Here is a 113233-nt window from a genome sequence, read left to right on the forward strand (position 1 = left end):
TCAAAAGCTACTTCGAGCACCGCTCGCCCGCACCGATCCGCTCACTGCAAGCCATCGACATCGCGAACCAGCAGCGCACCGCCGACCTGTTCTTCGCCAACGGCCTGATCCCGAAAAAAGTCGATGTGCAGCAGATTGTGCTCAAGGCCCCATAGCGTCTTGATCGACGCTAGCGGTATGAAACGCTTTCTCTAAAACCAAGCCGTTCAACTGTAGGAGCGGGCTTGCTCGCGAATGCGGTGTATCAGTCGAAACATTCGGTGGCTGACACTCCGCTTTCGCGAGCAAGCCCGCTCCCACCTGTCTATTTGCATTTCAGATCATAGATTCTCGGCAACCAACGCAGCAGCCTCGACGCTAGCGGTGTGAAACGCTTTCTCTAAAACAACGCCGTTCAACTGTGGGAGCGGGCTTGCTCGCGATAGCGGTGTATCAGTCGAAACATTCGTTGGCTGACACTCCGCCTTCGCGAGCAAGCCCGCTCCCACCTGTTTATTTGCATTTCAGATCATAGATTCTCGGCAACCAACGCAGCAGCCTCAAAGCTAGCGGTATGAAACGCTTTCTCTAAAACAACGCCGTTCAACTGTGGGAGCGGGCTTGCTCGCGAATGCGGTGTATCAGTCGAAACATTCGGTGGCTGACACTCCGCTTTCGCGAGCAAGCCCGCTCCCACCTGTCTATTTGCATTTCAGATCATAGATTCTCGGCAACCAACGCAGCAGCCTCGACGCTAGCGGTATGAAACGCTTTCTCTAAAACAACGCCGTTCAACTGTGGGAGCGGGCTTGCTCGCGAATGCGGTGTATCAGTCGAAGCATTCGGTGGCTGACACTCCGCTTTCGCGAGCAAGCCCGCTCCCACCTGTTTATTTGCATTTCAGATCATGGATTCTCGGCAGCCAACGCAGCAGCCTCGACGCTAGCGGTATGAAACGCTTTCTCTAAAACACCGCCGTTCAACTGTGGGAGCGGGCTTGCTCGCGAATGCGGTGTATCAGTCGAAGCATTCGGTGGCTGACACTCCGCTTTCGCGAGCAAGCCCGCTCCCACCTGTTTATTTGCATTTCAGATCATGGATTCTCGGCAGCCAACGCAGCAGCCTCAAAGCTAGCGGTATGAAACGCTTTCTCTAAAACACCGCCGTTCAACTGTGGGAGCGGGCTTGCCCGCGATAGCGGTGTATCAGTCGAAACATTCGGTGGCTGACACTCCGCTTTCGCGAGCAAGCCCGCTCCCACCTGTTTATTTGTATTTCAGATCATGGATTCTCGGCAGCCAACGCAGCAGCCTCGACGCTAGAGGTGTGAAACGCTTTCTCTAAAACAACGCCGTTCAACTGTGGGAGCGGGCTTGCTCGCGATAGCGGTGTATCAGTCGAAACATTCGTTGGCTGACACTCCGCCTTCGCGAGCAAGCCCGCTCCCACCTGTTTATTTGCATTTCAGATCATGGATTCTCGGCAGCCAACGCAGCAGCCTCGACGCTAGCGGTATGAAACGCTTTCTCTAAAACAAAGCCGTTCAACTGTGGGAGCGGGCTTGCTCGCGAATGCGGTGTATCAGTCGAAACATTCGGTGGCTGACACTCCGCTTTCGCGAGCAAGCCCGCTCCCACTTGTTTATTTGCATTTCAGATCATGGATTCTCGGCAGCCAACGCAGCAGCCTCGACGCTAGCGGTATGAAACGCTTTCTCTAAAACAACGCCGTTCAACTGTGGGAGCGGGCTTGCTCGCGACTGCGGTGTATCAGTCGAAACATTCGGTGGCTGACACTCCGCTTTCGCGAGCAAGCCCGCTCCCACATTTTTAATTGCATTTCAGGCCATCAGGCTTCGGCGGCCAGGGCCGCGATAACTGTTTGCCGCTCGCCAATCCGCTGCTGAAACGCCGCCAACGCCGGCCACTGTTGCAGGTCAATAGCGTGCAACCCCGCCCAGCGCAGCACCACGAACAAATACGCGTCCGCCACCGAATACTGCGACCCCAACAGGTAGTCCTGGCGCTCCAGCGTTTGCACCAGAATCGCAAAACGCTTGTGCACCTTGGCCACGAACATCGCCCGCAGGTCGCCCTGAATCGCGTCGTTAAAGAAAATCGCCAGCCCGCCATGAACCTCGCTGGCGATAAAGTTCAGCCACTCCTGCAAGCGCACGCGTTCCCAGCTGCCATTGGCCGGGGCCAGGTGCGCGGCGGGTTTCAGGTCGGCCAGGTACTGCAGGATCGCACTGGCTTCTGTCAGCACTTCGCCATTGTCCAGTTGCAGCGCCGCCACATAGCCCTTGGGGTTGATCTGCAGGAAATCGTCGCCGTCGGCCGTGGTTTTGGCCTGGTTATCGACCCGCACCAGCTCGAACGGCAACGCCAATTCGCGCAACACGATATGCGGGGCGAGAGAACAGGCATTGGGGGAAAAGTACAGTTTCATGCAGGGTGGCTCCTGATCGGGTGTGGTTGATTTGCGCCAGTCTCGCCGGCGTGGCACCTTGCGTAAAATTAAACCTTCAGACGCCACCCATAAGGACAGCTACTGCCATGATGAACCTGATGCACTGGCGTTTGCTGGTGGCGGTGGCCGACCACGGCAGCATCACGGCCGCCGCCGAAAGGGTCGGCATGACCCAGTCCGCTGCCAGCCAAGCCATGGCCTCCATGGAGGCAGCCTTGGGTGCGCAACTGTTCACACGTGAACCGCGCAAGACCCTGCCTACCGCCCTGGGAGGCCGGGTGATCGAGCACGCGCGGGTGATGATGGGTGCATTGCAGGCCATTCGCACCACCGTGGATGAGTCTCGACCATTGCTGAGTGGGAGCCTTCGCATTGCCAGTTTTCCGATGGTGCTGGCGACCTTTCTGACGCCGTTGCTGCAACGTTTTCGTCAGTTGCACCCAGGTATCGAGATCACCACTCTGGATGTCACCGACAGCGAAGTGCACGCCTTGCTCGATGCCGAGCTGATCGACCTGGGCGTGGTGCTCAACCCCGAGCCTGCGCGCAACGCCACGGTGTTGGGGCGTGACTTTTGGATGGCGGTGCTGCCGACCCACCATCCCATCGCGCAGCGCCCGGCCGATGCCACGGTGTCGCTTGAGGCATTGCTCCAGCAACCCTTCGTGCTGGCTACCGGTGGCTGCACCGCCAATGCCCGCAGCCTGGGCGCATTGGCGGGGCTGACCCTGCGCGATATCCGCGTGGAAGTGCGCGAATGGAGCAGTGCCTACAGCCTGGTGCGCGAAGGCGTCGGCGTCACGCTGGTGCCTCAGATGGCGTTGCCACCCCAGCTCAATGGCCTGCGTGTGATGCCGTTGAGCGTCCCATTGCACCGCGAATTTGCCTTGGTCGGTTCACCCACCCGTTCACCCTCGATGGCCGTCAGTGCGTTGTTAAAAATGCTGGCTGATTAGTGGCCTTGCATAGCGCCACGCCCTGTCTATGCTGATCCAAGACCGTTGATGACGTTTGGCATATACAGCGTTTCGGATGGTTATTTGCCCATGAAGGTTAGCCAGCACTGTCCAACACATGAATGGAATGCGCCTTTCAGGCGCCGGGAATCAAGGGTGATCTGATCATGTTCAACCGCCATCACAAATCCGACCTGCAAGAAATCCAACGTTTTTCCTGTGCGCTCACCGAAGCCAACGCCAAGCTCGCCGCCATCAGCCGTTCCATGGCGATGATCGAATTCGACCGCAACGGCGTGATCCTCGACGCCAATGAGAACTTCTGCAAAACCATGGGCTACAACGTCGAGGAGATTCGCGGCCAACATCACCGCATCTTTTGCGAAGAGGCCTACACCCACACCGAGCCCTACGCCAAGTTGTGGCGCGACCTGGCGCGGGGCGAAGCCTTGAGCGGCACCTTTATGCGCCTGAATAAGCACGGCGAGGAGGTGTGGCTCGAAGCCAGCTACATGCCGGTGCTGGGCAGCGACAATCAGGTGCAGAGCGTGATCAAAGTCGCCGCGGACATTTCCGCACGGGTTCACCATGAACACGAGAACCAGAGCCTGATCGACGCCATCAGCCGCTCCATGGCGGTGATCGAATTTACCCCTCAAGGCCAGATCATCAATGCCAACGATAACTTCCTGCGTGCGGTGCAGTATTCGCGCGAAGAAATCATCGGCCAGCACCACAGCCTGTTCTGCCAGCGCAGTGAAGTGGATTCCCCGGCTTACAAGGCTTTTTGGGCCTCGCTCAACCGTGGCGAATATCACTCCCATCGTTTTGAGCGGAAAAACAAATACGGCAAAACCCTGTTTCTGGAAGCCTCTTACAACCCGATCTTCGACGCCAACGGGCGCCTGTATAAAGTGGTGAAGTTCGCCAGCGACATCACCGATCAGGTCACCACCCTGCGCACCGCCGCCGATTCGGCCCACGCCACTTCGGTGCAAAACGACGCCTGCGCACGCAAGGGCTCGGAGGTGGTGCAGCAAACCGTGCAGATCATCGAAGCGATTTCCAGCGACCTGAATCAGGCGGCCCAAAGCATCGACGCGGTCAACAAACAGTCAGACATCATCGGCGCCATCGTGCAGACCATCCGTGGCATTGCCGAACAAACCAATATGCTCGCGCTCAACGCGGCGATTGAGGCGGCGCGGGCGGGCGAACATGGGCGTGGATTTGCGGTGGTGGCCGACGAAGTGCGCGGCCTCGCAGCGCGCACCAGCCAGGCAACCGTGGAGATTGTCGATGTGGTGCGCAAAAACCACGACCTGTCGCTGAGCGCAGTGTCGAGCATGCAGTCGAGCCTGAGCCGCACCGGGCTGGGGGTGGAACTGGCGAATGAGGCGGGGCAGGTGATCCTGGAGATTCAGGAAGGGTCACGGCATGTGGTGGATGCGATCAGTCAGTTCAACTCGACCCTGCAATTGCAGTAGATACGTTACCGCCGTGCTAACCCAACCTCTGTGGGCGCTGGCGTGCCTGCGATCGCATCAACTCGGTGTACCTGATACACCCGGGTTTCTGCATCTCGGGCCAGCCAGCGCCCACCTGTGATCAGCGGTGTCTGTTAAATCGCCGCCAGGGTTTCTTTAACCGCCTGCGCCGGGTCAGTGGCTTTCGCCGCTACTTGCTGATCTTGCTGCTGCTTCACGCGATCAGCCACTTGCTTGGCAATCGCGTCCTGTTTTTCCTGCGGCATTGCCTGCACTTGTGCTTCGGTCAAACCCTGCTCCTTGAGCAATTGCTCACGGATGCGTTCCGCCGGGGATTTGCTCATGTAGTCGGTGAAATCCGCACGCGCGGTGCTGGTGGTCGAGCCCGTCGCCGGTACGTCGGTTGCCGCCGTAGGTGCTGCCGTCGTGGCTTGCAACTGCACACGGGTCTTGGCGAAGGCTTCGTCGATTCGGTCGTTGGCCTTGTTCAGGTCCTGCTGCGCGGCCGGCACGGTGACGCTTTGCTGAGCCGCTTGCACGGCACCGCTGTACAGCGTGCTGGCAGCGGCGTTGGCGGGGTCCATGTCGGTGCGCTTGAGCTTTTCGACGGTCGACACGGCTTGGGCGTTATTGTTAACCAGCATGATCGGTCACCTGCGTAAATGTGTTCGGTGCGACAGCTGGAGCAAATAGCATGCCGAGTGCCAAATCCGCGCTTTTACGGGGGCTGGCGCGGCCGTCGCGGCAAGCGTTGTCCTGCCGGCGGCCAAGCGTTGCCGTCAGTGGGCGATATTCTCCAGCGCCAGGTTACGCGTACGCGGCCCGAACCAACTGATGGTGATCATCACGATCAACATGCTGCTGGCAATAAACGCCAAGACGCCCGGCGTGCCCAGATGCTCAAGAATGAACCCGATCAACAGGCTGCTGAACACCGTCGACAAGCGGCTGAACGAATAGCAGAACCCCACCGCCCGTGCGCGGATATTGGTCGGGAACAATTCGCTCTGGTAGGAGTGGTAACTGAAGCTCAGCCAGGCATTGCAGAATGTGATCATCACCCCGCAGATCACCAGCCCCACCGCGGTGGTTTGCAGGGCGAACAGGCTGCCGAAGATCATCGCGCCCATCGCCGAACCGACGATTTGCCATTTGTTTTCAAAACGATTGGCCACCTTCACAAACAGCAGCGGTCCCAGCGGGTAGGCGAGGGTGATGATAAAGGCGTACATCAAACTATGGGTCACGCTCACGCCCTGACCCGACAACAACGCCGGCAACCAATTGCCGAAGCCGAAAAAGCCGATGGCCTGGAACACATGGAACACGATCAGCATCAGTGCCCGGCGGCGGTAGGGCGGTTGCCAGATATCCGCAAAACGCCCGCTGCCGTGCACGCTGACCGCTTCGGGTACGGGCTCATCCAGCGGTTTGCCGTGATCGCGTTGGCAGCGTGCTTCGAGGCTGTCCATGATCTGCCCGGCTTCGTCAAAGCGGCCCTTTTGCGCCAGCCAACGGGGTGATTCCGGCAGGCGCTTGCGCAGTTGCCAGATAAATAACGCAAACACGGCACTGCTCAGCACCACCCAGCGCCAGCCGGACACCCCGAACGGCGCCTGGGGCACCAGCCACCACGACATCAACGCCACCGCCGGCACCGACAGAAACTGAATGAAAAACGCGAACGCAAACGCCGAGCTGCGCATGCGCTTGGGCACCAGTTCCGAGAGGTAAGCGTCGATGGTCACCAGCTCGATGCCCAGGCCGATGCCCACCAGAAAACGCATGCAGATGATGCCCAGCGCGGAGGTTTGAATACCCATCAGCACGGTCGCCACGGTGTACCCGATCAGCGCGAAGGTAAAAATCGCCCGGCGCCCGAAGCGGTCGGCGATGGGGCTGAGCAGGCTGGCGCCAAGGAACAGGCCCAGAAAGGTCGCCGAGGCAAACGCCGCCTGGTCGGAGAAGCCAAACACACCTTCGCTGCCGGTGTGGAAAATTCCGTCGCTGATCAAGCCGGGGCTGATGTAGGCGGTCTGGAACAGGTCATACAGCTCGAAAAAGCCGCCGATTGACAACAAGGCCACCAGGCGCCAAAGAGTGGCGACGGCGGGTAGGCGGTCGATGCGCGCGCTGATATGGGCGGCACGGATCGGGTCGATGCCTTCCGTGGCTGAGGCGGTGAGTGTCGACATGGGCAGATTCCAGGGGCAGTGAGCTGGAATCTTAGCGGGCTAACGGAAATCGGCGCTTGTGAAGTTGCGTGCGGCAGGCCACACATTCGCCGATTTATTGCGCCTGGGTGTCAGCTTTCACGCTTTTATGGCGCAGAGGCTCAATAGGTGATGGGGATCTTGAAGGTCTCAAAGGCGTCATCCAGCGGTTGATAGCCCAGCACCCGCGTGGTTTCGCTCAAGTCCAGGCGCTTGAAGCGGTTATTGGAAATACCGTGGGCGATCAGGTGCTTCACCCCTTCAGCGTCCACCGAGCGTTGCAGCAGTTGCACGGCATCACGCGGGCTGAGCCAGGCGCTGAGGTCGCGGGCATTATTGAGCTCGTGGGTTTCGGTGAACTCGAAGGCGCCGATGCGCAGCGCAATCGTGGAGAGCGGAGTTTTCGCCGCGTAATAGCCGCACAGTGCCTCGCCGTAGCATTTGCTCACGCCGTAGAGGTTGGCGGGCATCACCGGCATGCCTGGGGTGATTTGGCGGTCCACCGGGTAGCCTTCGATGGTCTGCGCGCTGCTGGCGAATACCAGGCGCTTGACACCCGCCGCCACGGCCGCTTCGAACAGGTAGGTGGTGGCGAGGATATTGTTCGGCAGCAACGCGTCGAACGACGCGCTGGCGTGGGGGATGCCCGACAGGTGCACGATCACGTCGATGCCATCCAGCAGGGCCGCGAGGCGGGTTTTATCGCTGAGGTCGGCGTGCACGAAGCGGTGTTCACCGACATCGAAATCCGGTGCGAGGCGGTCGGTGAGGGTGAAGCGGTAGCGCTCCTTCGAGGCTTCGAAAAAGGTCTTGCCGATTCTTCCGCAGGCGCCGGTCAGCAGTACGTTGAGTCCGTTCACGGTGAGTCCTTGTGTTAGTTGTGGCCGTCGAGGGCAAAGGTCTTGAAGCCTTGGCGCCCGCTGAGGCGCTGGTAGTACGCTGCAATCGCGGGGTAGGGCGGGCGTTCCATGGGCGTGTTCTGCCAGCGGTGCACCGAGAGGCCGATGAGGATATCGGCGAGGGTAAATTCATCCCCGACGACATAAGCACCGGTGTTGGCCAACTGCTGTTCCAGCAGGCCCATCTTGTCGTTCCACACCTGCACGGCGGCGGCAATCTGCGTGGCGTCCAGGCCGTCCGGGTTGTTGCGCACCAGCGCGGTGAAGGCATCGCCCCAGGCGCGGTTGAGTTCGCTGGCTTGCCAGTCCACCCATTGCTCGACCCGCGCGCGTGGCGCGGGTTCGGCGGGCAGCAGGTCTGTGCGTTGGTAAAGGCCGATGAGGTAGCGGCAGATGGTGTTGGACTCCCACAACACGCCGTGGTCGTCGATCAGCACCGGCACTTGGGCGTTGGGGTTCAGGGCGAGGAATTCGGCGGACTGGGTGGGCTTGAAGCCAATGCCCCAGTCTTCGCGCACGTAGTCGATGCCCAGTTCCTGGCAGGTCCAGAGCACTTTACGCACGTTGATGGAGGACGTGCGGCCGAGAATTTTCAGTGAGTGTGCCATGGTGCTTCCCTGACGATGGTGAATGGCCAATCTAGCAGGGGGCGTAGATGACAGCGAGGGTCTTAAGCGGGCACGGTCAAAATGTGGGAGCTGGGTTGCTCGCGAATGCGGTGGGTCAGTTAGCCTATTTGTAGCTGATACAACGCCTTCGCGAGCAAGCCCGCTCCCACATTTTTGACCGAGCAGGGCTTTAGGTTCGCGGTGTGTGCTGGTCCATGGCTGTGCCGACCATCAAGACGGATAGCTCGCTCAGTTGGTGAATGGCGAGGGCGAGATCGCGGTGTTTGCCGGTGAGGTCGTCGGACAGGTCGAGCAACAAGGTGCTGACGGAGCACACGGTTTCGTAGCTGTTGATCAACAGGGTTTCGGTTGGGGTGTCAGGCGTAATGGTGAAAAGAGTGATTGGCGGTTTTTCAGTTTCTTTGATCATTTAAGCGTCCTGGAATAGGCCGCCGCCGTATCGCTACTAAACGAAGGGTGGCAGCTGTACGCAGGTTAGTAGACCGGTGGACACTCAAAGCCGGCGCACCCGAAGGTGCCCTACGCACAGCCGCCATCAAACTCAGATGAGGCTCATGCACTAAGAGTGTCCAACAGTCGGGCTACTAAACCCGATCACCGAGAAATTCAGTGACCGGCGAACCTTAGAACTCCATACCCAAGCGCACAAGCCGGCGGATTCTGACGTAAGCGTAGGCAGCTGGGCAAGGCGCTTACTGCAATGTCAGCCGCGTCCTACAGGCCTCTTACAGGTCAAGCGGGCACGGTAAAAATGTGGGAGCTGGGTTGGCTGTGATAGCCATAGGTCTCTACGCAACGCTTTGGGTTGTTCTGAGGCGTTTCGGTGGATTGGGTACATATCCGTTGCTGCGGTAACGGCGGCTATGGGTTCCGCTCTTACAGCGGGTCACTTTTGGCAAACGCCCCAAAAGTAACCAAAAGGTCTTTGCCCCACCACTCGGTGCCTCGCTTAGGCTCGGCATGCCCTCACTCCGGCTTGAATCCGTGGGCCGCCGCAATGGGCCATCCTTGGCCCAGTGCGGCTAACCCGGCGTCCTGCCGGGTTACCCACGGATTCAAGCCTGCGTTCGGCCAGCGTGGTTAACGGGGCCTGTCAGATCAAGATCAAAAGCAGAGCACGGCGGCCTAGTAGCCGGCCTGAGTGGTAGAAGCAAAAGCAGGGCAAAAGCACAGCAACAGCACTTTTACCGGATGAAATGAGATCCAAATGTGGGAGCGGGCTTGCTCGCGAAAGCGGTGGGTCAGTTACAAATAAGCCGACTGAGCCACCGCCTTCGCGAGCAAGCCCGCTCCCACAATGTTGACCGAGTTCAGTTGCCAGCACCGCAGTGCTCTGCTTTTCTGTGGGAGCTGGCTTGCCTGCGATGCAGACACCTCGGTACATCAGGCAAACCCAGTCGCAGACCCCATGCCAGCTCCCAGATTGACCCAATACAGTCCGAAGAGCAGCCCACCCTCTGCCTGATGTACCCAGTTCCAAATGTGGGAGCGGGCTTGCTCGCGAATGCGGTGTGCCAGTCACCCACTCCATCAACTGACACACCACTTCGCTTGTGCTTTTGATCTAACCACTCAGGCCGCCGTGCTTTGCTTTTGACTGTGATCTGTTTTTGATTTTGATCTTAGGCGCCCCGTTAACCACGCTTGCCGAACGCAGGCTTTGGAGCGTGGGTAACCCGGCAGGACGCCGGGTTAGCCGCGATGGGCCAAGGATGGCCCATGGCGGCGGCCCACGGTCCAAAGCCTTCGTTCTGGCACACCGAGCCTAGGCGAGGTGCCGAGTGGTGGGGTGTACGGGACAACCACAGCACTCAACCCGTAAAAAATGTGTAGATACCAATGGCCACCGCAGGCAATCCAGCTCCCACTGTTTGATTGTATTCGGCCGTTAGAAAGTCAGCTGCTCTCGCGCACCTGCAACTCAAACCCCATGTCCACCACCGGCTTGGCAATTTTGTTGCCCGCCATGATCGTCAACAAATGCTCCGCCGCGCGCCGCCCAATCGCTTCACGCGGTGTGCTGATGCTGCTCAAGCGCGGCACCATGAAGGATGACGCCGGCAAATCGTTAAAGCCCAGCACCGCCACGCGCTCCGGTACTTTGATGCCGTGGCGCATGGCTTCCAGCAGCGCGCCTTGGGCCAGGTCGTCGTTGCCAAAGAAAATCGCATCCACGTCCGGGTGCGCCGCCAGCAGTTGCAAAAACAGCTCGCCACCCAGGCCGACGGAGGAGGGGCGTGGCGTCAGCAGTTCCAGCGCCGGGTCGTACAGGCCAGCCTGTTGCAGGGCGCGGCGGAAGCCTTCACCGCGCAGTAACGTGCGTTGGTCCAGCTGCGCGCCGATATAGGCCAGGCGCTTGCGCCCTCGGGACAGCAAATGCGCCGCTGCCGTTTCGCCAGCACTCAGTTGCGAAAACCCCACGCAGTTCACGCCGGCGTTAGGGTCCAGGTCCATCATGTACACACACGGCACATTGCTGGCCTCGACCATCCGTCGCGCGCTTTCGGTGCGGTCAAAGCCGGTCAGCAGCAAACCCCGTGGCTGGTAGGCCATGTAGTTGCGCAGCAGGTTTTCTTCTTCATCGCGCGAATAGTGCGAGTTGCCGATCAGCACTTCGAAGCCCTTGGGCCGCAGCACTTGGTGGATGGCTTCGAGGGTTTCGATAAACAGCAGGTTCGACAACGACGGCACCAGCACCACCACCGAGTGGCTTTGCGCTGACGCCAGGGCGCGGGCAGCCGGGTTGACCACGTAGTTGAGTTCGGCGGCGGCCAGTTGCACTTTTTCCACCAGTTCGGTGGCCACCGTGCTGATGCCGCGCAGGGCTCGGGAGGCGGTAATCGGGCTGACGCCAGCCAGGCGCGCCACTTCATTGAGGGTCGGGCGACCGGTTGTGCGGGTATTTTTATCGTTCTTGGAGGTCATCAGGCGGTTGCCAAACAAAAATCGAGGCACTAAGGTAGCGCTGTCTCCAAACGGCTGCAAATGCTTGAACATTGGGTTGCCTGATCCGCTCTGTTCTTGTGTAGGTCGTTTGGCGAGGATGCACGCGTCACTCCATAAAAAAAGACAAGTCGGCGCGGGAAAAGCCTGTTTTTGCACTAGCCTTACAGCGTGCGAAGGTAGCGCTATCTGCGTCCTGAGGTGTTTCATGAGTCAACCTGTTACCGCCCTGGTCATCATGGGTGTTTCCGGCTGTGGCAAGTCCAGCGTCAGCGAAGCCTTGTGCCACCTGAACGGCGCCACCGCCATTGAAGGCGACAGCTTTCACCCTGCCGCGAACATCGAAAAGATGAGCGCTGGCCACCCCCTCAACGACGACGACCGCGCCGGCTGGCTCGACATCCTCTGCGATGAACTGCGCCGCGCACTGAAGGCCGGCGAACACCCCGTGCTCACCTGTTCAGCCCTCAAGAAAAAATACCGCGACCACCTGCGCGAAGCCGCGCCGGGCCTGGGCTTTGTATTTCTGGAGCTGACCCGTGAAGTCGCCGCCGACCGCGTGTCCCATCGCCCCGGCCATTTCATGCCGGCAAGCCTCATCGACAGCCAGTTCGCCACCCTTGAATCGCCCGTGGGCGAGCCGCTGACCCTGGCGCTCAACGCCAGCGAAGACAGCATCCAGGACCTGGCCGAGCAAACCAATGCCTGGTGGCTGCAACACGGCTTTGAACCAACTCACTGATTTTTTGCCGGAAAGGTAGCGCTATCCCCGGCGAGAAATTCAATACCCGCTTTAATAACAACAACAAACAGGAGAGACCCCCCATGTTTGGCATGTCCCAAGAGTCCTACCTGCTGCTAGACGCAGTGGTCACTATCATCGGGCTGATCTTTTTGATCACCAAGTTCAAGGTGCACCCGTTCATTGCACTGATCATCGCGGCCGGCTTCCTCGGCCTGACCTCGGGCATGCCCGTGGACAAGATCATCAAGGCCTTCCAGGACGGCTTCGGCGGTGTGCTTGGCTTTGTCGGCATCATCCTCGCGCTGGGCACGATGCTCGGCAAAATGATGGCTGAATCCGGCGGCGCCGATCAGATTGCACAAACCTTGATCCGCGCCTTCGGCAAAGAGAAAGTCCAGTGGGCGATGATGTTCGCCGCGTTCCTGGTGGGCATCCCGCTGTTCTTCGAGATCGGCTTTGTGCTGCTGATCCCGCTGGTGTTTATCGTCGCGCGCCGCACGGGCGTGTCGTTGATCAAAATCGGCATCCCGTTGCTCGCCGGCCTGTCGGCAGTGCACGGCCTGGTGCCACCGCACCCGGGCCCGCTGCTGGCCATCGGCGTGTTCGGCGCGGACATCGGCAAGACCATCCTGTACGGCCTGATCGTTGCCCTGCCGACCGCCATCATTGCCGGTCCGATCTTCGGCACGTTTATCGCCAAGTACATCCCGGGCAACCCGTCCCAGGAACTGGTCGACCAACTGGCCCGCGAGCCTGCGTCCAAAGACTTGCCGAGCTTCAGCATCACCTTGATCACCGTGCTGCTGCCGGTGTTCCTGATGCTGCTCAAAACCTTCGCTGACGTCGCACTGCCGGACGGCCACGCGATCCGTAACTGGATGGACATGATCGGTCACCCGATCACCGCGTTGCTGCTGGCGCTGCTGCTGTCGCTGTACACCTTTGGCCATCGCCAGGGCATTCATTCCAAGCAAATCCTCAAGTTGCTCGACGCCAGCCTGGCACCGACGGCGGCGATCATCCTGATCATTGGTGCCGGCGGTGGTTTCAAGCAAATGCTGGTCACCAGCGGCGTGGGTGATGTGATTGGCCATATGGCCGTGAATGCGCAGATCAACCCGATCCTGCTGGCGTGGCTGGTGGCGGCGGTGATTCGGGTGGCCACCGGTTCTGCGACCGTGGCGACCATTACCGGTGCGGGGATTGTGGTGCCGGTGGTGGGCATGATTCCAGGCGTGAACCGTGAGCTGCTGGTGTTGGCGACGGGGGCGGGGTCGTTGGTGTTGTCTCACGTCAACGATGCAGGGTTCTGGCTGGTGAAGCAGTACTTCAACATGACCGTGGCCGAGACCTTCAAGACCTGGACGGCGATGGAAACCATCCTGTCGGTGGTGGCGCTGATCTTTATCATGTTGCTGTCGTTGGTGGTGTAAGCAACACCACACGACATGGGTGAAAACCCAATCCAAATGTGGGAGGGGGCTTGCTCCCGATTGCTGAGTGTCAGTCACTGCATCTGGTGACTGACCCACTGCTATCGGGAGCCAGCCCCCTCCCACATTTTTTTAGCGTATGTCTACTGCTGGCTCGGGTCAGGCTTTAGTCACCAGGCCATCCGCCCGGAACATCCCGCGAATACCGCGCACCGCCTGGCGAATCCGGTCCTGGTTCTCGATCAGCGCAAAGCGCACATGGTCGTCGCCGTACTCACCAAATCCGATCCCCGGCGACACACACACCTTCGCCTCCAGCAGCAGTTTCTTGGCAAATTCCAGCGAGCCCATGGCGGCATATGCCTCGGGAATCTTCGCCCAGACGTACATCGACGCCTTCGGATTCTCGACCATCCAGCCCAGCTCATGCAGGCCTTTGACCAGCACATTACGGCGCTGGCGGTACTGCTCGGCGATGTCTTTCACGCACTGCTGATCGCCTTCCAGCGCCGCAATCGCCGCCACTTGCAGCGGGGTAAAGGTGCCGTAGTCGTGGTAGCTCTTGATCCGCGCCAGGGCGTTGACCAGCTCCGGGTTGCCGACCATGAAACCAATGCGCCAGCCGGCCATGTTGTAGCTCTTGGACAGGGTGAAAAACTCCACGGCAATGTCCTTGGCGCCGGGCACTTGCATGATCGACGGGGCTTTCCAGCCGTCGTAGACGATGTCGGCGTAGGCCAGGTCATGCACCACCAGCACGTCGTACTGCTTGGCGAGGGCGATGACCCGTTCGAAGAAATCCAGCTCCACGCACTGCGCGGTGGGGTTGGACGGGAAGCCCAGAATCATCATCTTCGGTTTGGGGATCGAGCCACGAATCGCTCGCTCCAGCTCGGCGAAGAAGTCCACGCCGGGCACCAGCGGCACCGAACGCACCTGGGCGCCGGCAATCACGGCACCGTAGATGTGAATCGGGTAGCTCGGGTTGGGCACCAGCACGGTATCGCCCTGGTCCAGGGTGGCCAGCATCAAATGCGCGAGGCCTTCCTTGGAGCCAATGGTGACGATGGCTTCGGTTTCCGGGTCGATGTCCACCGCATAGCGGTCTTTGTACCAGCGCGAAATCGCCCGACGCAGACGCGGAATGCCTTTGGAGGTGGAGTAGCCGTGGGTGTCTTCACGCTGGGCGACGGTGACCATTTTCTCCACGATGTGTGGTGGAGTGGCGCCGTCAGGGTTACCCATGCTCAAGTCGATGATGTCTTCGCCGCGCCGACGCGCAGCCATCTTCAGCTCGGCAGTGATATTAAACACGTAAGGGGGGAGTCGATCTATGCGCGCAAAGCGGCGCGGCGAACCTTGGTCTGCCATGGGTGCCTCGAGGTACGTAAGCGCCCGGAACCGTCCGAGCGACGTCGGCCACTGCGGTGGCCTGCGGGGCAGACAATACGGTCGATGATGGCCAATTGTCCAGATGCCGCTGGAAAAATTTCTGTAGGCGGCACAGCGCGGATATGCCCCTATACTCGATACGGGTTTGTTCCCTTATAAGAAGGAGACTGTTCAGATGGATCAGCAAACAACACAACCGTTGCAGCCACGTATGGAAGACGGCAAGGCCCTGGTGATCGCGGGCGTGCAAGGGCGGTATTCGAAGGCCACCGTGGGTGATATTCCCAAATTGTGGGAGTTGTTTGACACCTGCTTCAAAGAGATCAAGCGTCGTGTCGGCGGCGTGACTTATGGTGTTTGTCATAACCCCAATCACGGCGAATTCGATTACATGGCCGGGGTTGAAGTGCCGAGCAAAGACGAGGTGCCGAGTAACTTTGAGTGCATCGAAATTCCTGCGCATCACTACGCCGTGTTCCCGCACTACGGGCCGGTGCAGGCGCTGGAGCAGACGTACGAGCGGATCATGTTCGAGTGGTTGCCGCACTCGGGCTACAAGGTCGCCGGGGCGGATTTCGAGCGCTACAGCGCAGATTTTGACGCGCGCAAGGGCATCGGCAGTGTGGAGATCTGGTTGCCGGTCGAAGCCAAGTAAACCCTCGATCCTGTGGCAAGCCCGCTCGCCACAGGTGTCACGTCACTCGGCGATTACCAGCGTCAGCCTGCGCTCGTACCCGATCCGGCCCCTATAGGCCTCCCCGCTGTCCACCCATCCGGCGGCCAGGTACAAGCCCATTGCCGCCACATTGTCCGCGTCCACCGACAACTCCAACCCCTTGATCTGCGGCCATGCCTGCCTCGCCACCGCCGGCAGCGCCTGTAAACACGCTTTGCCGAACCCGCGCCCTTGCTGCTGTCGATCCACCTGCAACGCATGCAGGGTCGCGCTGTGTTCACTCGCCCAATGGGGCAGGCAAGGCGGGCGTTTAAGCAGCAGGAATGCCACCGGAAGGTCGTCGGCGAGCAGGGCGAACCCTTTGATGGCCGCAGGGTTGGGGTTAACCAGCAGGCTGTTCAGCGCGCAGTAGATATCGCCGCAGAACGCCAGTTGCTCGGGATGCACTTGCAGCGTGTCGAGTTGCTGTTTTTGCACAAGGCTCAGCGTCTCATAGGGGACGAGGCGAGTTTCCATCGGGGGGGCGTATCCGAAATCCTACAAAGAAGCGCGGATTCTAGCGGCTTTGCCGGCGGCGAAAGTATTTTTCAACGGACTGTCGATTGGCCGATGAGTCATTCGACTAAGGGTGTCCCTTGTGATTTCCCCCGCCCCAGGAGTATCGCCATGAGCACCGCCATCAACCGCCTGATCGATCAATGGAAGCAAGCCGTGCTTGCCCGGGATATCGACAAGATTGTCAGCTTTTATGCCGACGATATCGTCTCGTTCGACGCTGTTACTGCACTGCAATTCAAAGGTAAGGCTGCCTACCGTGCGCATTGGGACGAATGCATGAAGCATTGCCCCGGCCCGGGTATTTTCGAGTTTCATGAGCTGCATATTGTGGAAGCGCCTGACAGCGCGTTTGCGCACTGGCTGGCCCACTGCGGCGGCGCCGGGCCGGATGGCGTCGTGAACGCGTGCTGGATGCGCGTGACCGCCGGTTACCAGCGGATCGACGGCCAATGGCGTGTGGTGCATGAGCATTGGTCGGCCCCTTTCGATATGCACAGCGGCACCGCGCTGTTCGGGCTGGAACCCTGATCGCCGGGAACTATAGTGGATAGGCCGAAAACGGAGAGCGCCATGAAATACCTCTGCCTGATTTACAGCAACGAACAGGTGCTGCACACCTCGCCGGACAGCCCCGAAGACCCGGAATGTTTCGCCTATGCCCAGGCTATCCAGGCCAGCGGGCGGATGCTTGCCGCCGAGCCGCTGGAGTCGGTGAGCACCGCCACCACCGTGCGCAAGCGCAATGGCAAGCTGTCGATCACCGACGGACCGTTTGCCGAAACCAAGGAACAGCTCGCCGGGTTTTACCTGATCGAAGCCAAGGACTTGAATGAAGCGATCCAGGTGGCCGGTGGCATTCCGGCGGCCCGGGTCGGCAGTGTGGAAGTGCGCCCCGTGCGCGAATTGAATCTCTGAAGACAACCACCACAAGACTCAAGGAGGTTTACCCATGAACACCCAGCCGGCTGAATTTGAACTGTCCATCCGCCGTTTGATCGATGCGCCCCGCAGCAAAGTGTTTCGCGCCTGGACCACCCCCGCGCTGTTGCAGCAATGGTGGGGGCCGCACGGCATGACCACCCCCGAGTGCGAAATGAACCTGTGGGTCGGCGGCGTGTTCCGCACGCTGATGCGCGCGCCGGATGGCGCCGAATACCCGACCCAAGGCGTGTTTCTGGAGATCGAAGCGCCGAGCCGGCTGGTGTTCACCGACGCGTATGCGCCGGGGTGGGTGCCGTCGGACAAGCCCTTCATGACCGCCGAAGTCACCTTCGAAGAGGTCGACGGCAAAACCCTCTATACCGCCCGCGCCATGCACTGGAGCGAAGCCGACAAACAGGCCCACGAAGCCATGGGCTTTCATGACGGCTGGGGCCAGAGCCTGGATCGCCTGGTGACGTTGGTGACCCAAGGTATGCCCGATTGACGCCTCAGCTGGAGGCGATTTACCGCAGCGAATCACGGCGCGTGCTGGCCACGCTGATTCGCCTGCTCGGTGATTTCGACCTCGCCGAAGAAGCCTTGCACGAGGCGTTCTTCGTCGCGGTCGAGCGCTGGCAGCAAGACGGGGTGCCGAGAAATCCGCGGGCGTGGTTGGTGTCGACCGGCCGTTTCAAAGCCATCGACCGCCTGCGCCGTCAGGCGCGCTTTACCCCGTTGCTGCAGGCGCAGGCCGACGCACTGGAAGCGGCGCACTGGAGTGAGGAAGACGTGGAAGACGACCGCCTGCGCCTGATCTTCACCTGCTGCCACCCGGCACTGGCGCCCGACGCCCAGACGGCGCTGACCTTGCGTGAGATCTGTGACCTCACCACCGAGGAAATCGCCCGCGCCTTTCTCACCACGCCCACCACCATTGCCCAACGCATCGTGCGCGCCAAAGGCAAGATCCGCGAGGCGAAGATTCCCTACCAAGTCCCGTCCCTCGACGCGTTGCCCGAGCGTTTAGAGAGTGTGCTGCGCGTGGTTTACCTGGTGTTCAACGAAGGGTATTCGGCGTCCATGGGCGCCGACCTCACCCGTGAGGAACTGACGCGCGAAGCCATCCGCCTTGGCCGCTTGCTGCTGGAGTTGCTGCCCGAGCCTGAAGTCATGGGCTTGCTGGCGCTGATGCTGCTGCACGAATCCCGCCGAGCGGCGCGCACTTCGGCGGGCGGTGAGTTGGTGTTGCTGGATGAACAGGACCGCGCCTTGTGGGATGCGTCCTTGATCGCGGAAGGCTGCGCGTTGGTGGAACAAGCACTGACAACGGGGCGCTTTGGACCGTATTGCCTGCAAGCGGCGATTGCGGCGGTACACGCCGAAGCCCCGAGCGCCGGCGAGACGGATTGGCCGCAGATCGTCGGGCTTTACGATGTGTTGCTCAGGGCCGTGCCCTCTCCGGTGATCGAATTGAACCGCGCCGTGGCGTTTGCCATGTGGCAAGGGCCATTGGCCGGTTTGGAGCAGGTGGAAGGCATTTTGCGGCGCGGGGAGTTGCTGGATTACCACTTGGCGCATTCGGCACGCGGGGAGTTTTGTCGGCAACTGGGGCGAACCGAAGACGCCCGTGAAGCGTACGAAAAAGCCCTGTCACTGACCCTGCAAACCCCAGAAAAACGCTTCATAGAGCGGCGTCTGGCCGAACTCAAATCACCCAGGCAATGACGAACAACGGTGGGCGCTGGCAAGCCAGCTCCCCCATCGGTTTACGGCTGCTGGCGCGTTGCGGCCAGCACGATCTCACGAATGCACACATGCTGCGGCTGCTGATAGGCATAGGCAATGGCCGACGCCACATCATCGGCACTCAACACGGTGCCGCCCATCGCCTGTTTCCAGGCCTGATATCCGCTTTTGATCGCCTCATCGGTGGTATGGCCGAGCAACTCGGTTTCCACTGCGCCTGGGGCGATGGTGATGACGCGCACATTGCTTGGCGATAATTCTTCGCGCAGGTTTTCCGAAATCCCATGCACGGCGAACTTGGTGCCGACATAAGCGACGTGGTTCGGGAAGGTCTTGCGCCCGGCCACGGAACTCACGTTGATGATCGTGCCGCTTTTGCGCGCAACCATGCTGGCGGCTACCGCGTGGATACCGTTGAGCAGGCCCTTCACGTTGACGTCGAACATCTGCTCCCACTGCGCCGGGTCTTGCTCACTGACTGCGCCCAGCAGCATCACGCCAGCATTGTTGATGAGGGCATCGGCCGGGCCGAATTGGGCTTCGGCTTCGTTCACCGCGGCGACCAGGGCCGCGCGGTCGGTGATGTCGACGCCACGGCTCAAGGTGTTGGGCAGTGCCAGATCGTTTAGACGGTCAATGCGCCGCGCCAACAGCAACAACGGGTGACCGGCGGCCGACAACCGGCGGGCGGTGGCTTCGCCAATACCGGAACTGGCGCCGGTGATGATGATCAGTGGCTTGCTCATGAATGCACTCCTGGAATAAGAAAAGTCGATAACTGAGTCGTGCTCGCAGTATATTTACCGACGTAAAGGCTGAAAAATGCCTTATTTCTCTGTCTGCCATCGGATAAAGCTATGGATGTGCGTCACCTCAAAGCCTTTCTCGCGGTGTTCGAAGAACGCAACATCACCGCCGCCGCCCAGCGTTTGTTTATCAGCCAGCCGACCCTGTCGGTGACCATCAAGCAACTGGAAGACGAGCTTGGCGTAGCGCTGTTTGTGCGCCAGCCACGCGGCGTGGACGTCAGTGAGCAAGCGCGGGTGCTGTACCCGCAAGCGCGGCGCATGGTCGCCGACGCGGAGGCCTTGAGCCGATTGTTTCGCGGGCGTGAAAACCGTATCGCGCTGGAGTTGGGCGTGGAAGGCGATATCGCCGACAGCCAGATCGAAACGTTCCTGCGCATGGCGCACCAAGGGCTGCCGGGTTTGTTGCTGACGCTGCAGGAAGGCTGCGAAGGCGATGGGCGTTTGGCCGTGGAGGAAATGTGCTGCGAGGACGAATTGTTCCTGCCGCTCTGGGAAGAGTCCTACGTGATGGCATTACCGGCGTTGCACCCGATGGCCCTGGCCGGCACAGAACAGGCATGGGCCCCGATTGAAGACTGGATCACGTGCCCGCAGCACGACTCTCACCAACGGTTGATGGCGCTCTACGGCCGCTCGCCGCAAGCGGTGGCTGGGCATGCCGGTTCGCTGACCCAGGCGTTGCACATGGTGGCTGCTGGCGTGGGCGTGGCGATGTTGCCGCAGTCGATGGCGGCCGAGCGGGCCGGGGTGGTGATTCGCGAATGGCACCTGCCGGCGCCGACGCGTCGAGTCGGTTTGTGTTTTTCGGCGCAAGCCCTGGAGTTGCCGGCACTGCGCGACGTGCATGAATACTTCCAGAACCACCGCCCACCGCAATGCGCTGCGGCCTGACACACATCTAAAATCCAACACCCTTCCACTGTGGGAGCGGGCTTGCTCGCGAAGGCGGCCGGCCAGCCAGTACATTTGTGACTGACCCGCGACCATCGCGAGCAAGCCCGCTCCCACAGTTAGGCCTCTAGGGTGCCTGGAAGAATCATTCCAGCATCTGCCGCAACATCCAGCTCCCCGCCGGCCCCGGCGGGTGTTGCCGCGACCACAGCGCATCCACCGCCACCGACCGCGGCCAACTGCGCACATCGAGTTCAACCAGCCCGGCATTGCCGAAGCGCTCCACCAGCCAGCGCGGCAGCGCCGCCCAGCCGAAGCCCAGTTGGGCCATTTCCATCAGCATCAGAAAACTCGGCGCCGACCACACACGGCCCGCTGGCCTGGTTTCATTGGGGCTGATGATGCTCGCCAGGCGCAGTTCACGGTGTTGCTGCAAGGCGTGCTGGTCGATGTTTTGCAGGCTGGCCAAGGGATGGGCGGGGGCGACGAACAGGGCGATTTCCGTGCGCTCCGCCACGGGCGCGCGGGTCAGGTCGGGCGGGTAAACCTCTTGGGCTTCGATCAGCGCAATCTGGGCGCGGCCGCTTTGCACCAGGGCGATCAGGTCTTCGCACTCGGCGATCAGCCATTCCAGCTCCAGGTCCGGGTAGCGTTGTTCGAAGGCTTTGAGGGCGAGTTCAAAGCGTTCCGACTGGTACGTATCGGACATGGCGATACTCAACTTCGGCTCCAGGCCCTGAGCCAATTGGCTGGCCGCCAACTCCAGGCGACTGCTGGCCTCCAGCACCTGTTCGGCGCGTTGTAACAACACGTGGCCGGCCGGGGTGAGCGTCGGTTTGCGGCTGCTGCGATCAAACAACACCACATCCAGGTCAATTTCCAGGCTCGCCACCGCCGCACTGACCGTGGACTGGCTCTTGCCCAATTTGCGCGCCGCGGCCGAAAACGAACCTTGGGTGGCCGCCTGCACAAACGCCTGCAGCACTTCATTTGAGGCCATGACTATCGCCCTGATCGATGGTTATTGGTTATGAAGTATCGGTTCGCAGGGTAATGATGGCAACCCTAGTCATTCACGGAGCCGGGTTATGAACCCTACCAAATCGATTACTGAACGTGTTTGCCAGGCCCTGGGCTTTGAAGGGTTGGCCTTGTTGATCTGTACGCCGCTGCTGGTCTGGATCACCGGCAGGCCGGCCCTGGAAATGGGCGCAGTCACCTTGGGTGTCAGCGTGTTGGCGCTGACCTGGAACATCATTTTCAACAGCCTGTTCGATCGCCTCAAAGCGCGGCTGCAACTGGCCAACGGCGGCTGGACCCGGGTGCTGCATGCGCTGTTGTTTGAAGGTGGCCTGATCATCCTGGCGGTGCCGCTGATTGCCGGCGTGTTGAAGATCAGCCTGTTGGAGGCGTTCATCCTCGACATCGGCGTACTGCTGTTCTTCCTGCCGTACACCTATGTGTACCACTGGGGCTATGACGTGATTCGGGAAAAAATCGTCCAGCAACGGCTGCCTAGCCAAGCTTGAGCGACGCGACAAAATCCAGAAATGCCCGCACCTTCGCGGCGGGCAAATGCCGCGACGGGTAGTAGGCGTACAACGGAAAACGCTCGTCCGGCCAGTCGGGAAACAACTCCACCAGGCTGCCGGCCTTGAGCGCCGGCGCCAGGCCCAAATCGAGCATTTGCGCCACCGCGTGGCCGTGCTCACACACGCTGTACAACGTGCTGGCGTCGTTGACCACCAGGCGGCCATCGGTGCGTACGATGACCTGCTCGCCAGCGCGGTGGAATTCCCAGGCAAACGGACGCCCGGTTTGCGAGTCGCGAAAATCCAGACACATATGCCCGTGTTCCAGGTCTTGCGGAATGCGCGGTCGACCGAATTGTTCAAGGTAGGCCGGGGAGGCCACGGTGAGCACACGCACTTCCATCAGTTTGCGGGCGATCAGCGAGGAGGATTGCGGGATGCCGAAGCGAATGGCCAGGTCAAAGCCATCGGCGACCAGGTCACCGAGTTGGTCACGGGTGTGCAGGTCCAGTTGCAGTTGCGGATAACTGCGCATGAAGTTGCCCAACACCGGGCCCAACACCAATCGCGAGAAGTACGGGTCGATATTCACCCGCAAACGCCCACGTACGGTGAGCGCACTGTCGGCCGCCGCGTTGGCGGCGTCTTCGAGGCCGGCCAGCAAGGGCGCGATTTCCTGGTAGAAACGTCGCCCCTCATCGGTCAATTGCACCGCGCGGGTGGTGCGGTCGAACAGGCGAATCCCCAAGCGTTTTTCCAGCCGCGAAATCGCCCGGCTGACCCCCGAAGGGGTTATCTCCAGGCTATCGGCGGCGCGGGCGAAACTGCCGCTGTCGACCACAGCGGCCATCACGCCCATGCCACCGGCCAAGCCTGGATCAAAACTCATCGGTGATTGCCTGTCAGTGATCTGAAGGCATTGATGCTAGCGCAGAATGCTTACAGAAACATGCCGCCCGAGGCTTCGATGCGCTGCCCGGTGATCCAGTTGCTGCCCTCGGCCAACAGGGTCGAAATCGCCCCGCCAATATCGTCGGGCAAACCGGCTCGGCCCAGCGCGGTGTTGTTGGCGACCATTGCATTCAGCGCCGGGTTATCGCGCACGGCGCCGCCGCTGAAGTCAGTGGCAATCGCGCCGGGTGCCAGGGTGTTGACGGTGATACCGCGCGGCCCCAGCTCCTTGGCCTGGTAGCGCGACAGCACTTCCACCGCGCCTTTCATCGACGCATACGCCGCATACCCAGGCAGGCTGAAACGCGCCAGGCCGCTGGAAATATTGATGATGCGCCCGCCATCGCTGATCAGCGGCAGCAGTTTCTGGGTCAGGAAAAACGGCGCCTTGAAGTGGATAGCCACCAGGCGGTCGAACTGTTCCTCGGTGGTCTCGGCAAAGCTGGCGTGGGCGCCGATCCCGGCGTTGTTGATCAGAAAGTTGAAGTGGTCCCGTGCGAACACATCCTTGAGCACCGTGGCGATCTCGCCGACGAAGTCATTGAACGTGCCGCTCTGGCTCACATCCAGTTGCAGCATGGCGGCGCGGCCACCGAGGGCTTCGATCTGTGCCTTCACCGCTTGGGCTTCGCCCGAAGCGCTGTGGTAAGTGCCGATGATGTCGACGCCTTGTGCCGCCAAATGCAGCGCAGCGCTTTTGCCCAAGCCGCGGCTGGCGCCGGTGATCAGTGCGATTTTACGGGTCATGGTGAGTGCCTCTGAGTGTGATGGTGCGAGCCAGTGTATTTGTCCGCCCATAACGTGATAAACACAGGTAAATCGGAATCACTGGCCGGATAAGGCGAACAATCCCATGAACAAACTTGAGCTTTTGCGGACCTTCGTGCGAGTCACCGAATTGTCGAGTTTCACCCAGGCGGGCGAGAGCCTCGGCCTGCCGCGCTCCACCGTGTCCGAGCATGTGCAGGCGCTGGAAGAACTGCTCGGGGCGCGCCTGTTGCAGCGCACCACGCGCAAGGTGCAAGCGACTCAGGACGGGCGCGTGTTGTATGCGCGCAGCAAAGACCTGTTGTCACACATGGAGGAACTCGAAGGCCTGTTTCGCCAGGATGAGGCGCAATTGAGCGGGCGTATTCGCGTGGACATGCCCAACGTCATGGCGCGGGATTTGATCCTGCCGCGCCTGCCCGACTTTATGCACGCACACCCGTTGATCGAGCTGGAAATCAGCACCACCGACCGCCAGGTCGACCTGCTCGCGGAAGGTTTCGATTGTGTGTTGCGGGTGGGCGCGCAGCCGGATCAGTCGGTGGTGGCGCGCTGGTTGTGCAGCATGCCGATGATCAACTGCGTCAGTGCCAGGTACGTTCAGCGCTATGGCATGCCCGAAACCCTGGCCGACCTGGCGCATCACCAGTTGGTGCATTACGTGCGGCCATTGGGTTCACGTTCGGCGGGCTTCGAATACCTGCAGGGCAACAAAGTGCAGCGTGTTCCGATGGCGGGGCGGGTCACGGTCAACAGCACCGATGCGTACAAGGCGGCATGCCTGGGCGGCTTTGGCATTACCCAGGTGCCCGTGCTGGGCATTCGCGATTTACTCGACAGTGGCGAGCTGGTGGCCATCTTGCCGGACTACCCGGCGCCGGCGCTGGACGTGTCGTTGCTGTACGCCGGGCAGCGGCATGTGCCGCAGCGGGTGCGGGTTTTTATGGATTGGCTGGCCGCCCTGTTGCAGTCGCGGCTCTAGCGCCGTGCCGAGAGTTGTTGCGGCGCGAGGAAGGCGTCGTGGAAGTAATCCCGGAAGGCCTGCATGGCGGGGGTAAATGCCCGTTCGCGGTGCCAGGCCAGGCCGACGCTCATGGGCGCTACCGGGTCGGTCACGGTCAGGGTTTCGATGCGTTTGCCTTCCAGCGACCAGGGCCTGTGCACCAGGTCCGACAGAATCGCCACGCCGCTGCCGTTGGCAACCATGCTGCGCACGGCCTCGACCGAACTGGTGCGCAGCCGCACCTTGGGCGTTTGCCCGGCCTGTTCCCAGTAGCGCATGGCGCTGTGTTCGGCTTCATCGACGGTCAGCAGAATGTACGGTTCTTGCGCCACGTCGGCCAGGCTGACGGCGCCGCGCTCGCACAAGGGATGGTGGCTGGGCAGCCACAGCCGGCGTTCCGAATTGAACAGGATTTCGGAAACGATATCCGGGTGCGTGAGGTTGGCGGTGAGCACCACGGCCATGTCGAACTGGCCGTCGAGCAGGCCGTGTTCGATGGCCTGCCGCTCCTGTTCGAACACCTCGATGGTCACGTCCGGGTGCCAGTGTTCCATGCGCTGCAGGTGGTGGGGCAGGAAGTAGCCGAGCACGGTGTAGCTGGCGGCGACACGCAGCACGCCACTGGCGCGGTAGTCCGGCAGCGGGCTGTTCAGTGCGTCATCCACGCTGCGCACGATCACGTAGGCGCGGTTCAGAAAGTGCCGCCCGGCGTCGGTCAGGTTCATGCCCTGGGCCGAGCGCACGAACAACTGCACGCCGAGCATCGCCTCCAGCTCCTTGATCGCGGTGGTCACGGCCGACTGGGAGATGTTCAGATGAATCGCCGCCTGGGAAATCTGGCCGATTTCGGCGGTGGCGATAAAGTAGCGAACTTGGCGCAACGTCAGGGACATGGCTTTATCTGCTTTTCAGAAGATAGGTCATCTGATAATAGATCTTCCCAAGGGGTCAAGCCCCAGCCTACTTTCCTCGCATCACCTTTGGCGGAGCAATTCCCGATGCAGACAGTGGATTTCAATTCAGACATGGGCGAAGGCTTCGGCCCCTGGACCATCGGCGATGGCGTTGACGCGGAGCTGATGGCTTATATCAGCTCGGCCAACATCGCCACCGGTTTCCACGCCGGCGACCCCGGCACCATGCGCCGTACCGTCGAGCGCGCCAAGCAACTGGGTGTCGCCATCGGCGCGCATCCGGGCTTTCGCGACCTGGTCGGGTTTGGCCGCCGGCATATCAATGCACCGGCCCAGGAGCTGGTGGACGACATGCTCTACCAACTCGGCGCCCTGCGCGAAATCGCCCGCGCCCAAGGCCTCACGCTGCAACACATCAAGCCCCACGGCGCGCTCTATATGCACCTGGCCCGCGATGAAGAAGCCGCGCGGCTGCTGGTGCAAAACCTGCAAATCATTGAGCCGACACTCTTGCTGTACTGCATGCCCAACTCGGTGATCTGGCGCGTCGCCAAGGAGCTCGGGCAACCGGTGGTGCGCGAGTTTTACGCCGACCGTGAGTACGATCTCAGTGGCTCCATCGTATTTACGCGCACAGTGCGCGCGCTGGATCCTGCCACCGTTGCGGCGCGGGTCCTGCGTGCCTGTCAGACCGGGCGCGTGCGCACGGTGGAAGGCGAAGACCTGTTGATCGAATTCGATTCCATCTGCCTGCACAGCGACACCCCCGGCGCCCTCGAATTGGTCGAGGCCACCCGTGAAGCCTTGGACCAGGCGGGCATTGTCGTCAGAACGCCTCAATAAGAAGGTCCAACCTGTACTTTTTGCCTGCCTTTCTACAATGATTCCAAGAGGAACAGACATGGCTCAAACGTCCCCCATCCGCTACAGCTTCGGCGGTGATGAACACCTGTTTGCCGAGGTCAGCGACAGCATGTCCCTGGAGGCCTTTTTCAAAGGCATGGCCGTGACCCGCGCCGTGGAGCGCCTGGCGCTGGAAGGCGTGCTGGACGTGTGCCTGGCCAATGCGTCGTTCCAGATTCGCTTCGACCCTGACCGCATCGCGCCACACGTGCTGCTCGACGCCGTGCAGAGCGCTGAAGCCCAAGCGGTGGCCGAACGCACCTTGCACACGCGCATCATCGAAATCCCGGTGCTCTATAACGACCCATGGACCCATGAAACCCTGATGCGTTTTCGCGACCGGCATCAAGACCCCACGGGCACCGATCTGGAATACGCCGCGCGCATCAATGGTTTGGCTGACGTCGACGCGTTTATCGCCGCCCACAGCGGCGCGCCGTGGTTTGTGTCGATGGTCGGCTTTGTCGCGGGCCTGCCGTTCATGTTCCAGATGGTCGAGCGCGAACGGCAATTACAGGTGCCCAAGTACCTGCGCCCGCGCACCGACACGCCCAAATTGACCCTCGGCCATGGCGGCTGTTTTGGCTGCATCTACTCGGTACGCGGCGCGGGCGGTTACCAGATGTTTGGGGTGACCCCGGCACCGATCTACGACCCGGCCCAGCAGTTGGCGTACCTCAAGGAACACATGGTGTTCTTTCGGCCCGGTGACATCGTGCAGTTCAAACCCCTGGACCGCGATGCGTATGACCTGGCGGTTGCTGAGGTGGACGCAGGACGTTTCGACTTGCGCATCCGCCCGGTGGAATTTTCCCTCGACGCGTTTCTCGCCGACCCCGTCGGCTATCCGAAAACCCTGCAGGAGGCGTTGGCATGATCAAAGTCCGCAAACCCGGCCTCGCCACGTCCGTGCAGGATCTTGGCCGTGAAGGCTATTACCACTTGGGCATTCCACCGTCGGGCGCGCTGGACCAATACGCGTTGAGTGCGGCCAACCATCTGGTGGGCAATCCGAGTGGTGCGGCGGGCCTGGAGTGCACCTTGATCGGCCCCGAACTTGAGTTCCGACAGGACGCGCTGGTGGCACTCAGCGGTGCGCTCATGTCGCCGCGTCTGGACGGTGAAGTGGTGCACCAGGACACCGCGTTTCAGGTGCGTGCCGGGCAGGTGTTGCGCTTTGAATTTCCCAAGGCCGGCGCGCGGACTTACCTGGCGGTGGCAGGCGGTATTGAGGTGCCGCTGGTGCTCGGCAGTCGCTCGACGTACACCCTGGGTGCACTCGGTGGGTTCCAGGGGCGGCGCTTGCAGGAAGGCGATGAACTGCCGATCGGTGAGCCGAGCGGCGAGGGCCGTGCGGGCAATAGTTTGCCAATGGCGCTGCGGCGTTCAGTCGGTGGCGACGTGACCTTGCGCGTGGTGCCAGGCCTGTATTACGAGCGCCTGACAGACGCGGCCAAAAGCAGTTTTTTTGCCGAGCCATGGACCGTGGGTTCCGAGGCGGACCGCATCGGCTATCGCTTCAAAGGCGGCAGCGCGTTGAGCTTTCAGCCACGGGAGCAACCGTTTGGCGCGGGGTCCGACCCGTCGAATATCGTCGACAGTTGTTACCCGATTGGCTCGATCCAGGTGCCGGCGGGGCTGGAGCCGATTGTGTTGCACAGGGATGCGGTGTCGGGCGGTGGCTACGCGATGATCGGCACGGTGATCAGTGCGGACCTGGACTTGATCGGGCAGATGCAGCCGAACCAGCGGGCGGGGTTTGTGGCGGTGACGTTGGAAGAAGCGCTGGAGGCGCGGCGGGTGTACAAAAAACGCCTGAAGGCAATGGCTGGACTGTTCACCTCCTGACACACCATAAACTCTTGTGGGAGCTGGCTTGCCTGCGATAGCGGCGGGTCAGCTCCCACATTTTTAAGCGGGGTTGTGTCAGAACAGTTTGGTGAACAGCCAGTACAAACTTCCCGACAACAAGATCGCCGCCGGCAAGGTCAGTACCCAAGCCATCAGCAGGTTGCGGATGGTCTTCATCTGCAACCCGCCGCCATTTGCGACCATGGTCCCGGCCACACCCGACGACAATACGTGAGTGGTCGACACCGGTAGCCCGAACATATCCGCTGCGCCAATCGTCAGCATCGCCACCGTCTCGGCCGAGGCACCTTGCGCGTAAGTCATGTGGGTTTTGCCGATTTTTTCACCCACGGTCACCACGATGCGCTTCCAGCCCACCATGGTGCCCAGGCCGAGGGCGATGGCCACGGCGATCTTCACCCACAGCGGAATAAAGCGTGTGGAATTGTCGATCTGTTGCTTGAACAGTTGCAGCTTGCCTTGGGTATCAGCGTCGAAGTTGCCGACCTTGTCCTTGTCCATCAGGCGAATGGTTTCGCTGGTCAGGTACATGTCGTTACGCACGTTGCCTACGGCTTCGGCGGGGACTTTGGCCAGGGAGCCGTAGCCTTTTACTTCATCACCGATCTGGCCGGCGAGGGCAGCGAGGGCCGGCACCAGTTCTGGCGTGGCTTCCTTGGTACGCACGTAGGTCGAGAGGATCGGGCGCGGGTCACCCGGCAATGCTTGCGGCGCATTTTTTACCAGGGCGACCTGGGTCACTTCGGCCACCGCCGCAAACTGCAATGACTGCTCGGCGGGCATGGTGCGGTTCAGCGCATAGGCCATCGGCAGGGTGCCGACCAGGATTAGCATGATCAAGCCCATGCCTTTCTGGCCATCGTTGGAACCGTGGGCGAAGGACACACCGGTGCAGGTGACGATCAACATGCCACGAATCCACCACGGCGGCGGGATGTCGCCCTTTGGCGCTTTGTACAGCGCGCGGTTTTTCACAAAGGCGCGCAGGGCCAGCAACAGCAAGGCGGCAAAGGCGAAGCCGATCAGCGGCGACAGCAGCAGGGCATACCCGATCTTGATCGCTTGGCTCCAGTCCACGCCGCTGGTGCCGTCACGCCCGTGCATCAAGGCATTCGCCACGCCGACGCCGATGATCGAACCGATCAGCGTGTGCGACGACGAGGCCGGCAAGCCCAGCCACCAAGTGCCCAGGTTCCACAGGATGGCGGCAATCAGCAGGGCAAAGATCATTGCGAAACCGGCGGATGAGCCGACCTGCAAAATCAGCTCCACGGGCAGCAGCGCGATGATGCCGAACGCCACGGCGCCGCTGGAGAGCAACACGCCGAGGAAGTTGAAAAAGCCCGACCACACCACCGCAAATTGCGGCGGCAGCGAGTTGGTGTAGATCACCGTCGCCACCGCGTTGGCGGTGTCGTGGAAGCCGTTGACGAACTCAAAGCCCAGCGCGATCAACAGCGCTACGCCGAGCAGCAGGAATGGCGTCCAGGTGGTGACCACCGTGCCCAGTTCGTGCATGTCGTGCATCAGGCTGTAGGCTGTGAACAATAGGCCCATGGCCAGTACGGCAAAGAACACGATCACCGTCAACAGGCCGGGTTTCTTGTCCAGCCTGGGTTTGGGGTCTGCGTGTGAGGCGGTGGAGGAGGCAGTCAGGGAAGGGGTGGCCATGCCGGAGCATCCAGTGTGAGGAGGATGGCATTCATGATCATTGCAGAATGTTACAGAGATGCTGCGGTAGGTCAGTGTTTAAAGGATTGAGGCTGCCGCTGGTCTACAAAGCTCGGCAAAAATGATGTCATAGTGAGATTGATTGGGGCGCCTGTTTGCTTGGGGATGGGCATTGGTATCTGCGCAACGCTTTGGGTTGCTCTGAGGCGTTTCGGTGGATTGGGTACATATCCGTTGCTGCGGTAACGGCGGCTATGGGTTCCGCTCTTACAGCGGGTCACTTTTGGCAAACGCCCCAAAAGTAACCAAAAGGTCTTTGCCCCACCACTCGGTGCCTCGCTTAGGCTCGGCATGCCCTCACTCCGGCTTGAATCCGTGGGCCGCCGCAATGGGCCATCCTTGGCCCAGTGCGGCTAACCCGGCGTCCTGCCGGGTTACCCACGGATTCAAGCCTGCGTTCGGCCATCGTGGTTAACGGGGCCTGTCAGATCAAGATCAACAGCAGATCAAAAGCAGAGCACGGCGGCCTGACAGCCGGCCTGAGTGGTTGAAGCAAAAGCAGGGCAACAGCACAGCAACAGCACTTTACCGGATGAAATGAGTTCCAAATGTGGGAGCGGGCTTGCTCGCGAAAGCGGTGGGTCAGTCGGCTCATTTGTAACTGACCCACCGCATTCGCGAGCAAGCCCGCTCCCACAATGTTGATCGAGTTCAGCTGCCAGCACCGTAGTGCACTGCTTTTCTGTGGGAGCTGGCTTGCCTGCGATGCAGGCACCTCGATACTTCAGGCAAACCCAGCAGCAGACCCCATGCCATCTCCCAGATTGACCCAATACAGTCTGAAGACCAGCCCACCTTCTGCCTGATGTACCCAGTTCCAAATGTGGGAGCGGGCTTGCTCGCGAATGCGGTGTGCCAGTCACCCACTCCATCAACTGACACACCACTTCGCTTGCGCTTTTGATCTAACCACTCAGGTCGGCTGTCAGGCCGCCGTGCTTTGCTTTTGACTTTGATCTTGATCTTAGGCGCCCCGTTAACCACGCTGGCCGAACGCAGGCTTTGGAGCGTGGGTAACCCGGCAGGACGCCGGGTTAGCCGCGATGGGCCAAGGATGGCCCATGGCGGCGGCCCACGGTCCAAAGCCGGAGCGAGGGCACACCGAGCCTAAGCGAGGTGCCGAGTGGTGGGGCAAGAGCCCTTTGGTTACTTTGGGGCTTTTCCAAAGTGACCCGCCGTAAGGGCGGAACCCATAGCGGCCGTTACTCAAACAACCGATATGTACCCAGCGCGCCCCCGACAACCACAGCACTCAATCCGTAAAAAACACGTATATACCTATGGCTATCACAAACAAGCCAGTTCCCACCCTTGATCCCCTTTCAGGTCGAGACGCGGCTCAATAATCCTTGCGCTTGCGGAAAGCCCAGCGCCCGGCAATCAAGGTAAACGTCGCCACCAACGCCACCAAAATCCAAAAACCTTCCGGGTCAGTCGAAAGCGGCACACCCCCCACGTTCATGCCGAAAAAACCGGCAATGATATTGATCGGCAGCGCCAGCACCGTCACCACCGTGAGGGTGAACAGCGTACGGTTACTTTGTTCATTCAGGTTAGCGGCGATTTCTTCCTGCAACAGCTTGATGCGCTCACCCAACGCGGTCAGGTCGTTGATGATCAGCGCAAACTCCTCGGTGGATTTGCGCAACTCCTTCACGTCTTCCTTTTGCAGCCACTGCGGCGGGCGGTTGAGCAGGCGCAGCAGCGACCCCGGCTCCAGGGCCAGCAGGCGTTGCAGGCGCACCAGCACGCGGCGTGCGGCGCCGAGTTCGGCGCGGTTGGTGGACAGGCGCGAGGACAGCAACTGGTCTTCGATATGGTCGACGCTGAGGCTGGTCTTGCGCACGATCTGTGTCAGCACTTCGCCTTGATCGCGCAACAAATGCACCAACAATTCCAGCGGCGAACGGAAGCGTTCACCGGCCTTCACCGACGAGCGCAATTTATCCACCGAGTGCAACGGTTGCAGGCGCGCACTCACCAGCAAGCGGCTGCGTGCGCACACCCACAGCGTGGAGATATCCGAGGAGACCATGCTGCTGAAATTGAACACCACGTCGTTGACCACCGCCAGCAGGGCCGAGTCGACGTGCTCGATGCGGGTGGAGCGTGAACCTTCGTGCAGGGCTTCGAAAAACTCATCCGGCAATGCCAGGTTGGCCTTCATCCAGCGCTCGCATGCCGCGTGGGCCAGGTTCAGGTGCAGCCAGAGGAATTCTTCCGGGTCTTGCGGCGCCTGGAGTGCCGCGAGCGCAGTGGCCGAGTCAATCTGCTCACCTTTTTCACCGGGGCGAAAACGAAAACCGTAAAGCAGGCCAAACAGATCAGGGTCCTGATGGCCGTGGTCGATGCTGTGGTTCATGGAGGCTCGCAGAGAAAGCGCCTGTAGGACGTTTCACAGGTTCGCGTGGGCGAATCATTGCAAGTAAATTTGACAAAATTGTGACGGTTTGCGGTTTATTTCGTTTAGGTGACATTTTATTGGCCACCTGTCAGAAATCGTTCAAGAAGCCTCTAGAACGGCCGATTCAAGGCATAAGGACCGCTGCAAATGGGCTGTGCCTTGCTGACAGGGACGTTATGGCGTGCTTGCACCTTTTTCCTTGTTTTGAGGCATCCCCCCATGAATATTTTGCGCACTTCCTTGAGAGCACAAATTTTGTCGCTGCTCAGTGGCAGTCTGCTGGCGATTTTGTTGATCGCACTGGCCTGTTTCTACTTCCTTTCTAACGGCGTGCAAAGTTATCGCAGCCTGATCGAAGGGCCCTTGCTCACCTCTCAATTGATTGACGAAGCCAATCTGCAATTCAAGGTGCAAGTGCAGGAGTGGAAAAACGTATTGCTGCGCGGCAAGCAGCCTCAGGACCTGGAGAAATACTGGGGCCAGTTCCAGGACCGGCAACGCGATGTGCAGGGCATTCTCACACGGCTGGTCAGCCAGACTCAGAATGACCCCGGCCTGAGCCGGCGCATTGACAGCCTGCGTCAGGAACACTTGCAGTTGGGTGTGGCTTATCAGAAGGGCCGTGATGCCTACCTGGCAGCCGGTGCCGACCCGACGGCGGGCGACACGGCCGTCAAAGGTGTCGACCGCGCCACCAGTGAGCAGATGAGCGCCCTGGTCAGTGACCTGCGCGCCCAGGGTAGCCAGCAGTCCCAAGCCATCAGCGCGTATGCCGAACGCACGGTGCTGGTGGGGCTGGCAGTGATGTTGCTATCGGGTGTGGTGATCGGTCTGTTCAGCGTGTGGCTGATCAACCGCAACCTGATCCTGCCGATTCGCGGCTTGATCGACTACGTGACCCAACTGAGCCACGGTCGTTTTGCCGAACGTGTTGCCAGCCGCCGTCAGGATGAGCTGGGCCATCTGGCCGCTGCGGCCAATACGCTGCGCGACTTCCTCGCGGAAACCTTCAACCGCTTGCAACGCAGCGCCACCGACCTGGTGACTGCCAGCGGCGAGTTGAGTTCGATTGCCGGGCAGATGGCCAACGGTACCCATGAACAATTCAACCGCACCGACCAGGTGGCCACCGCCATGACCGAGATGTCGGCCACCGCCCAGGAAGTTGCACGCCATGCGGCCAGTGCCTCGCGCGCCGCCGATGAGGCGGATCATTCGGCCCGTGAAGGTGGCGAAGTGATGAAGGTCACCATCGCCACCATTGGCCAGATGCGCAATGAAATCCTCAACACCGGCACCATCATCCGTCGCCTGGAAACCGACAGTGTGCGCATTGGCAAAGTGCTGGAGGTGATCCGTGGGATCGCCGAGCAGACCAACCTGCTCGCGCTCAACGCTGCCATTGAAGCCGCGCGGGCAGGTGAAGCGGGCCGTGGGTTTGCGGTGGTGGCCGATGAAGTGCGCAGCCTGGCACAACGCACGGCGGCGTCGATCATCGAGATCAACCAGATTATCCACGCGGTGCAAACCGGCGCGGTGGATGCGGCCGAGGCGATTGTCAGTGGCCAGTCGTGCAGCGATGAGAGTGTGGAAAAAGTCTCCCAGGCCGGCGCCATGCTCAATCACATCACGCTGGCCGTGGAGGCGATCCGTGACATGAACCGCCAGATCGCCACGGCAGCCGAGGAGCAGACCTCGGTGGCTGAAGATATCTCGCGCAATATCACGCAAATCACCACCGTGGCCACGGCGAACATGGACAATGTGCAGCGCACGGAGGCGGCCAGCCAGCACCTGCGAGGCTTGTCGGCTGAGCTCAATGAAGTGACGGCGCGTCTGGGCGCCTGATCAGAGGGTCGGCAGGCTGAAGCTGAACACCGTGCCGTGCTGCTCAGAGGTCGACACGCTCAGTTCTCCACCGTGGGCCAGGGCAATCTGCTCGACGATGTATAGCCCCAGGCCCAGCCCGGCTTGGGGTGTGTGGGTGGCGGGGCGTGAGTAGGGCTGAAATAACCGGGGCAAGGCTTGCTCGCTGATCTGCCCGGTGTTTTTTACCGTCAGTTTGAAATGGTCGTGTTCGATCCGCGCGGCGACTTCCACCGGGCCGTCCTGGCTGCCGTGGTGGATGGCGTTGGCGACCAGGTTGGAGAGCAACTGTGCCAACCGATCGCGATCGCCTTTTACCCCTTGAAGGTCAGCGATGTTTGCCTGAATCACCCGCTGTGGGTGCACGCTTTGCACCTCCGAGATCACATGCAGCAGTGCCTCTTGCAGGCCGTCGCAATCGCCGATATTCAGTGGAATGCCGTTGCCCATTCGCCCGCGGGCGAAGTCCAGTACATCCTCGACCAGTTGCGAGGCGCGCCGGCCGCTGGCGAGGATGTGCGCTACGAGCGGATCGGTAGCGGGGTTGGGGTACTTGCGCAGCAGCCGTTCAGCACCCACGTTGATGGCGAACAGCGGGTTGCGCAGGTCATGCCCCAGCACGGCGATGAATTGTTCGCGCAGTTCTGCGGTGCCGCGTTCTTCCTGCAGTTGTGCCTGGGTATTTTGCAACGCTTCCTCCGCTTCAATCTGCAGGGAAAGCACACGGGCGAACGACTCCATGGTCGATTGGATCGTGCTGCTGCGCAGGGGGGCGGGGTTTGGGTCCAAGGCGCAAATCGTGCCGAAGAAGCGCCCATCGGTGCGGAACACCGGCACCGAAATGTAACTTTCAAACTGGTAGAGGCGTGGGGTGTGGTGGTCGTGGTAGAGCGGGTCTTCGCTGGCCTTGTCGATCACGACGGACACGTGGGACCCGCGAATTTCGTGGCAGAGGGTCGTGTTCAGTTCCAGTTCGCCACCGACGTCGAGGCCGAACGCCAGTTGGTCGAACACGGCGCAAGCGGTCCACGAGTCGTCAGTCACCCGGGCCACCGCCGCAAAACGCAGGCCGGTCATGTCACTGATGACTTGCAGCATCGCGGGTACGGCACTGATGCGGCCAATGGTTGCGATGTCGGCGGCTTTCTGCCCCATGCAGTGATCTCGATCCCGAAGGTGGTGAGCGTTGTGCCCAGGCCAATAAAATCGATTCTAGCGACCTTGCGCGCCGTAGGGGTAATTTCATTAACGCGAGGGATACTTTTCCGGCCTTGACTGACGAGCGCCCATAAAAAAACCGCGCCACTGTGAAAGTGGCGCGGTTTTTTTGGCGGTTGGCTCAGCTGTCTTGCTTGTTTTCCAGCACGGCACCGGTCTTGGCGTCGAGCTTCACTTCAAAGCGTTTGCCGGCGGTGTCGGTCAGGTCAACTTCGTAAACCAGTACACCGTTTTTGTGGTCCAGCTCAGTGTCGGTGATGCTGGCACCGGCGTGGGTGGCCACGGCAGCGGCGTTGAGTTTTTCAAACGGCATGACTGCGCCGGACTTGAGCAGGCCTTCAATGTGGTCCGGACGAACGTCAGCCTGGGCCAGGCCGGCGGTCAGGGTCAGGGCAGTGGCGGCGAACAGGGCGGTCAGGGTTTTCATGGTGTATGTCCTTCTGGGTGAGCTGTTTAAGTGGCGCCAGATTAACCGGCGCAACTTAACTCATCCTTAATGGCGCACTGACACCAATGGCTGACTCACTCAGTAGCCGTTGTCCTTCAGCAAATCCTGCACACTCGACGACGGCCAGCGCTTGTAGAACTTCAGCAGTTCGGCGGCGCGGTTGGTGAAGATGCCATCGACGCCGGCTTTCATCACTTTTTCAAAGTCCACCGGCTCATCGACGGTATAGACGTGCACCAGCAGGCCCTTGTCGTGGGTCAGCTTGTTCATCTCAGGCTTCACCAGGTCGGTGTAGCTCTGGTCGCCATGGTTGGTCAGCTCGGCCGATGGGCCAGTGCCGATGGCGCCGAGGCGCTTGGCTTCGTCGACCCATTTTTCGAATTCCGCCGCGTCTTTCGGTGCTTGCTTGGCGTAGTAAGCGGCTTTGGTCGGCTCGCCGGATTCAGCGAAGGTCTGCGCGGATTTCGGCTCGATGCTGCCTGGGCCCACCCATAGCAAGAGGATTTTCGGGGTGTTCGGCATTTCTTTCTGCAGCTCTTTCAAGCTGTCTTTTTCAAACGTTTGCAGCACCACACGGCCCTTGCCCTGGCCCACGCCCGTGTTGCTCTTGCCCAGCTTGGAGCCGGCGGAGCTCAACCAGCCCTTGTCCAGCAGCTTGTTTTTCAGGTCGGCTTCGATGCCCGGGAATTGCTTGGGCTCTTTGGTCTCGATGTACAGGCCGGGTTTGTGCTGCGGGTTGCCTTCGGCGATCTTGATGATTTCGTCCAGGCTCTGGATTTTCAAACCGACGAACGCAGGGCGAGCGCGGTCCGGGTAGGCGGCGTTGAACCAGCTGCCGGCGTCCAGGGTGCGCAATTCAGCCCAGGTGAACTCGTTGGCGGGGGCGTCTTTGCGCTCCGGGAATTTGCTGGCCACGTCGGTGGTGCGCTGCAGGTTGTTGTCGTGCAGGGCGAACAGCACGCCGTCCTTGCTGCGCTGCAGGTCCATTTCCAGGTAGTCGGCACCCAGGTCGCGTGCGAGCTTGTAGGAGGCGGCGGTAGATTCGGGGGCGTCGTAGGAAGCACCACGGTGGGCGATGACGGCCGGGTACGGAATGCCTTCGTTTGTCGCCAATTCAGCCGGGCTGATCGGGTCGGCAGCCTGTGCCTGGCCAAGGCCGAGCAGCAGAGCGAGCAGCAAGGCGCTCTTGGAAAACGTGACAGGCATATGCGAAGTCCTTTCGTGGAGGTAACTTTGAGAAGGCGTCCTTTTTAACAATTGATTGCGAAAGGCGCCATCACCAAACCGACATTAACGTGCGCAGTGGCCATTTTTATGGGTTTTTTTGTGGTGCATTGCAGTATTCTTGACCGAAGCTGCCCCATTAGAGGGCAGTATTTTCTGCCACGCGTGTAAACCATCTTTCCAGTCCCAGTGGGACTTTTCAGTGAGGTTTACCATGCGCATCACGTCCGAACTTATCTGCCAGGCGGCCGATCAACTCCACGGTTTTGTCGGCCTTAACCGCAAAACCGGCCAATACATCGTGCGTTTCAGCGAAGACTCGTTTGGCATGGATGTGGCCGATGACGGCATCATTCCCACCGCTGAGTTTGTCTGGTTACCCGCCGCTGACGACAGCATGACCCTGTCGCGCGAACGCCTTCAGTTGCTGCTGGACCAGAACATCGACGACCGCATCAACATCACCGAGCCATTGCGGGTGTACATGCGTCGGGTGGAAATTCCACAGATCAGCGCGTTGCGCAGTTTGGTCAGCTAAGCGAACGCTGCTCTACAGACGTTGAAGATCAAAGGTGGGAGCTGGCTTGCCTGCGAAGGCGGTGGGTCAGCCTCTACATCGGTTGGCTGACACACCGCCTTCGCAGGCAAGCCAGCTCCCACAGGGGTACATTTTCAGCGCTCAAACAGGTAGGCCCGCTCCACTTTGCACACGCGCGTATGGCATGCCGAATACCAGGTCGCACGCCCTTGTTCGCGCACGGCGCGGTGTTCAGCTTGCTGTTTCCAGGCGAGGATCGCCGCCTCGTTTTCCCAGTAGGACACGGTGATTCCCAAGCCGTCTTCGCGTGCCGACTCCACCCCCAGAAACCCCGGTTGTTCACGCGCGAGTTCCAGCATGCGGGCAGCCGCCTGGCCGTAGCCTTGATCACCTTCGGTGCGCAACGAGCTGAAAATCACCGCGTAATAAGGAACCGCCGGCGTGTTGGCAATCATCGGTATGCATCCAGACAGGCCTTGAGCAAGGCAAGCGCCAACGGAGGCGTGATGCCTTTGAGTGCTGCACGCTCCGGCTGGAACAGGGTGGCGACGAAAAACGGGTGGTTCAGCAGTTCTACGGCGCGCAAATCGCCCGCCGAGTCATGCCCGCTGGGGATCAAGTCGCCTTCGAGCAGCGCACTGGCGAAGTCCGGGTTCACGCCGTAGCGGCAGCGATAACCTTCGTGGATAGCCAGCGTACCGTAGGCCTCGGCGATTCGCGTGTACGGCACCAGGCGCACAGTGTCCGTCGCTTCGACCAGCGTGCAACTAAGCGGTGTGATCACCGCGCGGGTGGCCTGCGGGGCCAATTCGCCGTGTTCCGCATCCGCCCAGCCCAGCACGTTGCGGGCATATTCCAGCACCGCGTGTTGAAAACCACCGCAAGTACCGAGGAACGGGCGCCGTTGCTCGTGGGCGAAACGGATCGCGCGCAACGCGCCGTCGGTGTCGCGGTAGGGGCTGGCGGGCACGCACCAGAAGCCGTCAAAGCCGTGCAGTTCGCGGGTGGGTGTGATCGAGTCGGTAGCGAGCCATTCAGCGTGAACGCTCACGCCCAAGTTGTCGGCTGCGTGTTGCAGCGCCACGGGTATCGCCTGGTGTGCAATCACGTCGGGGTGGTAATCGCCGATCAGGGCGAGGTGCAGGGTGGTGGCGTTCATCGTGTACGTCCCATGGCTTGTTGTGTCCTGGGTGGCACTATAGATTGGCGTTCACGCAATCAAAATTGGCGTTTACCCAAATGCTCAATGCAGTCACGCACTATCAAGTGGATTACCCCGACCTGTCGCTGATCCTCGCCCTGGTTCGCGGCGGCACTTTGGCACGGGCGGCGGCACTGTTGCGGGTGGATGTATCCACGGTATTCCGCGCGGTGCGGCGATTGGAAGCGGCGCTGGGCCAGACCTTGTTTGAAAAAAGCCGCGCCGGCTACCTGCCCACCAGTTTGGCCAGCCATCTGGCGCAGCAGGCCGAGCGCGCGGAACAAGCCTTGGAGGCGGCGCGCATCGGCGTGGAGCAGGGCGGTGAAGTGATCAGCGGCACCGTGCGCCTGACCTGTACCGACTCGGTGCTGCAAGGCTTGCTGTTACCGGCGCTGGCGCAGTTCATGCCTGAGTACCCGGCGTTGACGCTGGAACTGAGCACCTCCAATGACTTTGCCAACCTCAGCCGTCGCGATGCTGACATCGCCCTACGCCTGACCAAGACACCGCCGGAACATCTTGTCGGCCGTTGCCTGGGCACGGTGGCCTATCAGGTGTGCGCCAGTGCAGATTTCGCCCGGCGGCATGCAGGACGCGAGCTGGCCGAGCTGGCCTGGATCGCCCCGGATGACTTTCTGCCCGACCACCCCACCGTCGCCTGGCGCCGTGAGCACTTGCCGGGTGTGCGCCCCAGTTACCGCTGCAACAGCATGTTGTCGGTCACCGAACTGGTACGCGCGGGGCTGGGGGTGGCTGCGCTGCCGGATTTTCTATTGGAGGAGGGCTTGCAGCCGCTGGGCCCCACTCTGGCGGGGCATGACACGGCGCTGTGGTTGTTGACGCGCCCGGATTGCCGGGCGCTGCGCTCGGTGGTGGCGTTGTTTGATGAGTTGGGACGGCATGTGCGCGGATTACGTCGTTAGGTTTTGCGCACAAAGTGTTCATGCATTTCGCACGTCAGGGTCTCGATACGCTCGGTGAGCTGTTTGGTCATTTCCGTTAGCCGCGTGTTCTGCTCCAGCAACTCCAGCAGTTGCTGGGTGGTCTGTTCGGCCTGGGCCTGACGTTCGGTGTTGGCGATGGCAATGGCTTCGCGGTGTTGTGCGTCGGCGTCGGACTGCGCCTTATCGCGGGCGGCCTGACGCGTCTGGGCCAGCAGGATCAATGGCGCGGCATAGGCTGCCTGCAGGCTGAAGGCCAGGTTGAGCAGGATGAACGGGTACACGTCGAACTGGGTGATGCCGGTTACGTTGAGCACGATCCACACCAGCACGATCACGGTTTGTGCGCCGAGGAACGTCGGGGTGCCAAAGAAGCGCGCGAAGGCTTCGGCCTTGAGGGCGAACGTGTCGTTACCGAAGGTCGTCGCCAGGTGGGCGTGGGCTCGGTGAAAACGCAAATGGTCGACGGGGGCCGCTTGCGGCTTTGCTGGGGGCGTGGCGTCTGGGGTCATGGCGGGCTCGAATCCTAAGCGTTAAGACCAGCACGCACTATAGACCGAGCCCCCAGCCAGGCACATGAAAGAACCGTCAGTGGTTGCCCCGCTCGTTGGCAAACACGCTCACTGCTTGTACCGCCTCGCTCGTGCCTTCGCGAATTTGCAGGATGACCGTGCCTGCCCGGTTGGCCAGGTCGACCCCCAGCGCCGCACGGTCGCGGGTGCCGTCCATGCTCTCGATGGCTTGGCGGGTTTCGTCCTGGATCATCGCGATCATGCTGGAAATTTCCGCCGTCGAGCCGCTGGTCCGTGCCGCCAATTGCCGCACTTCATCGGCCACCACAGCAAAACCACGGCCTTGCTCACCGGCGCGCGCCGCTTCGATGGCCGCGTTCAGCGCCAGCAAGTTGGTCTGGTCGGCGATCCCGCGAATGGTGTTAACGATGGCGGTGATTTGTTGCGAGCGCTCGCCCAGCTTGGCGATCAGTTGTGAGGAACCGTCAATGTCGGCAGCGATGGCGCGCATGCCGCTGGCGGTCTGCTGAATCACGTCGGCGCCTTTTTCGGCAATGTCCCGGGTGTTTATGGAGATGTGGTACGCCTGGGTAGCGCTCGCAGCGTCGGCGGCATGCTGTTGCACCCTGGCGGTGACGTCGGAGGCGAATTTCACCACTTTGCACAGGCGTCCGCTGGCGTCGTAGACCGGGTTGTAGTTGGCTTCGAGCCACACGATCTGGCCGTTTTTATCAATGCGCTCGAACTGGCCGCTGAACAGCTCGCCCTGGTTCAAGCGTTTCCAGAACTCGCTGTATGCCGAGCTGTTCGCCAACTCCGGTTTGCAGAATACCCGGTGATGCTGGCCCTGGATCTGCGACAGGGTGTAACCCATGCGCTGCAGGAAATTGTCGTTGGCCGTGAGGATGGTGCCGTCGAGGTTGAACTCGATTACCGCCATGGCGCGGTCGATGGCGCCCAGTTTGGCGTTGGCTTCGCTTTCGGCTTGCAGGCGCGGTGTGACGTCCATGGCGTACTTCACCACTTTGATCACTTGGCCGGTGTCATTGCGCACCGGGTTGTAGCTGGCTTCCAGCCACACCGACTGTCCGTTGCCAGCCACCCGTTCAAAGGTGCCGGACTGAAATTGGCCATTGCGCAATTGCGTCCACAGCTGGTTGTACTCAGCGCTGCGCGCGAAGGCCGGTGTGCAGAACATCCGGTGAGGTTGGCCCACGACCTGTTCGGCGCGAAAGCCCATGGTCTTGAGGAAGTTGTCGTTGGCCCGCAGCACGACGCCCTGCAGGTCGAATTCGATCACGGCCATGGAGCGTTCAATGGCATCCAGAAGGCTGGCTTGCTGGGCGTTGGTGTGTTGCAGGGTACTGATGGTTTTTTTATGGGCGTTGAATAGCATGTTCGAGGGCTCGGGGAAGCACGCGTCTGAGGTATCCATGGAATGTGCGCCTGACCCCGTACGGCCCTGGGCCTTACGGTTGACTTGCTCATTGTCAGCTTCCTGGTGCTGACAGAGGGGGTTGAACAACGGATTCAGAGTGATAAGCCTGCCAAGAAGTTCGCTGCGATTGCAGGACCAGGCTGAGCGAGGCGACCAATGGCGGCATTATGCTATCGCTGGGGCGTGCTGACAGAAGATTCAGACGGGATGTCGTAGGACGACTCAGGCGGAATGGGCGATGACGTAGTCGCTGACCGTCACCCGGTTACGACCGGTGTTCTTGGCCGCGTACAGCGCGCGATCCGCGGCGTTGAGCCACATGGCGGCATCGCTGTAGAGGGGCCGGAAGTCTGCCAGGCCAATACTCAGGCTCACGCGCAGCTCAGGGATCTGCGCATTGCGATAGTTACTGAATATTTCGCGTAGGTGTTCCATGACCTGCGCCGCTTCTTCCAGTGGCATTTGCGGAAGAATCACACAGAACTCATCGCCGCCGTAACGGCCGGCCAAGTCGTTTTGTCTCAGGTGCAGGCGCAATTTCTGGCTCAGTTGGCGCAATACCGCGTCACCGACAATATGGCCGTAGGTGTCATTGATCTGCTTGAAGTGATCGATATCGATCAAGGCGATTGTGGCGTGGCCGTGTTGCTGCTGGCACTTATGGAACTTGAGGTTCAGCAGGTCTTTCCACGAGCCATGGTTGAGCAGGCCGGTCAGGCTGTCGATACGGCTCTGGGCGCTGAGGGCGCGTTTGTGTTCCGACAGCTTGATCGCCAACTGGTAGCAGACCATGCCGATGGCCACGGGGTAGAGCATCAGCATCGGCAGGCAGGTGTAGACCTGGGTGAGGCTGACGCTGGGGTTGAAGTGGATTCCGAACAAGCCCCACGCCACGCCAATGCCTGCGGCGTGTGCCAGTAACCCGCGCAGAAACAGGCGCTTACCGCCAGCAGCGACGTTGTTCATGGTCATCATTGACACAATGGTCACCGTCGTCAGAGGGCTGAACTGGGTGGTGGCGGCCCAGAAACCGATGAAGAACGAGTCATACAGCAAGTTGCGCTGTTCGGCTTGATACGGAAACGGCGAGCGAACGGAGAGTTGGTAGGCCACATGAGCCCAGGCAAACCCATTGAATAGCAGGAACGCCCAGACCCAGCTCGGCATCGCCAGCGGGTAAAGAGCGCCGACGACGCTGATGCAACCAACCCCCAGGCCGATGATTCTTGGCTTGTAGATACGTCTGGCAAATGACAGCCCTTTGCCTAATCTGTTTTCCATAGTGTTCCGGGTCAGCTCTTTAGTGCAGATGCAACAGCATGCGTCAGCGGTCAGAACCGTTGATCGAATAATAATTGTGAATATTGTCAGTTATTCGAGTGGGAATAATCAGTGTCCTTCCAAGCCATTTGCGCAGCACAACCGGTGAATACGCAAAAACGGCCTGGAATGTGGCTTATGCCATCGGTTTTTTTACTGCGGGCGGGGAGCGCTGACTTCGTAACCGGCCAGGAACAGGTCGATAGCCGATTCGATCACGTTGGCCTGGCTGGCGGCATCCAGCACCGGCTGGCCCAGGGTGATTTGCGGCCAAAAGGCGAACGCTTTGAGCAGGCTTTGTATCTGGTGGGCAGCGAACGCCGGGTCGCTGCAGGACAGTCGACCATCGTCCTGTGCGGCACGTACCCATTGCGTGAAGCCTTCTTCGCGTTTGCTCAAGCGGTTGACCATGTCTTGCGCGCGTTCCGGAGAATGGATAGTGGCGGCAATCGCGACGCGGGCCAGGTCGAGGAAATTGGTGTCCGACATCATCTGCATCTTCGCCTGCAGTAACCCGCGCAATTGATCGCGCAGCGGGCGGTCGCTGGCGTAGCTCACGTCCAGTTGGGCAACGCTGCTGGCCCACAACTGGTGGAGGATCTCTGCAAACAACTCTTCCTTGCTGGGGAAGTGGTTGTACACCGTGCGTTTGGAAACGCCCGCCGTCGCCGCAATTTTGTCCATGCTGGTGACCTCGAACCCGTTCGCCCGAAACTCGGCGATGGCAGCGGCCACGATGGCTTCGCGTTTACGGTCGGTGAGGCGCAGGGGAGCAGTCATGGGCGGCGTTGGGCTCTTAGAGGAAATTACACTGGGTAGTTTACTTGCTTCGGATTTTGTTGCAATCTAGAAACTACACTGTGCAGTGTAGTTCATGAGCGGACCGTAGGAGTCACTCTGCAATGGCCACGATTTCAACCCGTCTCGACCCAGCGCCTGCGGCACGCAAGCCAGCCGATCAGGCGCAAGGAAATTTCAGCAACGACGCCCCGACTCAGCATGGCGGCTTGGGTAAAACGTTGCGTATTTTCTGGAACATGCTGTTCCATAAACCACGCAGTACACGCCCGGTGGGCAAGGTCCCCGTACAACCCTTGACGCGTGAGCAACTGTTGGCCGCGCCCGATCACAGCGTGTTCCGCCTGGGGCATTCCACCGTACTGCTGAAAATGCGCGGTAAATTCTGGGTCACCGACCCGGTGTTCGCCGAACGTGCTTCGCCCTTCAGTTGGGCGGGCCCCAAGCGCTTCCACCAGCCGCCTATCAGCCTTGAAGACTTGCCGCCGCTGGAAGCGGTGATTCTTTCCCACAATCATTACGACCATCTTGACCGCAACGCCGTGGTGCAACTGGCTGACAAAACCCGGCACTTTCTCGCGCCGTTAGGCGTGGGCGACCTTCTGGTCAAATGGGGCGTGGACGCCAGCAAAGTCCGGCAACTGGATTGGTGGGAAGGCACCGAGGTCGATGGCATTCGGTTTATCGCCTCGCCGGCCCAGCATTTTTCCGGGCGTGGCCTGTTTGATGGCAACCAGACCCTGTGGTGTTCCTGGGTAATGGTCGATGGTGCGCGGCGGATCTTTTTCAGCGGTGACACGGGTTACTTCGATGGCTTCAAAACCATCGGCGAACACTACGGCCCGTTTGACCTGACGCTGATGGAGACCGGCGCTTATAACGTCGACTGGCCCCACGTGCACATGCAGCCGGAACAGACCCTGCAAGCTCATATCGACCTCAAGGGCCGCTGGCTGCTACCGATTCACAACGGCACCTTTGATCTGGCCTTTCACGCCTGGCACGAACCGTTCGATCGCATCATGGCCCTGGCCTGGGAGCGCAACGTGTCGATTACCACGCCAGCGATGGGCCAGGCGTTCAGCTTGAACCAGCCCGAACGCGGGCATGCCTGGTGGTTGGACGTGGAAACGCACGGCGCGCAAGAGCACGCTGCGGGCTGAGACAAGGCGCGGTTAAAAAGGTCTTTTCAGGGTGTTTCAGCCCTGCGACAAACGCCAGATGAGAGTGCGATCATCCCGGGAACGTTATTCCCGGGATGCACGTTTTGATCGAAAAAGATTGTAGGACGCACTGGCAATTGGGTATGCCTTGTCATACGGGGTCATTGACCGGCGAAGAGATCAGCTCGACGGCCGTGCCCGTTCACACTCAACCCGATAAAGCGAACCAGGCGGGTATCGTCTTCGCTGCCGAGCACGCCAAGAGCGTCGCGCCCATTCCCGGCTACAACACCCTGGCGCCGCTGGTGCGTGCCGTGCGGGACCCGGCCTTATCGCTTATCGCCGTCAGTGACGTCGACCCCACTGGCCCGGTGATGGTGGAGGTGCCCCTGGTGCTGAACAACACCACCTTTACTGCTTCGCAGTTGCTGTCGGGCTGGCGCATCGGATTTGCTGATCAGTATGTGTGCGGCGATCATCGCGAACCCGTCGAACACAGTGCGGCTTTGCGCCGTGCCTTTGAGGTTCTGCGGCAGGCTGGCGCGCAATTGGTACCGGTGGACGCGCGACGTGAGGCGTACAACCTTCAATTCAGCCTGCAACGGCGGAATGAAATTGATCAACTCGTCACAGAGCATCGCCTGGATGCCTTGGTGTCTGACGACCAGAGCACCGCGTTCCACGGGGCTTGTACAAACGGGTATCCGTCGTTTTGCGAACCCTTGGAAACGGGAGCAAAACTCTGCTTTTACGGCGCCCGGTGGGCACGTGACGCGCTGCCTACGTTGCTGAGCGCCTATCGACAGACGAGTGCTTGAATGCCAAGCCCACCGGAGCAACTGTGGCGCTTGCTGGTGTGAACCCACCTCGCAGGCAGTGGCTTATGGGGATGAGCAGGCGGCTCAAATCGATGCTAAACCCAGGCGTTGAAGGGTGTGCCGGGCGTGGTACGCCTCACGGATCACACTCAATGCCATCGAGGGAAGCCATGGCCTACAGAATCCACATTCTCGGCGCAGCCGGTGCCGGGACTACAAGCTTGGGAAGGGCCCTGGCCGAACGCCTGAATGTCGCTTATTTCGACTCCGACGACTTCTACTGGCAGCAAACCTCGGAGCCTTTCACCGTCGCTCGGCTGAGAGATGAACGCACCCGTCTGCTACTGGAGCAGAGTTCCGGCCTTGAGGGCTGGGTGGTGTCCGGCTCACTGTGCGGCTGGGGCGATGCCATGATCCCGCAGTTCACGCATGTGGTATTCCTGCGCGTGGACCCGCAAATACGCCTGAACCGCTTGCGCCGGCGTGAAGTGCAACGCTACGGCGAGCGGATACTGCCGGGAGGCAGCCGCCACGAAAACAGCGTGGCTTTCCTCGCCTGGGCCGCCCGTTACGATGACGGCAACCACAGCCTACGCAGCCTGCGTCGGCATGAAAGCTGGTTGAAGCCGTTGACCTGCCCGGTGATCCGGCTGGACTCTACGCACCATTCGGTTGCGGCGCTGGTGAATCAATTGATGCCGCTGTTGAGCCCATCAGCCGCGAAATGATGCCTGGTGCGGCGGGCTCGGCCGGGGTGCGCTCAAACCTGCGTGCACTCATGCCCCACCCCGGCGCAAACCCCGGGAAAAACACCAGCCCTTCAGCTTCCAGCCGAAATGCCAATGCCAAGCGGGTTTCGTCAGCCACATCGGCCTGGCTTTCAAAGCGTTGAACCGCTTCCACCGCCAGCCCGGCCTGGCGGGCCAGGTCTTCCCGGCTCCAGCCCAGCATCGCGCGGGCCTGCACACTGTGCTTGGCGGTGAATTGATGCAGGACGATCTGTTGTTCTACGAAAGAGCTCATTGCCAGAGAGGACATGGGGTTTCTCCAGGATTCGACGGGGGAGGTCAAACTATACTGTGTTTTTGTACAGTTGTTTTGACCGCTCATCAACTGGATTTTTTATAGTGCTGCAACTATCCCTCATTCCACCCCCGGCGCCTCCCGGATGATCAGGTGGTCAAGGTTTTCGATATTCGCGCTGAACACCCCAAATGTCTGGTCGGGGTTCTTCTTGCTGGGCACCTGTTTCAGCGCCGGCGTTACGCCGTAGAAGAAGCAGTACAGCGGCCGTTCACTGTCCACCGCCGCCTTGATCTGCTCAAGGAACGCCTTGCGCTTGCGGTAGTTCTCGATGAGTTTTTTGTTCAGGTAGACGTTGACCGAGTAGGGCTTCTTGTCGAACCACACCTTCTTTTCGAAGTCGATGCGAAAGCTGCTGGTGTAGTCCTTGATCGCCTTGATCTTGCCCCAGTAGATCAGGCCCTTGTTGTCCTGCAGGTATTCGATCTTCTTGAAAAACGTCCAGTAAGTCGCGGTGTGCTCGCCGATCTTCAGCGGCATGGCCTTGAGCCTGTCTTTGTCGTCGATGTTCGACACGTAGCACTCTACCGGGTGGGCGAAGACGCTGGTTTTGTCCGGGGTTGAATCACTCGCGCCATGGGCGGAGCCGGTGCGAGTTGAAGGGGCTTTCGTGGGGTCTTGTGGGGCGCTGCCCTCGGGCCCGGCCAGTGGCGTTTTACGTTCGTATTGACGCGGCGTCAGCACCCATTCCGATGGGAAATTCTCTTCGCGCTCGTCGTCACCATCGTCGGTCGCGGTCTTGTGGGTGCTGGCATAGCGGCAGCCGTCGATATGCCGGGTGCTGGTCTTGTTCTTGAAGTGCGGCGTGCGCAAGTAATTGACGTTTTTCGCGTTGAATGTGCTCAGCGTATTGCTGGCATCAAACGCCGCGCGGCATTCATCGTTGGGGCACAGGAAACGGTCCTTGTCGGAATCGAAGTCGGCGGTTTCGTCGAAATTCAGCTCTCGTACGTCGTAGATCGACAGCTTGTCATCGAGACTCAGGCTGTAGGCCGTGTCGAATTTCATGGGGCTCGGGTCCGTGAGATGAATAGCTGGATATTACGCAAAACTTCGCCGTTAAGGAGATCAAAAGTGTGGGGGCAGGCGTGCCCGCTCCCCCATTTAACTATCAGGCGTGCTGGCTACTCGCCGCCCGCTCAAGAAGCACAAGGTGCCGCCTACGGCGGTCAGTGCGCCGAGGGCATAAAACATGCTGACGGGGGCCGCATTGATCAGCAAGTAACCGCAAATCACCGGGCTCATTGCCCCGCCAAACGCGGCCAGGTTTTGCGCGCCGTAGTAACTGCCGCGCAGGGCGTCCGGGGCGATGGTGTCGATAAACAGGAACTCCGAGGGGTAGATGATCATCTCGCCCAAGGTGAACACGAACATCGCCAGGCACCAGGTGAGCAAGCTGTGCGCCTGACTGAAGCCGATCAGCCCGGCAATGAACAGCAGGGTGCCCAGCACGATCCAGTAGCGCAGTTGCTCGCGCTTGAGGAAACGACCGATCTGGTACTGCATCAAAATCACGGTGATGGCGTTGCAGGCCAGCACTGCCGACAGAATCTTCAACGCTTCGGCCGGCTTGTAGGCCACCAGCAAAAACTGCGACAGATAAAGGGTGTAGCGCCCGTGGACAATGGTGCTCAATAAACTGCCGCTGGTGAACAGGATCAGCGTGCGGTCGCTGCGCAACGTGCGCAGGGTGGTGATAAAACTTAACGGTTTGTTGCTGTCGTCCCGTTGGGTGGGCGGGATGCCGATCATCAGGAACAGGCTGCCAAACGCAATGGCGCTGGCGATCAGGAACGGTGCCAGTTGCATGTGGCCAGCGATCACCACGCCGACCATCGGGCCGGTGGCATAGCCGACGTTGGTCAGTGTGTAGCGCAACGAAAAAACCTTGGCGCGATCCCCGACGGGCAGGTTCTCGCTGATGATCGCCTTGGAGCCGATCAGGAACAGTGCCGACGCGGCTTCGGTGATGACCAGGGTCAGGGTGGTGAGGTAGAGGTTGCTGGCAAAGGTCAGCAACAGAAAGCCGATGGAGCTGGAGAGCATGGCCAGGATCAGCAGCTTGCGCTTTTCCAGGCGGTCGATGATGTAGCCGCCGTACAGGCCGAGCAGTGTGGCGATGAACACGGCGATGCCCATCAGCAGGCCGATGTCCTGTTGATTCAGACCCAGCCGGGTGCTCAGGAGCAAGGCCAGCAAGGGGCTGGTCATGGCGCGGCTGACCACGATGGTCACTGAGCAGATCATCAGGCGGCGGATTACCAGAGAGTAGGTGGCCACGGTGGGGCGGATGTCCTTGTCATAAATGCGCAGCCGAGCCGAGCACTGTTCTAAAGCTCAATGGAGATCCCCTGTGGGAGCCGGGCTTGCCCGCGATGGCGGTGAGTCAGGCGATGTAGATGCAAGCTGATCCACTGCTATCGCAGGCAAGCCAGCTCCCACAGGAGTTTGTGGTGTTTACTGGCCGGCGTTGATGGTGATTTTCTCCACCGCACCCTGCTCCAGATCCCACTTCTTGAGGATCTTGCCGTAGGTCCCATCCTCAATCATGCCCTGCAACGCTTCACTGATCGCCGTAACCAACTCGGTGTTGCTCTTCTCAATCCCCAGCCCGGTGAACTGCTTGGAAATTGCCAGGCCCACCGGCTTGTACTTGCCCTTGTCCAGCGCCATCAAATAAGGAATTGTCTCGCTGCCCTGCATCGCCGCATCCAGGCGGTTCTGCTGCAACTGCGCGCGTGCATCCGCCGAGCCTTCAGTGCCGATCACCACGATGGCCGGCTTACCCGCCGCTTCGCAGTTTTGCTTGCTCCACGCGGCAATTTCCGACGGCCAGGTGGTACGGCGGCTGGTGCCGACTTTTTTACCGCACAGGTCAGTCAATTCCTTGAGGTCTTCACGCTTGGCCAGGGTGTACAGCTGCGGGCCGCTGGTGAAGTAGTCGATGAAAGTCACCGCCTTTTGGCGCTCGGCGGTGTCGCTCATGCCCGACAGCACAATGTCCACACGCTTGGTGGTCAGGCCGCTGAGCATCTGTTCGAAGCCGGTTTCCTGCCACTTGATCTTCACGCCCAGGCGCTCGGCCAAGGCATTGCCCAGGTCAAAGTCCAGGCCCGTGAGTTTATTGGTGGCGGTGTCCTTGAAATCCATCGGCGGGTAGTTCGGCACGATGGCCGCGCTGATCTCGCCTTTTTCCTTGATTGCTGCCGGCAATGCCGCCAATACACAGGTGGAAGCCATCAGGCCTGCGAGCAACGTTGGGATAAACAATGTTTTCATGGGGGCGTTCTCGTTAGTTTTTTAGTTAAGTGCGAACGGCAGAAATAAAGCTTTGGGTACGCGGGTTTTGTGGGCTTATTAGAATTTCTTCGGGGCTGCCGGCTTCCACAATCTGGCCGGCATCCATAAACACCATGCGGTTGGAGACTTCGCGGGCAAAGCCCAACTCATGGGTGACCACAATCATGGTCATGCCGGTGGTGGCCAAATCACGCATCACCGACAGCACTTCGCCGACCAACTCGGGGTCGAGGGCTGACGTGGGTTCGTCAAACAACATCAGCTTGGGGCGCATCGCCAACGCACGGGCAATGGCCACACGCTGTTGCTGGCCGCCGGACAATTCCACCGGGTAAGCATTGCGCTTGTCCGCCAGGCCCACGCGGGCCAGCAACTCCAGCGCATCTTCGATGGCTTCCTTGGGCGAGCGCTTGAGCACCTGCACCGGGCCTTCGATGATGTTCTGCAACACAGTCATGTGCGGGAACAAATTGAAGCGCTGGAACACCATGCCGGTGGCCAGGCGCTGACGGGCGATCTGCGATTCGTTCATCTCATGCAGCTTGTTGCCGACGACCCGGTAACCCACCAGTTCGCCGTCGACCCACAGGCCACCCTTGTCAATTTTTTCCAGCTGGTTCACACAACGCAGCAGCGTGCTTTTACCCGAGCCGGACGGGCCGATGATGCACATCACTTCGCCTTGCTCGACCTCGATATTGATGTCGCGCAGCGCGTGATACTGGTCGTAATACTTGTTCAGGTTGACGGCCTTGACGATGCTTCTCATGGGGCAAATCTCCTCAACCCAGACTTACGAACGCTTGCCGGCGCCGCGGGCAAAACGACGCTCGAGGCGGCTTTGACCAAATGAAAGAACAGTCACCACCGCCAGGTACCAGATGCCGGCCACAATCAGCAGCTCCATGACCCGCGCGTTGGCGTAGTAGATGTTTTGCGCGTTGTGCAGCAGCTCCGAGTACTGGATCACACTGGCCAGGCTGGTCATTTTCACCATGCTGATGAACTCGTTGCCTACCGGCGGAATGATCACCCGCATGGCCTGCGGCAGAATCACCCTACGCAGCGCTTGCAGGCTCGGCATGCCGATGGACTTGGCCGCTTCGTACTGGCCGGTGTCGACCGACAGCAAGCCGGCGCGCACCACTTCGGCGGTGTAGGCGCCCTGGTTGATACTCAGGCCGAGCAGGGCGGCCACGAAGGGGGTCATCAGGTCGACGGTGTCGATGCTGAACAGGCCCGGAATCGCGATCACCGGGAAAATCAGCGCCAGGTTGAACCACAGCAGCAACTGCAAAATCAGCGGCGTGCCACGAAACAGCCAGGTGTAGGTGATGGCCACATAGCGCAGGATCGGGTTGGCCGACATGCGCATGATCGCCGTGATTACCCCGATGACCACACCCAGCGCCATCGCCAGAATCGACATGACGATGGTGTTGACCAGGCCCCACACAATGGCTTCAGACGTGAGGAACTGCCCGATGTAGGACCATTCGATCTGGCCATTGGCAAATGCGCGCAACAACGCGGCCAGCGCGATCACGATCAGCGTGGCGAAAAACATCCGCCCGTAATAACGACGCGGCACGTGCTCGTACTGCGTGATATCGAACTGGTTCTCGGACAACTTGCGCTCGGCTTCCAAGCGCTCTGCCGGGGTTTGGTTCATGGTGTTACTCCAAAACTAATAACGTGCTAACTGCTGTACGTGGTCCAAATGTGGGAGCGGGCTTGCTCGCGAAAGCGCCGGCCCAAGCACCACAAATCTCCCAGCCTTAAATCCTGAACCCCTGATAACGCTCGGCCCACTGCTGCTGAGCCGCCAACGCCACCTTCAACCGCCCAATCTGCTCGCGAACCCGCTCCGGCGCCGTCCCACCCCAACCACTGCGCGCCGCAATCGCCGCCTCCAGGGTCAAGCAGTCACGCACTTCAGGCAGCAGCCGCGCGTCGACCTCTGCCAACATCGCCGGCGAGGCTTCCCACAACTCAATCTCATGCTTCTCACAGGCCTGAACCAGCGCGCCGGTAATCTCATGCGCCTCCTTGAACGGCACACCGCGCGTGGCCAACCAATCCGCCACCTCCGTCGCCAAGGTGAAGCCCATCGGCGCCTGACGCCGCAGCTCCTCGACCTGCACCTTCATGGTCGCCACCATCCCAGCCATCGCCGGCAGCACCAGCAGCAAGGTGTCGACGCTGTCCAGCACGCTGTGTTTGTCTTCACTCAAATCGCGGTTGTACGAGAGCGGCAACGACTTGAGTGTCGACATCAACCCGGTCAGGTTGCCAATCAAACGCCCCGCTTTGCCCCGCGCCAGTTCGGCAATGTCCGGGTTCTTTTTCTGCGGCATGATCGAGCTGCCGGTGGCGTAGGCGTCATCCAGCACCACCCAGCGAAACTGGCGTGAGGACCATAGGCAAAACTCCTCCGACAGCCGCGAAATATTCACCCCAAGCATGCCCGCCACAAACAGGAACTCCGCCACGTGGTCACGACTGGCGACGGCGTCGATGGAGTTTTCGCACGGCCCGGTGTAGCCCATTTCCTTGGCCGAATGTTCCGGTTGGCGCGCGATCGCCGAGCCTGCCATCGCCGCAGCGCCCAACGGCGACAACGCCGTGCGCGCATCCCAATCCACCAGGCGCTGCACATCGCGCAACATCGACTGCGCGTGCGCCAACAAGTGGTGGGCAAACACAATCGGTTGCGCCTGCTGCAAGTGAGTGAAGCCTGGGCAGATGCTGTCGACGTGCTGCTCGGCCTGCTCCACCAGCGCCTGCTGCAAACCCAACACCTCGGTGGTGATGGTGCGCGCATGGTCACGCAGGAAAAGGCGCAAGTCGTTGGCCGTTTGGTCGTTGCGCGAACGCCCGGCGCGCAGCTTGCCGCCCAAGGCGCCGAGGCGCTCGGTCAATACGCGTTCGATAAAGGTGTGGACGTCCTCGTCATCGAGGGTCGGATGCAGGCGCCCGGCGGCGAAATCCTCACCGATACGGTCCAGGGCCTCGACGGTGCGCTGGGTCTCTGACTCATCCAGCAAACCGGCGCGCTGTAACTCACGGGCATGGGCACGCGAACCGGCCAGGTCGTAGGGCGTCAGGCGGAAATAGCGCTCAGGGCAACGCGACAACGCGGCCAGTGCAGCAGACGGGCCGGTCTTGAAACGAGCGCCCCAAAGGCGGTCGGTGGGCTGAGACATGGGTGTTCCTCACGCTTGTTTTTAGAAGAGTCGGAGGCAGTCAAAAAGTAAAAGTCCTGATCGTAGTGTCAGGTTTTGCGGGGTGTTAAATCAGCCTCTGTGTGCTGTTCAATCCGCTATATTCAAGGTTGCCAAGGGCGGATGTTTATGTTCATTATCGCCGCCTGGCTATGTTCAAGGATTGGGTTGAAGCCTGTTGAATATGGCACTTGAGGTCAACGCGTATTATGGAAACCCCACTTTCCACTTCTGGAAACATACCGCCAAAACCCGGCACACGACCGCCCCTGCAACTGAGCGGGCTGGACTTCAAATTGCTCCGTGTGTTCATGGCCGTGGTCGAAGCCGGCGGCTTCAGCGCCGCGCAAAACGAGCTGAACGTGGGCCTGGCGGCCATCAGCAAACAGATCTCCGACCTCGAAATCCGCATCGGCATGCGCCTGTGTACCCGGGGCAGGGAAGGCTTTGGCCTGACCGAAGAGGGCAAGTTGGTGTACCAGGCGTCCATCGAGTTATTTACCTCGGTGGACAGTTTTCGCGACAAGCTTAGTTCGGCGCAAAACGAGCTGATTGGTGACCTTAGTGTCGGCGTAATTGATAACACCGTCTCCGACGTTAATTCGCCGCTGATTACCGCGCTGGGGACATTACATAGCCAATCGCCAAAAATTAGATTGCGCTTACATGCCTCGCAACTCGACGAAGTTGAACGCGGCGTGGTGGAAGGGCGGCTGATCGTCGGCATCGTCCCGGTGTACCAACGCCGCGAAGAATTTGACTACTTCCCGCTCTACGAAGAAAAAGCCCACGCCTACTGCGCCGTAGGACACCCGCTGTTCAACGCGAGTGACATCACCCCGCACGTGCTGCGCCAATACGAAGTGGTCAGCCACCGGTATGCCATCCATCGCGACAAGGCCAACTTCGTCACCTACGACAGCCAGTCCGCCTCGGCCTCACAGGTGGAAGCCGTCGCCATCCTGATCCTCACCGGCCGCTTCTTAGGCTTCCTGCCGGAACACTACGCCGCGCCACTGGTCAGGGAAGGGCGCCTGCGCGCACTGTGCCCGGACCAGGTTCACTTGAGCACCGCGTTCAACCTTATCCTGCGCCACAACGCGCCAAGAAGCCCGATGGTAAAAGCCTTCGCCGCAGCGCTGGGCGTCGACCTCAAAGCCGCGACATAAAGCGCATGCCAAGCGCCGATCCCCGAGCCACAGAGATCAAATGTGGGAGCTGTCGAGCCCCAGCGAGGCTGCGAAGGGATCACCTCGGTCTACCTACCGAACCCATCCATCTGCATCGCCCCCCAGCACCCCATGCTAGTGCGCTATCCATCGGGCACTGATCAAAATGTGGGAGCTCTCGAGCCCCAGCGAGGCAGCGATGGGATTGACTCGGTCCACCTGCCGACCCCATCCACCCGCATCACCGCTGCAACTTGCTCTGCTTCTTCTTCGCATGAAAATGCCGAAAATGTGCATCCTGCGCCGCCGCCAACAACTCCCGGTCGCCACGCGTATCGCCCCAGGCCCGCAGCCGATACTCGCCCAAATCCCCATACACCGCCTCAAGCCGCAGCACCTTGTTCTCACAGCGGCAGTTATTCCCCGTGAGCTTACCCGTCAACACCCCGTCGACTACCTCAAGCTCAGTGCCGATCAACTTGATCCCCAGCCGATTCGCAAACGGCTGCAACACCAACGCCGGCGACGCCGAGCATAAGGTCACCACCGCCCCGGACTTCACCTCATCTTCCACCGACTGCAAGCCCTTAGGGCGCATCAGCTTGGTCCAATAGCGCTGGCAATACGCCTCAGCCTGCTGCTGAACCCACGCCTTCTCCACCCCGGTCATAAAGGTGCGGATCAACTGCGCCTTCAACTCATCCCGGCTGATCTGCCGCAGCAAAAAGCGCAGCCCCGGCACCGCCAGCTTGACCATCCGGCCGTAGAACTCACCGGTGCCAAAGGCAAACTTGAGGAAGGGCACGAAACTGTCGTGGTGGGTGAGGGTGCCGTCGAAGTCAAAGACGGAGAGTACTTTGGCGTCGATGGGGCCGGCTTCGAGCATGTCTGGGTTCACGGGTTGGCCTCGGTCCTATCTAGTATTTTTTGAGCGTGCATCAGGTGTGACAGCAGGAGTTTACTCCCGTGCCAATCTTCCGATCTTGGCGTAAAGCGTCTCGGTGAAAGCATCCCGGTCACTCGACCGGTGACAACGCTGATGGCAATTGGGGCACAAGGCTACAGCATTGGTCGTGCGATCCGAACCCTTCTGGGCGAGGTGCTTGACGTGATGTACTTCAAGAAATGGCAGACCATCGACCTCGAAAGGCGCGTTAGAGCCGCAGCCTTCGCAAATGCCCTTGGCTTCTTTGAGTACCCAGGCGCGTACCTTTGGGTCGCGGACAAACGCATTACTAGTGATGGGTACTTGTTGTGGCTTTGCAATCCCATCCGGCACTTGATCAAAACGCTTTAGCTGCAGCTTGTTAGCACGTCGGATAAGCGTTTGCTCATCTGCCGTTTGGGCTGTTTCATCCGATTCAAATACTCGAGTGTCAGCGAGTGCCTTGCGAATGTGTTGTTCTACACCTGAGCCCACATTGTTCGCAGGCTTATAGCCCTTGATGCGATCCAGGCCCATTTGAACCAGAACCGAAGAAATATTTTGCATGCGAAACTCAATTGAGCCTTCAGTACGGCCAACCAATGGTCCCTGGCGCAGTAATCGATTTTCATGGGCTTTGTTAAAAGGCAGTCCGCTCTTTTCCCACGCCAGCATCTTGAGGTACGCCTCTACTGCTGCAGCTAGCTCCGAGTCGTTCCAATCCTTTTTGTCTTTTGTAATATCCATACTGCCGCCGAGGGTTGAAAACCCTCGGACGATACTGAGTAGCCATTATTGCGTCTACGAAATTTCCTACGAGTCGGTGGGATTTGCCGGCCGTTCACATTAGTGAATTCGCTGCTTCATTCGGAAAGGTTGAATGAGCCGTTTCCACCACGGAGCCTTTGATGGTTCTCTCCGAGAGGTCCGATTAACCAACAAATACGGCATATCTCGAAGCCTAATCCAGCCTTCATCTTGCCAATGCAACAGGTTCAACGACATCTGCGGCCAATCCAGCATGCTCAATAAAGGGCGTTCCACCGATCGTGGCTGACGCTCGTCCCGCAACGTCGGAACGACTTCATGTGTAAGCCAGCTGCGTAGTAGCCGATTCCCCGGCGTGTAGTGATAGACCAGTAACGCGTACGCCCCGGATTCACTGATCATCAACATTTCTTCCGGCTGACCGTGAAAAAGTAGATTTACATTCCTTCGTTGATCCTCATCGAGCTTGCGAGTCGTGCGCTCATCGAGATACCACCCCATCAAACGCCCAAGATCACGCGCGCAGAACCACACTTGGTTTTCTAGAAGGAGCGCATGTAGCTGAAGATTATGGCGGGTGAAAACGACGCCAGTAGAAGGCTCGGGTGTGACCCAATGCGTGGCGCTAGGCAAGTCGAGCAGATATCGGCTAGGCATTCTTTATGATCCCTACGTGATTTACGGAAGGGCGCGAACCCAACGTAGAGAGCGGATTTAAGAAACCCCAACTTACTTAGCCTCGATACAGCATTCATTCCGCATGATAGGCCATGCGGATTTTGGGCTGTGTGATTGAGGCTAGCTTCTACGTTGGGCGTTTCTTAGGCACCGGCTGACGAGGCTATTCAGCCTCGAAACTGATATCAACCTCTCTGCGGATGATCTTGGTGTAAGAAGGCTCCTATGCAGTTCACCGGGCATAAAAAAGCCCTGAACATGTCAGGGCTTCTTGATGTTACCGGCTTAGGCGTTAATCCCAGCTCAGCGCACCGCCGGTCTGATACTCAATCACACGCGTCTCAAAGAAGTTCTTCTCTTTCTTCAAGTCCATAATCTCGCTCATCCAAGGGAACGGGTTAGTCGTGCCTGGGTACTCTTCCTTCAAGCCAATCTGCGACAGGCGACGGTTCGCGATGAACTTCAGATAGTCTTCCATCATCGCCGCGTTCATGCCCAACACGCCGCGCGGCATGGTGTCACGTGCGTACTCGATCTCCAACTGCGTCCCTTGCAGGATCATCTGGGTCGCTTCTTCCTTCATCTCGGCATCCCACAAATGCGGGTTTTCGATTTTGATCTGGTTGATCACGTCGATACCGAAGTTCAGGTGCATCGACTCGTCGCGCAGGATGTACTGGAACTGCTCGGCGACGCCGGTCATTTTGTTGCGGCGGCCCATGGACAGGATCTGGGTGAAGCCGCAGTAGAAGAAAATGCCTTCCAGCACGCAGTAGTAGGCGACCAGGTTGCGCAGCAGTTCTTTGTCGGTTTCGACGGTGCCGGTTTCGAACTTCGGATCGGAGATCGAACGGGTGTATTTCAGGCCCCAGGCGGCTTTTTTAGCCACCGATGGGATCTCGTGGTACATGTTGAAGATCTCGCCTTCATCCATGGCCAGCGATTCGATGCAGTACTGGTAGGCGTGGGTGTGGATCGCTTCTTCGAAGGCCTGGCGCAGGATGTACTGGCGGCATTCCGGGTTGGTGATCAGGCGGTACACGGCCAGCACCAGGTTGTTCGCGACCAGGGAGTCGGCGGTGGAGAAGAAGCCGAGGTTGCGCATGACGATGCGGCGTTCGTCGTCGGTGAGGCCTTCGGGGTTTTTCCACAGCGCGATGTCAGCGGTCATGTTGACCTCTTGCGGCATCCAGTGGTTGGCGCAGCCGTCGAGGTACTTTTGCCAGGCCCAGTCGTACTTGAAGGGCACGAGTTGGTTGAGGTCGGCGCGGCAGTTGATCATGCGCTTTTCGTCAACGGCGACGCGGGCGGCGGAGCCTTCGAGCTCAGCGAGGCCTTCGGCGACGTCGAGTTTGTCCAGGGCGGCCTTGGCGCGCACGATGGCGGCGGAGTCACTGGCGGTGACGGCGCGGGCTTCGATGGCGGCGGCAGCGCCGGCACCGTCGAGGCGGTCCATGTTGGCTTCGGTGGCGTGGCCGGCGTTGGCGCCTTTAGCGGCTACTTCGCCTTCTTCTTCTTTGTCGAATTCGTCCCAGCTCAGCATGACGTGTCGTCTCCTGCGTGAGGGCTCAAAGGTGCCCGTGTGAAACCGGATGGTTGGGTGTTCACACGGCCCTCAGGCCGCGGTGGATCTTAAGGAATCGTTTGTTGCAGCAGCTAGCGCAGGCATTAAACGCAATTGGGTCACGGGTGCTCTGCGTGAGGCTTGAGGGGCGGAGCGACAGGTGGATGCTCCGGCGCAGCCTCAGGTCTGGCTCTTCATCCCGGTGTAAAGGGATATTGCAGGCCCGATTTACCCGCGCATTATAGGGAAAAATTCGGCTTTGTGTTGCGGCGGATGGTCACGACAGAGCGCCAAAATGGCGTGGTTTTCGGCTAAGGCGTGTGTTTGCAAGGCTTTGCTGGGCTAGGATTTTTTTGACGGGCGGTGGGATGTTTTTTGTAGGGCGGGGGAAGTGGGCGTCTGGTGCGTAAAAATGCCGGGACGGTGCAGGGTTTTGAGGCGGTGGTGTGGCGGGTAGCGCCTTCGCGAGCAAGCCCGCTCCCACAGGTGGACCCCGGTGTGCCAGTTGGCTCTTTGCCGCAAGAACGATTTCTTGCGGCGAATAAGATCAGGATTAACGTCTTTATAAAAAGTTGTTATCCGTTAGAACAACCGTTGCCCATGACTTGATACTTGAGAATATGGCGCTGACCTTGTGAGTCTTCATATTCCATTTGTACCGGTACAACTTGGCAGACGTCCGGAACAGCGCTCATGGACACTACTTTGGCCACATCCAAGTGCGTGCTGTAGGTGTAGTCCTCAACAATCGGGGCGTTCTGGCCAGCCAGCTCAGTCGGGGCTTCGTCGGCCAGGGCGGCGGTTGCGCACAAGCTACTGAGGGCCATCACTACTAAAGCTTTCATTTCTATTTTTACCTTCTTCAGGGCGAAAGGGGTCACGGGGCCTTTTTGAGGCCGCGTGTGTAACTTAGGGTGGGTGAGTTCGGATTAACGTTGCCTTCGTGGGGGCTGTTGCGTTGTTAATCACAGTGCCGTGTTGGCGGAGTTGATTTTAGGCGTGCGGGTTATATTCATATACCCGTACTTTTGATAAAGACTATTGGCGGTTTTTGTAACAATCCCATGGTTAAGGTTTTTTCACACAGCGCCAACGCCACGCAGGCCGCGGGCCAGAGGCATGAATGGGGATAGCTGGGCATTTTGTAGGGTCTTGTTACTACCATCGTCGAATGGTTCTATAGGCCCACCCCGGCTACAACAGGGGCCATACAACAACAACTATGTCACCGAGGTAAGAAAGATGAGTGCGGCTTCCCTGTACCCCGTTCGCCCCGAAGTAGCAGCCAACACGCTGACTGACGAGGCAACCTACAAGGCCATGTACCAGCAGTCGGTGGTCAACCCCGATGGCTTCTGGCGCGAGCAAGCCAAGCGCCTTGACTGGGTCAAGCCTTTCACCGCGGTGAAGCAGACCTCTTTCGACGACCATCACGTCGACATCAAATGGTTCGCCGATGGCACCCTGAACGTTTCCTATAACTGCCTGGACCGTCACCTCGCCGAGCGTGGCGATCAGGCCGCGATCATCTGGGAAGGCGACGACCCTTCCGAAAGCCGCACCATCACCTACCGCCAGCTGCATGAAGAAGTCTGCAAGTTCGCCAACGCCCTGCGCGGCCAGGATGTGCATCGCGGCGACGTGGTGACTATCTATATGCCGATGATCCCCGAAGCCGTGGTCGCCATGTTGGCCTGTACCCGCATCGGTGCGATTCACTCCGTGGTGTTCGGCGGTTTCTCGCCTGAGGCTCTGGCCGGTCGCATCATCGACTGTAAGTCGAAGGTAGTTATCACTGCCGACGAAGGTATTCGCGCCGGTAAGAAAATTCCGCTGAAGGCCAACGTCGACGACGCCCTGACCAACCCGGAAACCAGCAGCATCCAGAAGGTCATTGTGTGCAAGCGCACCAATGGCAACATCAAGTGGAACCAGCATCGCGACATCTGGTACGAAGATTTGATGAAAGTGGCGGGCACCGTGTGCGCGCCAAAAGAGATGGGCGCCGAAGAAGCGCTGTTCATCCTCTACACCTCCGGCTCCACCGGCAAGCCTAAAGGCGTGCAGCACACCACCGGCGGCTATTTGCTGTATGCCGCCCTGACCCACGAGCGCGTGTTCGACTACCGCCCGGGTGAAATCTACTGGTGCACCGCTGACGTCGGCTGGGTCACCGGCCACACCTATATCGTCTACGGCCCGCTGGCCAATGGCGCGACCACGCTGCTGTTCGAAGGCGTGCCGAACTACCCGGACATCACCCGGGTCGGCAAGATCGTCGACAAGCACAAGGTCAATATCCTCTACACCGCGCCCACCGCGATCCGCGCGATGATGGCTTCCGGCACCGCTGCCTGCGAAGGCGTGGATGGCAGCAGCCTGCGCTTGCTCGGTTCGGTGGGTGAGCCGATTAACCCGGAAGCGTGGGACTGGTATTACAAGAACGTCGGCCAATCCCGTTGCCCGATCGTCGACACCTGGTGGCAGACCGAAACCGGCGCCACGCTGATGAGCCCACTGCCGGGTGCTCACGCCCTCAAGCCAGGTTCCGCTGCACGCCCATTCTTTGGCGTGGTACCGGCGCTGGTCGACAACCTGGGCAACATCATCGAGGGGGCGGCCGAAGGCAACCTGGTGATCCTCGATTCGTGGCCAGGCCAGGCGCGTACGCTGTACGGCGACCATGACCGTTTCGTCGATACCTATTTCAAGACGTTCCGTGGCATGTACTTCACCGGTGACGGCGCCCGTCGCGATGAAGATGGCTACTGGTGGATCACCGGTCGTGTGGATGACGTGTTGAACGTGTCCGGCCACCGTATGGGCACCGCCGAAATTGAAAGTGCCATGGTTGCTCACCCTAAAGTCGCCGAAGCGGCGGTGGTGGGTGTACCGCATGACATCAAGGGGCAGGGCATCTATGTGTATGTCACCTTGAAGAACGGCGAAGAGCCAACGGAAGCGCTGCGCCTGGAGCTGAAAAACTGGGTGCGCAAAGAGATCGGGCCGATTGCTTCGCCGGATGTGATCCAGTGGGCGCCGGGCTTGCCGAAGACGCGCTCGGGGAAAATCATGCGCCGTATCCTGCGCAAGATTGCCACGGCCGAGTACGACGGGTTGGGGGATATCTCGACCCTGGCGGACCCGGGTGTGGTGGCGCATTTGATTGAGACACACAAGACCATGAACGTCGCGTAAGGCGGAGTTGGTGCCATAGAGCCCCATTCGGCGAGAGCTGGATGGGGCTTTTTTGTGGGATCTCGAAGCCGATGCAAATCCCCTGTGGGAGCGGGCTTGCTCGCGAATGCGGTGGATCAACTAGCAGATGTGCAGCTGACCGACCGCATTCGCGAGCAAGCCCGCTCCCACATTTAGAGGGTATTTCAAGGCGGCTGAAGCGGTGGCCTGACAGACCTGCATCACCCTCAAGCCAATAAATATCGACTTCTCTCGTAGGGCGTTTCTGAATGTTACCGAGTAGCCTAAATGTGTAACCCCACGCCCGAACCTGGGGCAAAGTGCTACGCCCGTGCCCTGAAAAACCGCGTTTTAGACACCCCAGGAAATAAGATTAAACGCCAGACTTGCCGTGCTAGAAGGGTTTGCGAATAATAGGCCCGCAACTTGCAGCATCAACAGGTTTAATATCTTTTGTCTCTGCATAAAATCCAGAGGCTGTCAATGTGCTGGAACCGCTTTCTCAGTGCTTCTGTAAATAGTTGTCGCATTGAGGAAATATCGGCTTCCGGCCTGTCGTTAGAATGCCGATCACTCGCTCGTCGTATCCGGGTTGAACTGGTGTAGGACGCAGCACCGCTATTCGGTTTCACTTAAGTCGCATCGTGGGCCACGGCTCATACTGCTTTTTTGCCCTATACCGATGGAGTCCCAAGATGAAGAAACTTGTGCTGTTGGGCGCCCTGGCGCTGTCCGTGCTGTCCATGCAGGCCTTCGCTGATGAAAAGCCCCTGAAAATTGGTATCGAAGCGGCTTACCCTCCGTTTGCCTCGAAGGCGCCGGATGGCAGCATCGTGGGTTTTGACTACGACATCGGCAACGCCCTGTGCGAAGAGATGAAAGTCAAATGTGTGTGGGTCGAGCAAGAGTTCGACGGCCTGATTCCTGCGCTCAAAGTGCGCAAGATCGACGCGATCCTGTCGTCCATGTCCATCACTGAAGACCGCAAGAAGTCCGTGGACTTCACCAACCGCTACTACCTGAGCCCAGCGCAGCTGGTGATGAAGGAAGGCACCACGGTCAGCGACAGCCTGGATGAATTGAAAGGCAAGAAAATCGGCGTGCAACGCGGTTCGATCCACGATCGCTTCGCCAAGGAAGTCCTGGCCCCTAAAGGCGTCACGGTGGTTCCTTACAGCTCGCAGAACGAAATCTACCTGGACGTGGAAGCCGCTCGCCTTGATGGCACCGTGGCTGACGCTACCTTGCTGCAAGACGGTTTCCTGAAAACCCCGGCCGGTAAAGGCTACGCGTTCGTGGGCCCACAGTTCACCGACGCCAAGTACTTCGGCGACGGCATCGGTATCGCCGTGCGTAAAGGCGATAAGGCCGAGCTGGACAAGATCAACGCGGCCATCGCAGCGATCCGTGCCAACGGCAAATACAAGCAAATCCAGGACAAATACTTCGACTTCGATATTTACGGCGCTGACCCTAAGTAACGCATCGCAGCTGTCTGTCCAGAATGGCGCAAGCAACAGAATTCCTGCGGTTTGCGCCATTTTTTCATCCCCCTTTTCGAGGACCTGAATCATGTTGAAAGGCTACGGGGCCGTCATCCTCGATGGCGCATGGTTGACGCTTCAGCTCGCCTTGTCGTCCATGGCCTTGGCCATTGTTCTGGGTCTGATCGGGGTCGCGTTACGCCTGTCGCCGGTGCGCTGGTTGGCCTGGCTGGGTGACTTGTACTCCACGGTGATCCGCGGGATCCCCGACCTGGTACTGATCCTGCTGATTTTCTACGGTGGTCAGGACTTGCTGAACCGCGTCGCGCCACTGCTTGGCTATGACGACTATATCGACTTGAACCCCTTGGCCGCCGGTATCGGCACCCTGGGTTTCATCTTTGGCGCCTACCTGTCGGAAACCTTCCGTGGCGCCTTCATGGCTATTCCCAAGGGCCAGGCCGAGGCCGGCCTTGCGTATGGCATGAGCAGCTTCCAGGTGTTCTTCCGGGTGATGGTGCCGCAGATGATTCGGCTGGCGATCCCCGGTTTCACCAACAACTGGCTGGTATTGACCAAGGCCACTGCGTTGATTTCGGTGGTGGGCCTGCAAGACATGATGTTCAAGGCCAAGCAGGCGGCAGATGCCACCCGCGAGCCTTTTACCTTCTTCCTCGCAGTGGCGGCGATGTACCTGGTGATTACCAGCGTGTCGTTGTTGGCGCTGCGCTATCTTGAGAAGCGCTACTCGGTAGGCGTAAGGGCGGCTGATCTATGATCTTCGACTACAACGTCATTTGGGAGGCCATGCCGCTGTACCTCGGCGGCTTGGTGACCACCCTGAAATTGCTCGCCATCTCCTTGTTCTTCGGCCTGCTCGCCGCCTTGCCACTGGGCTTGATGCGCGTGTCCAAGCAGCCGATCGTCAACGGTGCTGCCTGGCTCTACACCTACGTGATTCGCGGCACACCGATGCTGGTGCAGCTGTTTTTGATCTACTACGGGTTGGCGCAGTTCGAGGCCGTACGCGAAAGCTTCCTGTGGCCGCTGTTGTCCAGCGCCACCTTCTGCGCGTGCCTGGCCTTTGCAATCAACACCAGCGCCTACACCGCCGAGATCATTGCCGGTAGCCTCAAGGCCACGCCCAATGGCGAGATCGAAGCGGCCAAGGCCATGGGCATGTCGCGTTACAAGCTGTACCGCCGCATCCTGCTGCCGTCGGCCCTGCGCCGCGCGCTGCCGCAGTACAGCAACGAAGTGATCATGATGCTGCAGACCACCAGTCTGGCCTCCATCGTCACCCTGATCGACATCACCGGTGCCGCACGCACGGTGAACGCCCAGTTCTACCTGCCGTTCGAAGCCTATATCACGGCCGGCGTGTTCTACCTGTGCCTGACCTTTATCCTGGTACGCCTGTTCAAGTTGGCCGAAGGCCGCTGGCTGAGCTACCTGGCTCCACGGAAGCATTGATATGGAACGTATCGATCACCTGTTGCCCTGGGGCCACCTGGGCTGCGAGCGCCAACTGAGCGTGTTTCGTTTTGGCAGTGGCGAGCGCAAGGCCTATATCCAGGCCAGCCTGCATGCCGATGAATTGCCGGGGATGCGTGCGGCGTGGGAGCTGAAAAAGCGCCTCACCGAACTGGAACAGCAAGGCGCGCTCAACGGCGTGATCGAGCTGGTGCCGGTGGCCAACCCGATGGGCCTGGGCCAGTTGCTGCAAGGCAGCCACCAGGGGCGTTTCGAGATTGGCAGCGGGAAGAATTTCAATCGCGATTTTGTCGAGCTGAGCGCGCCGGTTATCGCGTTGCTCAAGGGTGCGTTGGGCGATGATGCGCATGCCAACGTGCGCTTGATCCGCCAGGCGATGACCGATGCGCTCGGCGCATTGCCCGCGCCGAGCAGCCAGCTGCAAGGCATGCAACGGGTGCTGTTGAGCCACGCGTGCACGGCGGATGTGGTCCTCGACCTGCATTGCGATGCCGACGCCGCGCTGCACATGTACGCGCTGCCCCAGCATTGGCCACAGTGGCGTTCGCTGTCGGCGCACTTGAATGTAAAAGTCGGCTTGCTGGCGGAAGATTCCGGCGGCAGTTCGTTTGATGAAGCCTGCTCGTTGCCGTGGTTGCGTCTGTCGCGGGCGTTCCCCGAGGCGCAGATTCCGCTGGCGTGTTTGGCGACCACCCTGGAATTGGGCGGCCAGGCCGACACCGGGCGCGATGAAGCCATCTTCCACGCGGAAGGCATTCTCGCCTTCCTCGCAGAACAAGGCCTGATCAAAGGCGAATGGCCCGCGCCGCAGCACGAACCCTGCGAGGGGCTGCCCTTCGAAGGCACCGAGTTGTTGTTTGCGCCCCACGCTGGCGTGATCAGTTACCTGCGTAAAGCCGGTGACTGGGTCGATACCGGCGAGCCGCTTTTTGAAGTGATTGATCCCCTGACCGACCGCGTCAGCATTGTCTGCGCGGGCACCTCAGGGGTGTTGTTTGCCGTTGAACGGCTACGTTATGCCCAAGCGGGTTTCTGGCTGGCCAAGGTGGCGGGGCGCGAAGCGCTGCGTCACGGGCGCTTGCTCAACGACTGACCACCTGTTTTTGTGAGAACCGACCGCATGTACAAACTTGAAGTCCAAGACCTGCATAAACGCTATGGCAGTCATGAAGTGCTCAAAGGTGTGTCCCTGGCCGCCGCGGCCGGCGATGTGATCAGCATCATCGGTTCCAGTGGTTCGGGCAAAAGTACCTTTTTGCGCTGCATCAACCTGCTGGAGCAACCCCACGCCGGCAAGATTCTGCTCAATAACGAAGAGCTGAAACTGGTGGCCAACAAGGACGGCGCCATGAAGGCCGCCGACCCCAAGCAACTGCAACGCATGCGTTCGCGCCTGTCGATGGTGTTCCAGCATTTCAACCTGTGGTCGCACATGACCGCGCTTGAAAACGTGATGGAAGCCCCGGTGCACGTGCTGGGTATGTCGAAAAAAGACGCGCGTGAAAAAGCCGAGCACTATTTGGCCAAAGTCGGCGTGGGCCATCGCAAGGATGCGTTCCCGGGTCACATGTCCGGCGGTGAGCAGCAGCGCGTGGCGATTGCCCGTGCCTTGGCGATGGAGCCTGAGGTGATGCTGTTCGACGAACCCACTTCGGCCCTCGACCCGGAGCTGGTCGGCGAAGTGCTCAAGGTGATGCAGGACCTGGCCCAGGAAGGCCGTACCATGGTGGTGGTCACCCACGAAATGGGCTTTGCCCGTGAAGTGTCGAACCAACTGGTGTTCCTGCACAAAGGCATCGTCGAAGAGCGTGGCAACCCGCGCGAAGTGCTGGTGAACCCGCAGTCCGAGCGTTTGCAGCAGTTCCTGTCGGGCAGCTTGAAGTAATCAGGACTGCTTTTATGCACCGAGTTAGTGCATGCTTGCCAGTCTTGAGATCGGCTCAATCCCCTGTGGGAGCGGGCTTGCTTGCGAAAACGGTGGATCAGTCAGTAGATGTGTAGCTGGCCCACCGCATTCGCAAGCAAGCCCGCTCCCACATTGGATCTCCATATGTTTTGAGATTTGTGTTGGTTTCCGGGCTAGCATTGGCCCTTGTCTTCATTACCGTTCTTCGCTTCGGATAGCATTCCATGACCGCCCACAGAATTGGTTTCCTGATTTGGCCCAGCACAAAAGCCCTGACGCTTGCGCTGGCTGAGGAGGCTTTGCGCGTTGCTCAGCGGGTGCATCCGGACGTGGTGTACGAACTGTCTTTTTTACAGGCTGAACCGCGCACCGACGGCGCGTGGCAACTACCCGGCGAGCCGTGGGCCGGCAAGCTTGAAGGCTTTCAGAAACTGTTCCTGCTGGCGGATGAGCCACCCACCGCGATTGCTTCGCAACTGAGCACCGCACTTAAGCAGCTGGTGCGCGCCGGGTGTGTGATCGGTGGTCTGTCGGCCGGTGTGTACCCCTTGGCGCAGCTCGGCCTGCTGGATGGTTATCGCGCCGCCGTGCACTGGCGTTGGCAGGACGATTTTGCCGAGCGTTTCCCCAAGGTCATCGCCACCAGCCACCTGTTCGACTGGGACCGTGATCGCCTGACCGCCTGCGGTGGCATGTCGGTGCTCGACCTGCTGCTGGCGGTGCTGGCCCGTGACCACGGCGCCGAACTGGCCGGTGCGGTCTCCGAAGAGTTGGTGGTGGAGCGCATCCGCGAAGGCGGCGAGCGCCAGCGTATCCCGCTGCAAAACCGCCTGGGCTCCAGCCATCCGAAGCTGACCCAGGCGGTGTTGTTGATGGAAGCCAACATTGAAGAGCCGCTGACCACCGACGAAATCGCCCAGCATGTGTGCGTGTCGCGACGACAACTGGAGCGGATCTTCAAGCAGTACCTCAATCGTGTTCCCAGCCAGTATTACCTGGAATTGCGCCTGAACAAGGCGCGCCAGATGCTCATGCAAACCAGCAAGTCGATCATCCAGATCGGCCTGTCGTGCGGCTTCTCCTCGGGGCCGCACTTCTCCAGCGCCTACCGCAACTTCTTTGGCGCCACCCCTCGCGAAGACCGCAACCAGCGACGCAGCAGCAGCCCGTTCGAGTTATCGTCGGTGCCATCCGAGCGCGGCTGAGAACACTGTTTACTCCTCCATCGGTACGGGGGTTGTTGGTGGCGGTACCAGCGGCTGTCCGCCGGCGTCGAGGGAGGCCGCTTCCACGCCCAGGTCATTCCCCGTCTGAAGATAATATTGTCTGAGCACATTTAAACTGGCGTCCGAGAGCGGGTTGCCGCCAAGGTCGGAGTCATAGTCCCAAGTGGGGCTCACTTCCAGAATGTGCGAAGGGATCTCTTCTATCAGGTTCTCGCTCAGGTCCACGGTTCGCAAGTTTGGCAGGGAGAAAACGCCGGCTGGGGGCTGGTTGATTCCAGTGTTTTCCAGGTGCAACGTGTTCAGGTTGTGCAGGTTGCTGACCGTCGGCGTGATGCCCAGTGGGTTTTCGCTCAAGTCCAGGTACTCCAAGGTGCGCATCCCGGAAAGCGCATTGGCGCTGTGGGGCGTCAGGCGGATTGCGCACTCGGTGAGGCTCAGCGTGATCAAGTGGGGTTGATTCAGAATAGCGGCGGGAATGTCGCCCATCGTGTATCTGTGCAGCGAAAGAACTTTCAGTTTGGGGAATGCTTGGAGCAAGCCTTCGACGTTTGAGGTGGTCCCTTCGCCGCTCATTTCCAACAGCGAGATATGTTCAAACCGCGCATTTATGTCGGGCAGTGCTCCAATTATGGGCGTGTCGATCACCAGTTTGTGGGTGACCTCCTGCCCGCCATTCAGCTCATCCGCGTCGCTCTCGCGACGCCAGCCTTCTTCCAGTTGCGCTTTGATGGCCAGGCGATGGATCTGTTCTTCGGCGCGTGTGTGATCGTCGAGTGCGATGTCCAGGACTGGATGCCGTTGCGGCACATCCAGCGCCCACGTCGTCAGGTCGGCAATGAGCCTGGCGTATTCGGTTTCCAGGCGGGTCACTTCGGCAGTCACGCCCTCCATGTTCCCCGGTAGTGTAAAGATGAAGCGATCCACTTCGGCTGGCGTAAAGGTTGGATAAAGCCGCTTTACGCGACTGTGTTCCGCGGCCGGCGCATCAGCGTTGAAATGTTCGCCGGTGGCCTGGCAGTAGGTTTTTATCCGTTGCAGAGCGGTCAGTGACAGTGGATTACCCGACAGATCAAATGCGCTGGTGGCGTCGGCGGGCAGTTGAAACAGTTCAGCCGGGGTTTGCGTGATCGCGTTATGGCTTAAGTTGATGACTTGGCGGCGCGTGGGGCTGATGAGCGCCGCGGGTATTTCCTTCAGGCCAGTGTTGTTCAGCCTGATCCAGGACAGCAGGGGCATACGGCGGACGTCGGGAATAAGCTTGAGCGGGTTGTTGCTCAGGTCCAGGTATTCCAGAGTCGTCAGCTGTTCCAGTGCGCCAATCGAGGCGGGCGACAGCTCAAGCGCGCAGTCTTGCAGGGTCAATGAGGAGAGCTTCGGTAGCTGGAAAATCGTCGAGGGTAGGTCTCCTAGTTCGGCGTCAGTGACCGACAGTCGTTCGAGGTTCGGGAAGCTTTGCAAAAACGCGTCCAACTGCAGCGGGGCCGCATCGCCGCGCAGTTTCAGCGAGGTCACGTCGGTAAAGCGCGTGGCGAGTGTTGGCAGTTTTTCACCGATAGGCGCTGCCAGGTCGAGTTCGTAGGTGGGGATTACGCTTTGACTGCGCTCATCCAGGGGGCTCTCTCTGCGCCAGCATGCTTGCAGCGTGTCCTGAACCGCCCGGCGGTTGGCCTGGGCCTGGGCGGTGAGACCGGGCGCCTGGGCCCAGGTGTCGAGGTCGCCGCTGAGCGTGAGGTAATCAAGCTCAAGGCGTACAAGTTCGATTTTGCCCATTTCCAGGTTGCCGGCGATGCCGAATATCAGTCGGTTGATGTCGTCCTTGCTGAAGTTCGGATAGAGCTTTTTGGCAAGGGCGACGTCCAGCGGTTCTGCATCTGCTTCAAAGTAGCTGCCGGTGCGCCGGTAGTAGTTTTTGACCAGTTCCAGGGTAGGGCGTGACAGCGGGTTGCCGGATAAGTCGAACCTATGGCTGACGCTGGCAGGCAGTTCGAAGAGGGCGGCAGGCAGCGTGTGAATCCGGTTGTCTTTCAACAGCGCGACTTCCAGGTGCGGGCACTGCACAAGTCCGTTGGGCAGTTCGGTAATACCGGTGTTGCTCAGGTCCAGAAAACGCAGGTTGGACAACTGCTCGACGTTGGGCGTCAGCCCGAGTGGGTTGTTGTATAAATCCACTGAGCGCAGCGCGGTCAATGAGGCGAGTATCGCCTGCTCTGGCGCGGTCAGGGTGATGTTGCAGTCGCTGAGTACCAGTTCATTGAGGCTTGGCATCGCGCCGAGGCCTTCGGGAAGCGCTCGCAGCGCGGCGTTGCGCACCGACAAAAAGCGCACGTTTGGAAACCTCGTCAGAAACCCATCAATGTGCAGGGCGCTGTGGTCGCCTTCCAGCGCCAGGTACGAGATGAAATTGAAGTACGGCGCCAGTGCCGGCGGGTTGCCGGAAATGGGGCCGTTCAGTACCAGTTTTTGCCCGTTGATCAACGGTGGCTCGTAGTACTGATCGGTTTCGGTTTCCAGGCGCCAGGCGCGTTTGATTTCTTCGGCCCACTGTTGGCGCGCACGTTTGGCCTGGCTCACGCTTTCTGCGCCGTGGGGCGTAGCGGTTTCGCGTGCCAAGGACGGCGTGGCGGTGATCCATGCCGACAGGTCGCGATCGAGCTGTTGGTATTCACTCTTGAGTGCCACCAGTGCGCGCAGTGCGCCGCCAGCGGTTTGGTCAAGGGAGTGCACGATGTGGTTGAGTTGCTCCGGTCGCAAGGCCGGGAATAAATCCTGCGCCCGTTCCAACAGGGTCGGCTCCTGGCCGGCTACGGAGGCAGGTGCGGGGCCATAACCGTCCATGCCACCGAGCAGGCGCATGGTTTTAGGGTCGTAGGTGGGTTTGCGCAGCGGGTCGCTGGCAAGCCTGGCCCGCAGCACCGCGCGGTCCAGGGCATGCAGGGCGATGCTTTGGCGCAGCAGCGGGCCTTGGGCAATGTGAATGTTCAGCGCATTGCGCGCCGAGTCGGGCAGGGCTTGAAGCAGGGCCGTGTAGAGGTCCGTTTTGGCCGATAAGGCGACGCCGTTGTCCAGCGGTGTGTAGCCGCCGCTGTCGGAGTAGACCAGCGTGCGACGGGTCGGCGCGCTCAATTCGCCGATGGCGTTGCGCAGCGTGCCGTCGGCGGAATCATTTCTAACCTCGATTCGCAGCCCTTCGGGCCAGTTGGGCAGGTTTTCCAGGGAGTCCAGGGCCAGACGGTCAGTGTCCAGGTTATCCACCGAGTTCAAGTACAAGCCTTCGTAGGCGCGTGCGACCCGGGTTTCCTGCCGGGCCCAAAGGGCCAGTTCTTTCAGGCGTTGGGGGATGCGCCCCAGGTCGATTTCCTGCAGCTCCTCGGCGGTCGCGATTTCCTGCAGCGCCTGGGCGGCACTCAAGGGCAGGCCGGGCACTGCGTCGATCAGCGTGGTCAGTTGCAGGTTGGTGGTGAGTTCCTGGCCTCGATAAGCCGAGTCGAACAGTGACAAGCGTTTTTCTTGCGCCACGCGCGCCAGCCGTTGTCGCAGGGTTCGCGAGCGCGCCTGTGCGGAGATCATGGGCTGGCCAAATTCCTCTTCCAGCAGGATTTTGCGCTCAGGCTCGTCCAGCACTTCAATGATGGTCTTGAGCAGGTCACCATTTTTGAGCTGCGCTTCGTGGATCTGCGCAACACTGGCGTCGGGTTTGCCCGGTACTTGCCAGACTGTCGCCCCGTCGTTGTTGATGACGCGCAGGGTCTTGGTTTCCGGCCACAAACCGTAGTTGCTCAGCAACAACAGTTGCGTTTGTGCGTCGGCCAAACCGTACACCGCCGGATCCTCGCTGCTTATCTGCTGGATGAAATCGTGCAGCGCGCGGTCGATCTTGAAGCGCTTGAGGGTGTCAGCCAGCAGGGGCGGTGGGCGTTTTTGAGCCAGATACACATGGCGCAGGGCGTTGTCATGGACGCCGCTGACATGGCGTATCTGTTCCAGTTGAGCATCGCTGAAGAGGTCAGCCTGCGGGCCAAGGCGTCGTAGCAAGGTGGTGCTGTCCCAGGTTAACGGGCGGTCCAGTTCGGTCACCCACGCGCCTTGGCCGTTGCCAAACAGCTTGGGGCGATAGGCGTCCGCGCGTGACGGGTGCTTGAGCGCGTGGCGCCCGGCGCCCGGCTCGATGTCCACTGCGTAGTGCCGCTCGGGCAACGCCAGGAGGCTCTGGCCATTGTGATGGTACAGCCCCTGCGTATCGGGTTGTGATTGGCGCGGCAGAGGCTGGTCATGGGCATAAGGTGCCAGGTCCGGTTGCCACAGGCGGGTTTGGCCGTCCCGCGAAGTCACCGGAGTCAGGCGGTCGATGAATGCCCAGACGCCGGCCGGCAGGTGCTCGCGGGCCAGGTCGCTGGCGATCGGCAAGCCGACCGCGAACAGGCCCAGTTCCACGGCCTGCTCCAGTATCGACATCAGGTGCCCAAAGGCTTGGGCCCTGAGGCCCATGGCCCAATCGAGAATGCCCTCAAAAGTCTCGTCGAGCAGTTGATAGGCGGTGTAGCCCAGCATCGCCAGGCCCAGAGGTGGTATGAAAGGCGCGGCAACCAGTGCGGCAATCTGCAGCACCGCCGTGCCGATTTTTTCGATCAGGCGCCAACGTTCCCAGCGGGCCTTTTGATCGGCTCCGGCGGTGGAAACGGCGCGGGTTTGAGCGTCGTTGAACAGTTTGCTGAGCTTGATTTCATACAGATAATCGAACAGCGGCTGAGTGATGCGGGTGGTGGAAAACTGCAGTCTGGGGTTATCAATAGGCGCATCGCGCCAGCTGGGGCGCGGGTCTGTGGCCAGTCGTTGATGCCAGATAACGTGGGATAAGCGTTGGCTGAGGTCGGCGAAAAAGTAGCCGCGCTCCCCATGGTTCACAAAGCGGCTGAAGAACTGTTGGTACTCAGGTTCGCGCAGCGCGTCGCTCAGCGCCTGCATAAAGGCCTGTGTCGATGCATACGCCTTGAGTGGTTGCTGCGGGTCGTCTGGAATATAGGCGATCACCGGCACTGTGGTGCTGCTGCGCTCCAGGTCGGCGGCGGCAAACAGAATGATGCCGGTCAGTGCGCTCGACATGATGCTCAGGTCATAGCTGAGCAGCACTTTGCAATCCTGCGGGGTCGTCAACAGCGTCTGCAATTGCTGAAATTGCAGCTCGGACACATCACCACTCAGGCGGGCCATCTGCGCGGCGACTTTCAGCTGGGCAAACTCGCAGCGCTCCTGTTTACGTTTCAGGGTGGCCAGTGATACCGGGTTGTCCAGTGCCAGGTATTCGCGAAGATAGGTGTGGTACTGGCCTCCAATGTCCAGCTCGCGGCACAGTCGGGTGAATTGCGGCACGGTGAGGCGGGTGGCGACACTTGGCAGGGTTTCGAAATGCCCGCGGGCCGCAGGCTTGGTAATGAACGTTGAGTGGGGCTCATAGGCGCCGGCGGTTGTTTCGCTGGCCTCAAAGTTGTGCAGAGCAGCGTCGAGCAGTGAAACCGTCCAGGTGGTGGCGGCGCCAAGCGAGGTGGGCACGTAGAGTCGCAGGAAGGTGGTGCGCACATCGCGTTCCACGCCAAAGCGTTGCTTGAGCGCCGGTTGCAACACCTCGGCGGCGAAGTCCTCGGCAGACTTGAGCGGCATCATCACCCGGTCCAGTGCGTTTTGTGCGGTCCAGGCTTCGCTGACCAGTTGCCTGAGTTGAGCGTGCTGTTGGCGGTTGAGACCTGTGTACCAGGCGGGCAGGCTCGGCGCCGTGTCCTTGAGCGCGGCACGCCTGCTCGGCGAAGCCGTACCCAGCCACGCGGGAATGGCCTTGCGGACCAGGCTGAGGTGAACGTCCTGCTGAGGCGTAGGTGGGTTCGTGAGGGTGAGCTGTGTCATGGGATGAAGTCTCCTTGAGTTCAATGGCTGGTCAGCAGACCACTTGGCTCACACTCATCGGTGACAGATAAATAGCGTACGGCGGGCTTGGGCAGAAAACGGCGCTGCCGCTTGGCCTGCACACGGTTTAAACTGCGCGATTGCGACGCTATTTGTCGCATTGGCGTAAACCCTGGAAAATCACGGGTTGGCGCTATAAGAAGTTGTCGCTTGGCGGCAAGGCCGCACTGAAAACTGTCCTTACAATCCCTGCATCGCCTGCCAGTTCCAGGCAGGCGTTCCTCTTCAGGAGACTCCGATGTCCGTTGAGCAAGCCCCGGTGCAACGTGCCGATTTCGACCAGGTCATGGTTCCCAACTACGCACCTGCCGCCTTTATCCCTGTGCGTGGCGCAGGTTCGCGCGTATGGGACCAGGCCGGCCGCGAGCTGATCGACTTTGCCGGCGGCATCGCGGTTAACGTATTGGGCCACGCCCACCCGGCGCTGGTCGGTGCACTGACCGAGCAGGCCAACAAGCTGTGGCATGTCTCCAACGTCTTCACCAATGAGCCGGCCCTGCGCCTGGCGCATAAGCTGATCGACGCCACGTTTGCCGAGCGCGTGTTCTTCTGCAACTCCGGCGCCGAAGCCAACGAGGCCGCCTTCAAGCTGGCCCGTCGCGTCGCGTTCGACCGTTTCGGGACCGAGAAGTACGAGATCATCGCGGCGTTGAACAGCTTTCACGGCCGCACCCTGTTTACCGTTAACGTCGGTGGCCAGTCGAAGTACTCCGATGGTTTCGGGCCTAAAATCACCGGCATCACTCACGTCCCTTATAACGACCTGGCCGCGCTGAAAGCCGCCGTGTCGGACAAGACCTGCGCCGTGGTGCTGGAACCTGTCCAGGGCGAAGGCGGCGTATTGCCGGCCGAACTGGCGTACCTGCAAGGCGCCCGCGAACTGTGCGACGCGAACAACGCGCTGCTGGTATTTGACGAAGTACAAACCGGCATGGGCCGCAGCGGCCACCTGTTCGCTTACCAGCACTACGGCGTGGTGCCGGACATCCTCACCAGCGCCAAGAGCCTGGGCGGCGGTTTCCCGATTGCGGCGATGCTCACCCGTGAAGACCTGGCCAAGCACTTGGTGGTCGGCACTCACGGCACCACCTACGGCGGCAACCCGCTGGCGTGTGCGGTGGCGGAAGCGGTGATCGACGTGATCAACACCCCAGAAGTGCTGGCCGGTGTGAACGCCAAGCACGCCCTGTTCAAGGCACGCCTGGAGCAGATCGGCAAGCAATACGGCATCTTCACCGAAGTGCGCGGCCTGGGCCTGCTGATAGGTTGTGTGCTCAGCGACGCCTTCAAAGGCAAGGCCAAGGACGTGTTCAACGCGGCCGAAAAGCAAAACCTGATGATCCTGCAAGCCGGCCCCGACGTGGTGCGTTTCGCCCCGAGCCTGGTGGTGGACGACGCAGACATCCAGGAAGGCCTGGACCGTTTTGAACGTGCTGTGAAGACGTTGACGCAAGCTTGATACGCCGTTCGGTGCTCAAACCATTGGGCATCGAACCTAAATTTTTGTGCCGGGCCTCTTGATTGGAGCCGTGAAGATCAAAATGTGGGAGCGGACTTGCTCGCGAGCGCGGTGTGTCATTCAACCGTACAGGTGACTGAACCACCGCGTTCGCGAACAAGCCCGCTCCCACGCTTGACCTTCGCGGGTTTCAAATGCGTGCCTGGCATTTTTTCCTGTGAGTTTTTCGAGTTAAGGAGTGACACCATGCTGGTGATGCGCCCCGCGCAAATGGCTGATCTGGGCGAGGTACAGCGTCTGGCTGCGGACAGCCCGATTGGTGTCACCTCCTTGCCGGACGATGTGGAACGCCTGAGTGACAAGATCGCCGCCAGCGAAGCGTCCTTCGCGGCCGAGGTCAGTTTCAACGGCGAAGAGAGCTACTTCTTTGTGCTCGAAGACACCGAGACCGGCAAGCTCGCCGGCTGCTCGGCCATCGTCGCGTCGGCGGGTTACTCGGAGCCGTTCTACAGCTTCCGTAACGAAACCTTCGTGCACGCCTCCCGCGAGCTGAAGATCCACAACAAGATTCACGTGCTTTCCCAGTGCCACGACCTCACCGGCAACAGCCTGCTCACCAGTTTCTACGTGGTGCCGGAGCTGGTCGGGTCCGCGTGGTCGGAACTCAACTCCCGTGGCCGCCTGTTGTTCGTCGCCAGCCACCCCGAGCGCTTTGCCGACTCGGTGGTGACCGAAATTGTCGGCTACAGCGACGAGAACGGCGACTCGCCGTTCTGGGACGCCATTGGCCGCAACTTCTTCGACCTCAACTACGCCGCCGCCGAGCGCCTGTGCGGGCTGAAAAGCCGCACGTTCCTTGCCGAGCTGATGCCGCATTATCCGATCTATGTGCCGCTGCTGCCGGACGAAGCCCAGGAAGCCATGGGCCAGGTGCACCCGCGTGCGCAGATCACCTTCGACATCCTGATGCGCGAAGGCTTTGAGACCGACCATTACATCGACATCTTCGACGGCGGCCCGACGCTGCACGCGCGGGTCTCGGGCATTCGCTCGATCGCGCAGAGCCGCGTGGTGCCGGTGAAGATCGGCGAGATGCTCAAGGGTGTCGGCCGCCAGTACCTGGTGAGCAACGCGCAGTTGCAGGATTACCGCGCGGTGATGCTGGACCTGGACTACGCGCCCGGCAAACCGGTGACCCTGGACCTGCAAACCGCTGAAGCCCTGGGCGTCGGTGAAGGTGCCAGCGTGCGTCTGGTTGCGGTTTAAACACAGAGTTTCGCGGGTGGCTGGCAACAGCGGCCTGTTTGAGGAGATAGCATGATCGTTCGTCCCGTACGCAGCAGCGATTTACCGGCCCTGATTGATCTGGCGCGCAGCACCGGCACCGGCCTCACCACCTTGCCGGCCAACGAAGAGCGCCTGACCCACCGGGTTGGCTGGGCGGAAAAAACCTTTCGCGGCGAAGCCGGGCGGGGTGATGCCGACTACCTGTTCGTGCTGGAAAACGACGAAGGCCGCGTGGTGGGTATTTCTGCCATCGCCGGTGCCGTCGGCCTGCGTGAGCCTTGGTATAACTTCCGGGTGGGGCTGACCGTCAGCGCTTCCCAGGAGCTGAACATCTACCGTGAGATCCCGACGCTGTTTTTGGCCAACGACCTCACCGGCAATTCCGAGTTGTGCTCGTTGTTCCTGCATGCCGATTACCGCAACGGCCTCAACGGCCGCATGCTGGCCAAGGCGCGCATGCTGTTTATCGCTGAATTCCCGCAGCTGTTCGGCAACAAGATCATTGCCGAGATGCGTGGTGTGTCCAACGAAGCCGGGCGTTCGCCGTTCTGGGAAAGCCTGGGCCGGCACTTCTTCAAGATGGAATTCAGCCAGGCCGATTACCTGACTGGCGTGGGCAACAAGGCGTTTATCGCCGAGCTGATGCCGAAGTTTCCGCTGTACAGCTGCTTCCTTTCCGAGGACGCGCGCAACGTGATCGGCAAGGTCCACCCGGATACCGAACCCGCGCTGAGCATGCTCAAGAGCGAAGGTTTCAGCTACCAGGGCTACGTTGACATCTTTGACGCCGGCCCGGCGGTGGAATGTGAGACCAGTAAAATCCGTGCGGTGCGCGACAGCCAGTCGCTGGTGTTGGCCATCGGCACGCCGGGGGACGACGCCACGCCGTTCCTGATCCATAACCGCAAGCGCGAGGAGTGCCGCATTACCGCCGCACCGGCCCGTCTGGCGGCAGGCACGCTGGTGGTCGATCTGTTGACCGCCAAGCGCCTGCAACTGGTGGTGGGTGATCAAGTGCGTGCTGTTCCGTTGTCTGCTGCTCGGGAGTCGAAATAATGAATTCGCTGTACATCGCAGGTAGCTGGCTGGCCGGCCAGGGTGAGCTGTTTGAATCGCGCAACCCGGTGACCCAGCAGGTGCTGTGGGCCGGTAATGGCGCCACCGCCGAGCAGGTCGAGTCCGCCGTGCAGGCTGCACGCCAGGCATTCCCGGGCTGGGCGCGGCGCCCGTTGGAAGAGCGCATCAGCGTGCTGGAAGCCTTCGCCGCCACCTTGAAACGCCGCGCGGATGAGATCGCCCGTTGCATCGGTGAGGAAACCGGCAAGCCACTCTGGGAATCGGCCACCGAAGTCACCAGCATGGCCAACAAGATTGCCATTTCGGTGCAAAGCTACCGTGAACGTACCGGCGAAAAGAGCGGCCCGCTGGGCGATGCCACCGCTGTGTTGCGCCACAAACCCCACGGCGTGGTGGCGGTGTTCGGCCCATACAACTTCCCTGGCCACTTGCCGAACGGGCATATCGTCCCGGCGTTGCTGGCGGGTAACACCGTGCTGTTCAAGCCGAGCGAGCTGACCCCAAAAGTCGCTGAGCTGACCGTGCAATGCTGGATCGAAGCCGGTTTGCCGGCGGGTGTGCTTAACCTGTTGCAAGGCGCGCGGGAAACCGGCATCGCGCTGGCGGCCAACCCGGGCATCGACGGGTTGTTCTTTACCGGTTCGAGCCGCACCGGCAACCACCTGCATCAGCAGTTCTCCGGGCGCCCGGACAAGATCCTGGCCCTGGAAATGGGCGGCAACAACCCGCTGGTCGTCGACGAAGTGGCCGACGTGGATGCGGCGGTCTACACCATCATCCAGTCGGCGTTTATTTCTGCCGGCCAGCGTTGCACCTGTGCACGCCGCTTGCTGGTGCCGCAAGGCGCCTGGGGCGATGCGTTGCTGGCGCGCCTGGTGGCGGTCAGCGCGACGATTGCAGTCGGCGCGTTCGATCAGCAGCCAGCGCCGTTCATGGGCTCGGTGATTTCCCTTGGCGCGGCCAAAGCCTTGATGGACGCCCAGGCGCAGATGCTGGCCAATGGCGCGGTGGCGCTGTTGGAAATGACCCAGCCGCAGGCTCAGGCCGCGCTGCTGACCCCTGGCATCATCGACGTGACCGGTGTGGCCGAGCGCGCAGATGAAGAACTGTTCGGCCCACTGTTGCAGGTGGTCCGCTACGCTGATTTTGCCGGGGCGATTGCCGAGGCCAACAACACCCAGTACGGCCTGGCTGCGGGCTTGTTGTCCGACTCCGAAGCGCGCTACCAGCAGTTCTGGCTGGAAAGCCGTGCCGGTATCGTCAACTGGAACAAACAGTTGACCGGCGCCGCCAGCACCGCGCCGTTCGGCGGTGTGGGCGCCTCGGGCAACCACCGCGCCAGTGCCTATTACGCCGCGGATTATTGCGCGTACCCGGTGGCGTCCCTGGAAACGCCGAGCCTGGTGGTTCCAGCCACGCTGACGCCAGGTATAACGCTGAAGTGAAGCTGACACTGATCTAAATGTGGGAGCTGGCTTGCCTGCGATAGCCTCACCTCGGTTTTACTGAAAGACCGAGTCGCCTGGATCGCAGGCACGCCAGCTCCCACAGTTGAATGGGTTTACAGCTATAGATCTGCACCAGATGCCTATAAAAACAGATGTTCGTGGAGCCTCGCCGATGAAATCCTATGAAGTCAATTTTGACGGTCTAGTGGGGCCGACCCATAACTACGGCGGTTTGTCCTACGGCAACGTCGCGTCCCAGAGCAACAGCCAGCAGTCTTCGAACCCCAAGGAAGCGGCGTTGCAGGGCCTGCAAAAAATGAAAGCCCTGATGGACATGGGCTTTGTGCAAGGCGTGCTCGCGCCGCAGGAACGACCTGACGTGGGCGCCTTGCGTAACCTCGGTTTCAGCGGCACCGACGCTCAGGTGATCCAGCAGGCAGCCAAGCACGCCATGCCGCTGCTGGTTGCCAGTTGCTCGGCATCGAGCATGTGGGTGGCCAACGCCGCCACCGTCAGCCCGAGCGCCGATACGGCAGATGGCCGCGTGCATTTCACCGCCGCCAACCTCAACTGCAAATACCACCGCAGCATCGAACACCCGACCACCAGCCGCGTGCTGGGGGCGATGTTCGCCGACCAGAAGCACTTTGCCCACCACGCCGCGTTGCCGGCGGTGGCGCAGTTCGGCGACGAAGGCGCAGCCAACCACACGCGTTTCTGCCGTGACTATGGCGAAGCCGGTGTCGAGTTCTTCGTGTTTGGTCGCAGTGCGTTCGACACCCGTTACCCGGCCCCGCAGAAATACCCGGCGCGCCAGACCCTTGAAGCCTCCCAGGCCGTCGCGCGCTTGCACGGCTTGAAGGACTACGGCGTGGTCTACGCCCAGCAGAACCCGTCAGTGATCGATGCCGGTGTGTTCCACAACGACGTGATTGCGGTGGGCAACGGCGAGGTGCTGTTCTATCACGAGGACGCCTTCCTCAACACCGAGCAGATGCTCGCCGAGTTGCACGGCAAGTTGGGCAAACTGGGCGGCAACTTCCAGTCGGTGTGCGTACCGCGCGCTCAAGTCAGTGTCGAAGATGCAGTGCGGTCCTACCTGTTCAACAGCCAGTTGCTGACCCGCGCCGACGGCTCGATGCTGCTGATCGTTCCGGAAGAGTGCCGCGCCAACGAGCGCGTCTGGCAGTACCTGCAAGGCCTGACGGCGTCCGGTGGGCTGATCCGCGAAGTAAACGTCTTCGACCTCAAGCAAAGCATGCAGAACGGCGGTGGCCCGGCGTGCCTGCGCTTGCGTGTGGCGTTGAACGAAACGGAACTGGCGGCGGTGAATCCAGGCGTTATCATGACGGCGCCGTTGTACGACACGCTGACCCAATGGGTCGACAAGCACTACCGCGACAGCCTGCGTGAAACCGACCTGGCTGACCCGCAGTTGCTGCTTGAGTGCCGGACGGCACTGGATGAACTGACGCAAATCCTTAAACTGGGCTCGGTTTACCCTTTCCAGATCAATTAACGCACCTCTTTTTACACCCTAGGGCTGAGAACTATTTTATGACCACCGACACCCTGAAACTGATCCTTGAAGACACCGACGGCACCCAGCTGGAAACTTCCTGCACCCGCGTCGCCGTGGTGTGGCAGGGCAAGGAAATCTGGATCCAGCACGATGGCCGTGGCCAACTGTTGATCGGTGTGGATGTGGAAGAAGGCGACGCCGAGTACGCCAACCTGCTGATGCGCCCATTGGCGACCAACCTGATGAGCCTGCAACTGGAAATGGAACCGGCCGACGTCGAAGGTGACGACGACGATCACGTCCACGGCCCAGGCTGCAACCACTAAGGAAGCTGCTTATGCTCGCCCTCGGCAAATTGCTTGAACTGACCCTCGCCGGTCGTGAACCGGCGCAAAAAATTCAACTGACTGTCGACGGCGTGCAGATGCGCTGGCTCAGCGAGGGCGCACTTGAAGTGCGCCCGCCGCAGGCCTTGGACAACGGCAGCGACGTGCTGCTGTCATCCGGCATCCATGGCAACGAAACGGCGCCGATCGAACTGCTCGACCGCCTGTTGCATGGCATCGCCCGTGGGGAGATCAAACCCCGCGCCCGTATTCTGTTCTTGTTCGGTAACCCCGAGGCCATGCGCCGCGGCGAGCGTTACCTGGAATTGGACGTCAACCGGCTGTTCAACGGCCGTCATGAACAAAACATCGGCCCGGAGGCCATGCGCGCCGCCGAGCTTGAGCAACTGGCCCGCACCTTTTTCAGCCTTTCCGGCCGTTCGCGCCTGCATTACGACCTGCACACCGCCATTCGCGGTTCGAAGATCGAGCAGTTTGCGCTGTACCCGTGGAAAGACGGGCGACGCCATTCGCGCCACGAACTGGCGCGTCTGTGCGCTGCCGGCATGCAGGCTGTGCTGCTGCAGAGCAAGACCTCCATCACCTTTACGGCGTTTACCTACGAGCAGTTGGAGGCCGAAGCCTTCACGCTGGAACTGGGCAAGGCGCGGCCGTTCGGGCATAACCAGGGCGTGGATGTGTCCCGCCTGGAAACCCGGCTCAAGCAGATCATCGAGGGCACCGAGCCCGAGACCGAGAGCCTGGATGGCTTGCAGCTGTTTGCCGTGTCCCGGGAAGTCATCAAGCACAGCGATGCATTCCTGCTGCATTTACCGGCGGACGTGGAAAACTTTTCGCCGTTGGCGAAGGGGTATCTGCTGGCCGAAGACGTGGCCAAGACCCGTTGGGTAATCGAGGAGGAGGGCGCCCGCATCATCTTCCCGAACCCGAAGGTGAAGAATGGTTTGCGCGCGGGGATATTGATCGTGCCGACCACGGATGCCGGGTTGGCGTAAATCTTCAGGCTTAACCGGCTCTACAGCTGGGAGCGGGCTTGTGTGGGAGCTGGCTTGCCTGCGATAGCATCACCGCGGTGTGGCTGACACACCGAGGTGACTGCATCGCGGGCAAGCCCGACTCCCACACAAGCCCCTCCCACATTAGTTTGCGGTGTTGCTTAAACGGCTACGGCCCGTGGCTCACTGCGACGGATCGCGCGGACCTTGTGCAGGGTGTCGGCGCAGGTGCGCGCAGCTTCCTGGCCCTTGTGCACGAAGTGCTCGTAGAAGAACGTGTGGTGTTCGCTGCCGGCGTGGAAATGGTGCGGGGTCAGGGACACCGAGAACACCGGCACTTCGGTTTCCAGCTGAACCTGCATCAGGCCGCTGACGACGGACTGGGCGACGAATTCGTGACGGTAGATGCCGCCGTCCACCACCAGCGCGGCGGCAACGATACCGGCGTAACGGCCAGTCTTGGCCAGCAGCTTGGCGTGCAGGGGCATTTCAAAGGCGCCGCCGACTTCGAAGAAATCGATGTCCGATTCCTGGTAGCCCTGGGCGATCATTTCGGCGAGGAAGCCTTTACGGGATTGGTCGACAATATCCTTGTGCCAGCAGGCCTGGATAAACGCGACGCGCTCGCCGTGGTGGTTTTTGCTTTTGCTGTCGATTGCGGTGGGTTGCATGTTCTGACTCCTGTTTAAGAAAAAAACAGGGCGTTATGAATCGAATGGGATTTAAGGGTACGAACAGCCGCGTCATGCAAGCATGAATACGGCGCGCGGCCCTTAGGTGCCAATCCCGTTCTCTCTTCATCCGGACTATGACCGTCGGCCCCGGGATCACACCGGGTCTGCTGACCTTGCCGCCGACCTGCGTGAGCAGTTCAAGGCGCCAAGCGCTCGCGGGCTATGCACGTTGCGTGCAATTACCGCCGGTGGGGAATTACACCCCGCCCTGAGAACGTTGCCGCCAGAACCCTGGCGGCGGAGAGTTTTTAACATGGTTTTTCAAAAACTGCACGATCGCCTTATCGATAACCTATATCGGTTTGTTTGGTTGGTATTCGATTGAAGCTGATGGGGGCTTGATATTCCGTGGCTTTACCCGCAGTAATCAGCCATAAAAGGAACTTACACACCCGTTAGAGGCTTGTTTCATGTCTGTGATCGACCTGCGTAGCGACACCGTGACCCAACCCACCCCCGGCATGCTCGACGCGATGGCCACTGCCGTCAGCGGCGACGATGTCTACGGCGAAGACCCCAGCGTCAACCATTTGGAGGCCGAGTTGGCCGAGCGCCTGGGCTTCGAGGCGGCGTTGTTCGTGCCCACCGGCACCATGAGCAACTTGCTGGCGTTGATGGCCCACTGTGAACGCGGCGAGGAATACATCGTCGGGCAACAAGCCCATACCTACAAATATGAAGGCGGCGGCGCGGCCGTCCTCGGTTCGATCCAGCCGCAGCCGCTGGAGGTGCAGGCAGACGGCTGCCTTGACCTGGACCAGGTGTTGGCGGCGATCAAACCCGATGACTTCCACTTCGCGCGCACCCGCCTGCTGGCGCTGGAAAACACCATGCAGGGCAAGGTGCTGCCGCTGGAGTACCTGGCGAAGGCGCGTGCGTTCACGCAGGCACACGGCCTTGCGCTGCATCTGGATGGCGCGCGTATTTATAACGCGGCGGTCAAGCTTGGCGTGCCGGAGCGGGAGATTGCCCAGCATTTCGATTCCGTGTCGGTGTGCCTGTCCAAAGGCCTGGGTGCGCCGGTGGGTTCGGTGTTGTGCGGTTCCACGGCCTTGATCGCCAAGGCGCGTCGCTTGCGCAAGATGGTCGGCGGCGGTATGCGTCAGGCCGGTTCCCTGGCGGCAGCGGGGCTGTATGCGCTGGATCATCAGGTGCAGCGCCTGGCCGATGACCACGCCAATGCCCAATGGCTGGGGGATGCGTTGCGCCAGGCCGGTTACGCGGTGGAGCCGGTTCAGACCAACATGGTGTACGTGCAGATCGGCGACCAGGCTCAGGCCTTGAAGGCGTTTGCTGCCGAGCGCGGGATCAAGTTGAGCGCCGCGCCGCGCCTGCGCATGGTCACTCATCTGGACGTCAGCCGGGCGCAGATCGAGCAGGTCGTGCAGACATTTGTCGAGTTTTCCCGAAAATGACAGTGCAGACCGTCTAATTGACTGTTTCTATCACATAAACACGCTGTACCACTGGCAAAGGGCCGATATAATGCGGCCCTTTGCCGTCGCTCCGTCTGATGATGTTGCGCACTGGCCTTTGGCCTCAGACTCCGTGGAAGAACCTAATGAAAAGCGCAGAAATCCGTGAAGCCTTCCTTCGCTTCTTCGAAGAGCAAGGTCACACCCGTGTAGCCTCCAGCTCCTTGATCCCAGGCAACGACCCAACCCTGCTGTTCACTAACGCGGGGATGAACCAGTTCAAGGACTGCTTCCTGGGCCAGGAAAAGCGCGCTTATACCCGCGCGACCAGCAGCCAGAAGTGCGTACGCGCCGGCGGCAAGAACAGCGACCTGGAAAACGTCGGCTACACCGCTCGTCACCACACTTTTTTCGAGATGCTGGGTAACTTCAGCTTCGGCGACTATTTCAAGAAAGACGCGATTACGTTCGCCTGGACCTTCCTGACCGGCGTGTTGAAGCTGCCCAAGGAAAAGCTGTGGGTCACCGTCTACGCGACGGACGACGAAGCGTATGACATCTGGACCAAAGAAGTCGGCGTACCGGTCGAGCGCATGATCCGCATCGGCGATAACAAGGGCGCGCCCTACGCATCCGACAACTTCTGGACCATGGGCGATACCGGCCCGTGCGGCCCCTGCACCGAGATTTTCTACGATCACGGCGCCGACATCTGGGGCGGCCCACCCGGCTCGCCGGAAGAAGATGGCGACCGTTACATTGAAATCTGGAACAACGTGTTCATGCAGTTCAACCGCACCGCCGATGGCGTGTTGCACCCGCTGCCGGCGCCGTCGGTTGACACCGGCATGGGCCTGGAGCGGATCAGTGCGGTGATGCAGCACGTTCACTCCAACTACGAAATCGACCTGTTCACCAACCTGCTGAGCGCTTCGGCCGCAGCCATTGGTTGCGCCAACGACAACCAGTCTTCGCTCAAGGTAGTGTCGGACCATATCCGTTCCTGCAGCTTCCTGATCGCTGACGGTGTACTGCCGTCGAACGAAGGTCGCGGTTACGTGTTGCGCCGTATCATCCGTCGCGCCTGCCGCCACGGTAACAAGCTGGGTGCGACCGGTAGCTTCTTCTACAAAATCGTTGCCGCGCTGGTGGCCGAGATGGGCGATGCCTTCCCGGAACTCAAGCAGCAGCAGGCCAACATCGAGCGCGTGCTCAAGGCTGAAGAAGAGCAGTTCTCCAAGACCCTGGAGCACGGCTTGAAGATTCTGGAGCAGGACCTGGCCGAGCTCAAAGGCACCGTGGTGCCGGGCGACGTGGTGTTCAAGCTGTATGACACCTACGGTTTCCCGATGGACCTGACCGCCGACATCGCCCGTGAGCGTGAGCTGACCGTCGATGAGGCCGGTTTTGAGCGTGAGATGGAGGCCCAGCGTGTACGTGCCCGTTCGGCCAGCTCCTTTGGCCTGGACTACAACACCTTGGTCAAGGTCGATGTGCCCACCGAGTTCATCGGCTACCAGGCAACTGTGGGTTCGGCCAAGATCGTTGCCCTGTATAAAGACGGTAAGTCGGTCGACGTGTTGAATGAAGGCGAGGCAGCGGTGGTGGTGCTTGACCAGACGCCGTTCTACGCCGAGTCCGGTGGCCAGGTGGGTGATTGTGGTTTCCTGAGCTCGACGTCGGGTCGTTTTGAAGTGCGCGATACCACCAAGACCGGCGGTGCATTCCTGCATCACGGCGTGCTGGTACTCGGTAACTTGACGGTCGGTGCGCCGGTCGATACGCAGGTCGATGCCGACGTACGGCATGCAACCGCTCTGAACCATTCGGCCACTCACTTGCTGCACGCCGCGCTGCGTCAGGTACTGGGTGAGCATGTGCAGCAGAAGGGGTCGTTGGTCGATAGCCAGCGCCTGCGTTTTGACTTCAGCCACTTTGAAGCGATCAAGCCTGAGCAGATCAAGGCGCTGGAAGACATCGTCAACGCTGAAATTCGCAAGAACACGCCGGTGGAAACCGAAGAAACCGATATCGAGACCGCCAAGAAAAAAGGCGCCATGGCGCTGTTTGGCGAGAAGTACGGCGACGATGTGCGCGTACTGAGCATGGGCGGCAGCTTCTCCGTGGAGCTGTGTGGCGGTATCCACGCCAGCCGCACCGGCGACATCGGCCTGCTGAAAATCCTCAGCGAAGGCGGTGTGGCGTCCGGCGTGCGTCGTATTGAGGCGGTGACCGGCGCTGCGGCCCTGGCCTACCTCAATGCGGCTGAAGAACAACTCAAGGAAGCGGCCGGCCTGGTCAAGGGCAGCCGCGACAACCTGATCGACAAACTGTCGGCCGTTCTGGAGCGCAACCGTGCGCTGGAGAAACAGCTGGAGCAGTTGCAGGCCAAGGCGGCCAGCGCGGCGGGCGACGATCTGTCGGCTGCGGCTCTGGACGTTAAAGGTGTGAAAGTCCTCGCGGTGCGCCTGGACGGTCAGGATGGCAAGGCGCTGTTGGCCTTGGTCGATCAGTTGAAGAACAAGCTCGGCCGCGCAGTGATCCTGCTCGGCGGTGTCCATGAGGAAAAGGTCGTTCTGGTTGCCGGTGTAACCAAAGACCTGACTGGCCAACTCAAGGCCGGTGATTTGATGAAGCAAGCCGCCGCGGCAGTGGGCGGGAAGGGCGGTGGTCGTCCGGACATGGCGCAAGGCGGTGGTGTAGACGCCGGTGCCCTGGACGCGGCCCTGGCTCTGACCGTGCCGTTCGTCGAGGCTGGCATTTAAGGCGCTGTTAACCGGCCCATGGTCTAGTCATGGGCTTGTTCGGTTGCTGGAAGATTGTTTATTGGGCGCCCCTTTACGGGCTGAGGCGGCTTAGAAATGGCTTTGATCGTACAGAAATTTGGAGGCACCTCGGTCGGCTCTGTCGAAAGAATCGAGCAGGTCGCCGACAAGGTTAAGAAATTCCGCGATGCCGGCGACGACCTGGTGGTGGTGCTGTCGGCCATGAGCGGCGAGACCAATCGCCTGATCGAACTGGCCAAGGCAATCAGTGGTGATCAACAGCCACTGCCGCGTGAGTTGGATGTGATTGTGTCCACCGGCGAGCAGGTGACCATCGCATTGCTGGCCATGGCGCTGAACAAGCGTGGTGTGCCGGCCGTGTCCTACACTGGCAGCCAGGTACGCATCCTGACCGACAGTGCGCATACCAAGGCGCGCATCCTGCAGATCGACGATCAGAAAATCCGCACAGATCTGAAAGCCGGGCGCGTGGTAGTTGTAGCGGGCTTCCAGGGTGTGGATGAGCAGGGCAACATCACCACCCTCGGTCGTGGTGGTTCGGACACTACCGGCGTGGCGCTGGCAGCGGCTCTCAAGGCGGATGAATGCCAGATCTATACCGATGTGGACGGTGTGTACACCACCGACCCGCGTGTGGTGTCCGTGGCCCAGCGTCTGGACAAGATCACCTTTGAAGAGATGCTGGAAATGGCCAGCCTCGGGTCCAAGGTGTTGCAGATCCGCGCGGTGGAGTTCGCCGGCAAGTACAACGTTCCGCTGCGCGTATTGCACAGCTTCAAAGAGGGTCCGGGCACCCTCATTACTATTGATGAAGAGGAATCCATGGAACAGCCGATCATTTCCGGCATCGCTTTCAACCGCGATGAAGCCAAGCTGACGATCCGTGGCGTGCCAGACACCCCGGGCGTGGCTTTCAAGATTCTCGGGCCTATCAGCGACGCGAATGTTGAAGTCGACATGATCGTGCAGAACGTTTCGCACGATAACACCACCGATTTCACCTTCACCGTGCACCGCAACGAGTACGATGCGGCCCACAAGATCCTGGAGAACACCGCGAGCCAGATTGGCGCGCGTGAAGTGATCGGGGATATCAAGATTGCCAAGGTGTCGATCGTGGGTGTCGGCATGCGTTCCCATGCCGGTGTTGCCAGCCGTATGTTCGGGGCGCTGGCCAAGGAAAGCATCAACATCCAGATGATCTCCACCTCGGAAATCAAAGTCTCGGTGGTGATCGAAGAGAAGTACCTGGAGCTGGCTGTGCGCGCGTTGCATACCGCTTTTGAGCTGGACGCTCCGGCCCGACCGGGCGAGTGAGGCGATACCAGGAAGGCGCGGTATACCGCGCCTTTCATTTTTTGTGGAGCGCATGGTCTTTTGCGTGCGCTCGACAATACTTAGGTCGTTAGGGCTATGGCCATCAGGTTGTAGGTCGAACGCCTTTTTTTTGCAGACTGTTGTTCCTGAACTGAAATGCGTGAGGTGAAAGCTATGCTGATTCTGACTCGTCGGTGCGCAGAAAGCCTGATTATCGGTGATGGCGAAATCACCGTGACCGTGCTCGGCGTCAAAGGCAATCAAGTACGTATCGGGGTTAACGCTCCGAAAGAGGTAGCTGTCCACCGCGAGGAAATCTACCTGCGGATCAAGAAAGAGAAGGACGAAGAACCAAGCCTTTAATTTTTATCGTTTTTTATGTTTGCAAACGGGGATGAACGTGGTTAATATACGCCCCGTGTTGCGGAGAGCTGGCCGAGTGGCCGAAGGCGCTCCCCTGCTAAGGGAGTACACCTCAAAAGGGTGTCGGGGGTTCGAATCCCCCGTTCTCCGCCATTATTTGCTTAGTACGTTGCAATCTGGTTTTTTCGGTAAGTTGTTGAAAATACTCGAAAAAATAGCTTTACATAGAGATTGAACGGCCTATAATGCGCGGCAACAAATGCACTCGTAGCTCAGCTGGATAGAGTACTCGGCTACGAACCGAGCGGTCACAGGTTCGAATCCTGTCGAGTGCACCATTTAAGAGTCAATTGCAGCAATGCGGGTGACTCGGCTCCAACCAGTTGTGATCTGGTCTAAAAACACAATCTGCACTCGTAGCTCAGCTGGATAGAGTACTCGGCTACGAACCGAGCGGTCACAGGTTCGAATCCTGTCGAGTGCACCATACAAACAAAAAGCCCGCCAAGTGCGGGCTTTTTGCCGTCTGGGGTTTGTGTAGGATTGATCCTGGGCTTCATCTTTTCTTGCGTTCCATGTGTTTTCCCTTCGAGCTGTGTCGTCGCAGTTCATAAATCCAGCCGATGCTTAGCTTTGGCTCGCAAGCTCTTGTAATTTCCAGTTTTTTAACGTTAAAAGCGTGCGCAGCGTGTATCATTGCGCCCGTCAGCCCCGCCGGGGCTTGTGGAATACCTCCATGGACTTACCCAGTAGTTACTCAGTACCCCGCTTTACCAATCATGAATTGACTGATTGATCCTTCCGGCGTGCCCCGCTGCTGGGAGTGGAGTTCGCCTATGACCGAAGTAGAAGTAAAGAAAACACAAGACAGCCTGCAGGATCGCCTGGCTCAAGTCATCGAGCTGCTGCAGCGTCAGCGCGTGGTCGAAGACCTCACGCACCGCCAGGAAGGTCCGCACCACGACCGCGTTGAAAACCTGGTTCACCGGCAAAACCTCGTCGAGTTGCAGCGCAAACTCGATGACCTGCACTCCGCCGACGTCGCCTATATCCTTGAAGCCTTGCCGTTGGATGATCGTCTGACCCTCTGGCAGTTGGTCAAGGCTGACCGTGACGGCGACATCCTCCTTGAAGTATCCGACTCGGTCCGTGAAACCCTGATCGCCGACATGGACGATCATGAGCTCCTGGCCGCCGCCAAGGAGATGGACGCCGACGAACTGGCTGACCTCGCCCCTGAGCTGCCTCGAGATGTTGTCCATGAGCTGATGGAAGCGCTCGACAGTCAGCAACGCGAGCGCGTGCGCTCTGCGCTGTCCTATGACGAGGACCAGGTCGGTGCGCTGATGGACTTCGAGATGGTCACCATCCGCGAAGATGTCAGCCTGGAAGTGGTACTGCGTTATCTGCGTCGCCTCAAAGAGCTGCCTGGCCATACTGACAAATTATTTGTGGTCGACTACGAAGGCATTCTCAAGGGCGTGCTGCCGATCAAGCGCCTGCTGGTAAATGATCCCGACAAGAAAGTTGCGGATTTGATGGCCAGCGATACGGTGAGTTTTCACCCGGATGAAGACGCCTACGAGGCTGCGCAAGCGTTTGAGCGCTATGACTTGATCTCGGCACCGGTGGTCGACAAGAACGGTAAGTTGATAGGCCGTTTGACCATCGATGAAATGGTCGACCTGATTCGTGAAGAGAGTGAAACCGAAGTCCTCAACATGGCGGGTTTGCGTGAAGAGGAAGACATATTTGCCTCGGTCTGGCGTTCTCTGCATAACCGTTGGGCCTGGCTGGCAATTAACCTGATCACAGCCTTCATTGCCTCGCGCGTGATTGGGCTGTTCGAAGGCTCTATCGAGAAGCTGGTGGCCCTGGCGGCGCTGATGCCGATTGTGGCCGGTATCGGCGGCAACTCCGGTAATCAGACCATCACCATGATCGTGCGCGCGATGGCGTTGGACCAGGTGAGTACCGCCAATTCTTCGCGCCTGCTGCGCAAAGAGTTGGCCGTGGGCCTGATTAACGGCTTGGTATGGGGTGGCGTTATCGGTGTGGTGGCCTACTTGCTGTATGGCAGCTGGTCGCTGGGTGTCGTGATGACGGCTGCCATGACCCTTAACTTGCTGTTGGCTGCGCTGATGGGGGTGCTGATCCCCATGACCCTGGCTCGTCTTGGGCGTGACCCGGCCATGGGCGCCAGTGTGATGATTACGGCCATGACCGACAGTGGTGGGTTTTTCATCTTCCTGGGGTTGGCGACCATCTTCCTGCTCTGATCCATTCCTGCGGGAGCAGATCTGCTCCCGCTTTGCTGGCTATTCCTTACCTTCCTTTCCCAAATCGCAGGCAAAAAAAAGCCAGCACATGGCTGGCTTCGGCTTTCAGTTGCAGATCAATTGGCTTCTGCGGCCGCCTCAACGTCGTGCGCAATAAGCGAGACGAGGGCATTTTGCTGGCGGTGGGAGAGCTGACGAAAACGCTGCAGCAGTTCGCGTTCGTGCAGTGACAGCTCGGGGCTGTCCAGGCGCATGCTCAACTCTTCACCCAACGCACCTTCCTGAATAAGGCTCTGTTCCAGGCGCGCGATGATTTCGGAGTTCATGCTGCGGTGATGATTGCGAGCCACCTCGGCAATGCGTTCCCGCATTCCGTCTGGCAGACGTACGACGAACTTGTCAGCCGTACGGCTGGAATAAATTGCCTGTTTCAATGGGCGCATATATTTAACCGGTTAGTTCAGGGGAGCGGTTTTTGGAATTGGCCGCAAGATGAGTGTTAAGACAAGGCTCACGACCAAAGTTCAACCCGAATTGCAAAGAGGCCGCATCATGCCTCAGATTTGACATTTCCTTGGCGTCAATTCTGTGACAAATATTGAACTGCCTAAAGGCTTAATGCCAGCATTCATTTGCATTTTTGCGGACTGGTTTGAAAACTTTCCAATGAGCCATTCTTGAACGGAACTTCCCGTAATTCCAAGGCTGCTCAGGGGTTGAGGCCGCACATCCTATCGCAAAGTGGCATTTTGCCCTCACCTTTAAGACTAGTGGCAATTTGCTGATTTACTAGGGCGGGGCGACGTAAGGTCGAACGAGGGGGAGGAGGTGGGGTCAGCGTAAAACCGGGTCGAATTTGATTTTGCGGCCGACGATGAGCGACAGCAGGAGAAGGCTTGCAAACACGCCAGCGGCAACAAACGCGGTAGTTTGGCCATCTTGCGAGTGGGTATTCAGGCCCAGGATGCCTGCGAGAATAGTCAGGCTTAAAAATAGCCAGGCGGATTTGGTCACGAGCGATTTCCTCAGAAAACCCAATGTTCAGATGCGGGTGCGGCCTGGGTGCCTTGGGTCAGGCGTACCGGTGATTGTGCGTTGGGCGTCATCACCGCCAGTTGCGGGCGTTGTTGCAGATGGTGCGGCACTGCCTGGCTGAGCTGGGCTGGATCGTTGCTGCCAGTCGACTGAAAATGGAACATCACCAGTACAGCCAGGGCGATGGTGTTGAGGGCTAACAGAAGGGCACTGTTCATGGTCATGTTCTCCGCTTAACGCCGTGGCTGAATGGGGCTTGTAGGAGAAGTATTGCAGGTCCCGTGCCAATCTATTATTCCAATAAAATCAAAGGCTTGAGTCTACTTCAGAGGCTCGATAGGTTGCAATTTGCAATGATGGCATTTTGGGGGAGTGCATTTTGCACGATAGCGCTCAGGGGCCCGTGGTTGCGGGACGAAACCGACATTCTCTGAACAAGGATCGGCCTACACTCAAAAAGCCTACGGACGACATGACAAAACCCACCTCGGCCGTTAACATGCACGCCGTCCGTCGCCGCGCCTTAGGCCTGATGGCTGACATTTGTCCCAGTAGCTCAATTGGATAGAGCATCCCCCTCCTAAGGGGAAGGTTGGCCGTTCGAACCGGCCCTGGGACACCATATAAACAAAGACCTCCAGCCGTTTCTGTTGTTGTCGTTGAGTGCTCGTACATAGCGGGTGCAACAGAAATGGTACAGGCAGCAAAAAGCCCCGTTGAGCCACGTGCTCATGGGGCTTTTTTTTGTCAGCGTTTTAAGCAAGCCCCTTGAGCAGCCTCATCAACGCCTGCCGGTCGGTGGTCCGGAGGCGACGCAGCAAACGCCCCGTCACCCATCGTGACGGAGCTGCGTGCTCAGTCGTTGATGTCCAACTCGAAGGAGGAGTTGAGCGTGGTGCCGGTGATTGAGTAAGACGCGACAGAAGTATCGGCGCTTCTGTAGGTGAAGTTGTCGCCCGAGTCGTGGTTTGGCCCGCCCTGAACGTAGGCTCTCGCCCAGCAGGAGGCGCCCTCGGGAACATTTTGCTCACGAAGGTTGACCTTCGCAACGCCACCGGCGGTGGTCATCTCGGTTCTATCGGGAGGGCATTCGCCGCCGTCCCATTCGACCCTGAAGCTTGAGGCGAAACCTGCTCTGTTATGAAACTCGACGAGATAAGGCACGCTATTTTCCTTTCATAAGTTTGGGTGTTTCTTAATCGTCATATCTCGCCTCTTCCAAGACGAAATGACGACAGCATGAGCATTGCTGTAGGTGCACGAACCAGCACCCGCCCGGCGCATCACGCGGGGTTGGTTCTGAGCCGTTTTCTCATGGTCGCCAAGCAAAACGCAGGACAACGCTCATAATCTGAAACGTTGTGATCGCGGAGCCGTCCATGGGAGGTATTTCCTTTAGTCATTGCTAGCAGAACGAGTAGCGATATCCCTGCCATCGCTACTCGATTACGAGGCTAGCCGTCTTTCACGAATGCGCGCCTTGGTGACTAGACTCGTTGGCTATAAAGGGGTGACCAAGACAAGGAATCGAACCGGCCGTGGGGCGCCAGATTCGTGGCTCCTCTAAAAAGTCCCGCGCAGATTGCTCTGGCGGGGCTTTTTTGTGCGTGCTTGACGAACACCGGTCGAACCTTGCCGGTGATCAGCGTTCACAGCAGGTGCGTGGTTATTTATCGCAACCTTTGTACCTTGCAACCGGCCAGGCAGCGTCTGAGCTATTAAGCAAAATATTCCCGGAAAACAGCCTTTATCGCCTGTCCGGGCCTGGTAACACCGGACTATCATTCCGATAGCCCTGTCCCTCACTGCAAGGAGCCGCTCGGAACGCCGATGCGCCAAATCTGGAAATCTTTTCGAGCCCTTTATTTCGCCTCCTTGATGATGTTGATCGGGTCCGGCCTGCTCAGTACTTACCTCGCCTTGCGCCTGGCGGCCGACCATGTCGACAGCTTATGGGTGGGTGCGCTTATGGCAGCCAACTACTTTGGCCTGGTGCTGGGTGGCAAGATCGGTCACCGCCTGATCGCCCGGGTCGGGCACATTCGTGCATATGCCACCTGCGCCGGGATTGTCGGTGCGGCGGTGCTCGGGCATGGCCTGATCAACTGGCTGCCGGCCTGGATCGTGCTGCGGATGATTGTGGGTCTGGGCATGATGTGCCAATACATGGTCATCGAAAGCTGGCTCAACGAGCAGGCGGATGCCAAGCAGCGAGGCGTGGTGTTCAGCGGCTATATGATCGCGTCCTACCTGGGGTTGGTGTTGGGTCAGTTGATCCTGGTGATGCACCCCGAGCTCGGTCTTGAATTGCTGATGCTGGTCGCTTTGTGCTTTGCGTTGTGCCTGGTGCCCGTGGCCATGACGCGACGGATTCACCCAGCGCCCCTGCATCCCGCCCCGATGGAGCCGCGCTTCTTTATCAAGCGGGTGCCACAGTCGCTCAGTACGGTTTTGGGCGCGGGGTTGATCGTGGGTTCGTTCTACGGTTTGGCGCCGCTCTACGCCTCACAGCAGGGGCTGACCACTGAGCAGGTCGGTCTGTTTATGGGTAGCTGCATTTTCGCCGGTCTGCTGGTGCAATGGCCGTTGGGCTGGTTGTCGGACCGATATGACCGGGCCTTGTTGATTCGCTGCTTTGCCTTGTGTCTGGCGGTGGCGGCGTTGCCGTTGGCGGTGATGACCCACGTGCCTTTGGAAGTGCTGTTCGTGGCTGGGTTCTTGTGTTCGCTGGTGCAATTCTGCCTGTACCCGCTGGCGGTAGCGTTTTCCAACGACCATGTTGAGGGTGATCGCCGAGTGTCGCTGACGGCCATGTTGCTGGTGACTTACGGGGTTGGTGCGAGTGTCGGGCCACTCTTGGCCGGTGTGGTCATGAAGCTGTTCGGCAGCCACATGCTGTATGCGTTTTTCAGTCTGTGTGCGTTGATTCTGGTCTGGCGTATCCGGCCGAAAGCGGTGACCAACCTGCATCAGGTGGATGATGCGCCACTGCACCACGTGGCGATGCCCGACAGCATGTCCAGCTCGCCGCTGGTCGCGTGCCTGGACCCTCGCGTGGACGAGGCGGTGGTGCAGGAGCAGATGCAGACCGTGGTGCCTGACCCGGAACCGGAGCCTGAAGCGGATCCGCAGTCGCCAGCCGATGAACCGGCGTTCGAAGGGCCGCCGGAGCCGCTGGGCCCAGACGACCATCCTCACGATCTGAGCAGGGCGCGCCCCTGATAGCAAAAACGGGCAGATCCCATCAGGATCTGCCCGTTTTTTTTGCCGCGATCGTTAAGGCTTAAAAATCGTCGTCCTTGTCGAACCGCCGCGCTTCGCGCTGTAGCTGGTACACAAAACGTTCCACCTGGCGCTGCACCAGCCCGCTCATGTTGTGGAAGCGCACGCCGGCGAAGGTGGTGTTGATCTTGTCTTCGAAGTGCAGGTAACGCAGTTCGACGGAAGTGGTCATGCTGCCGAAGGGCAGGGCGGCGATAAAGCGGTCATAGACCTGACCCAGCTGCAGGCGTTCGGAAATATCCCCTTCAAAGCGCAACTTGCAGCCAGTGGCGGATATATCCAGCAACTTGCCGCTGATGGGCGCCTTGAGTTTTTCGCCACCCAGTTCGATGTTGACCAGTTGCGCCAGCTTCAACGCGGCCCGGAAGGCATTGCGGCGCTGATGGTAGACCACCTCGGCAGGCATGCTGCCGGTGTAGATGCGATGGCCGTCTTTTTCGCTGATGGTCAGCGTGCCGTTGCTTTCCCAAGCGACGCGCACACCTTCATGGAAGCCTTCGATACGGAACGGCTCACCATTCTCGAGATAACGTTCACCGTCACGGGGGATCATTTCGTCCAGCGCCAGTGTCTTGCTGTCCCGGTCAACGGCCACCAGGTAGCTCTGGAAGCGCTGACTGCGTTCGTGGAAGGTGATGATCAGCGGATCATGACTCTCTTGCAGCATCCGTAATGTGCTGGCGATTTCCAGAGGCGTGGTGAGCACCTTGGGTGGCTGCGGAGCATCTTCCGCATTAAGGGCGTTGAACACGGTTCTTCCATCTCCAGACAAAATACGACTACACGCAAGAACCGGCATTTTGCCAGCATGTTGCGCGCCTTGGATAGGGCGCGCTGTAAACCGGCGTCAGGCTTGGCTGCGGGTGCTTGGCTTGACCAGACGTGAGGTGGAACCTTGGGCGTTATAAAGCGCCGGAGGTTCTCCACCGTGAAGTATACGCAGCTGGTTGGCGGTCGTAGCTTGCTGAAGCTGGATCGACTGGCCATTGAGCAGGTTGGCTTCCTGGCACTGGGCGAGTAACTGATTGAGTGCGGTGCTCTGCGCCAGCAACTGATCGCCAACCGAAGAATGGCTGGCCAGTTGTGCGAGGCCGTCGTGATCAGCCGGCAGGCCAAGGCTGATGAGAATTTCGCTGCGCTTCTTGCCATGCTGCTCCAGCAGCACGATCAGCGACTGCTTGCGCGCCAGAATTTCTTCCAGCAAGCGCATGTCCCGGCCGTACAGGGCCAGGGATTCTTCTTTGAGCAGCTCGAGCAACTGTTGCGTCGGCGCCAGATCATCAATGATCAGTTGGAGCAAATGTTCGTCGTGGTGCATGGCTGGCCTTGGGGTTTAAGCGTCCAAAAGCCCTGCGCAGGCCTTTGCCTAGCGCTCGGCTTCGAAGTTAAGCAGCTTGCTGGCTACACGGTTGCTGTCGACTTTATAGCTGCCATCGGCGACCGCCTGCTTCAATTCGGCCACGCGGGCTTTATTGACAACGGGTTGATCGCGCAGCGAGTCAGTGACCTTCTGCAACTGTTGAGCCTCATTGCTCAGGTGTACCGATTCCCCACTCTGGCTGGCGCCGGCCTGTTCTGCCTTGGCGGGCAGGGGCTGGGCTTTGGCCTCTACGCTGTCCTTGGCACCACTGGTGCGCGTATTGCCGGGCAAAGCCGGGGTGTTATTCAAACGACTGAAATCAATGACCATGATAAAAAAACCTCTGGGTATTTGGACGCTTGCCATGTTTTCGGCCATACCCGAACAAACTTTAGGTTCGATTGACAATAAACCTGCACAGGCCGACATCCAACGCACAGTGTAGGAAAAGCTGGCGTTTGATACCAGTGATCTATAACGCCACCTCAACTTGGCCTGGTGCAGTCACCTGCGCCTTGATGACACGGTTGGAATTGAGGTTCTTGACTCGAATCTGTTCGCTCATGCCGCCGTTGGACAGCGCCTCGCCCGGCATCTTGACGGTCAGCCCGCCACTGCTGGCGGAAATCACCACCTGGTCGCCCTTGCGAATCACTTCAGCCTGTTCCAGGTGGACCAATGTGATGACCTGATCGGTCACCATTGGTCGGGTCAGTTTTTGCCCGACCGCCTGATCCAGCGAGGTGAGGTAGCCCTGATTGATCAGGCTGATATCCCGTTCGCGCAGGGCGACGTCTTCAAAACCGATGATACCCGTGCGTTTGAGCGGGCGAGTGACCACCACGACATCGCGAAACAGTTTGACCTGTGCCGGCACGAACACGGTCCAGGGCGATGCACCTTCGCAGCGCACCTTTACCGTCACGCGGCCGATGGGCTGGGCGGGGCTTTCCAGTGAGGCCGTCAATTCCTTGTCGCACATTGGCATGCGCAGGCGCGGGTCTAACGGGTTGACTTGGATTTCATAACGCCCAGGTGTCTGTGTGGTCGCCAGATAATCTTCTACAGTGAACTCAAGAAAGCCTTGAGTGACGCCGATAAGGAGATCAGGCAAGGTGACGTTATCTGCACGTGCCGTGACGCCCGAGCCCAAGGCGAGCAGTGCCATCGAGACGCAGAGCAATCTGCTATACCGTGGGAGGCGAAGGCGTCGGGAAACTGTCGTTATAAGGTTCATAAATCAATAAATAGCAAAGCTCGTGCCGTTTAGTGTTGGGTACGCGTCGTACCCCCAAAGGTTTTAGCGTAGGAGTCTGGGCATGGCAGGAGTAATGGATTCAGTAAACCAGCGCACACAGCTGGTAGGGCAGAATCGCCTGGAGTTGTTGCTTTTCCGCCTGGATGGCAAACAGCTGTACGGCATCAATGTGTTTAAAGTGCGGGAAGTGTTGCAGTGCCCCAAGCTCACCATAATGCCCAAATCCAGCCCTGTGGTCTGCGGCGTGGCCAACATTCGTGGCGCGACCATACCGATTCTTGACTTGGCCCTGGCCACGAGTTCCGCCGGTCTGCAGGACCGCGAGAACCCGTTCGTGATCATCACCGAGTACAACACCAAGACCCAGGGTTTCCTGGTGCGCTCGGTGGAGCGCATCGTCAACATGAACTGGGAGGAGATCCATCCGCCACCCAAGGGCACCGGGCGCGATCACTACCTCACGGCGGTGACGCGGGTCGATAACCAGTTGGTGGAAATTATCGACGTGGAGAAGATCCTCGCCGAAGTGGCCCCTACCTCGGAATCGATTTCGGTGGGTGTCGTGGACGCCGAGACCGCGCACAAGGCGATTTCCCTGCGTGTGCTCACGGTGGATGACTCCTCGGTGGCACGCAAACAGGTGAGCCGCTGCCTGCAAACCGTCGGTGTTGAAGTGGTGGCGCTCAACGATGGTCGCCAGGCCCTGGATTACCTGCGCAAGCTGGTGGATGAAGGCAAGAAGCCGGAAGAAGAATTCTTGATGATGATTTCCGACATCGAGATGCCAGAAATGGACGGCTATACCCTGACGGCCGAGATACGTAACGATCCACGCATGCAAAAATTGCATATCATCCTGCATACTTCGTTGTCGGGCGTATTCAATCAGGCGATGGTCAAGAAAGTCGGTGCCGATGACTTTTTGGCCAAATTCCGTCCTGATGACCTGGCATCCCGGGTTGTCGACCGGATCAAGGCAGCAGATCACAGCTAGGAGGATTTCCTCCTGGCGGTCACACGATTTAAGAGGCGGTATCATTGTCTACGGGTAATTTGGATTTCGAACAGTTCCGGGTCTTCCTGGAAAAAGCCTGTGGCATATTGCTTGGTGAAAACAAGCAATACCTGGTATCCAGCCGTCTCAACAAGCTGATGGAACAGCAGGGCATCAAGTCCCTGGGTGAGTTGGTTCAGCGTATTCAGGGGCAGCCACGCAGCGGGCTCAAAGAAATGGTGGTCGATGCGATGACCACCAATGAAACCTTATGGTTTCGCGACACCTACCCTTTCGAAGTGCTCAAGAGCAAGGTGCTGCCGGAGGCCATCAAGGCCAGCCCGGGCCAGCGGCTGCGAATCTGGTCGGCTGCCTGCTCTTCGGGGCAGGAACCGTATTCGATTTCGATGTCCATCGACGAGTTCGAGCGGACCAACATGGGGCAACTGAAGGCCGGCGCGCAAATTGTCGCCACCGATCTGTCCGGCACGATGCTCACCAATTGCAAAACGGGTGAGTACGACAGCCTGGCCCTGGGCCGTGGTTTGTCCCAGGAACGCCTGCAGCGTTACTTCGACTCCAAAGGCGCGGGGCGTTGGGCCGTCAAGGCGCCCATCAAGAGCCGGGTGGAGTTTCGTTCGTTCAACTTGCTCGACAGCTACGCCAGCCTGGGCAAGTTCGACATGGTGTTCTGCCGCAACGTGCTGATCTACTTTTCGGCGGAAGTGAAGAAGGACATCCTGTTGCGCATTCACGGCACGCTCAAGCGCGGCGGTTACCTGTTCCTCGGGGCGTCCGAGGCGTTGAACGGCCTGCCGGATCATTACCAGATGGTGCAGTGCAGCCCCGGCATCATTTACCAGGCGAAGTGATGGGGGGTTGAGTCAAAACAAACGGGAGGCCCGCAAGGGCCTCCCGTTTTTCATGGGCTCAAAGTAGGGGTGCCGACGGCTCGGAGTGACTCAGGGCCTAGCGATCATTCGGATATTGCCCAGGGAAAGACGATGAATCCCGTTGGGTACCTTCGCATTGAAAATGCCTAGACGGACGTCGCCCGTCAGGGGCGCCGTGAATGTCCCTGTCCCGGTTTGCCGCTGTGCGCTGGTAATGTTCTGTACGTCGGTGCCGATCCGGCTGCCATTTATCGTCATGTACAGGGTCGAGCCGTCACTGGTGGCCATACCGCCAATGACCTCGAAGCTGCAATCGTACGTGCGCCCTGCAATCACCGGCACTGCGCGGGAAATGATGTGGGCACTGGTTGCTTGGCTGTTGGGGATGTCGGCCACCACGCTGCCATTGCTAATACGCAGCAACCCGCCGACGTAAGGCCCCTGAGGTACCCAGCCTTGGAAAGTGCCATCGCTGAAATCCCATACGGTGGTTGGGGTGGGGGGGACGACGACGGGGCCTTTATTAATGCTCACCGTCGCGGTCGGCGCGGAAGAAATGACCCTGTTACGGCTGATGCGCAACAGTAGTTGTACGTAGTTGCCTATGTTGGCTTCAACAAACGCCCGGGGTATCGAAATGTTGAGAGAGGGCGCATCTGCCCCTACCTCAAAGCTTTGGTTGTACACGCCGCCGGTGATGCTGCTGCTCATGTTTACATTGATGAAATCGGCTCGCAGCACGGGAATAGCGGAGGTCAATTCTGCGTAGTTACCCACCAGCAGGTTGGTGTTCAGGTTCGGGATCGGCTGGGCTGTGTCTTGTAACTTGAAGCCGAGGGTCGGGATGGTCAGCATGTAGAGCCTCTGCGCTATTCAGGAAAGGGTGTCCGCGCAATCAAGCATCCGGGGCGGCAGGCTCCGCAACTGTCAGAAATGACAGTGCGGACCAACGGTCAGGCCTGCCGGTACCCTCGATGTCCTCCTCTGCACCATTGCCGCCCATGTGTAAAAGCGGCAACCGCGGTTGCCGCTTTCCTGGCGCCACGCGGAAGTTCGTTGCCGCTTTTCTGGCATTGCCGCCGGCATTCCCCTCGCAAACCCTTGAATTACGGGCCTTGAACGAATTGGCATGCGCCTTGCTATAACCCAGATACGAAAAGCAGGTCAGCCTAAAGGTTTCCGCCATGAGCATCAGCTTCGATAAAGCGCTCGGTATCCACGAACAAGCCCTGGGCTTCCGCGCCCAGCGTGCTGAAGTCCTGGCCAACAACATTGCCAACGCCGATACCCCGAACTACAAGGCTCGGGACCTGGACTTCTCCGCTGTGCTCGCGGCGCAGCAGGACAAGACCAAGAACGGCACCTTTGCCTTGAACATGACCAACAGCCGTCATATTGAAGCGCAAGGCCTGGGCAGTGGTGACGAGTCGCTGCTGTATCGCACGCCGATGCAACCATCGATCGATCAGAACACCGTGGATGCCCAACTTGAGCAATCGGCCTACGCCGAGAACTCGGTGAACTTCCAGGCCAGCTTCACCCTGCTCAACAGCAAATTCAAAGGGCTGATGTCAGCCCTGCGTGGAGAATAAGCCATGTCCCTAGCCAGTGTTTTCAATATTGCCGGCAGTGGCATGAGCGCGCAGACCACGCGTTTGAACACCGTCGCCAGTAACATCGCCAACGCCGAGACCGTGTCTTCGAGCATTGACCAGACTTACCGCGCCCGTCACCCGGTGTTCGCCACCATGTTCCAGGGCGGCCAGGCCGGCCAGAGCGGTAGCGGCGATTCGCTGTTCCAGAATCAGGATGCCGCAGGCCAAGGCGTGCAGGTACTCGGTGTGGTCGAAGACCAGAGCAACCTGGAGGCCCGTTACGAGCCTAACCACCCCGCCGCGAACGAAAAGGGTTACGTGTACTACCCCAACGTCAACGTGGTCGAGGAAATGGCCGACATGATTTCCGCCAGCCGCTCGTTCCAGACCAACGCGGAAATGATGAACACCGCCAAAACCATGATGCAGAAGGTCCTGACCCTGGGTCAGTGATAAGGGGCGCCAAATAATGGCCATCGTTGATACCACTTCTACACCCAACACGGCGGTTCAGGACCTGTTCAACACCAAGGTCAAGACCGCGACGGACAACAGCGGCCTCAACTCGGCTGCCAAGGCGGCCACGGGTAACCAGGCGCTGGGCAAAGATGCGTTCCTGCAGCTGCTGGTGACCCAACTGAAAAACCAGAACCCACTGTCGCCTCAGGACAACGGCGCGTTCGTGGCGCAGTTGGCGCAGTTCAGTAGCCTGGAAGGCATCAACACGCTGAACGACTCGGTGAATTCGATCTCCAGCAACTTCAGCTCCTCGCAGGCGCTGCAGGCGTCGTCGCTGGTTGGGCGTTCGATCATCACCCAGACCGATAAGGCGATGGTTGATACCAGCAAGAGCATGACCGGTTCGGTGGCGGTAACGTCGGCGACGGGCAACGTCTCCGTCAAGGTCACCGACAAGGACGGCAATGTGGTGCGCACCATCGATATGGGCACCCAGAGCGCCGGCGATTCCAGTTTTATCTGGGACGGCAAGAACGACAAAGGTGAGGTCGCGCCAGCCGGGACTTACACCTTCGCGGCCAGCACCAAGAATGACAAGGGCGACTCGGTTGCTCTGCTGACGTCGCTGCCGGCAACGGTGACCAGCGTGACGTTGAGCAAGACCGGCGGCGAAATGCTGCTGAACCTGGCTGGCGGCATGGGCAGCGTCAAGCTGTCGCAAATTCAGACTATCGGTACATAGAGCCGGCTCAATACGGCAGAGGGAGAGAAACATGTCTTTTAATATCGGCCTTAGCGGTCTCTATGCGGCCAACAAACAACTGGACGTCACTGGCAACAACATTGCCAACGTTGCGACCACCGGTTTCAAATCGTCCCGCGCGGAGTTTTCGGACATTTACGCGGCGTCCAAGCTCGGCACCGGCCAGAACAGTGTCGGCAGCGGTGTGAACCTGGCGGCAGTGTCACAGCAATTCACCCAGGGCGACGTCAACAACACCGGCGGTCTGCTGGACATGGCGATCCAGGGTGGCGGGTTCTTTGTGCAGAAGGGCAGCGACGGCTCGCTGGAATACACGCGCAACGGTTCGTTCCACTCGGATAAAGACGGCTATATCACCAACAATACCGGCACCTCGCGCCTGCAAGGCTACGCGGCGGACGCCGATGGCAATATCGTCAAAGGTGCACTGACCGACCTGCAATTGAACCTGTCGAACCTGCCGCCGAAGGCTTCCAGCAAGGTGGATTCCACCAGTAACCTGAACTCCTCGTCGCCGGTGATCGACCAAACGCTCAAGCCGTTCGATCCGACCGATTCCACCACCTTCAGCACCCAATACAACACCACGTTGTATGACACCCAGGGTAACGCCCACCCAATGGTGCAATACGTGGTGAAAACGGATTCCAACACCTGGAAGTCCTACACCCTGATCGATGGCCGTAACCCTGACGGTTCGGCACCTACCGGCACGGGTTCGACGCCTCCGGTCGCCTCGACATTGAGCTTCGACGGTTCCGGCAAACTCACCGGGATTATCACCGGTACAACCTCCAGCACCACCTTGCAGCTGACCGGTTGGGTGCCGGGCACCGTGACCAACGGTGTGTGGACCAAAAACGGTGCGAACGCCAACCCTGGCGGGATTGCCATTAACATGGCCAACATTACCCAGTACAACTCGGCCACTTACCGCAACCCACCGGTCACCGATGGCTACGCCACCGGCCAGATCACCGGCCTGAGCATTGACGGTAACGGCGTGATGTTCGCCACCTTCAGCAACCAGCAGAGCAAGGCCATCGGCCAGCTTTCCCTGGCCAGCTTTAACAACGAGCAGGGCCTGCAGCCGGCTGGCGGTACGGCCTGGAAAGAAACCTTCGCATCGGGCCAGCCGGGTTACGACACCCCGCAATCCGGTACGCTGGGTTCGATCGTGTCCAAATCCCTGGAGAACTCCAACGTCAACCTGACCAACGAGCTGGTGGACCTGATCAAGGCCCAGAGCAACTACCAGGCGAACGCCAAGACGATCTCCACCCAGAGCACCATCATGCAGACCATCATTCAGATGACCTGATGCGGCTGCGAACAAGAGCCCCTCCTGCGAGGGGCTTTTTTTTGCGTGTTATTTGACCGGAAACAATTCCGACTTTGCGCGAGATTGCCAACTGACAGGCTTTTGTTGGAACCGACCACGCCGCTTTTTCCACTTATCGGGCTTAAAGGTATGGGTTCTTACGGGGGTTGGATATGTGGGATCTGTCGGTGTCTGGCCATGGGGCTGGAGGTGTGCGTTATGACGTGGGCGGTGCGGGGCAAAATCTGTGGGGCGTAAGCCGTGCAGAGGAAAAAAAGGATGACGTAGAGGTCGATAAAAAAGCCGTAGCCCAGATGCTCAAACAGCTGGATGAGGCCGAAAAGGGCAATAAAAACCAAACTGCCCAGGACCTGCGCGACAAGCTCAATGAAAAGCGCAAGGAGTTGGGTGAGGAGAAGTTCAAGGAGATCCTTGAGGCGTTGAAGAAGGACGCCTCCAGCGATTTGCTCGCGTTGTTGAAGAAGCTGTTTCCGGATTTTTCCCGGATGAGCCGTCACCGTCACCGTCTCCTTCGCCGCAGCCATCACCAGGCAAAGGCGGCGGTGGTGGGGGAGGCGGCGGTGGCGGATCAAATTCGGCGAATATTGGCCCCAGGGAAAGCATGAGCAATCTGCCGTTTACCCAGGGTGCTCAATTTCATCATTACAAACCAGACAAGAGCAATCCCGGGAAAAAGCCTGGCGTGGGAACGGAGAGTGGCAATATCTGGAGTAGTTTTAGCCAGAGCCCAGGCACTGGAAACTGCACCACGATTGCAGCGATTAAAGCTTCGATGATGCAGTTTGGCCAGAAGCCTACCGACGTGTTTAAAGATGTAAAGCAGGCGGGTGACGGCTTCGACGTTCAAATGCGAGATGGGTACCAGGTCCATATATCCCAAAGCGAGTTGAAGCAAGCGGCGGAGCAGGCTCGTTTCCAAGGTGATAATCCGGAGGTAATGACCAATGCCAACTTTATGTATGCCGTTAGCGCAAAGCGGGCACAGAAGGAAGATAACGACGATTATGCCGGGCAAAGTTATGCTGCTGCGTTAAAGAGCCTGAATGATGGTGAGGTTCTTCAGGAAGGGTTGGACCGTCTTGGTTTGCGAGGTCTATACCGAAGATCTTCGAGCGATGAACTGGCGAGTGGCAAGTTGGGCGTCGTTGCTTTTAGTGGGCATGCGATGGCAGTGATTGGCGGTCAAGTCGAACTGAACGGAGGGCGAGGAGGTAGTCCTAAACCGGACGATGGTGCATATACGTTCGTATAACTGACATGGACGCGCATAAACGCCAGCCATAAAAAAACCGACAAGCCCTTTGCAGGGTTTGTCGGTTTATAAATCCTGGGCGTTCAAGCCCAGGACGCACTCAGCTTATTGACAGAGTGCCGATATTACCTGCGTATACATTATATAAAGTCTTTTAAAATCAATGATTTGTGATGATTTATGGTGATCGTATTTGTTTAAAACGTATATATTTGAGCGATTTTGACGTATTTCACGTGCAGGAAGTATACGAAAATTTGAATGAGTAACGAATCGTGATTCTACAGGTTTCTTACCCGTCCATGGACAGACAGGCGCGCAATGGAGAATTAGCAGCGGGGATCAGCATGCTCGAAATGGATCGCGATAATGCACAAAACGATCTGCTTCGAGCCCATGCACTGATTTTGGAACTGAGCAAAGAATTGATTGGGCTGAGACCTGAGTCGAACGTGAAAGATTTCGAAGCTTTCGCTCGTAAAAGGGCGAGGTCGGCGCTTGATGACTTGCTTGATTAACGTACTGCTTGGTGCGGAGTCGGAGGCGCGTTCCTTACATGCGCTACGGTTCCCATCAAAGGATGCATGTGAATTGGTCAACTAATTCTGGTCATCAGTTACGGTTTCACGCCGCCAATTTCTCCATGGCTACCGGCGACCGATATGTGCAGCATGCTGGGCTTTAAAACGCGGTCTTAAGCAAGCGTGGTTGCCAAGTAGGCCCTCATGGATGAATTCCATATTAAGTGGGCGAATCTGAACGGGTGAGAAGCCAAGGGCGAGTCCATCAGAAATTTCATGCGGAGCTATTTGAAGCTCGTTGAACTTGGGTGAATCAACAGGTGACCAGGTCGGAGTACTTAGCTCTCTACGACCCGAGATTTCAGGGTGGCCAGAAGCCAGAATTTAAGTACGATGGCGATCCGACCCACGCCTCGTATCCATCTCATTGGACCGTTCGCACAATGGCAATAACATTAGAGATCCACGCTACCGACCCGGAAGTCATCGCGCTGATCCAGCGCTACTGGGCACTGAACGAAGAATGCAAGCCTGTCGAGAACGTGAGCGCGATGCTGCCATTTCGCGAGGTCCTCAAGCCACATGCCCTCGCGGCCTACATCAGAACGCATTGCACCGTGTATGACGAGAACCAGAACTGTTCGGTCTGCGGTTGCGCGTTGGTTATCACGAGCAGGTCCGAGGTGAAAAGATTCAAGCAGCACCCACTCTGGCCTTGCGCGGCATGCAAGGCTGAGCTGGACGAGGCAAGGCGAGTAGCTGAGGCGCAAGCGGAGGCTGACTTGCAAGAGCGAGTTGCGCAGCATGCCGAGCGTGTCATAGCGAAAAGGACTGACTATTCGACCATCCCTAATGACCTAGCATTCGTCCTGGTGGCACTTGAGCGCGCCATCGCTCCTCGCTTGTTCGGTAGCAGATTCACCTTCAACGATTGCCAGGCGCTAGCGCCCATGCACTCGGAGATGTTCATCAATCGTCTCTGGAAGGCCGGCGTACTGTCGGACGATCCACGCGCTACTGGCACGAGCGCCTATTTTGTAAACGCCAACGGACTGAACTACTACCCCAATAAAATTCGGTTCATGCTGGTTTCCGATGAACTCCTGGGTGGAGGCGAGGAAGCTTTCAATGAGTTGGTCGTACGACCGTTTACGAATGAAGGCATGTTGGCGCTTTGGTACGAATACGCCGTGGCCGATTGCATGGCCTACCTGAACAATCAGTTGCAGGAATTCAGGCAAGTCTTTCCTGTACACAAGACGGAAGAAATCAAAAGCGCGATTTACACGGCGTTGAAGTATTACAGCACCAGGGACGTATGGAGCTTGCTGTGGCGGGTCGTGCAAACAGTATCGTCTAACTCGAATCATAAGTACTCCAACAAAGAGCGGTCGGCTGGCACCATTGCTTCAAAACTGCGGCTTCAATTTGAAAAAGCACGTAAGGAGAAAACCGATTTAGGTGAATGGAATCGTTTGAAATCGATTCCGGCAGGAACGTTGGGTCAGATTTTCTACGAGCTGTATGACATTGATGAAACGACTGATGCCTCCGTAATCATAAAAACACTTTCTGATGAAGAACCTTTAGGTCGCGAAGAGATTGAAGCGAGTATCGACGCTCATGTTAAGGAGTTGATGGCTTCTGCACTGGCCAATGGAAGCGGGGCGGCGGCAATTTATGATTTCGCGGAATTGATCCGTAATGGTGCGGGAATTTCTGAAGCCGTTGAGCAGATTGCTGAGATTTATGCTGTTAGTCGTGCTGGTGGAGTTTCTGCCTGTTGAGAAATTGAGTCATCATGATTGGGGGTTAGTCACCCGGTGCCGGAATGTTGCCAGTGTTGGGTTTGGTGGTGGGTTAGGGTTTATGGGGCTATATTGTTGTGTAGCTAAGCGTAAGTCTATGCGTTGTTTGATATAGTTACGATAAGGGAGCAAGCCTTATGATGCCATGGCGAAAAATATGAGTGAGTCAACTAAAAAAACAAACAAGAAAGTAGGTTTCTATTTAATAAGTTTCGAAGAGGGTGCCATTCAAATTCCGCTTTTTGATGAGAGTATCAAAGGCGGCAGCACGAACGTAACTGTTATGATTGGGCCCAATGGGTCGGGGAAAAGTCGATACATTAGTCGTATTGTAGATGAAGTTTGCTATTTGAATACCTTGCGAACTGAAGGTGATAGATCTGCGTATAGAAGCAGGGCGCTGGCAGGTCAGGCGACGATAAAATATCGTTTTGACGGGAAGATGTGCGTAATTGAACGTACGAGTCTTGACACGGTTCGTTGTACTGTAAGTGGTAGAAGTACAAAGCTTTCCGACATGCCATTTCCAAGTCAGGTTGCAACGGTCTCTCATCTTCCCAATGATAAATTTAGATTCACTACGGAAAATGACGATTCTTTCTATAAGTATCTCGGGCTACGCCAGTCTTCGAATTTAACAACGACTGGCGCACTTGAAAAAAAGGTGATTCAAAGCCTAATTGTAGGCTTCTCTACTCTAGGGTTCAAAGATCGCTTGAAGAACTGGCTCGTCCTCGCAGGGTTTGAAAACCGTGTGCACCTTTTATTGGAGTTGCAATCGACCAAGCTCTTTTCTCTCGATGCTAATGAGGTTTACGGAGAAATAATCCGCATACAGGAAACAAGGGCTATGTCGCCTGGTCGATGGTCGAAGCTTAGACATAGATTGGATGACGACTGGAATGATATTTGGTCATTTCTATGCGTACTTCGGGAATGGCCGCTTCAGGGGCAAACTGGTACTAATATATTCTTAGATATGTCCGAGGCTTTGGAGAAATCTGAGGTGGCGGAGATATGGAAAAAAGGTTTTGATGTTGCTAGACGCTGGCGTGCATTTAGGCGGTCTTCTCTTTATTTCGGCAGGTTAGGTATAGGGAGTGAGTTTTCGGATCTGAGTTCAGGTGAGCAGCAGTTGATTGGTACGAATTCTCGTTTACTGGCAGAGTTGAAGAGTCATTCTCTTGTTGTGATTGATGAGCCTGAGATCAGCCTGCACCCGCAGTGGCAAATAAAATACATTCCAACACTGCTAGATAGCCTTAAAAAAACAGATGCAACGCATGTTTTGATCGCAACGCATTCTCATTTTATGGTTTCTGACTTGGATCAAGATAATTCGGTTTTAGTTACTGCGCGATACGATGAAGGGCCAAAGTTTGATTTGTTTGAAGGTGACGTGTACGGACGCTCTCCTGAAAATATTCTATATCGTGTGTTTGGTGTAGCGACCACTGGCAACATATATGTGGAAAACGATCTCCGTAAAGCGCTGCAAATGATTGCTGGGACTGAGCCACTGAATGTGAAGGAACTGAGATCGACATACGCTCGACTACAGAAAGTTTCTGGCCCGGACAACCCTGCTATGAACATCATCCTTGAGCGAATAGGCGGCTTCATTGAGGGTCTTAAATGATCAAGCTGCCGCGGTGGGCTACCATTGATAATGGGGTTCAGAAAAAGCTTGATGCTATAAAGGTCGACTTAAGGCCGAAGCGTTGGTATGGAAAGGCAAAGGCTGTAGTCGAGTTCAAAAGTCAGGTGCTTACGCAGGGACGTGTGATTCAGCGGAAGCGCTGTGCTTGGTGCACTCTTCCCTTGGGTGAAGAAGGTCGGCGAACAATCCATCGGGATCATATCGCACCTTCATCGATTTACCCGCAGTGGACCTTCGTCGCGAAAAATCTCGTGATTTCTTGTGAGTATTGCAACGGCCTCGCGGTCAAGGCCGACATCGATACAATCAAAGTGCTCAGGGATAAATACGATGATTGTGAGTTTCACATCGTTCATCCTTACGACGACGAGATCGAATGTCATATACAGTTCGATGATGACGAGGATCAGCTCCCTGTGGTAGTTAGAGGGATATCACCAAAGGGGCTGTGGACTATTGAGAATATGAAGCTCAATGACGTGGGGTTGACCAGGGAGAGAGCGAAGGAGGTCTATTACGAACGAAGAGGGTTAACGCTTCCTGCCCCGGAAGAGGATCTCATCGAAAGAGCGCTGGGTGCGATGAGCGTTGCTCAATGAATCACTCAAGCGATGGTGAATTGCACCCACGCTGGTGGAGCGATAGGGGCCACGTCTGACGAGGTAAGAGGTACCTCACGAGAAAGTGGGCGGGGCGATGGTGCAGGCGATTGCTTCATGGAAAAGGTACTATCGTCTGCCTTTTTTCGCTGACTAAGTGACCTATTGAGAGAATTTTGAGAATGAGCATAGAAGTTCGTGACCACGTATCGATCGCGGTGAAACTAGAAAACTTCGGTGTGGCGGCTCCCAGCGGGTTCGCCATACTTCCTCACAATCTTGCGACTGCAACCTCCAAAGGCGATCTTAGGCAGCATGTGGAGTCTGATACTGTCCGAACATTGCTTCTTGGAAACAATATTCCTCATGCCGAAATATTTGATGAGGATGATCAGCCGGCTTATTTGCAACAGTACGGCTTTGAGTGGTACGGACCTACTCTGTTTATATCTGCGGGCATTTTGTTGCAGAATCCCGATGTGCTCTCTGTGACCTTAGGGCTAATAACAAACTACCTTTACGATCTATTCAAGGGTTCTAAAAACGGAAGCGCCTCTCTAAGTGTAGTTTTTCAGGACGCTGACGGAACCTGTAAGGAGGTTCGTTACAACGGCCCACCCGAGGGCTTGAGCGCTGTGACTGATATCGTCAAAGAGCTGGGAGCTAAATGATGAGTGAGCCCTTCGCGGAGCAATCAGTGAAGATGACTTTTCAGGAAGTGATTAAATACTTCAATGTGGGTATCGAAAGCGCGGAGATCTACCGCAGCTTGGCAAAATCGAGCAAGCTCCAAATCGAACAATGCCGTGCCTTGGACTTGCTGCAATTGAATGCCACGAGTCTTAAGCACGAGTCGATTCGCCGTGTTGACGAAGATGATGCCAATCTTTTCCTAGCTTACGAGTGTGCTATTGGAGCAGTACGGTCCGAGTTACTTATGTTGGTCCTTCTAAAGCGGGACATGCCGAATGAGGCGTGGGACCAGCTCGTTGCTGCTCAGATGGGATGCATGGACGCGAGTCGAGCCCACAGTGGGTTCGCTCATTGTCAGAAGCGCCTTGAGGATCTGAATCAGTATGAAGAGCTGCTTTTCCCGCCTCAGGCATTCATGAGTGCCGGATTTATATCAGATAGCTTGGATTGTTCCATATGCGACAGCCCCTACGCGAAATGCCAGCATCTACGCGGAAAACCTTACATGGGGCGTTTTTGCGAAATCAATCATCGTAACCCAAGGGGAGATCATGCTGCGCTCGTCGATTCACCCGCTGACAAGCGTTGTCGCGTTACTTCTGTACAGGTGAGAGAGGGATATAGGGATAAGCTTTCAGGTGAGATTACTTCTTATGAGGGTAACGAAATGTACGATGAAGAAGGGCCTTTACTCGCTCGGACTACATTGATGGCAATGCATCGCTATCCCTATTTAACCTCTTCAGGTCGGGTATTGGGCGAATAGCCGCAGGGCCTGGTTCAGTGAACAACACTGGCTTAGGCCGTGACAACCCTTTCTTCCAATTCGTTACAGCAACGCGAAAGCTCAAAGCTCGTTTGGTTCGGCGGCCATATACGTTAAAGCCGGGCTAGCTCAATTGGGCGCGCGACTCTGAAGAGACGATTACTTCATCCATGCACGATTCAGACTGTTTTTTTCGAAATTTAATATTGATGCAAGGCGTTCTTTATGGGTGTCTGGAAAATAGATCTTTCCAGATGCTCGCGTGATGGCTGTATACAAGAATGCGAGCTGCTTCGACAGAGCTGTTTTTCCGCGCAAATCAGAAAAATAATAAAGGTCCTCTGAGATTGCCATCTTTTTGAATTCAAAATTCTTGGCCGTAAATACTGTTGCAAGCAAATAACGCGATGGCAAATCGTGGCTTAATTCGCTACGAGGAGCGTGTTGGTAGAGTTCCGTTACCCCGTATTTAACTCCAACCGTTTCCAGCCAATGCTCGACTCGGTTAAAGGATTCGTTCCAGTTCATTACTTTGCGCAGATCATCCCAAGTTCGGAAGTTAGAAATCGCCTCATGCTCCGGGCGAGCATTATGTTGATACAGTCCCAGGCATCCAGTCAGGAATGACTCGAATTTTTTCGTCCAGTCAACAACCGCAGCCCCTTTCTTCATTTCGCGATTACGAATCAACCAATCAAACAGTCCCCACTCGTCAGCGACCAAGATGACCGAAGGTTCAGAAGGAAAAGAGTCAGACGGGTATTCTGCAACCACCGTTACTTTTGATTTGTCAGCGACAAAAGGCATTGCACTTACTTCCGGGAACGCCGCTATTAGCGGATTTACAAAACCTGCTAGCGCGGGTCCCGCGCGTAATGAAATAGCCATATCGTTGTGGCGAATGGTCGCTTTGTGATGAGCGTAGAAGCCCTGCAAGTTCTGAAATCTATCACCCAACGAAATGACAGTGTGCCCCGATTCATCCAGCAACTGAACCACCGGGCCAGTTAGGTCCTGCGCTTCATCAATCAGGATCGTATCAGCGTATTCAGGTATTGGAAGTCCCGCCAGAGCTACCTGTTTGATTCGATGATACCCGCGAACTGGAAGAGCGTCAGATTCGATATCAAGGCATGTCATTCTCATCCAGAGCTTGGCCGCTGCCGCTGCTACGGCCTCTTGCTCAATCGGCGATAGCCATTGGATCTGGTTGCGAGGGATGTGTGTTTTTGTAATGTACGGGTCGGAGGTTGAGCAAAATTTTGTGAGCACTGCCCAGCAAAGCGCCGCTACTTGATACGCATTGCGCTTTCCGATCGAGCCAAGTCCTACCTGCTCCGCGAGTACTGAGTAGGGGATTTGGATCCTCGACGCCGCATTCATTTTATTCTGGAGTTCTCTGTTTCCGCGTGCCAATAGCTCAACCGCTAGGTCTTTGAATGTATTTGTTTTTATTTTATCTTTCGAAAATCTATTTTCTATTGGTTGAAGCTTTGGCCTTGTGTCAGCGAGAAGCATGAATCGCCGTTCTGGCATCAGCTCCAATATCTCTCCAATAACGAACGTTTTTCCTGTCCCGGCGTGAGCTTGCGCTTCGATAGAGTCCTCTTGGTTAGCTCGGATGGTATGGATCATCCGAAG

The 113233-nt window shown here is 58.9% G+C and carries 105 protein-coding genes, 4 tRNA genes, 4 pseudogenes and 1 riboswitch (2 of these 114 cut by a window edge); of the genes and pseudogenes, 63 read left to right on the forward strand and 50 right to left on the reverse strand.

The annotated features are described in order from the left end of the window. Positions 1–155 carry the 3' portion of an aliphatic sulfonate ABC transporter substrate-binding protein gene (locus JFT85_RS22410; RefSeq protein WP_053257678.1) on the forward strand. It extends 772 nt beyond the left edge of the window, so the window shows 155 of its 927 coding nt (coding positions 773–927); its start codon lies off the left edge, out of view; the stop codon is at positions 153–155. Positions 156–1827: 1672 nt separating this feature from the next. Here the strand turns inward: JFT85_RS22410 and gstA are convergent. Continuing rightward, a complete protein-coding gene (gstA, locus tag JFT85_RS22415; protein WP_069553720.1) occupies positions 1828–2427 on the reverse strand; it encodes a glutathione transferase GstA in 600 nt (199 codons plus the stop codon). A 107-nt stretch (positions 2428–2534) separates the two neighbouring features. On the opposite strand from gstA, the gene JFT85_RS22420 reads away from it, so the two are divergent. The 3 genes and pseudogenes from JFT85_RS22420 to JFT85_RS28790 all read left to right on the forward strand — a co-directional run. Beyond that, positions 2535–3404, forward strand: a complete 870-nt coding sequence (locus tag JFT85_RS22420) for a LysR family transcriptional regulator (RefSeq protein WP_053257676.1) — start codon at positions 2535–2537, stop codon at positions 3402–3404. Between the two features lie 167 nt (positions 3405–3571). Continuing rightward, positions 3572–4348: pseudogene (locus tag JFT85_RS28785) on the forward strand (PAS domain-containing protein); the annotation flags it as partial. A gap of 126 nt (positions 4349–4474) precedes the next feature. After that, positions 4475–4891 (forward strand): annotated as a pseudogene (locus tag JFT85_RS28790) (methyl-accepting chemotaxis protein); the annotation flags it as partial. A gap of 134 nt (positions 4892–5025) precedes the next feature. Here the strand turns inward: JFT85_RS28790 and JFT85_RS22430 are convergent. The 6 genes from JFT85_RS22430 to JFT85_RS22455 form a co-directional block, all read right to left on the reverse strand. Next, a complete protein-coding gene (locus JFT85_RS22430; RefSeq protein WP_201230423.1) occupies positions 5026–5535 on the reverse strand; it encodes a hypothetical protein in 510 nt (169 codons plus the stop codon). A gap of 135 nt (positions 5536–5670) precedes the next feature. Then, positions 5671–7086, reverse strand: a complete 1416-nt coding sequence (locus tag JFT85_RS22435) for an MFS transporter (RefSeq protein WP_201230425.1) — start codon at positions 7084–7086, stop codon at positions 5671–5673. Positions 7087–7226: 140 nt separating this feature from the next. Beyond that, entirely contained in the window at positions 7227–7964 is a 738-nt protein-coding gene (locus JFT85_RS22440; protein ID WP_053257673.1) for an NAD-dependent epimerase/dehydratase family protein, read from the reverse strand. Positions 7965–7978: 14 nt separating this feature from the next. Beyond that, positions 7979–8611: a glutathione S-transferase family protein gene (locus tag JFT85_RS22445; RefSeq protein ID WP_201230427.1), complete on the reverse strand. Its 633-nt coding sequence runs from the start codon at positions 8609–8611 to the stop codon at positions 7979–7981. A gap of 190 nt (positions 8612–8801) precedes the next feature. Beyond that, the gene (locus JFT85_RS22450; protein ID WP_069553717.1) at positions 8802–9041 is read right to left on the reverse strand and encodes a DUF6124 family protein; all 240 of its coding nucleotides are present in this window, start codon (positions 9039–9041) and stop codon (positions 8802–8804) included. Positions 9042–10528: 1487 nt separating this feature from the next. Beyond that, the gene (locus tag JFT85_RS22455) at positions 10529–11560 is read right to left on the reverse strand and encodes a LacI family DNA-binding transcriptional regulator (RefSeq protein WP_162232032.1); all 1032 of its coding nucleotides are present in this window, start codon (positions 11558–11560) and stop codon (positions 10529–10531) included. 223 nt (positions 11561–11783) lie between these two features. Between JFT85_RS22455 and JFT85_RS22460 the strand changes: the two genes are divergently transcribed. Beyond that, a complete protein-coding gene (locus tag JFT85_RS22460; protein ID WP_053257670.1) occupies positions 11784–12317 on the forward strand; it encodes a gluconokinase in 534 nt (177 codons plus the stop codon). Between the two features lie 83 nt (positions 12318–12400). Continuing rightward, the gene (locus tag JFT85_RS22465; RefSeq protein ID WP_053257669.1) at positions 12401–13753 is read left to right on the forward strand and encodes a GntP family permease; all 1353 of its coding nucleotides are present in this window, start codon (positions 12401–12403) and stop codon (positions 13751–13753) included. Between the two features lie 159 nt (positions 13754–13912). Here the strand turns inward: JFT85_RS22465 and alaC are convergent, their stop codons facing one another. After that, positions 13913–15124 (reverse strand): alanine transaminase, encoded by a 1212-nt coding sequence (gene alaC / locus JFT85_RS22470; RefSeq protein ID WP_053257668.1) that lies wholly within the window; start codon positions 15122–15124, stop codon positions 13913–13915. A gap of 196 nt (positions 15125–15320) precedes the next feature. On the opposite strand from alaC, the gene JFT85_RS22475 reads away from it, so the two are divergent. Next, on the forward strand, positions 15321–15800 hold the full coding sequence (locus JFT85_RS22475; protein ID WP_073638141.1) for a GyrI-like domain-containing protein: 480 nt from the start codon (positions 15321–15323) through the stop codon (positions 15798–15800). Between the two features lie 42 nt (positions 15801–15842). Here the strand turns inward: JFT85_RS22475 and JFT85_RS22480 are convergent, their stop codons facing one another. After that, entirely contained in the window at positions 15843–16337 is a 495-nt protein-coding gene (locus tag JFT85_RS22480) for a GNAT family N-acetyltransferase (protein ID WP_053257666.1), read from the reverse strand. A gap of 150 nt (positions 16338–16487) precedes the next feature. Here JFT85_RS22480 and JFT85_RS22485 point away from each other — a divergent pair, with 150 nt between their 5' ends. From JFT85_RS22485 to JFT85_RS22500, 4 genes are read left to right on the forward strand one after another with little or no spacing between them, the layout of a single operon-like run. Then, complete coding sequence (locus tag JFT85_RS22485) at positions 16488–16907, forward strand: YybH family protein (protein ID WP_201230429.1); 420 nt, start codon at positions 16488–16490, stop codon at positions 16905–16907. A 42-nt stretch (positions 16908–16949) separates the two neighbouring features. Further along, positions 16950–17294: a YciI family protein gene (locus tag JFT85_RS22490; protein ID WP_053257664.1), complete on the forward strand. Its 345-nt coding sequence runs from the start codon at positions 16950–16952 to the stop codon at positions 17292–17294. Between the two features lie 34 nt (positions 17295–17328). After that, positions 17329–17805: an SRPBCC family protein gene (locus JFT85_RS22495; RefSeq protein WP_053257663.1), complete on the forward strand. Its 477-nt coding sequence runs from the start codon at positions 17329–17331 to the stop codon at positions 17803–17805. Next, the gene (locus JFT85_RS22500; protein ID WP_053257662.1) at positions 17802–19025 is read left to right on the forward strand and encodes an RNA polymerase sigma factor; all 1224 of its coding nucleotides are present in this window, start codon (positions 17802–17804) and stop codon (positions 19023–19025) included. The genes JFT85_RS22495 and JFT85_RS22500 overlap by 4 nt, the downstream gene beginning before the upstream one ends. Before the next feature lie 41 nt (positions 19026–19066). Here JFT85_RS22500 and JFT85_RS22505 read toward each other — a convergent pair whose 3' ends face one another. Continuing rightward, positions 19067–19792, reverse strand: a complete 726-nt coding sequence (locus tag JFT85_RS22505) for an SDR family oxidoreductase (RefSeq protein WP_069553681.1) — start codon at positions 19790–19792, stop codon at positions 19067–19069. Positions 19793–19903: 111 nt separating this feature from the next. On the opposite strand from JFT85_RS22505, the gene JFT85_RS22510 reads away from it, so the two are divergent. Continuing rightward, positions 19904–20746 (forward strand): LysR family transcriptional regulator, encoded by an 843-nt coding sequence (locus tag JFT85_RS22510; protein ID WP_069553680.1) that lies wholly within the window; start codon positions 19904–19906, stop codon positions 20744–20746. A gap of 145 nt (positions 20747–20891) precedes the next feature. On the opposite strand, the gene JFT85_RS22515 is transcribed toward JFT85_RS22510, so the two are convergent. Beyond that, entirely contained in the window at positions 20892–21746 is an 855-nt protein-coding gene (locus tag JFT85_RS22515) for a LysR family transcriptional regulator (RefSeq protein ID WP_053257661.1), read from the reverse strand. Positions 21747–21834: 88 nt separating this feature from the next. Between JFT85_RS22515 and JFT85_RS22520 the strand changes: the two genes are divergently transcribed. Next, positions 21835–22275, forward strand: coding sequence for a multidrug/biocide efflux PACE transporter (locus tag JFT85_RS22520; protein WP_053257660.1), 441 nt, complete (start codon positions 21835–21837; stop codon positions 22273–22275). Here JFT85_RS22520 and JFT85_RS22525 read toward each other — a convergent pair. Further along, positions 22262–23167, reverse strand: coding sequence for a LysR family transcriptional regulator (locus JFT85_RS22525; RefSeq protein WP_201230431.1), 906 nt, complete (start codon positions 23165–23167; stop codon positions 22262–22264). The genes JFT85_RS22520 and JFT85_RS22525 overlap by 14 nt on opposite strands. Before the next feature lie 50 nt (positions 23168–23217). After that, positions 23218–23976: an SDR family NAD(P)-dependent oxidoreductase gene (locus tag JFT85_RS22530; RefSeq protein ID WP_069553678.1), complete on the reverse strand. Its 759-nt coding sequence runs from the start codon at positions 23974–23976 to the stop codon at positions 23218–23220. A gap of 106 nt (positions 23977–24082) precedes the next feature. Between JFT85_RS22530 and JFT85_RS22535 the strand changes: the two genes are divergently transcribed. After that, on the forward strand, positions 24083–24979 hold the full coding sequence (locus JFT85_RS22535) for a LysR family transcriptional regulator (RefSeq protein WP_073638135.1): 897 nt from the start codon (positions 24083–24085) through the stop codon (positions 24977–24979). Here the strand turns inward: JFT85_RS22535 and JFT85_RS22540 are convergent. Beyond that, complete coding sequence (locus JFT85_RS22540; RefSeq protein ID WP_053257656.1) at positions 24976–25893, reverse strand: LysR family transcriptional regulator; 918 nt, start codon at positions 25891–25893, stop codon at positions 24976–24978. The two genes, JFT85_RS22535 and JFT85_RS22540, sit on opposite strands and share 4 nt — an antisense overlap. Before the next feature lie 105 nt (positions 25894–25998). Between JFT85_RS22540 and JFT85_RS22545 the strand changes: the two genes are divergently transcribed. The 3 genes from JFT85_RS22545 to JFT85_RS22555 are packed head-to-tail and all read left to right on the forward strand — an operon-like array spanning position 25999 to position 28665. Then, a complete protein-coding gene (locus JFT85_RS22545) occupies positions 25999–26757 on the forward strand; it encodes a 5-oxoprolinase subunit PxpA (RefSeq protein WP_073638134.1) in 759 nt (252 codons plus the stop codon). Between the two features lie 58 nt (positions 26758–26815). Then, positions 26816–27694, forward strand: coding sequence for a 5-oxoprolinase subunit B family protein (locus JFT85_RS22550; protein ID WP_201230433.1), 879 nt, complete (start codon positions 26816–26818; stop codon positions 27692–27694). Further along, positions 27691–28665 carry a 5-oxoprolinase subunit C family protein gene (locus JFT85_RS22555; RefSeq protein WP_053257653.1) on the forward strand — a complete coding sequence of 325 codons (975 nt, stop codon included), beginning with the start codon at positions 27691–27693 and terminating at the stop codon, positions 28663–28665. The genes JFT85_RS22550 and JFT85_RS22555 overlap by 4 nt, the downstream gene beginning before the upstream one ends. Before the next feature lie 78 nt (positions 28666–28743). Here the strand turns inward: JFT85_RS22555 and JFT85_RS22560 are convergent, their stop codons facing one another. Both JFT85_RS22560 and JFT85_RS22565 read right to left on the reverse strand, forming a co-directional pair. Then, positions 28744–30360 carry an inorganic phosphate transporter gene (locus JFT85_RS22560; protein ID WP_069553675.1) on the reverse strand — a complete coding sequence of 539 codons (1617 nt, stop codon included), beginning with the start codon at positions 30358–30360 and terminating at the stop codon, positions 28744–28746. A 1399-nt stretch (positions 30361–31759) separates the two neighbouring features. After that, complete coding sequence (locus JFT85_RS22565) at positions 31760–32782, reverse strand: transporter (RefSeq protein WP_053257651.1); 1023 nt, start codon at positions 32780–32782, stop codon at positions 31760–31762. An 846-nt stretch (positions 32783–33628) separates the two neighbouring features. On the opposite strand from JFT85_RS22565, the pseudogene JFT85_RS28795 reads away from it, so the two are divergent. Further along, a pseudogene (locus JFT85_RS28795) lies at positions 33629–33787 on the forward strand (methyl-accepting chemotaxis protein); the annotation flags it as partial. 117 nt (positions 33788–33904) lie between these two features. Continuing rightward, positions 33905–34672, forward strand: a complete 768-nt coding sequence (locus JFT85_RS28800) for a methyl-accepting chemotaxis protein (protein WP_420876042.1) — start codon at positions 33905–33907, stop codon at positions 34670–34672. Here the strand turns inward: JFT85_RS28800 and JFT85_RS22575 are convergent, their stop codons facing one another. From JFT85_RS22575 to JFT85_RS22585, 3 genes are all read right to left on the reverse strand, one after another. Further along, on the reverse strand, positions 34673–35845 hold the full coding sequence (locus JFT85_RS22575) for a GAF domain-containing sensor histidine kinase (RefSeq protein WP_201230435.1): 1173 nt from the start codon (positions 35843–35845) through the stop codon (positions 34673–34675). 184 nt (positions 35846–36029) lie between these two features. Continuing rightward, a complete protein-coding gene (locus JFT85_RS22580; RefSeq protein WP_053257648.1) occupies positions 36030–36335 on the reverse strand; it encodes a PepSY domain-containing protein in 306 nt (101 codons plus the stop codon). A gap of 99 nt (positions 36336–36434) precedes the next feature. Then, a complete protein-coding gene (locus JFT85_RS22585; RefSeq protein WP_053257647.1) occupies positions 36435–37562 on the reverse strand; it encodes a glycerophosphodiester phosphodiesterase in 1128 nt (375 codons plus the stop codon). Between the two features lie 232 nt (positions 37563–37794). Here JFT85_RS22585 and JFT85_RS22590 point away from each other — a divergent pair, with 232 nt between their 5' ends. Further along, complete coding sequence (locus JFT85_RS22590; protein WP_053257646.1) at positions 37795–38118, forward strand: DUF2025 family protein; 324 nt, start codon at positions 37795–37797, stop codon at positions 38116–38118. A gap of 134 nt (positions 38119–38252) precedes the next feature. On the opposite strand, the gene JFT85_RS22595 is transcribed toward JFT85_RS22590, so the two are convergent. After that, positions 38253–38573: an antibiotic biosynthesis monooxygenase family protein gene (locus JFT85_RS22595; protein WP_069553343.1), complete on the reverse strand. Its 321-nt coding sequence runs from the start codon at positions 38571–38573 to the stop codon at positions 38253–38255. After that, positions 38570–39277 carry a CTP synthase C-terminal region-related (seleno)protein gene (locus tag JFT85_RS22600; protein ID WP_201230437.1) on the reverse strand — a complete coding sequence of 236 codons (708 nt, stop codon included), beginning with the start codon at positions 39275–39277 and terminating at the stop codon, positions 38570–38572. The genes JFT85_RS22595 and JFT85_RS22600 overlap by 4 nt, the downstream gene beginning before the upstream one ends. Before the next feature lie 80 nt (positions 39278–39357). On the opposite strand from JFT85_RS22600, the gene JFT85_RS22605 reads away from it, so the two are divergent. Further along, positions 39358–40242, forward strand: a complete 885-nt coding sequence (locus tag JFT85_RS22605; RefSeq protein ID WP_053258031.1) for a LysR family transcriptional regulator — start codon at positions 39358–39360, stop codon at positions 40240–40242. On the opposite strand, the gene JFT85_RS22610 is transcribed toward JFT85_RS22605, so the two are convergent. From JFT85_RS22610 to JFT85_RS22625, 5 genes and pseudogenes are all read right to left on the reverse strand, one after another. Beyond that, positions 40239–40772: a DUF1003 domain-containing protein gene (locus JFT85_RS22610; RefSeq protein WP_053257643.1), complete on the reverse strand. Its 534-nt coding sequence runs from the start codon at positions 40770–40772 to the stop codon at positions 40239–40241. The two genes, JFT85_RS22605 and JFT85_RS22610, sit on opposite strands and share 4 nt — an antisense overlap. A 76-nt stretch (positions 40773–40848) precedes the next feature. After that, positions 40849–41283 carry a methyl-accepting chemotaxis protein gene (locus JFT85_RS28805; RefSeq protein WP_371850813.1) on the reverse strand — a complete coding sequence of 145 codons (435 nt, stop codon included), beginning with the start codon at positions 41281–41283 and terminating at the stop codon, positions 40849–40851. Positions 41284–41397: 114 nt separating this feature from the next. Further along, positions 41398–42207, reverse strand: a pseudogene (locus JFT85_RS28810) (PAS domain-containing protein); the annotation flags it as partial. A 225-nt stretch (positions 42208–42432) separates the two neighbouring features. Continuing rightward, the gene (locus tag JFT85_RS22620) at positions 42433–43491 is read right to left on the reverse strand and encodes a diguanylate cyclase (protein WP_201230438.1); all 1059 of its coding nucleotides are present in this window, start codon (positions 43489–43491) and stop codon (positions 42433–42435) included. A 192-nt stretch (positions 43492–43683) separates the two neighbouring features. Beyond that, positions 43684–44310 carry a TetR/AcrR family transcriptional regulator gene (locus tag JFT85_RS22625; protein WP_073638129.1) on the reverse strand — a complete coding sequence of 209 codons (627 nt, stop codon included), beginning with the start codon at positions 44308–44310 and terminating at the stop codon, positions 43684–43686. 122 nt (positions 44311–44432) lie between these two features. On the opposite strand from JFT85_RS22625, the gene JFT85_RS22630 reads away from it, so the two are divergent. From JFT85_RS22630 to JFT85_RS22640, 3 genes are all read left to right on the forward strand, one after another. Then, positions 44433–45491, forward strand: coding sequence for an MBL fold metallo-hydrolase (locus JFT85_RS22630; protein WP_078827201.1), 1059 nt, complete (start codon positions 44433–44435; stop codon positions 45489–45491). 95 nt (positions 45492–45586) lie between these two features. Then, positions 45587–46309, forward strand: a complete 723-nt coding sequence (locus tag JFT85_RS22635) for an amidase family protein (protein ID WP_242486551.1) — start codon at positions 45587–45589, stop codon at positions 46307–46309. A 170-nt stretch (positions 46310–46479) separates the two neighbouring features. After that, positions 46480–47037, forward strand: coding sequence for an AAA family ATPase (locus JFT85_RS22640; RefSeq protein ID WP_053257637.1), 558 nt, complete (start codon positions 46480–46482; stop codon positions 47035–47037). Here JFT85_RS22640 and JFT85_RS22645 read toward each other — a convergent pair. The 7 genes from JFT85_RS22645 to argH all read right to left on the reverse strand — a co-directional run bounded on the left by JFT85_RS22645 (position 46967) and on the right by argH (position 53898). Then, positions 46967–47347: a helix-turn-helix domain-containing protein gene (locus tag JFT85_RS22645; protein WP_187602454.1), complete on the reverse strand. Its 381-nt coding sequence runs from the start codon at positions 47345–47347 to the stop codon at positions 46967–46969. The two genes, JFT85_RS22640 and JFT85_RS22645, sit on opposite strands and share 71 nt — an antisense overlap. Positions 47348–47452: 105 nt before the next feature. Next, a complete protein-coding gene (locus JFT85_RS22650; protein ID WP_201230439.1) occupies positions 47453–48400 on the reverse strand; it encodes a hypothetical protein in 948 nt (315 codons plus the stop codon). Positions 48401–48496: 96 nt separating this feature from the next. Next, positions 48497–49672, reverse strand: coding sequence for an MFS transporter (locus tag JFT85_RS22655; RefSeq protein ID WP_201230440.1), 1176 nt, complete (start codon positions 49670–49672; stop codon positions 48497–48499). Between the two features lie 177 nt (positions 49673–49849). Further along, the gene (locus JFT85_RS22660) at positions 49850–50671 is read right to left on the reverse strand and encodes an ABC transporter substrate-binding protein (protein WP_069553335.1); all 822 of its coding nucleotides are present in this window, start codon (positions 50669–50671) and stop codon (positions 49850–49852) included. 25 nt (positions 50672–50696) lie between these two features. After that, positions 50697–51461 carry an amino acid ABC transporter ATP-binding protein gene (locus JFT85_RS22665; protein ID WP_017134648.1) on the reverse strand — a complete coding sequence of 255 codons (765 nt, stop codon included), beginning with the start codon at positions 51459–51461 and terminating at the stop codon, positions 50697–50699. Positions 51462–51485: 24 nt separating this feature from the next. Continuing rightward, a complete protein-coding gene (locus JFT85_RS22670) occupies positions 51486–52364 on the reverse strand; it encodes an amino acid ABC transporter permease (RefSeq protein WP_053257632.1) in 879 nt (292 codons plus the stop codon). A gap of 106 nt (positions 52365–52470) precedes the next feature. After that, positions 52471–53898: an argininosuccinate lyase gene (gene argH / locus JFT85_RS22675; protein ID WP_069553334.1), complete on the reverse strand. Its 1428-nt coding sequence runs from the start codon at positions 53896–53898 to the stop codon at positions 52471–52473. A gap of 227 nt (positions 53899–54125) precedes the next feature. Here argH and JFT85_RS22680 point away from each other — a divergent pair, with 227 nt between their 5' ends. After that, entirely contained in the window at positions 54126–55085 is a 960-nt protein-coding gene (locus JFT85_RS22680; RefSeq protein WP_201230441.1) for a LysR family transcriptional regulator, read from the forward strand. A 241-nt stretch (positions 55086–55326) separates the two neighbouring features. On the opposite strand, the gene JFT85_RS22685 is transcribed toward JFT85_RS22680, so the two are convergent. From JFT85_RS22685 to JFT85_RS22705, 5 genes are all read right to left on the reverse strand, one after another. Beyond that, complete coding sequence (locus JFT85_RS22685; RefSeq protein WP_187602461.1) at positions 55327–55971, reverse strand: HAD-IB family hydrolase; 645 nt, start codon at positions 55969–55971, stop codon at positions 55327–55329. A 72-nt stretch (positions 55972–56043) separates the two neighbouring features. After that, positions 56044–56757, reverse strand: coding sequence for an HNH endonuclease (locus JFT85_RS22690; RefSeq protein ID WP_053257628.1), 714 nt, complete (start codon positions 56755–56757; stop codon positions 56044–56046). 99 nt (positions 56758–56856) lie between these two features. After that, positions 56857–57435, reverse strand: a complete 579-nt coding sequence (locus JFT85_RS22695) for a BRO-N domain-containing protein (RefSeq protein ID WP_053257627.1) — start codon at positions 57433–57435, stop codon at positions 56857–56859. Positions 57436–57748: 313 nt separating this feature from the next. After that, positions 57749–58999 (reverse strand): ribonucleotide-diphosphate reductase subunit beta, encoded by a 1251-nt coding sequence (locus JFT85_RS22700; protein WP_032879817.1) that lies wholly within the window; start codon positions 58997–58999, stop codon positions 57749–57751. A 596-nt stretch (positions 59000–59595) separates the two neighbouring features. Beyond that, a complete protein-coding gene (locus JFT85_RS22705; protein WP_053257626.1) occupies positions 59596–59865 on the reverse strand; it encodes a DUF2790 domain-containing protein in 270 nt (89 codons plus the stop codon). 397 nt (positions 59866–60262) lie between these two features. On the opposite strand from JFT85_RS22705, the gene acs reads away from it, so the two are divergent. From acs to JFT85_RS22740, 7 genes are all read left to right on the forward strand, one after another. Next, entirely contained in the window at positions 60263–62218 is a 1956-nt protein-coding gene (gene acs, locus JFT85_RS22710; RefSeq protein ID WP_053257625.1) for an acetate--CoA ligase, read from the forward strand. 695 nt (positions 62219–62913) lie between these two features. Then, on the forward strand, positions 62914–63699 hold the full coding sequence (locus JFT85_RS22715) for an ABC transporter substrate-binding protein (RefSeq protein WP_201230442.1): 786 nt from the start codon (positions 62914–62916) through the stop codon (positions 63697–63699). A 91-nt stretch (positions 63700–63790) separates the two neighbouring features. Then, a complete protein-coding gene (locus JFT85_RS22720; RefSeq protein ID WP_053257623.1) occupies positions 63791–64480 on the forward strand; it encodes an ABC transporter permease in 690 nt (229 codons plus the stop codon). Further along, positions 64477–65175, forward strand: coding sequence for an ABC transporter permease (locus JFT85_RS22725; RefSeq protein ID WP_053257622.1), 699 nt, complete (start codon positions 64477–64479; stop codon positions 65173–65175). Before JFT85_RS22720 ends, JFT85_RS22725 begins: the two co-directional genes overlap by 4 nt. Position 65176: 1 nt before the next feature. Continuing rightward, entirely contained in the window at positions 65177–66289 is a 1113-nt protein-coding gene (locus JFT85_RS22730) for a succinylglutamate desuccinylase/aspartoacylase family protein (RefSeq protein WP_053257621.1), read from the forward strand. 27 nt (positions 66290–66316) lie between these two features. Beyond that, positions 66317–67081: an ABC transporter ATP-binding protein gene (locus JFT85_RS22735; RefSeq protein ID WP_003214336.1), complete on the forward strand. Its 765-nt coding sequence runs from the start codon at positions 66317–66319 to the stop codon at positions 67079–67081. Between the two features lie 245 nt (positions 67082–67326). Then, the gene (locus tag JFT85_RS22740) at positions 67327–68307 is read left to right on the forward strand and encodes a GlxA family transcriptional regulator (RefSeq protein WP_078827195.1); all 981 of its coding nucleotides are present in this window, start codon (positions 67327–67329) and stop codon (positions 68305–68307) included. Between the two features lie 9 nt (positions 68308–68316). On the opposite strand, the gene JFT85_RS22745 is transcribed toward JFT85_RS22740, so the two are convergent. Then, on the reverse strand, positions 68317–74223 hold the full coding sequence (locus tag JFT85_RS22745; protein WP_201230443.1) for a leucine-rich repeat domain-containing protein: 5907 nt from the start codon (positions 74221–74223) through the stop codon (positions 68317–68319). A gap of 298 nt (positions 74224–74521) precedes the next feature. Here JFT85_RS22745 and JFT85_RS22750 point away from each other — a divergent pair, with 298 nt between their 5' ends. The 7 genes from JFT85_RS22750 (at position 74522) to astE (ending at position 82418) form a co-directional block, all read left to right on the forward strand. Then, entirely contained in the window at positions 74522–75742 is a 1221-nt protein-coding gene (locus tag JFT85_RS22750) for an aspartate aminotransferase family protein (RefSeq protein WP_053257618.1), read from the forward strand. Between the two features lie 246 nt (positions 75743–75988). Then, complete coding sequence (gene aruF / locus JFT85_RS22755; protein ID WP_053257617.1) at positions 75989–77008, forward strand: arginine/ornithine succinyltransferase subunit alpha; 1020 nt, start codon at positions 75989–75991, stop codon at positions 77006–77008. Between the two features lie 51 nt (positions 77009–77059). Further along, positions 77060–78085, forward strand: a complete 1026-nt coding sequence (gene astA, locus JFT85_RS22760; protein WP_069552896.1) for an arginine N-succinyltransferase — start codon at positions 77060–77062, stop codon at positions 78083–78085. After that, positions 78082–79551, forward strand: a complete 1470-nt coding sequence (gene astD / locus JFT85_RS22765; protein WP_171902635.1) for a succinylglutamate-semialdehyde dehydrogenase — start codon at positions 78082–78084, stop codon at positions 79549–79551. The genes astA and astD overlap by 4 nt, the downstream gene beginning before the upstream one ends. Positions 79552–79726: 175 nt before the next feature. After that, entirely contained in the window at positions 79727–81073 is a 1347-nt protein-coding gene (gene astB, locus JFT85_RS22770; RefSeq protein ID WP_201230445.1) for an N-succinylarginine dihydrolase, read from the forward strand. A 38-nt stretch (positions 81074–81111) separates the two neighbouring features. Then, on the forward strand, positions 81112–81402 hold the full coding sequence (locus JFT85_RS22775) for a hypothetical protein (RefSeq protein ID WP_003214319.1): 291 nt from the start codon (positions 81112–81114) through the stop codon (positions 81400–81402). Between the two features lie 11 nt (positions 81403–81413). Next, the gene (gene astE, locus JFT85_RS22780; RefSeq protein WP_201230447.1) at positions 81414–82418 is read left to right on the forward strand and encodes a succinylglutamate desuccinylase; all 1005 of its coding nucleotides are present in this window, start codon (positions 81414–81416) and stop codon (positions 82416–82418) included. A gap of 161 nt (positions 82419–82579) precedes the next feature. Here the strand turns inward: astE and JFT85_RS22785 are convergent, their stop codons facing one another. Further along, complete coding sequence (locus tag JFT85_RS22785; RefSeq protein WP_003233516.1) at positions 82580–83089, reverse strand: 6,7-dimethyl-8-ribityllumazine synthase; 510 nt, start codon at positions 83087–83089, stop codon at positions 82580–82582. Positions 83090–83202: 113 nt separating this feature from the next. Then, a riboswitch (FMN riboswitch) is annotated at positions 83203–83372 on the reverse strand. Between the two features lie 190 nt (positions 83373–83562). Here JFT85_RS22785 and ltaE point away from each other — a divergent pair. The 8 genes from ltaE to mgtE all read left to right on the forward strand — a co-directional run bounded on the left by ltaE (position 83563) and on the right by mgtE (position 91312). After that, positions 83563–84567: a low-specificity L-threonine aldolase gene (gene ltaE, locus JFT85_RS22790; protein ID WP_201230449.1), complete on the forward strand. Its 1005-nt coding sequence runs from the start codon at positions 83563–83565 to the stop codon at positions 84565–84567. A 146-nt stretch (positions 84568–84713) separates the two neighbouring features. Next, a complete protein-coding gene (gene alaS, locus JFT85_RS22795) occupies positions 84714–87332 on the forward strand; it encodes an alanine--tRNA ligase (protein ID WP_053257611.1) in 2619 nt (872 codons plus the stop codon). A 96-nt stretch (positions 87333–87428) separates the two neighbouring features. Continuing rightward, the gene (locus JFT85_RS22800; protein ID WP_053257610.1) at positions 87429–88670 is read left to right on the forward strand and encodes an aspartate kinase; all 1242 of its coding nucleotides are present in this window, start codon (positions 87429–87431) and stop codon (positions 88668–88670) included. Positions 88671–88844: 174 nt separating this feature from the next. Beyond that, positions 88845–89033 carry a carbon storage regulator CsrA gene (csrA, locus tag JFT85_RS22805; RefSeq protein WP_003175645.1) on the forward strand — a complete coding sequence of 63 codons (189 nt, stop codon included), beginning with the start codon at positions 88845–88847 and terminating at the stop codon, positions 89031–89033. Positions 89034–89095: 62 nt separating this feature from the next. Beyond that, positions 89096–89186: transfer RNA gene (locus JFT85_RS22810), tRNA-Ser, on the forward strand. 108 nt (positions 89187–89294) lie between these two features. Next, positions 89295–89371: transfer RNA gene (locus tag JFT85_RS22815), tRNA-Arg, on the forward strand. Positions 89372–89443: 72 nt separating this feature from the next. Then, positions 89444–89520: transfer RNA gene (locus JFT85_RS22820), tRNA-Arg, on the forward strand. A gap of 349 nt (positions 89521–89869) precedes the next feature. Then, positions 89870–91312, forward strand: a complete 1443-nt coding sequence (mgtE, locus tag JFT85_RS22825) for a magnesium transporter (protein ID WP_053257609.1) — start codon at positions 89870–89872, stop codon at positions 91310–91312. 116 nt (positions 91313–91428) lie between these two features. On the opposite strand, the gene JFT85_RS22830 is transcribed toward mgtE, so the two are convergent. The 3 genes from JFT85_RS22830 to JFT85_RS22840 form a co-directional block, all read right to left on the reverse strand. Next, a complete protein-coding gene (locus JFT85_RS22830; protein WP_003193592.1) occupies positions 91429–91755 on the reverse strand; it encodes an Arc family DNA-binding protein in 327 nt (108 codons plus the stop codon). A 391-nt stretch (positions 91756–92146) separates the two neighbouring features. Further along, positions 92147–92326 carry a PA3371 family protein gene (locus JFT85_RS22835; protein WP_069552892.1) on the reverse strand — a complete coding sequence of 60 codons (180 nt, stop codon included), beginning with the start codon at positions 92324–92326 and terminating at the stop codon, positions 92147–92149. Between the two features lie 11 nt (positions 92327–92337). Further along, on the reverse strand, positions 92338–92565 hold the full coding sequence (locus JFT85_RS22840) for a hypothetical protein (RefSeq protein WP_053257607.1): 228 nt from the start codon (positions 92563–92565) through the stop codon (positions 92338–92340). A gap of 327 nt (positions 92566–92892) precedes the next feature. Here JFT85_RS22840 and JFT85_RS22845 point away from each other — a divergent pair. Continuing rightward, a tRNA-Arg gene (locus JFT85_RS22845) sits at positions 92893–92969 on the forward strand. A 233-nt stretch (positions 92970–93202) separates the two neighbouring features. On the opposite strand, the gene JFT85_RS22850 is transcribed toward JFT85_RS22845, so the two are convergent. Next, on the reverse strand, positions 93203–93511 hold the full coding sequence (locus tag JFT85_RS22850; protein ID WP_053257591.1) for a hypothetical protein: 309 nt from the start codon (positions 93509–93511) through the stop codon (positions 93203–93205). A 666-nt stretch (positions 93512–94177) separates the two neighbouring features. Between JFT85_RS22850 and JFT85_RS22855 the strand changes: the two genes are divergently transcribed. After that, positions 94178–95569, forward strand: coding sequence for an MFS transporter (locus JFT85_RS22855; protein WP_069552883.1), 1392 nt, complete (start codon positions 94178–94180; stop codon positions 95567–95569). A 61-nt stretch (positions 95570–95630) separates the two neighbouring features. On the opposite strand, the gene JFT85_RS22860 is transcribed toward JFT85_RS22855, so the two are convergent. The 4 genes from JFT85_RS22860 to flgA all read right to left on the reverse strand — a co-directional run bounded on the left by JFT85_RS22860 (position 95631) and on the right by flgA (position 98226). Then, on the reverse strand, positions 95631–96380 hold the full coding sequence (locus JFT85_RS22860; RefSeq protein WP_053257589.1) for a flagellar brake protein: 750 nt from the start codon (positions 96378–96380) through the stop codon (positions 95631–95633). Positions 96381–96476: 96 nt separating this feature from the next. Next, on the reverse strand, positions 96477–96947 hold the full coding sequence (locus tag JFT85_RS22865; RefSeq protein WP_053257588.1) for a flagella synthesis protein FlgN: 471 nt from the start codon (positions 96945–96947) through the stop codon (positions 96477–96479). Positions 96948–96995: 48 nt separating this feature from the next. Then, positions 96996–97319, reverse strand: a complete 324-nt coding sequence (gene flgM, locus JFT85_RS22870) for a flagellar biosynthesis anti-sigma factor FlgM (protein ID WP_053257587.1) — start codon at positions 97317–97319, stop codon at positions 96996–96998. A 142-nt stretch (positions 97320–97461) separates the two neighbouring features. Continuing rightward, positions 97462–98226 (reverse strand): flagellar basal body P-ring formation chaperone FlgA, encoded by a 765-nt coding sequence (flgA, locus tag JFT85_RS22875; protein ID WP_053257586.1) that lies wholly within the window; start codon positions 98224–98226, stop codon positions 97462–97464. Positions 98227–98308: 82 nt separating this feature from the next. Between flgA and JFT85_RS22880 the strand changes: the two genes are divergently transcribed. After that, positions 98309–99241 carry a chemotaxis protein CheV gene (locus tag JFT85_RS22880; RefSeq protein WP_053257585.1) on the forward strand — a complete coding sequence of 311 codons (933 nt, stop codon included), beginning with the start codon at positions 98309–98311 and terminating at the stop codon, positions 99239–99241. A gap of 44 nt (positions 99242–99285) precedes the next feature. After that, the gene (gene cheR, locus JFT85_RS22885; protein WP_053257584.1) at positions 99286–100113 is read left to right on the forward strand and encodes a protein-glutamate O-methyltransferase CheR; all 828 of its coding nucleotides are present in this window, start codon (positions 99286–99288) and stop codon (positions 100111–100113) included. 90 nt (positions 100114–100203) lie between these two features. On the opposite strand, the gene JFT85_RS22890 is transcribed toward cheR, so the two are convergent. Further along, positions 100204–100989 (reverse strand): hypothetical protein, encoded by a 786-nt coding sequence (locus JFT85_RS22890; protein ID WP_069552882.1) that lies wholly within the window; start codon positions 100987–100989, stop codon positions 100204–100206. 329 nt (positions 100990–101318) lie between these two features. Here JFT85_RS22890 and flgB point away from each other — a divergent pair, with 329 nt between their 5' ends. The 12 genes from flgB (at position 101319) to JFT85_RS22945 (ending at position 111592) form a co-directional block, all read left to right on the forward strand. Further along, complete coding sequence (gene flgB, locus JFT85_RS22895) at positions 101319–101726, forward strand: flagellar basal body rod protein FlgB (RefSeq protein ID WP_053257582.1); 408 nt, start codon at positions 101319–101321, stop codon at positions 101724–101726. A 3-nt stretch (positions 101727–101729) separates the two neighbouring features. After that, positions 101730–102182 (forward strand): flagellar basal body rod protein FlgC, encoded by a 453-nt coding sequence (gene flgC / locus JFT85_RS22900; RefSeq protein WP_017138385.1) that lies wholly within the window; start codon positions 101730–101732, stop codon positions 102180–102182. A gap of 16 nt (positions 102183–102198) precedes the next feature. Continuing rightward, positions 102199–102930 carry a flagellar hook assembly protein FlgD gene (gene flgD / locus JFT85_RS22905; protein WP_053257581.1) on the forward strand — a complete coding sequence of 244 codons (732 nt, stop codon included), beginning with the start codon at positions 102199–102201 and terminating at the stop codon, positions 102928–102930. A 31-nt stretch (positions 102931–102961) separates the two neighbouring features. Continuing rightward, positions 102962–104272 (forward strand): flagellar hook protein FlgE, encoded by a 1311-nt coding sequence (gene flgE / locus JFT85_RS22910; protein WP_053257580.1) that lies wholly within the window; start codon positions 102962–102964, stop codon positions 104270–104272. Positions 104273–104445: 173 nt separating this feature from the next. Then, positions 104446–104898: a hypothetical protein gene (locus tag JFT85_RS28615; RefSeq protein ID WP_342366924.1), complete on the forward strand. Its 453-nt coding sequence runs from the start codon at positions 104446–104448 to the stop codon at positions 104896–104898. Beyond that, a complete protein-coding gene (locus JFT85_RS28620) occupies positions 104895–105545 on the forward strand; it encodes a hypothetical protein (RefSeq protein WP_146100461.1) in 651 nt (216 codons plus the stop codon). The genes JFT85_RS28615 and JFT85_RS28620 overlap by 4 nt, the downstream gene beginning before the upstream one ends. A gap of 275 nt (positions 105546–105820) precedes the next feature. Next, positions 105821–106063 carry a hypothetical protein gene (locus JFT85_RS22920; protein ID WP_201230451.1) on the forward strand — a complete coding sequence of 81 codons (243 nt, stop codon included), beginning with the start codon at positions 105821–105823 and terminating at the stop codon, positions 106061–106063. A gap of 446 nt (positions 106064–106509) precedes the next feature. Next, complete coding sequence (locus JFT85_RS22925) at positions 106510–107853, forward strand: hypothetical protein (RefSeq protein ID WP_201230453.1); 1344 nt, start codon at positions 106510–106512, stop codon at positions 107851–107853. A gap of 178 nt (positions 107854–108031) precedes the next feature. Beyond that, positions 108032–109513: an AAA family ATPase gene (locus tag JFT85_RS22930; protein WP_201230455.1), complete on the forward strand. Its 1482-nt coding sequence runs from the start codon at positions 108032–108034 to the stop codon at positions 109511–109513. Beyond that, on the forward strand, positions 109510–110133 hold the full coding sequence (locus tag JFT85_RS22935) for a hypothetical protein (protein WP_201230457.1): 624 nt from the start codon (positions 109510–109512) through the stop codon (positions 110131–110133). The genes JFT85_RS22930 and JFT85_RS22935 overlap by 4 nt, the downstream gene beginning before the upstream one ends. Positions 110134–110315: 182 nt before the next feature. Then, on the forward strand, positions 110316–110804 hold the full coding sequence (locus JFT85_RS22940) for a hypothetical protein (protein ID WP_201230459.1): 489 nt from the start codon (positions 110316–110318) through the stop codon (positions 110802–110804). Further along, the gene (locus JFT85_RS22945) at positions 110804–111592 is read left to right on the forward strand and encodes a hypothetical protein (protein ID WP_201230461.1); all 789 of its coding nucleotides are present in this window, start codon (positions 110804–110806) and stop codon (positions 111590–111592) included. Before JFT85_RS22940 ends, JFT85_RS22945 begins: the two co-directional genes overlap by 1 nt. 159 nt (positions 111593–111751) lie before the next feature. Here the strand turns inward: JFT85_RS22945 and JFT85_RS22950 are convergent, their stop codons facing one another. Next, a protein-coding gene (locus JFT85_RS22950; RefSeq protein ID WP_201230463.1) for an AAA family ATPase crosses the window boundary here: on the reverse strand, positions 111752–113233 show its 3' portion. The gene runs 441 nt beyond the window's last position; only the last 1482 of its 1923 coding nucleotides appear in the window; the start codon falls outside the window, past its right edge; the stop codon is at positions 111752–111754.

It is taken from the genome of Pseudomonas sp. TH04 (assembly GCF_016651355.1).
GTDB classification, from domain to species: Bacteria; Pseudomonadota; Gammaproteobacteria; order Pseudomonadales; family Pseudomonadaceae; genus Aquipseudomonas; species Aquipseudomonas fluorescens.

Bases quoted from the DNA above. Each gene is read 5' to 3' on its own strand.
- alaC (WP_053257668.1), bottom strand. From the start codon at position 15,124: ATGGCAGACCAAGGTTCGCCGCGCCGCTTTGCGCGCATAGATCGACTC.
- JFT85_RS22585 (WP_053257647.1), bottom strand. From the start codon at position 37,562: ATGCCTGTCACGTTTTCCAAGAGCGCCTTGCTGCTCGCTCTGCTGCTC.
- JFT85_RS22490 (WP_053257664.1), top strand. From the start codon at position 16,950: ATGAAATACCTCTGCCTGATTTACAGCAACGAACAGGTGCTGCACACC.
- JFT85_RS22890 (WP_069552882.1), bottom strand. From the start codon at position 100,989: ATGCTGACCATCCCGACCCTCGGCTTCAAGTTACAAGACACAGCCCAG.
- JFT85_RS22945 (WP_201230461.1), top strand. From the start codon at position 110,804: ATGAGTGAGCCCTTCGCGGAGCAATCAGTGAAGATGACTTTTCAGGAA.
- flgM (WP_053257587.1), bottom strand. From the start codon at position 97,319: ATGGTCATTGATTTCAGTCGTTTGAATAACACCCCGGCTTTGCCCGGC.
- JFT85_RS22620 (WP_201230438.1), bottom strand. From the start codon at position 43,491: ATGGAAAACAGATTAGGCAAAGGGCTGTCATTTGCCAGACGTATCTAC.
- argH (WP_069553334.1), bottom strand. From the start codon at position 53,898: ATGTCTCAGCCCACCGACCGCCTTTGGGGCGCTCGTTTCAAGACCGGC.
- JFT85_RS22705 (WP_053257626.1), bottom strand. From the start codon at position 59,865: ATGAAAGCTTTAGTAGTGATGGCCCTCAGTAGCTTGTGCGCAACCGCC.
- JFT85_RS22695 (WP_053257627.1), bottom strand. From the start codon at position 57,435: ATGCCTAGCCGATATCTGCTCGACTTGCCTAGCGCCACGCATTGGGTC.
- JFT85_RS22560 (WP_069553675.1), bottom strand. From the start codon at position 30,360: ATGGCCACCCCTTCCCTGACTGCCTCCTCCACCGCCTCACACGCAGAC.
- JFT85_RS22740 (WP_078827195.1), top strand. From the start codon at position 67,327: ATGACCGCCCACAGAATTGGTTTCCTGATTTGGCCCAGCACAAAAGCC.
- JFT85_RS22555 (WP_053257653.1), top strand. From the start codon at position 27,691: ATGATCAAAGTCCGCAAACCCGGCCTCGCCACGTCCGTGCAGGATCTT.
- JFT85_RS22600 (WP_201230437.1), bottom strand. From the start codon at position 39,277: ATGAACGCCACCACCCTGCACCTCGCCCTGATCGGCGATTACCACCCC.
- JFT85_RS22510 (WP_069553680.1), top strand. From the start codon at position 19,904: ATGGATGTGCGTCACCTCAAAGCCTTTCTCGCGGTGTTCGAAGAACGC.
- JFT85_RS22635 (WP_242486551.1), top strand. From the start codon at position 45,587: ATGCACGTTTTGATCGAAAAAGATTGTAGGACGCACTGGCAATTGGGT.
- JFT85_RS22475 (WP_073638141.1), top strand. From the start codon at position 15,321: ATGGATCAGCAAACAACACAACCGTTGCAGCCACGTATGGAAGACGGC.
- JFT85_RS22580 (WP_053257648.1), bottom strand. From the start codon at position 36,335: ATGAAAACCCTGACCGCCCTGTTCGCCGCCACTGCCCTGACCCTGACC.
- alaS (WP_053257611.1), top strand. From the start codon at position 84,714: ATGAAAAGCGCAGAAATCCGTGAAGCCTTCCTTCGCTTCTTCGAAGAG.
- JFT85_RS22670 (WP_053257632.1), bottom strand. From the start codon at position 52,364: ATGAACCAAACCCCGGCAGAGCGCTTGGAAGCCGAGCGCAAGTTGTCC.
- JFT85_RS28615 (WP_342366924.1), top strand. From the start codon at position 104,446: ATGTGGGATCTGTCGGTGTCTGGCCATGGGGCTGGAGGTGTGCGTTAT.
- JFT85_RS28805 (WP_371850813.1), bottom strand. From the start codon at position 41,283: ATGCGCGCCATCGCTGCCGACATTGACGGTTCCTCACAACTGATCGCC.
- JFT85_RS22775 (WP_003214319.1), top strand. From the start codon at position 81,112: ATGACCACCGACACCCTGAAACTGATCCTTGAAGACACCGACGGCACC.
- JFT85_RS22940 (WP_201230459.1), top strand. From the start codon at position 110,316: ATGAGCATAGAAGTTCGTGACCACGTATCGATCGCGGTGAAACTAGAA.
- JFT85_RS22725 (WP_053257622.1), top strand. From the start codon at position 64,477: ATGATCTTCGACTACAACGTCATTTGGGAGGCCATGCCGCTGTACCTC.
- JFT85_RS22535 (WP_073638135.1), top strand. From the start codon at position 24,083: ATGAACAAACTTGAGCTTTTGCGGACCTTCGTGCGAGTCACCGAATTG.
- JFT85_RS22520 (WP_053257660.1), top strand. From the start codon at position 21,835: ATGAACCCTACCAAATCGATTACTGAACGTGTTTGCCAGGCCCTGGGC.
- JFT85_RS22865 (WP_053257588.1), bottom strand. From the start codon at position 96,947: ATGCACCACGACGAACATTTGCTCCAACTGATCATTGATGATCTGGCG.
- flgB (WP_053257582.1), top strand. From the start codon at position 101,319: ATGAGCATCAGCTTCGATAAAGCGCTCGGTATCCACGAACAAGCCCTG.
- JFT85_RS22420 (WP_053257676.1), top strand. From the start codon at position 2,535: ATGATGAACCTGATGCACTGGCGTTTGCTGGTGGCGGTGGCCGACCAC.
- astA (WP_069552896.1), top strand. From the start codon at position 77,060: ATGATCGTTCGTCCCGTACGCAGCAGCGATTTACCGGCCCTGATTGAT.
- flgC (WP_017138385.1), top strand. From the start codon at position 101,730: ATGTCCCTAGCCAGTGTTTTCAATATTGCCGGCAGTGGCATGAGCGCG.
- JFT85_RS22830 (WP_003193592.1), bottom strand. From the start codon at position 91,755: ATGCGCCCATTGAAACAGGCAATTTATTCCAGCCGTACGGCTGACAAG.
- JFT85_RS22540 (WP_053257656.1), bottom strand. From the start codon at position 25,893: ATGTCCCTGACGTTGCGCCAAGTTCGCTACTTTATCGCCACCGCCGAA.
- JFT85_RS22530 (WP_069553678.1), bottom strand. From the start codon at position 23,976: ATGACCCGTAAAATCGCACTGATCACCGGCGCCAGCCGCGGCTTGGGC.
- mgtE (WP_053257609.1), top strand. From the start codon at position 89,870: ATGACCGAAGTAGAAGTAAAGAAAACACAAGACAGCCTGCAGGATCGC.
- flgD (WP_053257581.1), top strand. From the start codon at position 102,199: ATGGCCATCGTTGATACCACTTCTACACCCAACACGGCGGTTCAGGAC.
- astB (WP_201230445.1), top strand. From the start codon at position 79,727: ATGAAATCCTATGAAGTCAATTTTGACGGTCTAGTGGGGCCGACCCAT.
- JFT85_RS22495 (WP_053257663.1), top strand. From the start codon at position 17,329: ATGAACACCCAGCCGGCTGAATTTGAACTGTCCATCCGCCGTTTGATC.
- JFT85_RS22730 (WP_053257621.1), top strand. From the start codon at position 65,177: ATGGAACGTATCGATCACCTGTTGCCCTGGGGCCACCTGGGCTGCGAG.
- JFT85_RS22680 (WP_201230441.1), top strand. From the start codon at position 54,126: ATGGAAACCCCACTTTCCACTTCTGGAAACATACCGCCAAAACCCGGC.
- JFT85_RS22465 (WP_053257669.1), top strand. From the start codon at position 12,401: ATGTTTGGCATGTCCCAAGAGTCCTACCTGCTGCTAGACGCAGTGGTC.
- csrA (WP_003175645.1), top strand. From the start codon at position 88,845: ATGCTGATTCTGACTCGTCGGTGCGCAGAAAGCCTGATTATCGGTGAT.
- JFT85_RS22650 (WP_201230439.1), bottom strand. From the start codon at position 48,400: ATGAAATTCGACACGGCCTACAGCCTGAGTCTCGATGACAAGCTGTCG.
- JFT85_RS22625 (WP_073638129.1), bottom strand. From the start codon at position 44,310: ATGACTGCTCCCCTGCGCCTCACCGACCGTAAACGCGAAGCCATCGTG.
- JFT85_RS22430 (WP_201230423.1), bottom strand. From the start codon at position 5,535: ATGCTGGTTAACAATAACGCCCAAGCCGTGTCGACCGTCGAAAAGCTC.
- JFT85_RS22880 (WP_053257585.1), top strand. From the start codon at position 98,309: ATGGCAGGAGTAATGGATTCAGTAAACCAGCGCACACAGCTGGTAGGG.
- JFT85_RS28620 (WP_146100461.1), top strand. From the start codon at position 104,895: ATGAGCAATCTGCCGTTTACCCAGGGTGCTCAATTTCATCATTACAAA.
- JFT85_RS22685 (WP_187602461.1), bottom strand. From the start codon at position 55,971: ATGCTCGAAGCCGGCCCCATCGACGCCAAAGTACTCTCCGTCTTTGAC.
- JFT85_RS22930 (WP_201230455.1), top strand. From the start codon at position 108,032: ATGAGTGAGTCAACTAAAAAAACAAACAAGAAAGTAGGTTTCTATTTA.
- JFT85_RS22690 (WP_053257628.1), bottom strand. From the start codon at position 56,757: ATGGATATTACAAAAGACAAAAAGGATTGGAACGACTCGGAGCTAGCT.
- JFT85_RS22605 (WP_053258031.1), top strand. From the start codon at position 39,358: ATGCTCAATGCAGTCACGCACTATCAAGTGGATTACCCCGACCTGTCG.
- JFT85_RS22645 (WP_187602454.1), bottom strand. From the start codon at position 47,347: ATGTCCTCTCTGGCAATGAGCTCTTTCGTAGAACAACAGATCGTCCTG.
- JFT85_RS22545 (WP_073638134.1), top strand. From the start codon at position 25,999: ATGCAGACAGTGGATTTCAATTCAGACATGGGCGAAGGCTTCGGCCCC.
- JFT85_RS22450 (WP_069553717.1), bottom strand. From the start codon at position 9,041: ATGATCAAAGAAACTGAAAAACCGCCAATCACTCTTTTCACCATTACG.
- JFT85_RS22505 (WP_069553681.1), bottom strand. From the start codon at position 19,792: ATGAGCAAGCCACTGATCATCATCACCGGCGCCAGTTCCGGTATTGGC.
- JFT85_RS22525 (WP_201230431.1), bottom strand. From the start codon at position 23,167: ATGAGTTTTGATCCAGGCTTGGCCGGTGGCATGGGCGTGATGGCCGCT.
- JFT85_RS22590 (WP_053257646.1), top strand. From the start codon at position 37,795: ATGCGCATCACGTCCGAACTTATCTGCCAGGCGGCCGATCAACTCCAC.
- JFT85_RS22550 (WP_201230433.1), top strand. From the start codon at position 26,816: ATGGCTCAAACGTCCCCCATCCGCTACAGCTTCGGCGGTGATGAACAC.
- JFT85_RS22855 (WP_069552883.1), top strand. From the start codon at position 94,178: ATGCGCCAAATCTGGAAATCTTTTCGAGCCCTTTATTTCGCCTCCTTG.
- JFT85_RS22565 (WP_053257651.1), bottom strand. From the start codon at position 32,782: ATGAACCACAGCATCGACCACGGCCATCAGGACCCTGATCTGTTTGGC.
- JFT85_RS22840 (WP_053257607.1), bottom strand. From the start codon at position 92,565: ATGAACAGTGCCCTTCTGTTAGCCCTCAACACCATCGCCCTGGCTGTA.
- astE (WP_201230447.1), top strand. From the start codon at position 81,414: ATGCTCGCCCTCGGCAAATTGCTTGAACTGACCCTCGCCGGTCGTGAA.
- JFT85_RS22715 (WP_201230442.1), top strand. From the start codon at position 62,914: ATGAAGAAACTTGTGCTGTTGGGCGCCCTGGCGCTGTCCGTGCTGTCC.
- flgE (WP_053257580.1), top strand. From the start codon at position 102,962: ATGTCTTTTAATATCGGCCTTAGCGGTCTCTATGCGGCCAACAAACAA.
- JFT85_RS22640 (WP_053257637.1), top strand. From the start codon at position 46,480: ATGGCCTACAGAATCCACATTCTCGGCGCAGCCGGTGCCGGGACTACA.
- JFT85_RS22480 (WP_053257666.1), bottom strand. From the start codon at position 16,337: ATGGAAACTCGCCTCGTCCCCTATGAGACGCTGAGCCTTGTGCAAAAA.
- JFT85_RS22785 (WP_003233516.1), bottom strand. From the start codon at position 83,089: ATGCAACCCACCGCAATCGACAGCAAAAGCAAAAACCACCACGGCGAG.
- JFT85_RS22935 (WP_201230457.1), top strand. From the start codon at position 109,510: ATGATCAAGCTGCCGCGGTGGGCTACCATTGATAATGGGGTTCAGAAA.
- JFT85_RS22460 (WP_053257670.1), top strand. From the start codon at position 11,784: ATGAGTCAACCTGTTACCGCCCTGGTCATCATGGGTGTTTCCGGCTGT.
- JFT85_RS22735 (WP_003214336.1), top strand. From the start codon at position 66,317: ATGTACAAACTTGAAGTCCAAGACCTGCATAAACGCTATGGCAGTCAT.
- aruF (WP_053257617.1), top strand. From the start codon at position 75,989: ATGCTGGTGATGCGCCCCGCGCAAATGGCTGATCTGGGCGAGGTACAG.
- gstA (WP_069553720.1), bottom strand. From the start codon at position 2,427: ATGAAACTGTACTTTTCCCCCAATGCCTGTTCTCTCGCCCCGCATATC.
- JFT85_RS22800 (WP_053257610.1), top strand. From the start codon at position 87,429: ATGGCTTTGATCGTACAGAAATTTGGAGGCACCTCGGTCGGCTCTGTC.
- JFT85_RS22595 (WP_069553343.1), bottom strand. From the start codon at position 38,573: ATGATTGCCAACACGCCGGCGGTTCCTTATTACGCGGTGATTTTCAGC.
- JFT85_RS22610 (WP_053257643.1), bottom strand. From the start codon at position 40,772: ATGACCCCAGACGCCACGCCCCCAGCAAAGCCGCAAGCGGCCCCCGTC.
- acs (WP_053257625.1), top strand. From the start codon at position 60,263: ATGAGTGCGGCTTCCCTGTACCCCGTTCGCCCCGAAGTAGCAGCCAAC.
- JFT85_RS28800 (WP_420876042.1), top strand. From the start codon at position 33,905: ATGGCCAACGGTACCCATGAACAATTCAACCGCACCGACCAGGTGGCC.
- JFT85_RS22575 (WP_201230435.1), bottom strand. From the start codon at position 35,845: ATGGGGCAGAAAGCCGCCGACATCGCAACCATTGGCCGCATCAGTGCC.
- flgA (WP_053257586.1), bottom strand. From the start codon at position 98,226: ATGAACCTTATAACGACAGTTTCCCGACGCCTTCGCCTCCCACGGTAT.
- JFT85_RS22630 (WP_078827201.1), top strand. From the start codon at position 44,433: ATGGCCACGATTTCAACCCGTCTCGACCCAGCGCCTGCGGCACGCAAG.
- JFT85_RS22660 (WP_069553335.1), bottom strand. From the start codon at position 50,671: ATGAAAACATTGTTTATCCCAACGTTGCTCGCAGGCCTGATGGCTTCC.
- ltaE (WP_201230449.1), top strand. From the start codon at position 83,563: ATGTCTGTGATCGACCTGCGTAGCGACACCGTGACCCAACCCACCCCC.
- JFT85_RS22925 (WP_201230453.1), top strand. From the start codon at position 106,510: ATGGCAATAACATTAGAGATCCACGCTACCGACCCGGAAGTCATCGCG.
- JFT85_RS22515 (WP_053257661.1), bottom strand. From the start codon at position 21,746: ATGGCCTCAAATGAAGTGCTGCAGGCGTTTGTGCAGGCGGCCACCCAA.
- JFT85_RS22485 (WP_201230429.1), top strand. From the start codon at position 16,488: ATGAGCACCGCCATCAACCGCCTGATCGATCAATGGAAGCAAGCCGTG.
- JFT85_RS22665 (WP_017134648.1), bottom strand. From the start codon at position 51,461: ATGAGAAGCATCGTCAAGGCCGTCAACCTGAACAAGTATTACGACCAG.
- JFT85_RS22435 (WP_201230425.1), bottom strand. From the start codon at position 7,086: ATGTCGACACTCACCGCCTCAGCCACGGAAGGCATCGACCCGATCCGT.
- JFT85_RS22720 (WP_053257623.1), top strand. From the start codon at position 63,791: ATGTTGAAAGGCTACGGGGCCGTCATCCTCGATGGCGCATGGTTGACG.
- JFT85_RS22745 (WP_201230443.1), bottom strand. From the start codon at position 74,223: ATGACACAGCTCACCCTCACGAACCCACCTACGCCTCAGCAGGACGTT.
- JFT85_RS22700 (WP_032879817.1), bottom strand. From the start codon at position 58,999: ATGCTGAGCTGGGACGAATTCGACAAAGAAGAAGAAGGCGAAGTAGCC.
- JFT85_RS22750 (WP_053257618.1), top strand. From the start codon at position 74,522: ATGTCCGTTGAGCAAGCCCCGGTGCAACGTGCCGATTTCGACCAGGTC.
- JFT85_RS22445 (WP_201230427.1), bottom strand. From the start codon at position 8,611: ATGGCACACTCACTGAAAATTCTCGGCCGCACGTCCTCCATCAACGTG.